The organism is Pseudomonas sp. v388, from assembly GCF_003935425.1.
Classification (GTDB): Bacteria; Pseudomonadota; Gammaproteobacteria; order Pseudomonadales; family Pseudomonadaceae; genus Aquipseudomonas.
Genome location: NZ_RHQN01000010.1, coordinates 110,567 through 222,231 on the forward strand (window position 1 = coordinate 110,567; position 111,665 = coordinate 222,231).

The following is a 111,665-nucleotide window of genomic DNA, read 5'->3' on the forward strand; positions in this document are numbered from 1 at the left end:
CGGTGTTGCTCGGTGGCCTGATCAAACAGGACAACGCCGAATCGGTGAGTGCCGTGCCGTATCTGGGTCGTATTCCGGGTCTGAAATGGCTGTTCGGTAACACCAGCCGCTCCAAGGACCGCACCGAGCTGATCGTGCTGATCACCCCGCGGGTCATCACCAGCGGCAGCCAGGCCCGGCAAGTGACCGACGACTATCGCCAGCAGATGCAGTTGCTCAGGCCGCAGGTTTCGCAACTCAATCTGCACGATTGATGGGGTATGGTGGGCGCGCGGACCGCTCCCACCAGGCAAGACCGTCGCTACAGGCAGTCCATTTCATTCACGATGGAGACCCTCGACACATGCTCAAGTATCTCGCTGCATTGCTCCTGGCCTGCTCGGGCCTGGTCCACGCACAAGACAGCCTGCACACCGACCTGACGCTCAGCTATCTGGCCGAGGTCAAAGCCGACGCCCCACAGCGGCCGCTGGTGATCTTCATCCACGGTTACGGCAGTAACGAGCAGGACCTGTTCGGCATCAAGGATCGGCTTTCCGGGGATTACAACTTTCTATCGGTGCGTGCGCCGATGGAGCTGCGGCCCGGCAGTTACAAGTGGTTCACCCAGAAAACCGGCGTCGCGGACTACGACGGCGTGACCGAAGACCTCAAGAACAGCGGTGAACGTCTGACCACCTTCATCCGCCAGGTGGCGCAGAAATATCACACGCCTGCGGACAAGGTGTTTCTGGTGGGTTTCAGCCAGGGCGCGATGATGAGTTATGAAGTGGCGCTCCGCGACCCGACGCTGGTGGGCGGTTTTGCGGCATTGAGCGGGCGCTTGTTGCCGGTGCTGGAGTCAAGCCTGCAGCCCGACCCGCGTCTGGCACCGCTCAAGGTGTTCATCGGCCACGGTGAGGAAGACCATCAGGTCGCCTACAGCGGCGGGCCGAATGCCGAGGCCACGCTGAAGAAACTGGGCGTGCAGCCGCAGTTTCATGCCTACGAAGGGTTGGCGCATTCGATCAATGCGGCAGAAGTGGCGGATCTGGCGAGGTGGCTGGAGCATTCGGCAAAGTAATTGGAGAGGGCGTCAGACACTGGCGCCAATCCCACGCAACCCCGCCGAATCCCGCAAGAACGCCACCAGCGCAATCAACGGCAACGCCGTGCCCGCAATCAACACCCACAGCCATCCGCCATGATCGAACAGCGGGCTGGCAATCGATGAGCCTATTGCGCCGCCGATGAAGATGCTGGTCATGTACAGCGCGTTCAGGCGGCTGCGGCTGGCGGCGTCCAGAGCGTAGACGGTCCGTTGCCCCAGCACCATGTTCATCTGCACACAGAAGTCCAGCAGCACGCCGGTCACTGCCAGGCCGATCACCGCGTAGGCCGGGTTAACGAGGCTGGGCAGAAAACTCAAGGCGCCGAACAGCAGGGCGCCGAGGCTGGCGATCCGGGTGTGGCCGGCGTCTGCCAGGCGACCGCTGAGGGGCGCGGCAACTGCGCCGATGGCACCGACCAGGGCGAACAGCGCGATCTGGGTTTGCGACAGGCCATGATTGCGCGACAGCTCCAGCGGTACGGCGGTCCAGAACAGGCTGAACGTGGCGAACATGCAGGCCTGGTAGAACGCCCGCTGGCGCAGCACCGGCTGCTCGCGCAGCAATGTCCACAGCGAGAACAACAGTTGACCGTACGATGCCCGATGGTCAGGCACACGCTTGGGTACGGTGGTCGCCAGCACCACGCTGATACCGAGCATCACCACGGCAGCTGCGCCAAACACGGCGCGCCAGCCGAAATGGTCGGCAATCAGGCTGGAAATCGGCCGAGCCAGCAGGATACCCAGCAACAGGCCGCCCATGATGCTGCCGACCACGCGGCCTCGGGTCTGCTCAGGCGCCAGATGCGCCGCGAGCGGAATCAGCATCTGCACCGACACCGAACTGAAGCCCACCAGCAACGACATCAGCAGAAACAGGTTCGGCTGTTCGGCGAACGCCGCTCCCAACAGACTGAGGAACGCAACGGCGGTGGTTAACAGCATCAGGCGGCGGTTTTCCAGCAGGTCGCCCAACGGCACCAGAAAGAACAAGCCCAGCGCATAACCGATTTGCGTCAGCGACACGATCAGGCTGGCAGCGATGCTGGACAGGCCGATATCCGGTGCGATCAGCTCGATGATCGGCTGGGCGTAATAGATGTTGGCGACGATGGCGCCGCAGCAGAATGCAAACAACATCACCATGGCACGGGTCATGGTGTGAGCGTGTGGCTGCTCGGGAATCGAGGTAGTCATGAAAAGTCTCGCTCGGGCTTTTGGCTTTGGCGGGCTGGGCGCAGGCGCGTCAGCCACCGGATCGGATGGATGGCAAGCAGGCTAAAGGTTTTGCCCGACGCTCAACAGGCCTGTGGAGATGATACAAGATATTTCTCAAATCGATGGCATAGGCCCCGCGACGCGGATGACCGCCTGCCGACCCGCTCTTGACGGGAATTTGTAACGAGACAATACTCCGCTCACATTCATATAGATGACTGGATAACTATAAAAATGAACAAGCTTCCCAGCGACGACAGATTGCCGCTCTACCAGCGCCTGCGCGACCAGCTCGCCGAACAGATTGCCAACAACCGCTGGCGTCCGGGCGAAGCGATCCCTACCGAAGCGGCGTTGTCCGCCGAGTACTGCCTGTCCACCGGTACGGTGCGCAAGGCCATCGACATGCTGGTCAACGACAATATCCTGGAGCGTCAGCAAGGTCGTGGCACCTTCATCCGCCGGCCGCAGTTCCAGTCATCGCTGTTCCGTTTCTTTCGTTTCCAGACCGCGGCCGGCGAACGGCTCATGCCCGAAAGCCGTGTGCTGAGCATCGAGCCTATGGCTGCGCCTTCGGCTGTCAGCCAGGCCTTGGGGCTGGTGCCCGATGCGCCGGTGATCCGCATGGTGCGTTTGCGTCTGCTGGACGGCCAGCCGGTGCTTGCCGAGGAAATCTGGCTGCCGCGCATCCAGTTCCAGGGTTTGCTGGAGATCGACATCAATGCTCGCGGGCCGTTGCTGTACCCCATCTATGAAGAGCTTTGCGGCCAGGTCGTGGCCTACGCCCAGGAAAGCCTGACCGCCGAGGCCGTCAACGACGTTTATGGCCGCCTGCTTCAGGTTCCCACCGGCAGCCCGGTGGTGGTCATCGAGCGACTCGCCCGCAACTACGCCGGCGAGCCACTGGAATGGCGTCGTTCGCGTGGCCATGCCAGCCATTTCCGTTACAGCGTGGAAATCCGCTGATAACGCCCCTCCAAGGTTTTTTTCATAAGGATAAGAACATGTTCAGTTGGTACCGCGACATCACCTCCAGGGAACGCAAGACGTTCTGGGCCTGCTTTGGCGGCTGGTCTCTGGATGCACTGGAAGTCCAGATGTTCGGTCTGGCGATCCCGGCGCTGATCGCCGCCTTCGCCCTGACCAAGGGTGATGCAGGCTTGATCAGCGGCGTGACCCTGGTGACCTCGGCGCTGGGCGGCTGGGTCGGCGGTACGCTGTCGGACCGCTACGGGCGGGTTCGCACCCTGCAACTGATGATTCTCTGGTTCTCGTTCTTCACGTTCCTGTCGGCCTTCGTTACGGGCTTCAACCAGTTGCTGATCGTCAAGGCCCTGCAAGGTTTCGGGATTGGCGGCGAATGGGCGGCCGGTGCGGTGCTGATGGCCGAGACCATCCAGTCAAAATACCGCGGCAAGGTCATGGGCACGGTGCAAAGCGCCTGGGCCGTGGGCTGGGGCCTGGCGGTGGTGCTGTTTACCCTGATCTATTCGTTCGTGCCGCAGGACTACGCCTGGCGGGTGATGTTTTTCGTCGGCCTGCTGCCTGCACTGATGATCATCTGGGTGCGCCGCAACGTCGAAGAGCCGGAAAGCTTCCAGCGCATGCAGAAGGACAAGGGGCCGGATACCAGCTTCTTCAACTCCATGGCCGGTATTTTTCGCCCTGAACTGCTGCGCGTGACTTTGTTGGGCGGCCTGCTGGGCCTGGGCGCCCACGGCGGCTACCACGCGGTGATGACCTGGTTGCCGACCTTTCTCAAGACCGAGCGCAACCTGTCGGTGCTCAGCTCCGGCGGCTATCTGGCGGTGATCATCGTTGCGTTCTGGGCCGGTTGCGTGACCAGCGGCATGCTCATCGACCGCATCGGGCGTCGCAAGAACATCATGCTGTTCGCGCTGTGCTGTGTGATCACCGTGCAGTGCTACCTGATGCTGCCGCTGACCAACACGCAGATGCTGTTCCTCGGCTTCCCGTTGGGCTTCTTCGCTGCGGGCATCCCGGCCAGCCTCGGCTCGTTTTTCAATGAGTTGTATCCGGCCGATGTGCGCGGCGCCGGGGTGGGCTTCTGCTACAACTTCGGCCGCGTGCTGTCGGCAGTCTTCCCGTTTCTGGTCGGCCACATGAGCGAATCGATGTCGCTGGGCGCGGCCATCGGCATCGACGCCGGTATCGCTTACGGCGTGGCCATGATCGCCGCGTTCTGCCTGCCGGAAACCCGTGGTCGCAACCTTCAGGCCGCGGTTTCCCCGGATTCGCCCACCAAGGCAGCCCCGCAACAAGCCTGACGGTTTTCCCCCGCGCGGTGCCCTTGCACCGCGCTCACTTCAAAGATGAGTTTCATGACTGACGCCTGTTCCACGCCCCTGCTGGGCATCGATGCCCATGCCCATGTTTTCACCCGCAGTTTGAGCCTGACGTCAGGACGACGTTACACCCCCGACTACAATGCGACCTTGCAGGATTACCTCGCGCATCTGGATGTCCATGGCCTGAGCCACGGCGTACTGGTGCAGCCCAGTTTTCTGGGCACCGACAATCACTACCTGCTCGATGCCCTGGCCCAGGCGCCGGACCGTCTGCGCGGCGTCGTCGTGGTCGAACCTGGCATCGAGGGCGCGCAGTTGCAGGCCATGGCCGGGCAGGGCGTGGTCGGCATTCGTCTGAACCTGATGGGCAAGCCGCTGCCGGACTTTACCGAGTCGCAGTGGGCGCCGCTGTTCAAGCAAGTGGCAGCGCTGGGCTGGCACGTCGAGCTGCATCGTCACGTCGAAGACTTGCCGTGCCTGATCCGCGGCCTGCTGCCGTTCGGATGCAAGATCGTGATCGACCATTTCGGCCGCCCCGACGCACGCCAGGGTGTCGATGATCCGGCGTTTCGCGCTCTGCTGGAATTGGGGCTGACCGGCCAGGTGTGGGTCAAGGTATCGGCGATCTACCGCCTGGGCGGCGACGCCGAGCAGAACACCGCATTCGCCAACGCGGCGCTGCCTTTACTGGTCCAGACCTTCGGCGCGCAACGCCTGGTGTGGGGCAGCGACTGGCCGCACACCCAGCACGAACAGCAGGTCAGCTACGCCTCGGTGGTCGAGCAGTTGCGCGAACTGGACTGCCCGGACAGCGTCAAGCGTTCCTTGCTGGTGGAGGCACCCGGGGCGCTGTTCGACTTTGCGCAAGCCTGACTTTCAGGCCCTCAGGTCAACACCCCGACCGGCCGGCATTCGAGCCTCAGGCTCGCACCGCCATAGCGGCTGGTCCCGATGTGCAGGGTGAAGCCGTGCAGATTGACGATCGCCGCCACCACCGACAGTCCCAGGCCGAAGCCGCTCTGCGGGTCGCCGTTCTCGCTGCGGTAGAAGCGCTGGAACACCGCGTTGCGTTCGGCCGGCGCAATGCCCGGTCCTGAATCCTGTACGTTGACACACGGATAGCCGCCATCGGCCGCGGCATAGGCACTGACTTCGACGGTGCCGCCGGATGGCGTGAACTTGATCGCGTTGCCCAGCAGGTTGGTCAGGGCCTCGAACAACAGCGCGCGGTCGCCCACCAGGGTCGGCAGCGGCTGCTCCAGTTTCAGCAGCAGGGTGATCTGGGCTTCTTCGGCCAGCGGCAGGTAGAAATCGTGCAGTTCCTGCAGCAGCGGGTGCAGGTCCAGTTCAACGAAAGCCGAGCGCCGCTGGCGGTCTTCCAGTTCGGAAATCCGCAGCAGGCCGCGAAAACGCGCCATCAGAGTGTCGGCTTCGGCGATCACCTGAGCCATCTGCGCCGCCTGGCTGGAGTCGGACGGCGCCTGCTGCTGGATGCGATACAGCTGCGCCCGCAGTCGGGTCAGCGGGGTGCGCAGGTCGTGGGCAATGTTGTCGCACACGCCCTTGACCTCGTTCATGAGCTTTTCGATCCGGTCGAGCATCGCGTTGACGATCACCGCCAGCATGTCCAGTTCGTCGCGTCGGTTGGACACCGGCAGGCGCGCGGCCATGTCTCCGGCGACAATGGATTCGGCGCTGGCCTGGATGGCGCGGATGCGCCGCAACGGGCGCCGTCGCAGCAGGTGCCAGCCGGCAATGCCGGGAATGATGGTCAGCGAGATTCCCCATAACAAGGCGCGCAGAATCAGCTTGCTGACCGCAAACAGCGAGCCGTTCTCTCGCACCAGCACCAGCCAGTGGCCGTCGGCGGTGCGCGTCGCCACCGCGTCGCAACTGTTCTGCGGCAAGTCCGGGCTGTCCGATTCGATGCAGTCGCGCAACTCATGGATCTGGCCGTCGAGGGGCAGCTTGTCCGGTATGTGAGTGATCGGGCCGGTCAGTGGCTGGAGGTTGGCGTCGAACAGGCCGTAGGCATCTACGGCGTACATGTCGAAGGTCATGCTGGTGGTGAGCGCATCCACCAGCGCCGGGCCTTCGAAGCGGGAAAACAGCTGCTGGCGCTGGGTCAGGGAATGGCGCGCCAGGTCGTCCAGGTAGGAGGTGACTTCCCAATACAGCACGCCGAGCAGAATGGCGCTCCAGGCTACGAACAACGAACTGTAGAGCGCCAGCAGCCGGCTGGTGGAAGATCGCCAGCCTTCAGACGGGATCGGCAATGACATAGCCCGAGCCTCGCACGGTCTGAATCAGCGGTGCGAGGCCGGGCTGGTCGATCTTCTTGCGCAGGCGGCCGATGTGTACGTCGATCAGGTTGGTACCGGGGTCGAAGTGGTAACCCCAGACTTCCTGGAAAATCATCATGCGGGTGATCACCTGGCCGCTGTTGCGCATCAAAAATTCCAGCAGCTTGTACTCGGTGGGCAGCAGGGTCAGCGGCTGGTCACCACGGCGGGCTTCACGACTGATCAGATTCAGGGTCAGGTCCGCCACTTGCAGCATGGTGGTCGACGCAACGGCCGGGTTGCTGCGCCGCAACAGGACTTCGACCCGCGCCGCCATTTCATCGGAGGCGAACGGCTTGGGCAGGTAGTCATCGCCGCCGGCCCGCAGCCCGCGCACCCGCTCGTCCACATCGGACAACGCGCTGATCATCAGGATCGGCGTCGAGATGCCTTGGGCGCGCAAACGGGTAACGATGGTCAGGCCATCCATCTCCGGCAGCATGCGATCCAGGGTGATGAGGTCGTAATCGCCGCTGACCGCCCGCGCCAGCCCGTCGCGGCCATTGTCCACCCAGTCCACGTCCAGGCCGTGGCTGCTGAGCTCTGCGACGATTTCCTTGGCGGTAACGGCATCGTCTTCGATGGCCAGGATTCGAGTCATGGTCTGCGCCTGAGGGAGTCGGTCAAGCTGGCATTCTGCCAAGAAACACCTGTGGATTCCCTGAAAGAAAATTTAATCGACGTGCGTGCGCTCACCCGCGACGCCATCGGCATCCTTCACCGCTTTCTCGACGTCGGCGCGGCGTTGGGTCTGGGCGTCCTGTTTACGCTTTCGTTCAAGCTGCGCGCTGGTGTCGTTCTCGCTGCGAATCTGCGCGTGGCTGATCAGGGCGAAGATGAAACTGCCGCCGATGATATTACCCGCCAGGGTCGGGCCTGCGAACACCAGCCAGAAATCCGACCAGCCCAGCTCGCCGGCGAATACCAGATAGGACACTTCGGCCGAACCCACCACGATGTGGGTGAAATCGCCCAGGGCCATCAGGTAGGTGATCAGGACGATGATGGCGACTTTGGCGCTTTCCATGGAGGCGATCATCCATACCATGGTGGCAATCATCCAGCCGGACACGATGCCTTTGGAGAACATCTGGCCGACGTCGTTTTCCATCACCTTGTGGCCGATTTCCAGAAACGCCTTGTCGGTGTTGGCGTCGAAGATCGGCAGATTGAGCATTACGTAGGCGACCAGCAGCGTGCCGCACAGGTTGCCGAACAGCACGATGGTCCATAGGCGCAGCAGGCGATAAATGTTGGCAGTGGTGAATTTGGTCATCACCGGCAGCACGGCGGTGATGGTGTTTTCGGTGAACAATTGCTGGCGTGCCAGGATCACCGCGAGAAAACCCGCCGAGTAGCCCAGGCTGGTGATGACATGCGCGCCGTCGATTCCGGCCAGCCGCGACTTGAACAGCCCCATCGCCATCAGCGACAGGCCCATGGTCAGGCCGGCGGCCAGGGCCGACCACCACAAGGCGGCAGCGCTGCGCTCCAATTCATGGTCGCCTTGAATGCGGATGGTTTCGTGCAACACCGCCGCGCGGGGTGGTTGCTTCTCGTCGATCTCGCGTTCTTCCTCGGCGGACAGGCCGGGGGTCTTGCCATCTGATTCCTGGGCCATGCCAGTTCCTTCATGCTGCCGGTGGGTGGGATTCAGACCTGCGCCGTGCGAGGACGTTCGGCGGCGCAGAAACGATGATTCAACACACAGCGATGTGGGAGCGGACAAGTCCGCCTCTACAGATCAGAACTCTGTATCCGCTCAACCCCCGCCGCCAGCATTGCTTCCCACGCCGCATCCAGCGAGCCATTCATATCGATAGCCCGGCAGGCATCTTCGATCACATAAGTGGTGAAGCCTGCGCGTCGGGCATCTTGCGCCGACCACGCCACACAAAAATCCAGCGCCAGACCGACCACAAATACCGTATCGATCCCGCGTTCCTGCAGATAGCCGGCAAGGCCGGTGGTCGTGGTGCGGTCGGCTTCCAGAAAAGCCGAATAGCTGTCGATCTGCGAATTGCAGCCCTTGCGCAGGATCAGCTGCGCGTGGGGCAAGGCCAGGTCCGCATGCAGCTGTGCGCCGTGACTGCCTTGAACGCAGTGGTCCGGCCACAAGGTCTGCGGGCCGTAGGGCAGGGTGATGCTGTCGAACGGCGCGCGGCCTGCGTGGCTGGAGGCAAACGAAATGTGCCCGGCCGGATGCCAGTCCTGAGTGACGATCACTCTGGCAAAACCGGCACCCAGGCGATTGATCAGCGGCAGCACGGCGTCGCCATCGGCAACGGCCAGCTGCCCGCCGGGCATGAAGTCGTACTGCATGTCGATGACCAGCAGGGCACAGCGCGGGTCGTCGGGATGGTGGGCGAGCGTCATTTTCAGGTCCTTGGACGATGGCCGAAACAGGCTGCCAGTGTGCCGCGTCGCTCGCGTTTTGGCGATCAACAGAAAGGTGCTGCGAGCGTTTGAGAATTTGTATCAAAGCCAAATACGAATCTGTAACATTCGCAAAAAATCCAGCTGGCTCAGGTAAGCCGGTCTTTCCTTCAAGGGCATGCACGTCGATGCGTCGTACTTTTATTTCTCTGTGCGTTATCCAGGCCATTTCCCAGACGGCCTGGGCGGCCTCAACCTCTGCCGATTCACTCTCAGTCGAGCTGCAAAGCATCGACATTCAAGGCAGCGCCGACACCGAGCAGGCCCTCGGGCCGGTGCAGGGCTATCGCGCCACCCGGTCTGCCAGCGCAACGCGCACCGATACGTCGATTCATGAAACCCCGCAGTCGATCAGCGTCATGACCCGCGAGGCGGTCGAAGACCTAGGCGCGACGCGCTTGCAGGATGCGCTGGATTACGCAGGCGGCGTCGGTCGGGCCAACAACTTCGGCGGTCAGGGCCTGACCACCTTCACCGTGCGCGGATTCACCACCGGCGAGTTCTACCGCAACGGGTTTCCGATCAACCGCGGCTATCCCAACATGCCCGACGCCAACACCATTGAGCGTCTCGAAGTGTTGCGCGGCCCGGCCACGACCTTGTACGGCCGCGGCGATCCCGGCGGCACCTTCAACGTGGTCACCAAGCAACCGCTGGCCGAACGTCGCGTGACCCTGGGCAGCCAGATCAACGATCAGGGCATGAAGCGCGGCGCCCTGGATGCGTCCGGTCCGCTGGACGACGATGGCCGCCTGGCCTATCGCCTGAACCTGATCGGCGAGGGCGGCGACACCTTTCGCGACCATGTCGAAACCGAACGCTACGGCGTCACGCCGGTGCTCAGCTGGCAGGTGGACGATGCAACGCGCATCACCTTCGAAGGCGATTTCATGCGCAACAACCATCCGCTGGATCGCGGCGTGACGCGCTATCCGGCGCAGACCCGTACTGCTTCCCGTGACACCTTTTTCGGCGAGAAGGACATCGGCAAGCTGCACAACGACAACGATATGGCACAGTTGCGTTTCACCCATGACCTGAACGCCGACTGGACCCTGGGCGGCGGTGTGCAGTGGCTCGACGGGTCCCTGGCCGGCAACGCCATCGAAGCCAATGGCCTGGCCGCGGACGGGCGCACCCTGGGGCGCAACTTCAATTACCGCAAGCTGGAGTGGACCGATCGTGACGTGCAGCTGAACATTACCGGGCACTTCTCGACCGGCGAGTTCGATCACACGCTGCTGGCCGGTGTCGAGTACGAGGACTACGACTACAAGTCGATCATCCGACGCTCCGATGGCGCGGTTTCGGCGTACGCGATCGACATCTTCGATCCGGTGTACGGTCAGCCACGTCCGGTGTTGAACCGAACCACCACCCATGACAAGGAAAACCTCAAGACCTACGCCGCGTTCGTGCAGGATCAGGTGGCGCTCACCGAACGACTCAAGCTGCTGGCCGGTGTCCGTTTCGAGCGCTTCGAACACGACTACCAGAACTACCCGCCCGGCATTCGCGGCTGGAACAGCAGCGACAACGCCGTGACCCCGCGCCTGGGCCTGACGTTTGACCTGACCGACGACATCGCGCTGTACGCCAACACCGCTCGCTCGTTCAAGCCCAACACGGGCGCGAGCCGGCAGGGCGACGGGTTCAAACCGGAGGAGGGCAAGTCTTTCGAGCTGGGCGCCAAGTGGCAGGCGCTGGATCGTCAGCTGAGCGTCGAGGCGGCGGTATATCAGATCGAAAAGAAGAACGTGCTGACCGCCGACCCGGTGATCTCGACCTTCAGCGTCGCAGCCGGTGAGGTGCGCAGTCGCGGTTTCGACCTGAACCTGGTTGGCAACCTCACACCCGAGTGGCGGATGATGGGCAGCTACGCCTATGTCGATGCCCAGGTAACCAAGGACAACACGCTGCGCTCCGGCACCCGGCTGCTGAACATTCCCGAGCAGACCTTCAGCCTGCTCAACGTCTATGAGTTCCAGGAAGGCGCGCTGCGCGGGCTGGGACTGGGCGCGGGCGGGCGCTACGTGGACCAACGCGCCGGGCAAACCGCCAACAGCGCGTTCTCCATGGACAGCTACACCGTGTTCGACCTGCTGGCCTATTACAAAGTCAACGAGCAGGTGAAGCTCAATCTGGACGTGAAGAACCTGTTCGATTCGGACTACGAAGAAGGCGCCTTCGGCAATGTATATGCCTACCCTGGCGCCCCTCGTACCGTGCAGATGGGGATTTCCTACACGCTATAAGCGGTCAGCTGAACACCCGGATCGGCGCGCCTGCATGCCAGGCCTGGATGTCTTCAATCATCTGGCTGAAAAACATCTGGTAGTTGTTGCGGGTGACATAGCCGATATGCGGCGTTGCCAGCACGTTGTCCAGGGTGCGGAACGGGTGGTCGGTCGGCAGCGGTTCGCGGTCGAATACATCCAGCGCCGCGCCGGCGATGCGGCGTTGTTGCAGGGTGTCGATCAGGGCGGCTTCATCAATGATCGGCCCGCGTGAGGTGTTGACCAGCCAGGCGTCGGGCTTCATCCAGCCCAGCGCCTCGGCATCCACCAGGCCGCGACTGCGGTCGCTGAGCACCAGATGCACCGACAGCACGTCGGCCTGCTCGAACAGTTCGCGCTTGCTGACCCGCGTCACGCCCGACTCGGCTGCGGCTTCGGCCGTCAGGTTCTGGCTCCAGGCAATGACCTTCATGCCGAACGCCTGCCCGTATCGGGCGATCCATTTGCCGATACTGCCCAGCCCGAGAATGCCCAGGGTCTTGCCGTGCAGATCGCCGCCCAGGCCGATCTGCCAATTGCCTGCGCGCAGCGAGTCGGCCTCGGCAACCAGATTGCGCGTGGCCCCCATGATCAGCGCCCAGGTCAATTCCGGCGCGGCGTGTTTGTAGCTTTGCGTGCCGCATACCACGATGCCCTGTTTGTTTGCTGCCTGCAGATCGATAGCGGCGTTGCGCATGCCGCCGGTCACCAGCAGTTTCAGGTTGGGCAGTCGGCTGAGCAGTGCGGCATCGAACAGGGTGCGTTCGCGCATCACGCAGATCACTTCAAAGTCCTTCAGGCGTTCGGCCAAGGTAGCGGTATCGGCCGGGTAATCATGCAGAAAGCTGACCTGGCCCAGCGGGTCGAGCACCGACCAGTCCACCACGCCGCTGGCCACGTCTTGCCAGTCATCGAGCACCGCAATTGTCGTTTTTGTCATGGATAAACGCCTTTGGTGAGTCCGGCCCGTCAGTTGAACAGCCCGGCAGCCAGGTTGATGGAAAAACCCAGAATCGCCGTGTTGAACACAAAGCAGATCAGGCATTGGGCAAGCACGGTCTTGCGCAGCTCGCGGGTGCCTACGCCGACGTCGGAGGTCTGCACGGCAACGCTCAGGGTGTAGGAGAAGTACAGAAAATCCCAGTAATCGGGGTTTTTTTCGCCACCGGTGAATGCCAGCGCAGGTTCCGGGCCTTTGCCGGTGTAGAACAGCCGCGCGTAGTGCAGGCTGAACACTACGCCGATCAGCATCCACGAGCCGACGATAGTGAGGCCGGTGAAGGCGTGATGCAGCCACAGGGCGTGCCGGGGCAGCTCGGCACCGCCCGCCAGCTCGACGATGATCGCCGCCAGGCTGGCCAGGGCCGCGACGCATACGGTGGTCAGCACCAGGCCGGCGTTCTCGTCTTCTTTCATGGCAATGTGGCGCACGTCTTGGGCATCGCTGCGCAGCGTATGGATGAAGATCAGGACCAGATAGAGCCACACGCCCAGGTTCCAGCCGATCAGGCAGTGCTGGATAGCGGAAGCGTGGGGCAGCAGCGGGAGAGAGGCGACGCCGCCGACCAGGCCAAGCAAGGCCGCCAGTGTCAGGCGCGGATGGGTGTGACCGAGATGGCGCATGCAGGCATTCGCTACAAAATGTTGCGCGAACCTTAGCATGCACCGCGAATAAAAAAACGGCGCACAAGGGGGTTGTGCGCCGATTGCCAGTCCTGTGGCCAGTTCAGTTATCCAGGGTCAAGCGTTCAACGCACCAGGCAAGGCTGCTTGTTGTTGAACTTCCAGTCGTTGATCAGGAACTGCATGGCCGCCGCGTCGTCCCGTGCGCCCAGGCCCATGCCTTTGTACAGTTCATGGGCCTTGTGCACCTGGTCCATGTCCAGCTCGACGCCCAGGCCGGGTGTTTTCGGCACCTCCACATGGCCGCCCACGATCTGCAGCGGTTGCCTGGTCAGGCGCTGGCCGTCCTGCCAGATCCAGTGGGTGTCGATGGCGGTGATATCGCCCGGCGCGGCGGCGGCCACGTGGGTGAACATCGCCAGGGAAATGTCGAAGTGATTGTTGGAATGCGAACCCCAGGTCAGGCCCCATTCGTTGCACATTTGCGCGACCCGCACCGAGCCTTGCATGGTCCAGAAGTGCGGGTCTGCCAGCGGGATGTCCACCGATTGCAGCTGGATGGCGTGACCCATTTCGCGCCAGTCGGTGGCGATCATGTTGGTGGCGGTGCGCAGGCCGGTGGCGCGACGGAATTCAGCCATGACTTCCCGCCCGGAGAAACCGTTTTCCGCACCGCAAGGGTCTTCGGCATAAGCCAGCACGTGATGCTGATCGCGGCACAGGCGGATGGCTTCTTTCAGCGACCAGGCGCCGTTGGGGTCCAGGGTGATGCGCGCTTGCGGGAAACGCTCGGCCAGGGCAGTGACCGCTTCGATTTCTTCGTCGCCGCGCAGCACGCCGCCCTTGAGTTTGAAGTCCTGGAAACCATAACGCTGCTGCGCCGCTTCGGCCAGGCGCACCACCGCTTCGGGGGTCAGCGCTTCTTCGTGGCGAACCCGGAACCAGTCATTGTCGGCGTCCGCTTCACTGCGATAAGCCAGGTTGGTCTTGCCCTGGTCGCCGACGTAGAACAGGTAGCCGAGCATTTCTACGCTGTCGCGCTGCTGGCCTTCGCCGAGCAGGGCGGCGACCGGCACTTGCAGGTGCTGGCCCAGCAGGTCGAGCAGGGAGGCTTCCAGCGCGGTGACCGCGTGGATGGTGATACGCAAGTCGAACGTTTGCAGGCCGCGCCCGCCGGAATCGCGCTCGGCGAAGGCCTTGCGCACGTCGTTGAGAATTTTCTGATAGTTGCCGATGCTGCTGCCGACCACCAGCGAACGGGCATCTTCCAGGGTCTGGCGAATCCGGTCGCCGCCCGGTACTTCGCCCACGCCGGTGTTGCCGGCGTTGTCCTTGAGAATCACGATATTGCGCGTGAAATACGGGCCGTGCGCGCCGCTGAGGTTGAGCAGCATGTCGTCATGGCCGGCCACCGGAATAACCTGCATCTGGGTGATGACCGGGGTCTGACTGGCGATCTGCGGATTCTGAGCGTTCATGGGCGAGTCCTTTAGCTGTTTTTGTAGGGTTCGACGGTCGATGACGTCATCAGTGGGAAGTCGAGGTCTGCACGGCGGCCACCGGTGTCGCGCCGGGCTTGGGCCGGTTGCGGGCGGCGAACACGATGACGGCGGCCAGGATCGAGGTCGCTGTCAGGCCATACAGCCCGCCCTGGATGGAACCGGTGTGTTCTTCCAGCAGGCCGAAGGTGGTCGGGGCGACGAAACCGCCCAGGTTGCCCACCGAGTTGATCAGGGCGATGACCGCGGCGGCGATGCGTGCGTCCAGATAGGCCTGGGGAATCGGCCAGAACAGTGACGAGGCCGACTTGAAGCCCAGTGCCGCGAAGCAAATGGCGATGAAGGCGAAGATCGGGCCGCCGGTGGTGGACATGAACATCCCGGCTGCGGCAATCAGCAGTGCAGCCGCCACCCATGCCTGCTGGCGCTTCCATTTGGCCGACAGCGAAGCGAAGGCGTACATGCCGATGATCGACAGCAACCAGGGAATGGAGTTGAACATTCCCACTTCGAAGTCACTCAGGCTGCCCATTTTCTTGATGATGCTCGGCAGCCAGAAAGTGGCGGCGTAGATGGTCAGCTGGATCAGGAAGTAGATCAGGCAGAACAGCAGGATCTGACCGTCCTTGAGCAATTTACCGATGGAGGCCTTGACCGGTGTGGCGGCTTCGCGAGCGGCCTGTTCGGCGTCGATGGCATTGACCAGCGCGTCCTGTTCCTCGCGGGTCAGCCACTTGGCGTCGTGGGGCTTGGAATCGAGCCAGAACCAGACGAAGAAGCACAGCCCGACCGAGAACATGCCTTCGATGAAGTACATCCACTGCCAGCCTTTCATGCCGAACCCGGTGATCTGCAACAGCAGGCCGGACAGCGGACCGGAGATCAGCGACGCAATGGCCGAGCCACTGAGGAAAATCGCAATCGCCTTGCCGCGCTCGACACCCGGCAACCAGCGGGTGAAGTAGTAGATCACCCCAGGGAAAAACCCGGCTTCGGCCACACCCAGCAGAAAACGCAGGATATAGAAGTGGGTTTCGTTCTGGATGAACGCCATGCAGGACGCCACCAGACCCCAGGTCAGCATGATGCGGGTCAGCCAGATACGCGCACCGACCTTTTGCAGCAGGATGTTGGAAGGGACTTCGAACAGGGCATACCCGATGAAGAACAGCCCGGCGCCGAAACCATAGGCGGCCGCACCGATGCCCAGATCGGTTTCCATGTGCGAGCGCACAAAACCGATATTGACCCGATCGATGTAGTTCACGATGAACATGATGACGAAAAGCGGCAGGACGTGACGTTTGACTTTGGAGACGGCCGATGCCAATACCGTATCCGCGCCGCCAGCCATCCCGGAGGTGGATGTGCTCACTGTTGTATCTCCCACTCGTTGTTTTTATGCGGGTTGTGCAAGACGGCCGATGACGATCATGGCGTTTGCTTGTTGGTCATCATACAAGTTGATGCGTCCCACGCAACCCCTGAAATCGGGTTTTATGCGCAAATATGGGCTTTATGGCGATCAGTGGCGTGGATGACATCGCGGAGTTATGCACGGTTGTCTGACAAGCTAGACAAGTTACAACGGCGCTGCTTCACGCTCCGGTGCTATGATTCCGGCATTCCGGCCTGCTGCGGGCGGGAACAACAGACAACTCAGCGTTGCGGATTTCCTTCATGCAAGAACCCGAAAATGGCGCCCCCAAGCGACGTCAGCACAGCCTGGCCACCGATCTGGTCACTGAGCTGAGCCGGCGCATTCTGCTGGGCAAGATCGCGCCGGGACAAAAACTGCCTTCGGAAAACGAGATCGTTCGCGAGCACGGGGTCAGTCGCACCGTGGTGCGTGAAGCGATTTCCAAGTTGCAAGCCTCGGGGCTTGTGGTCACCCATCACGGCATCGGGACCTTTGTGCTGGAGCGCAGTGACCAGACCGGATTGCACCTGAAGGTGGAAACCGTTTCCAGGGTGCGCGACATCCTGGAATTGCGCCTGGGCCTGGAAACCCAGGCCGTGGCGCTGGCGGCGGTGCGGCGCACCGATGAACAACTGGCGGCCATGCGCCAGGCGCTGGACGACTACCAGAACCTGCTGGCCAGTGAAGACAGCTGCGTCGAAGCCGACAAGCGCTTCCACATGCTGATCGCCGAGGCCACCGGCAACCCGTATTTCATCGAAATCATGCAGCACCTGGGCAGCGCGATCATTCCCCGCACCCGCATTGCGTCCAGCGAGCGGGCCGGTAGCAATCTGGCTCACCAGGGCTATCTGGCCAACCTCGAACATGAAGCGCTGCTGGCCGCGATCCGCCGCAAGGACCCCGACGCCGCGCGGGCCGCCATGTGGACCCACCTGAGCAACAGCCGCGAGCGTCTGGTGCCGTTGGAGTGAACCTGGCGCTTAACGTTGCTCCTCTTGCGCGGCTTTCAGCACCTGCAACATCACCTGCGCTTGCCATTCGAAATACGGGTTGAAGGTCAGCCGCGCGTGGACCTTGCCCGGCTCGCGGTAACCCCAATCGGAAAACCACACCGGTGCGCCGGCCATGCATTGCTGCATATCCGGCGCGGTCTGACCGTTCCAGCAGATCCGCTGCGTGCCGTTGACGCCATACAGCGGGTTGTCCGGCGAGAACATCAAGCCCATGTGCGAGAACTGGCTGATGCGGTACTCGGGCAGATAATCCTTGCGCACTTCGACGCGCGGTGTCTGCGCGGCCGCAGCCGGGCTGTCGCCGTACCAGATCAGGCGGCTGGCGGGGTGGCCGAAACGCTGGTTGAAATTGTCCAGCACATAAGCAGTGTCTAGCACCGAATCATGCTGGGTGATGGCGATGAAAACCGGTCGGTCGAAACTGCACTGGTGCAGCCGCTTCTGAGCCAGGGCGCTGCTGCGGTAGAACTGGGCGAAACCGTTGGTCGGCACGTTCAGGTAGCGCACCGGTGTCTGCATGGGCCGGATGCCGTCATCGGGCGCTGCCAGCCAAGGCCGCGCCCAGCCGATCCACGGGGTCAGCCAGGCATAGGCGCTGTCGGAGCGGAACGCCGGAGAGAACAGAATCAGCCCGGCTATTTCGTCATGCTCGTAGGCGTAGTCGAGCACCAGGTTCGCGCCGGTCGAGAAGCCGCCGAGCAACACCCTGGGCACTTCGCTGCTCAAAAGGCTCGCCTGTTCGCGCACCACTTGCTGCCATTGGCCGAGGGTGACATCGAGCATGTCCCGGGGTTGGGTGCCGTGGCCGGGCAGCAGCACGGTGCGCACCAGGTAGCCTTGGGCCGCGAGCATCCGGCCGATGTCATGGAATGACCAGGGCGAATCACCCAGGCCGTGGACCAGCAGAATCCCGGCCTTGGGCGTGCCGACAGGGCGCCATTGCTGCGGCGCGTTCCATTGCAGTTCGGCATCCCGGTCGTCGGTCTGGAAATTGCGCTGGGCACTGATCAGCGCCAGGGTCTGGCGGCGGTAATCATCGAAGCGTTCCTGCGGCGACTTGACGTCGGCCAGCGATGTGCAGGCTTGCAGGGCGAGTAGCGGCAGCAGGCATGAAAGTCGATATCGGGTCACGGGCACCTGAGGGGCTAGGGTGGTTTCACTGCGGGTGGTGAACAGCCTACAAAACCGGCACTGTGCCACGCGCATCGCGCTCCCCGCTAGTTTCAGGCACACTTCGGGGCCTGAAAATTCAACAAAAAAAGACGGCTCCCATGACTGTCCATTCCACGTTTTCCTGTTCAGCGGAAACTGCCCATGTTCGCTCTTGATCGCGCCCTGGCGCAGGACATCGTCGACCGGGCGATGGCGATCCTGCCTTATAACGTCAATGTCATGGATTACCTGGGCATCATCATCGGCAGCGGCGATGCCCAGCGGCTGTGCACCCGGCACGAAGGCGCGCAACTGGTGCTGGCCGACGGTGGCGTGGTGGAAATCGATTCCGAAGCGGCAGGCCGCCTGGGCGGCGTCAAGCCGGGCGTGAACCTGCCGCTGATGCTCGACCACAAGCTGGTGGGCGTGCTGGGCATTACCGGCGAGCCTGAGGAAGTGAGGGTCTACGGCGAGCTGGTGAAAATGACCGCCGAAATGCTCATGGAGCACCGCCGTCAGCAGGCCGACCGGCAGTGGCGCCAGCAACGCAGTGAAGACCTGCTGGCGCGGCTGTTGTGGCAGGACTGCCCCGACAGCCTGCTCGACGAAGCCCGGCAGTTGGGCCTGCAGCCGCATTTGCCGCGTCAGGCGGTGTTGATCCAGTTGGCCGACCAGAGCACATCTGCCGTTCAGCTCAGCGGCTGGCTGAGTGCCCGGTACCCCGACAGCTGGTGCGTGTTGCGCGAACCGGCGATGCTTTACTGGTGCAGAACGGCAGGCAAGGATCGAGACGACGAGCACCTGCTCAAGCAATTCGACGACCACGGCTGGCCGGTGCTGCGCGTGGCGACGGTGGAGCCGTCCGCCGATCTGGCCGGCTTGCGCGCCGCCTGTGTCGCCGCCCGCGACCTTCTTGAGTATGCCGGTCACGCCCGGCCGGAACGCCGCCTGCTGCGCCTGGCCGAGCACCGCCTGGCATTGCTGTTCTGGCGCCATCGGGACGACTGGCTGGCGACCGAGGTGGCCGAACCGGTTGGCCGTTTGCACAAGCACCCGCAACTGCGCGAAACCCTGGCCAGCTGGCTGGAGCACAACGGCGAAAGCCAGGCCTGTGCCGAAGCGCTGGGTATTCACCGCAACAGCCTGCGCTATCGTTTGGACAAGATCGGCGAAATCACCGGCTGCAGTCCCTATCGCACCGCTGACGTGCTGCGTTTGTACCTGGGCGTGCAGCTGGCGGTCGGGGCGGGCTGAGCGCGGTTTTGTTCAAATGACCGATAAGTACGCGGCTGCATTGTGCGAAGGTCAGGCGGAAAATCGGCGCCGGGGTGAGACCATCCCCTGACATCGGAAATGGAGAACAACAATGAAAGTGGTCATCGCCCCCGATTCCTTCAAGGACAGCCTCAGCGCCCAGGCGGTTGCCGACGCCATCGCCGCAGGCCTGCTCACCGTCTGGCCCGACGCCCAACTGATCAAATGCCCCATGGCCGATGGCGGCGAAGGCACCATCGAAGCCGTGCTGGACGCCTGCGACGGCCAGTGGAAGAGCGCCAGGGTCCGCGGCCCGCGGGGTCTTGAGATCGACGCCCAGTGGGGCTGGCTCGAACATACCCGCACCGCCCTCATCGAAATGGCCACCGCCAGCGGGTTGCAACTATTGCCGTTCGACCAGCGTGACGCCTGCGTGACCAGCACTTACGGCACCGGTCAGTTGATCGGCGCGGCGCTGGATGCCGGCGCCCGGCGCATCATCCTCGCCATCGGCGGCAGCGCCACCAACGACGGCGGCAGCGGCATGCTGGCAGCGTTGGGTGTGCGCTTTCTGGGCGCCGATGAGCAACCCTTGCCTGCCGGCGGTCTGGCCCTGGCGCAACTGGCGCGTATCGATATGTCCGGGCTCGACCCGCGGCTGGCGGACGTGCGCGTGGAAATCGCCGCCGATGTCGACAATCCGCTGTGCGGGGTCAACGGCGCGTCACATATTTTCGGCCCGCAGAAAGGCGCATCCCCCGAACAGGTGCTGGCGCTGGACGCGGCGTTGGGCCATTTCGCCGACCACTCGGCTCAGGTGCTGGGCCAAGACCTGCGTGACCATCCCGGCAGCGGCGCGGCCGGCGGCATGGGCTTTGCGGCCAAGGCCTATCTGCACGCCTCGTTCCGCGCCGGGGTTGAAGTGGTCGCTGAACTCACCGGCCTGGAGCAGGCGCTGGACGGCGCCGATCTGGTGATCACCGGGGAAGGGCGCTTCGACGCCCAGACCTTGCGCGGCAAGACGCCGTTTGGAGTGGCGCGTTTCGCCCAGCGCCAGTCGGTGCCGGTCATCGTCCTGGCCGGCACACTCGGCCAGGGGTACGAGCGTCTTTACGAACACGGCATCAGCGCTGCATTTTCGATCGTCAGCGGCCCGACCACGCTGGAGCAGGCCTGCAACAACGCCGCCGAGCTGCTGCACGACCGAGCGCGGGATCTGGCGCGCGTCTGGCAGCACGTTAGCCGACTCCATTCCAGATAGGAGCGAGCTTGCTCGCAAAGCTGTCTTTACTCAGCGCACCAGCCCTAAACGTTCATGCCAGTGGGCAATCGATTCTTCGGGGTAACCTTCGAACTGCAAGTCGTTGTCGCCGACCTGCAATTGGACCCAGGACGCCTTGGAGTCCAGCAACATGTGGGTCACTTCCGGCGGCGTCGGCAACGGCGTATCGATGGCCGACGCGAAGGGATGGACCAGCTCCGGCCATTGCGGACTGAACAGCCACAGCCCACTGCCGCAGGCCTTGCAGAAATGCCGCTCGGCGCTGCTGATTTCTACGTGATGGTCCTGGCGTATTTTGGCGTGGTAGATGGTGACGTTTTCCCGCCCCTTGATCTTGAGGGTGGCGGCATCGCCGGCCAGGTTGATCGCATAACCGCCGCCGCCCTGGGTCTTGCGGCAGATCGAGCAGTAGCAGCGTTGATAAGGGTAGGGGTGGGCGCTGGTGACACTGAACTCCACCGCGCCGCAATGGCAGGACCCTTCCAGGTGCATGGCACATTCTCCTCGAAACTGAAGTCGGTAAGAGTCTAGACAGGCCGGCGCGTGAATCGACCGCGTCGTTCGTCGGACAATAATTGTTACATCCCCCCTCAAGATGCCTTGTGGCCCGTCGATACGCTTTGAAGTTGTCTGACAAGTTTCTTGTCGGCGCTGCCTTCCAAATAATAAAGAGCCACGGCCATGAATCTACGCAACCTCACCATCGCTCGCCGCGCGGGCCTGGGCTTCACCCTGATCTCCTTGCTGGTCGCCGTGCTCGGTTGGTTCGCGCTGGCGCAGATGTCCACGATCCGTCAGAGCGAGGTGGAGGTCGAGACCAACTGGCTGCCGAGCATGCGCGCGGTCAACGACATCCGCGAAATCATGCTGCGCATTCGCACCATTTCCCTGCGCATGGCGCTTGATCCCGACCCCAAGAATATTCCTACCTATCGCGGCCAACTGGACGTGCGGAATCAGGACCTGGCCAAGAAACTGCAGATTCTGAGCAAGTTCGTCGACACCCCCGAAGAAAAACTGCTGGATGACCAGTTCCGCGTGACCCTGACGCAGTATCAGAAGGCGCTCGAACAGTCCTTCGTGCTGGCCGGGCAAAACGACAGCGCGGGCCTGAACAAACTGTTGCTGGTGGACATGAAGCAGATCGTCGATGGCTCGGGCAAGCAGCTCAACGACCTGGCCGATTTCTACGCCGCGCGGGTCGATGACGAAGGCAAGGCCGCCGAGGCCCAGTACGAAAAATCCCGGCAGATCGTGCTGGCCTTCGTGGTGCTGGCGGCCTTGGCGACTATCGGCCTGGCGCTGTGGCTGACCCGCAGCATCGTGCGGCCGCTGGAGCGTGCCGTGGCTGCCGCCGAGCATGTGGCCGACGGCGACCTGACCCACGACATCGCCGCCGACGGTAATGACGAAGTGACCCGTCTGCTGCGCGCATTGAGCACCATGCAGGACAACCTGCGCGCCGCCATGCGTCACATCGGCAGTTCGGCGAGCCAGCTGGCGTCGGCAGCGACCGAACTGAATTCGGTGACCGAAGACAGCTACCGCGGCCTGCACCAGCAGAACGCGGAAATCGATCAGGCGGCCACCGCCATCAACGAGATGACCTCGGCCGTGGAAGAAGTGGCGCGTAACGCCGTGTCCACCTCCGATGCCTCCAATCATTCCAGTGCCTCGGCCAAGGCCGGACAAGCGCGGGTGATCGAGACCGTCCAGTCGATCCAGACGCTCACCGAAAACGTCCACGCCACGTCCACGCTGGTGCAGAACCTGGCCGACCAGTCCCAGGACATCGGCAAGGTGCTGGATGTGATCCGCTCCATCGCCGAACAGACCAACCTGCTGGCGCTCAACGCGGCCATCGAAGCGGCCCGTGCCGGTGAGTCGGGGCGTGGTTTCGCGGTAGTGGCCGATGAAGTGCGGGCGCTGGCTCATCGCACCCAGCAATCGACCCTGGAGATCGACTCCATGGTCAACGCCATGCGCAGCGGTTCGGCCCAGGCACTGGACTCCATGAACACCAGCCGCGACCGCGCCGGTGCCACACTGGAACTGGCCCAGGGCGCGGGCGAGTCGCTGACCGAGATCACGTCCTCGATCAACCAGATTTCCGAACGCAACCTGGTGATCGCCAGCGCCGCCGAGGAACAGGCGCAAGTGGCGCGGGAAGTGGACCGCAACATCGTCAACATTCGCGACCTGTCCACCCAGTCCACCGATGGGGCCAACCAGATCAGCGCCTCGAGCAACGAGCTGTCGCGCCTGGCGGCCGATCTCAACCAGGTGGTGGCGCGCTTCAAGGTCTGACCAACGACACAGGTCCGCTTGCCGCTGACCGACCGGGACGCGCATTATTGCTCCCGGTCAGTCGGACCACATCCTTATCGAGGGAGGCGGCATTGCGTCATGGACAATAACAATTACAGCTTCAGCAGCTGGCTGCGCGCGCCGGGACATCAGCAATGGCTGGCGCAGGAAGGTCGGCGCCTGCTGGCGTTCGCCAAGGCTTCGAAGCTGGAACACGGTTTCGGCAGCCTCGATCATTACGGCCGGTTGATGGTCGGGGCCTCGGCCCAGACCATGAACACCGCGCGCATGACCCACTGTTTCGCCATGGCCCACGTCCAGGGCATTCCCGGCTGCGCAGCGCTGGTCGACCACGGCATTGCCTCGCTCAACGGTGCGCTGCGCGATGCCGAGCACGACGGCTGGTTCGATGCGCCGCTGCAAGAAGGCGGCCAGACCGGCAAGCAGGCGTACCTGCATGCCTTCGTTGCGCTGGCTGCCAGTTCCGCCGTGGTGGCCGGACGGCCCGCAGCGCAGGCGTTAATGTCGGCGGTGATTCAGGTGATCGAGCGCCATTTCTGGAGTGACGAAGAGGGCGCCATGCGCGAGTCGTTCGCCCGTGACTGGCAGGGTGAAGAAGCGTATCGCGGTGCCAACAGCAACATGCACAGTACCGAAGCCTTCCTGGCCCTGGCCGATGTGACCGGCGATGCGCAGTGGCTCGACCGGGCGTTGCGCATCGTCGAACGCGTCATTCATCAGCAGGCCGCCGCCAACGCCTTTCAGGTCATCGAGCATTTCAGCCAAACGTGGCAGCCGCTGCGCGACTACAACCGCAGCAACCCGGCCGATGGATTCCGTCCGTTCGGCACTACGCCGGGCCATTCCTTCGAGTGGGCGCGGCTGATGTTGCATCTGGAGGCGGCGTTGCGTCGTGTCGGTCGCCAGGCGCCGGACTGGTTGCTGCACGACGCCAGGCAGCTGTTCGCCCAGGCTTGTGAGCACAGCTGGAACGTGGATGGCGCGCCGGGCATCGTCTACACCCTGGACTGGGACAATCTGCCGGTGGTGCGCCATCGTCTGCACTGGACCCACTGCGAGGCCGCCGCCGCGGCCGCGGCGTTCCTGCAACGCACTGGCGAGCAGGCATACGAAGACTGGTATCGCCGTTTCTGGGAATTCAACGAAACGCTGTTCATCGACCTGGAACACGGCAGCTGGCGCCATGAGCTCAACGAGCGAAATATTCCCAGCGAAGACATCTGGCCCGGCAAGCCCGACCTGTACCACGCTTATCAGGCGACGCTGTTGCCGGTGCTGCCTTTGGCGCCCAGCCTGGCCAGCGCGCTGGCCAGGCTGGACTGAGCCGTCAGCGCAGCGACAGGCGCCGGTCGCTCAGGCGAATGATCTGCTTGGCCAGAAAGCTGCCGGTTAGGATGACGCCGAACAGACGCAAGGTCTGCATCGCCAGCACGAAGCCGACGTCGGCATGGGTATCGATGGCGATGATTGCCATGGTATCCAGGCCGCCGGGGCTGGTCGCCAGGTACACCGACAGGTAATCCTTGTCGAGCAGCGCCGAGATCAGCCAGGCGGACAGGGCGCACAGCACGATCAGCAGCATCGAGGCCAGCATCATCACCGGCAGACGGCGCCAGACATACAGCACGGTCGGCCGGTCGAAGCGCAGGCCGACGTAACAGCCGATCGCGCCGTAGCCCAGTGGCGGCAACCAGTCCGGGATGCTGATCTGCAAGAGGCCGGTCAATTGCAGGGCACCACCCAGGATCAACGGGACCAGCAGCGCGCCCGCCGGAATCCGCGAGCCCAGCCATACGCCGATCACGATCACCGCCAGGCTCAGGCCGAAGTCGATCAGGTCCAGGCTCTGCAGCACCACTTCACTGCTGTGCAGCTGCGCGCCGCCGCTGGGTGCGCCAATGAAACGGCTGACCAGCGCACCCACCAGCACCACGCACACCACCCGCACATATTGCATGGTCGCCACGACCCTGGAGTCCGCGCCGTAGTCTTCCGACATCGCCACCATGGCCGATGCCGCGCCGGGCGAGGTGCCCCAGGCCGCGGTGTTGCTGGGGATGCCGGCATAGCGGACCAGCAACAGGCCAACGGCCGCGCTGAGCAGCACCGTCAATGCCGTCGCGAACAGCATGATGTGCCACGACGCCAGCGCGGTGAGCAGCACGCTGATTGACATCGCGTGAGCGATCAGCACACCGACCGCGCCCTGGCCCAACTGGAACAAAGGCTTGGGCATGCGAATCGTCGCCCCCGACACGCCAAAGCCGATGGCGACCAGCATCGGACCGAGGAACATGGCAGCCGGCACGGCCAGCCATTTCAGAAGATGGCCGGCGGCACCGGCCAGTAGGATCAGCGCCAGCCATTGGACCAGCGGGGGAAGGGTGGGCAGTGACAGACGTGACACGCGCGACAAGGAGGTTCTCCGCAGGTTGACGAACGCTGGAAGGGGAAGACAGCGTGAAGTATCGACAGTTGAACCGATCAAGTCTATTTTCTAATAGTCATGAATTGATAACTTTGGTTGATGGATATGGACCTGCGAGACCTGACCTATTTCGAGACCATCGCCGAGCTGGGCCATCTGGGCCGCGCGGCAGAGAAGCTCAATCGCAGCCAGCCGGCCCTGACCAAGAGCATCCAGCGTCTTGAAGCGGCGTTCGGCACCCGGCTGTTCCAGCGCGACGGACGGCGCATCAAGCTGACACCGGTCGGCGAGCTGTTGCAGGCGCGGGGCAAGGCGCTGCAGCAAAGCATCGCCCAGACCCAGCGCGAGGTACGGGATTTCGCCAGCGGGCTGGTCGGCAAGGTGCGGGTGGGCTGCGCGGCGAGCATGGCCGAATACCTGATGCCCAAACTGACCTCGGCCCTGCTGCAACGTGCGCCGGACCTGACCTTCAAGCTGGTGATCGGCCAGGACGACCTGCTGCGCGAGTCGCTGGACTCCGGGCAGCTGGACCTGATCATTTGCGGGCTGATCCCCGACGACGAGCACGTCACCAGTTTTCCCATCTTCCAGGACGAGGCTGTGGTGATCGCCAGCCAGCGCCACCCGATCTTCGACGCGCCGATCCAGATGAGCGACCTGTGCAATTATCGCTGGGTGCTGCCGCCGGTCAGCGTCTCCTCGCGCAAGTGGCTGGACTCCACGTTCGCCGCCAACGGCCTGCCGGCGCCGACCGTGCAGATCGAAGCCAACTCCATCTCCCTGCTGCCGGGGCTGATCGTCCAGGGCAACCTGCTCAGCTTCCTGGCCCGGGAAACCCTGGAATTCGGCACGACCATGAAGCTGCTGCGCGAGGTGCCGCTGGAGCAGACCACCATGAAGCGCACCATCGGCGTCACCATCCGCAGCGGCAGCTACCTGTCGCCTGCGGCCCACGGCATGTTGCAGATGCTGCGTGACAACGGCGGAGATTTTCTCGGCGCAAGCTGAGAGGCGCTCGGCAAAAACCTGAAAGCTGCGGTAGCCTTGGGGCATGCGGACCCGCGGAACGGGTCCGATTCCATTTCCACAGGAGCACAGGTCACATGCAGGCGTCGTTTATCGCAACCCATCGCGCAGATCCCTCGATCATTTTCGGCCATCAATACCAGTTGGGCGGCGACCAGTCTCCGTTGAACGATGCGGATGCCGACGAGGATCGCGATCCCGAAGCCTACCTGGATCTGGAGATCCTGGGCCTGGACGAATTCGTCGACGCCGACAAGCTCGACCCGTTGATTACCGGTGACATCGGTTCGTCGAACCTGAGCTGAGTCCGGTTCGCCCGGATTCAGGGGTTGCGCCGGGTCCTGGCGTTGCTCAAGTGCAGCGCCAGGGCTTCGGCGCCCAGTTCCACCGTTGAGCTGCAACCGGCCCAGCTGCACGCCAGCATGAGGTTGCGTGGCAGGCCGAAGTCTTCGACCAGGTGGCCCTGTTCGTCCAGGCCTTGTGCGTCGTGGGGAACCAGCTCGCGCAGTGAAGCGATGGGTTCGAAGTACGCCCAGACCGGCTTGCCCAGCGCCACGGCCATGCCGACTTCGAACGCGGTGCCCGAGTCCGGCTCCAGGCCGCGGAACAGATTGAGATTGGCCAGCACCGCCGTGCAACGCTGGATCATGGCGATGTTCATCGAGCAGATCAGCTGCGCGCTTTCCTTTTTGGAAAGCTCCGGCGGGATCTGGTTATCGAATGGATACAGGCCATCCATGCCATGGGCTGTACACAGGGCCTTGAGGTAGTGCCCGTGTTCGATGGCGTCGGGGCGAAACACGTCGAATCCTGCGAGATAGATCAGCGGTGTCTGCATTGCAATGTCCCTCCGGTGCGTGCGGTCAGGTGCCATTGATCGGCGCGCGGCTCTGGTTCACGTTTGTGACTGGAATCTGTACGGATAAACAGTATGCTTGGCCGATGTGATTTACGCTGTGTGATGGTCGGCCTTGAATACGTCTGCGCTCGATAACCCTTTCTACTACCTTGAGAACTTCCGCCAGGTCCTTGCCTGGATATCCCGGCGTTACGACGATCTGCTGGACGACGGCGAGCGGGCATTCATCCGCGATTTTGCCGGGTTGCCGCAGCCGGCCCAAGGGTTGCTGGTGCGTATGGTGATGCGTAAGGGCACCTTGTTCCGCGCCAGTAAACTCAGTTACCAGGAAATCGGTGATACCCGCCAGGCCGTCCTGCCGCTGCTGGACCGAGGCTGGGTCGATGCCGAGCCGTCGCTGGAGCTGCGCGAGATCTTCCAGCTGCTGCGCAAGGACGAACTGCGTGTCTGCTTCAAGAGCCAGGCCTGCAAAGGCCTCGAACGCAAGGAGCAATGGTTCGAGCGGCTGTTGCCGATGCATGATACGCCCAGAACCCTGGCCCAGTGGCATCCACAACTGGATGAACAGGTGTTCAGCCTGCAGGTCATGGCGCTGTGCGACCGATTGCGCCTGCTGTATTTCGGCAATTTGTATCAGGAGTGGTCGGAGTTCGTACTGGCCGATCTTGGCATCTATCGCTACGAAAAGGTCGAGTTTTCACTGGACTCCCGCGCCATTGTGGCGCGGGTGGATATCGACGTGTGCCTGCAACTGCATGCCTGTCGCGAGGCGCTGGAAGGGAGCCTTGAGCTGGCGGAGCTGGCCCGGCAGGCGCTGGCGATCCAGACCGCCAACCCGTGGTTGCGCATGCGCCGCGCCAAGCTGCTGTTTCGTATCGGTCAGCAGGCCGAACGGGTCCAGGACTGGCCGCTGGCGCTGGAAGTCTATCGCCAGAGCGATTACCCCGGTTCGCGCTCAAGGCAGATACGCGTGCTGGAACGTGGCGCCGAATACGCCGCCGCCTTGGCGCTGGTTGAAGAAGTGCGCCGTGCGCCGCGCAGCGATGCCGAGGTCCAGCATCTGCAGCGCGTGCTGCCGCGCCTGCAGCGCAAGCTGGGCCTGGCTGTGGAGCGACGTCCTGCCGCGCGCAGCGTGTCGCGGCTGGATGTGGTCATCGAGCCGATCCCTGGCGTGAATGTGGAACAAATGATTTGCCATCATTTGGCAGAAGAGGGCGCGCAGGTTCATTACGTGGAAAACGCGCTGATCAACTCGCTGTTCGGCCTGCTGTGCTGGCCGGTGATCTTCGCACCCTTGCCCGGCGCGTTCTTCCATCCGTTTCACCATGCGCCGGCCGATCTTTACAGCCCGGACTTTTACGAGCGCCGGGCAGCCCTGTTCGACGCCTGCCTTGCCCAACTGGACAGCGGCGTCTATCAGGCGACGATCCGCGCGCATTTCCTCAGCAAGGCCGGTCTGCAGTCGCCGTTCGTGTTCTGGGGCAGCCTGACCCCGGAGCTGCTGGAGCAAGCCTTGCATTGCCTGCCCGCCGAGCACCTGCGTCACTGGTTCAAGCGGCTGTTGCAGGACATCAAGGCCAACCGCACCGGCATGCCGGACCTGATCAAGTTTTTCCCCGCGCAGCGCCGCTACCTGATGATTGAGGTCAAGGGGCCGGGGGATCGTCTGCAAGATAATCAGCTGCGCTGGCTGGACTTTTGCGCCGAACACGCCATGCCCGTGCAGGTCTGTTACGTGCAATGGGCGCAGGCGCAGGATCAGTCGATGAGTGCGTGACAGGTAGGGTGACGGTCATGGAAGCCGCAAGGCTCAACCGCCACCCATCCGAGTTGGCAGGTGGCGGCGGTCAAGGGGCGTTGCCGTCGTCCTCGTCATCGTCGTCCATGTCGTGATCGTCCATGGGGTCATGGGGATGGTCACGGCCGTCGATGCCTTTGTCGGGTTGCGGGTCCATGCCCTTGGTCCCAGGGCTGGTGCCCTTGGCGCCGGGGGAGGTGCCGTCAGTATTTTTTTCCATACCGGTGCCGGGCACTTTCGGGCCGTCGGCTTCGGGATTGGTGGGGCCGGTTGACCCGGCGAACGCGCTGCCGGTACACAGCAGCAGTGCGGCCAGGCTCAGAGCGCCCAAGCGGTTGCGGATCATGATGCAAACCTCCAGTGAATGTTTGATCGATACCACAATGTGCTGACACCTGATGGCGATTGGCAACGCGCGGGTGCAGCGGCTCCTCAAGCGGGCAGGACGGACGCCGTACCCGCCTGAGGAAGGTGATCAGTTGCTGGTTTTGCCCGTGCCGGTGTCGGTGCTGGTCTTGTCATGAGTGTCGCCATGGGTGGTGCTGCCGTGAGTCGTGTCGGTTTGCGGCGTGACTCCGGATTCCTTGGTACCGGTCTGCGCACCTGGGGTGCTGGACGAGTTGCGGTCCGCCGGTGCGGTGTTGTTACCCGGTAACTTGGTGGCGTTCTTGTTGATCGGCTCGGCTGGCGCGGTGGTGTCGGCAAAGGCCAGACCGGTAGAGGCGGCCATCAGACCTGCGAGTGTCATTGCTGCCAGTTTGGTCTTGATCATGTTTCTACTCCATATCCATAAGGGTTGTAGTACTGCATTGGTCCTGAGAACCCACCGATTCGTGCCCGCCAACCCGACGAACGGTATTGTTTTGATATCACCGCAAAACGCGAATGTCGCAGGAACAGGCAGGCTGGCGAACCGCTCCACTGCAGATTGCAGTTGCCGTGCAGGTAGTGGCCCATTCGCCGGCAAGCTGGCTCTACGGGGCGTGAAAGTGGCCTGGTTGATATCGAATTGATATCTCTGATCAGAAATAACCTAAATTATTGATTTATAAGTAAATAGATCATTTTCAATCCTTCGCCGGTGTAGGAAAACAGCTATAAAAACCTGTGTTTCCAGACCCAACTCGATCAACTGTCATTAAACAGCAACATTTCAGGGTTTAAATCCGCCTCGGGCCTCCTTAAGTGGACCACCAAACACTCTCCTGGACTGAGGTATTACCGTGATACTGCTGACTAAAAAACGCTTGTCGCTTCTGATCGCTTCGCTGTGCCTGAGCGGTGTGGCCCACGCGACTGACGTAACGGGCGCTGGTTCGAGTTTCGTCTTCCCGGTTATTTCAAAGTGGTCCCAGGACTACAGCAAGAATTCTCCAAACCGCGTCAACTATCAGTCCATCGGTTCGGGCGGCGGTATCGCGCAGATCAAGGCCGCTACCGTTGATTTCGGCGCTTCCGACGCCCCGATGTCCGCTGCCGACCTCAAGGCCGCGGGCCTGGGTCAGTTCCCAAGCGTCATCGGCGGCATCGTGCCGATCATCAACGTGGAAGGCGTAGCCAGCGGCGCACTGAAGCTGGACGGCGACCTGCTGGCCAAGATCTTCATGGGCACCGTGAAGAAGTGGAACGACCCTGCAATCGTGGCCCTGAACCCGGGCGTCACGCTGCCGGACCAGGCCATTACCGTTGTGCACCGCTCCGACGGCTCGGGCACCACCTACAACTTCACCAACTACCTGAGCAAAGTCAGCCCGGAGTGGGCCGAGAAGCTGAAGTTCGGTTCGACCGTGCAATGGCCGGCCGGTGTAGGTGGCAAGGGTAACGAAGGTGTTTCTGCCTACGTGAAGCAGATCAAGGGTTCGATCGGCTACGTAGAACACTCCTATGCTGTCACCAACAAGCTGTCCTACACCCAGCTGAAAAACGCCGCCGGCAAGTTCATCGAGCCTAACGCCAAGGCCTTTGCTGCCGCTGCCGATACCGCTGACTGGGCAAGCGCTGAAGACTTCGGCCTGATCATGACCAACGCTCCGGGCGAAGGCGCATGGCCGATCACCGCGACCACCTGGATCATCATGTACAAGCAGGCCAAGAACGAAGAGAAGAGCAAGGCTGCCTTCGACTTCTTCAAATGGTCGCTGGAAAACGGCCAGAAACAAGCCGAGTCCATGGATTATGTGGCTCTGCCCAAGTCGCTGGTTGACCGTGTAGAAAGCTACTGGGCTACCGAATTCACCAAATAAGTGATTCATAGCCTGTAGCTCAACCCCTGTCATCGACCGTGGTATCGGTCTGGTGACAGGGGCTTTTCCTTGCGAGTGGACTTAACATGACTGAAAACACCCAATACCTGTCCGCTAATGTCACCGATGTCGATTCCGATGGTGAAAAGCGCGCCAAGCGCGATCATCGCCACGACCTGTGGTTCAAGCGTTCGTTGCAAAGCGCCGCCATGCTGGTGCTTGCATTGCTGGGTTGTATTGCCTTGTCGACCCTGTGGGGCGGCAGTCTGGCGTTTCAAACCTTTGGCCTGGAGTTTCTGACCAGCTCCGAGTGGGACGTGAACGCTGGAAAATTCGGTGCACTGGTGCCCATCTACGGCACGCTGGTGACCTCTTTCCTGGCACTGCTGATCGCCGTTCCGGTGAGTTTCGGCATTGCCATCTTCCTGACCGAAGTCGCGCCGCCCTGGTTGCGGATGCCCATTGCCTCGGCCATCGAATTGTTGGCGGGGATTCCTTCGATCATCTACGGCATGTGGGGGCTGTTCGTGTTCGGCCCGTTCATGGCCGAGAACCTGTCGCCGTGGATCACGGAAAACCTGGGCAGCCTGCCGTTCGTCGGTGTGCTTTTCCAGGGCCCGCCATTGGGGATCGGCATGCTGACCGCCGGTATCGTGCTGGCGATCATGATCACCCCGTTCATCACTTCGGTGATGCAGGAAGTCTTCCGCACCGTACCGACGACCCTGAAAGAGTCGGCCTACGCGCTGGGCGGTACTACCTGGGAAGTGGTCTGGGACATCGTGCTGCCGTACACCCGTTCGGCGGTAGTGGGCGGTATCTTCCTGGGCCTGGGCCGCGCACTGGGTGAAACCATGGCGGTGACCTTCGTGCTGGGTAACGCGCACCAGTTCTCTGCGTCGCTGATGATGCCGAGCAGTTCCATCGCTTCGGTGATCGCCAACGAGTTCAACGAGGCCTACACCGACCTGCACCGTTCCGCGCTCATCGCGCTGGGCTTCCTGCTGTTCGTGGTGACCTTCATCGTGCTGGCTCTCGCACGTCTGATGCTCTCGCGCCTGTCGCGCAAGGAGGGGTTATGAGTAAGGACATGGCAGCCGGCGAGCGCCTGTACCGGGTTCGCAATTTCAAGAACAGGATCGCGATGGTGCTCAGTTGCGGCGCCACCGCGTTCGGCCTTTTGTGGCTGACCTGGATTCTGCTGACCACCATCGTCAAGGGCATCGATGCCCTGAACCTGCAACTGTTCACCGGCATGACACCTCCACCGGGAACCGAAGGCGGCCTGGCGAACGCGTTCTACGGCAGCGTGCTGATGTCCGGCATCGGCCTGTTGATCGGCACGCCCATCGGTCTGATGGCCGGCATCTGGCTGGCCGAATTCGCCCGCTATACCAAGCTGGGCAACGCGGTGCGTTTCATCAACGACATTCTGTTGTCGGCGCCGTCCATCGTGCTGGGCCTGTTCGTCTACACCGTCGTGGTGTTGCCGCTCAACGCGGTCACCGGCCACCAGGTGGGCTTCTCGGCCATCGCCGGTGCCCTGGCCCTGGCGTTGCTGGTGATTCCGGTGGTAGTGCGAACCACCGATGAAATGATGCAACTGCAACCCTCGACCATGCGCGAAGCCGCACTGGCCTTGGGTGTACCTCAATGGAAACTGACCCTGCAGATCGTCCTGCGTGCCGCCAAGGCGGGCGTGGTGACCGGGGTGCTGCTGGCGCTGGCGCGCATCACCGGCGAAACCGCGCCGCTGCTGTTCACCGCGTTCGGCAACCAGTTCTGGAGCAGTGACTTGCTCCGCCCGATCGCCAGTGTTCCGGTGGTCGTGTTCCAGTACGCCATGAGCCCGTTCGACGACTGGCATTCTCTGGCATGGGCCGGTGCCCTGGTCATGACGCTGTTCGTACTGATCCTGAGTCTGCTTTCTCGCTTAATTCTTCTGCGCAATAGGGCGTCCTGATGAACAACCTTTCCCTTGCCAACGAAAAAACCAAGATCCAAGTGCGCGGTCTGGAGTTTTTCTACAACCAGCAACAGTCGCTCAAGTCCATCGACATGGTCATCCCCGAGAAGCGCATCACCGCGATCATCGGGCCATCGGGTTGCGGCAAGTCGACCCTGTTGCGCGTGTTCAACCGTATCTACGCGATGTACCCCAAGCAGGAAGCCCGTGGTGAAGTGCTGCTCAACGGCGAGAACATCCTGGCCCCCGGCTATTCGATGAACCGCCTGCGCAGCCACGTCGGCATGGTGTTCCAGAAGCCGGTGCCGTTCCCGATGTCGATCTACGACAACATCGCTTACGCCATCAAGCACCACGAGAAGCTGTCGCGTCGTGAAATGGAAGACCGCGTCGAACAGGCCCTGCGCGGCGCGGCGTTGTGGGATGAAGTGAAAGACAAGCTCAAGCAGAGCGCCACCGGCCTGTCCGGCGGCCAGCAGCAGCGTCTGTGCATCGCACGCACCATCGCCCTGCGCCCTCAGGTGTTGCTGCTCGACGAACCGACCTCGGCATTGGACCCGATCTCCACCGGCCGTATCGAACAGCTGATCACCGAGCTCAAGGAACAGTTCACCGTGATCATCGTGACCCACAACATGCAGCAGGCCGCGCGTTGCTCGGACTACACCGCGTTCATGTTCATGGGGGAACTGATCGAGCACGGCGACACCGACACCATCTTCACCAAGCCCACCAAGACTCAGACCGAGGACTACATCACCGGTCGCTTCGGCTGATTCTCAGCCCGCCACGGTCAGGGCGGCCACGGCTTGTGGTTCGCCCATGAACGCCTCGATCCTGCCGCGCAGCCAGCGCTCGGCAGGGTCATTGTCCATCACGCTCAGCCAGGTCATCGACAGGTCCAGCCCCGGCGTTTCGAAGGGCAGCGGCTCGTCGTGCAGCAGCCCCAGCGCGCTCATGGCCCCGGCGGCAAAGTCGGATAACCCGGCAATCAGATCGGTTCCTGCCATCAACGCCGGCAAGGTGGTGAACTGCGGTACCGACAACACCACCCGACGTTTGCGGCCCAGCGCCGTGAGCCACTCATCCGCAAAACTGCTGACACTGGCCACGTGGGACACCACGACATGCGGCCGCGCGCAGTATTCGTCCATGCTCATCGGCTTGTCTGACTTGTCTGCGCGCACCAGGCGCGGCTTGACGTTGCGCAGCAGCTTGCGCTTGGCGTTGGCCGGCAAATCGCGGGTCAGGCACACGCCGACGCTGATGTCGCCGGACATCAGCACCTCGGAGATATTCAGGTAGTCCACGTGCTTGACCACGATCACCACCCCCGGCGCTTCTTCGCGAATGGCGTGGAGCATGGCCGGCAGCAGGCCGAATTCTACGTCGTCCGACAGGCCGATGCGAAAGGTCATCTTGCTTACCGACGGATCGAAATCGGTGCTCAGGCTCAGGGCGGTGGACATGGCGTCCAATGCCGGGGTCAGGTGCTTGAGGATTTCGTGGGCGCGGGCGGTGGGTTCCATGCGGTGGCCGACCCGGATGAACAGCGGGTCATTGAGCAGGTTGCGCAGCCGGTTGAGTGCGGCGCTTATCGTCGGCTGGCCGAGAAACAATTTTTCGGCGGCGCGTGTCACGTTGCGTTCCTGCATCAAGGTCTCGAACACCACCATCAGGTTGATGTCGGCCTTGCGCAATTCGTTTCGATTCATCGTTATTTCCCTGGCACCGGATACATCACCTGTCCGCGTCGGGACGGCTCAGTCTAGGGAAACGCGGGAGCGGGCGTCCAGCCTTTTGCCGGACGTACAGAGTATGGGCAGGGGCTGGGGCGTAATGTCTTCTTACGTTTATCTGCTCTGAGATATGAAGGAAACAGGCGAATCGAGCGTAGGAAATAAGGTCTACTTGCAGCGCTTCGTATTCGATTCACACCCACCACGTTACCCACAGGAGGTGCCCGCATGCGGGTTGCAAAGATTGCCGGTATGTTGATGTCGCTGACCCTGCCCGGCGTGGCGCTGGCGCAAGCCCCGGCGGCCGGATACGGCCAGCAGCTGGAAGGTTTCGCCTACCCCCACGCGCTGCACACATTCGCGTTCCAGTCCCAGGGCCAGGCTCTGGAGATGGGTTACATGGATGTCGCGCCCAGCGGCAAGGCCAACGGCCGCACGGCGGTGCTGCTGCACGGCAAGAACTTCTGCGCGGCCACCTGGGAAGACACCATCAAGGGCCTGGCTGCAGCCGGTTATCGCGTGGTGGCGCCTGACCAGGTCGGCTTTTGCACGTCCACCAAGCCTGAGCACTATCAGTACAGCTTCCAGCAACTGGCCAGCAACACCCACGCCTTGCTGCAAAAGCTGGGCGTCGACAAGGTCTCGGTGGTCGGCCACTCCACCGGCGGCATGCTTGCCACTCGCTTTGCCCTGATGTACCCGGCGCAGACCGAAAAGCTGGTGATGGTCAACCCCATCGGCCTGGAAGACTGGAAAGCGCTGGGCGTGCCGTACCGCACGGTGGATCAGTGGTACGAGCGCGAGTTGAAGGTGACTGCCGAAGGGATTCGCGCCTACGAGCAGAAGACCTATTACGACGGCCGTTGGAAGCCGGAGTACGACAAATGGGTCGATATGCTTGCCGGGCTGAGCAATGGACCGGGCAAGAAAGTGGTCGCATGGAACTCGGCCTTGATCTACGACATGATCTTCACCCAGCCGGTGTTCTACGAATTCCCGAAACTGCAGGTGCCGACCGTGCTGATGATCGGCGACGCCGACACCACGGCCATCGGCAGCGACATCGCGCCGCCCGAGGTCAAGGCGCGCATCGGCAAATACCCGGTGCTGGGCAAACAGGCGGCGCAGATGATTCCCGGCGCGCAGTTGGTGGAATTCAAAGGCCTGGGCCACGCGCCGCAGATGGAAGACCCGGTCGGGTTCAACAAGGCGCTGGTCAAGGGGTTGGTGTTGTAACTCCATACCCCGGGAAATCTGTGCACATTCTCTTCAAATGAGACACAAGTCTCAGCCTGGCCTGCCGATATAAGGCAGGCCAGGACCCTGCATTGTCATGACAAATACCGAACTGAGCGGTCCGCTCGGCCGGCGTTGCGTATCGACGGCACACCCTGAAGTTTGTAGTGATCAACTCCTGATCGCCGTTATTAGTTCTCGCCGTGGACGTGCTCGATATGATGAAAAATTTGGGTTTCAGTAAAAAGATTCTGCTGGCTGCCGCATTGATCGTGGTGGTCGCGTTCAGCGGCTTCATTGTCGTCAACGATTACCGACAACGTCAGTCGTTGAAAGCCAATGTGATGTCCGAGCTGCAACAACTGGGCAGCCTGACCACGCAAAACATCCAGACCTGGCTGGAAAGCCGCATCCAGCTGCTGCAATCGATGTCGCAGCAGATCGCGGTGGACGGCTTCGAACTGCCGCAGTTGCAGCGGGCGATCGGTCTGTCGGCCTACACCGACAACTTCCAGCTGAGCTATTTCGGCAGCACCGGCGGTGTCATGTTCTCGATCCCGGCCGGCAACCGTGCCGCCGACTACGACCCTCGGGCGCGCGGCTGGTACAAGGCGGCGCAGAACGCACCGGGCACCATCGTCACCGAACCCTACATCGCCGCTTCGTCGGGCAAGCTGGTGGTGACCCTTGCCACACCGGTGAAAATCCAGAGCCAACTGGTCGGCGTCGCCGGTGCCGACATTTCCCTGGACAGCATCAGCAAGACCATCAACTCGCTGAATTTCGGCGGGCACGGCTACGCGTTCATCGTCAGTGCCGAAGGCAAGATCCTGGTTCACCCGGACAGCAAGCTGGTACTCAAGAGCATCAATGAAGCCTATCCGACCGACACCCCGCGCATCACCGCCGGTGTGACCGAGATCGGGACGGGCGATAAGGCCGAGATCATTTCCTTCACCCCGGTGCAGGGCGTTTCATCCGCCAACTGGTACGTGGGCCTGGTGCTGGAGCAGGACGCTGCCTACGCCATGCTCAGTGAATTCCGTAGCTCGGCCATCACCGCCATGGTCGTGGTGGTGCTGGGCATCATTCTGCTGCTGGGCCTGTTGATCCGCGTGCTGATGCAGCCGTTGCACCAGATGGGCCGTGCGATGCGGGACATCGCGGACGGCGAGGGTGACCTGACCAAGCGTCTGGCGATCACTTCCCAGGACGAATTCGGCGCGCTGGCGCAGTCGTTCAACCACTTCGTGGAGCGCATTCATACCTCGATTCGTGAGGTGGCCAGCACGGCCGGGCAACTGGGCGAAGTGGCAACCCGCGTGGTGCGGGTGTCCAACTCGTCGATGAGCGATTCCGATCAGCAGGCCAACCGTACCGAAAGCGTGGCAGCCGCCATCAATCAGCTGGGCGCCGCTGCGCAGGAAATCGCCCAGAACGCGGCGCGCACCTCGCAGCAGTCCAGCGACGCCAGCCAGTTGGCCGGTGAAGGGCAGAGTGTGGTGCAGCAAACCATCGTGGCCATGAACGAACTGTCGGGCAAGATCAGCGACTCGTGCGCCAATATCGAAACCCTCAACGAGAAGACCGCCAACATCGGGCAGATTCTTGAAGTGATCACCAGTATTTCCCAGCAGACCAACCTGCTGGCGCTCAACGCTGCCATCGAAGCGGCGCGCGCCGGCGAGGCAGGCCGAGGCTTTGCGGTGGTGGCCGACGAAGTGCGCAACCTGGCGCATCGCACCCAGGATTCCGCGCAACAGGTCAAGACCATGATCGAGGAACTGCAGGTCGGCGCACGGGAAGCGGTGATCAACATGACCGAAAGCCAGCGCCAGAGCGAGGAGAGCGTGACCATCGCCAACCGTGCCGGCGAGCGCCTGGGCAGCGTCACGCGACGCATCGACGAGATCAACGGCATGAACCAGTCGGTTGCCGCGGCCACCGAAGAGCAGACCTCGGTGGTCGAGTCCATCAACGTCGACATCACCCAGATCAACACCTTGAACCAGCAGGGCGTGGACAACCTGCGCCTGACGCTGACCGCCTGCAACTCCCTTGAAGAGCAGGCTGCACGCCTGCAGCAACTGGTCGGCAGCTTCCGCATCTGAGCCTGACCCGATACCGCCGGCCGCAACGGCCGGCGGACATCCGCGCTCCGGCTTCCCTGGTGTGCTGCAACACGATCCGCGCAAAACTGTTATCGCCCCGTCATACAGGATTCATGACCCTGCAATAACGCCCGTTCAGTCTGGCTGACAACCGAACACGACCCCGCAGTCGTGCCACCAGACTGAGAAGCTTTCCATGAACGCTGCGATCCATGTCGATGGTCTGAACAAGACCTTTTCACGCAAGAGCGCGTTGGTTGACCTCATGTTGTCTATACAACAGGGCGAGATGGTGGCATTGATCGGGGCTTCCGGCTCCGGCAAATCCACGCTGTTGCGGCACATGGCCGGGCTGGTTTGCTGCGACCGGGCCAATGGCGGTCAGGTTCGGGTGCTGGGCCGTGAAGTGCAGGCCGCCGGGCGGCTCAATGGCCAGGTGCGTCGCCTGCGCGCCGACATCGGCTACATCTTCCAGCAGTTCAATCTGGTCAACCGCCTCAGCGTACTGGACAACGTACTGCTTGGCTGCCTGGGTCGCATGCCACGCTGGCGCGGCAACCTGGCGCTGTTCAATGCCGAGGAAAAGCAGCGCGCCATGGCGTCGCTGGAGCGGGTCGGCCTCGCCGACCTTGCCGGCCAGCGCGCCTCGACGCTGTCCGGCGGCCAGCAGCAGCGGGTCGCGATTGCCCGGGCGCTGACCCAGCAGGCCGAGGTGATCCTGGCCGACGAACCCATCGCTTCGCTGGACCCCGAATCGGCGCGCAAGGTCATGGAAATCCTGGCCGACATCAACCGTCGCGACGGCAAGACCGTGGTGGTGACCCTGCATCAGGTCGATTACGCCACCCGTTATTGCCCGCGCGCCGTCGCCCTCAAGGGCGGGCGGATTCACTTCGACGGCCAGGCTTCGGGTCTGACCGGCCAGTTCCTCAACGACCTCTACGGCGCCGACGTGGACACCAGCCTGATGATCACTCCCGCCCATCCACGCATCGACAGCGCGCCGCCACTGGCGCTGGCCAAGATTTGAACCCGCACCCGCAGCACGCAAGCCCACCCAGGAATCCACTCAGGAGCGCATACATGTTCAATCGCATCGGTCGCGTCCTCGCGTCTGCCGCCTTGCTGACCAGCTGCATGCTGGGCACTGCACAGGCCGACGACCAGGTCATCAATTTCGGCATCATGTCCACCGAGTCCTCGCAGAATCTCAAGGCCATCTGGCAGCCGTTTCTCGATGACATGGGCAAGCAGACGGGGCTCAAGATCAACGCCACCTTTGCTTCGGACTACGCCGGGCTGATCCAGGGCATGCGTTTCAACAAGGTCGACGTCGCGTGGCTGGGCAACAAGGCGGCCATCGAGGCGGTGGATCGCTCCAACGGCGAGATCTTCGCCCAGACCACCGCTCCCAACGGCACCTCGGGCTATTACAGCCTGTTGATCGCGCGCAAGGACAGCCCGATCAATTCGGTCCAGGACATGCTCAAGAGCGCCAAGACCCTGACCTTCGGCAACGGGGACCCGAACTCTACCTCCGGCTACCTGGTGCCCGGTTATTACGTGTTCGCCCAGAACCACATCGATGCCGCCACCGCCTTCAAGCGCACCCTCAACTCCAGCCACGAAGTGAACGCCCTCAGCGTCGCCAAAGGCCAGCTGGACGTGGCGACGTTCAACAGCGAAGGCTGGGATCGCCTGGCGGTGACCCAGCCTGAAAGCCTGAAGCAGCTCAAGGTGATCTGGAAATCCCCGATGATCCCGTCCGACCCGATGGTCTGGAGCAAGCGCCTGACGGACCAGAATAAAACGTTGATTCGCGATTTCTTTGCCGGCTACGGCGACAGTGCGGCCGAGAAAGCCGTGCTGGACAAGATGCAGCAGGGCCGTTTCATCGCTTCGAGCGACGATCAGCTGTTGCCGATCCGTCAGCTGGAGCTGTTCAAGCAGCGCACCGAAATCGGTAACAGCACCACCTTGAGCGCCGACGAGAAAACCGCGCGCCTCAAGGAGATCGACGCCAGCCTGGGCAAATTGCAGGAGCGTATCAGCGAGCTGAACAAGAAGGCCGGCGCCAGCACCGCTGGCTGATCCATCGGGCGCGGCATCGCGTGTCGCGCCCGTTCAGTCGATTTCAGGACACTGCATATGACCACTCACGTTGCATACGCCCAGGTCGCCGGCAAGCGCGGCTGGCCGGTCTATCTGGGCTGGGGGCTGTTTCTGGCGGCGCTCGCCTGGGCCTGGAAGGGCGCCGAAATGAACCCGCTGGCGCTGGTGCGCGATTCGGCCAACATGGCGACCTTCGCCAGCGATTTCTTCCCGCCGGACTTTCGCGAATGGCGCAGCTACCTCAAGGAAATGCTGGTCACGATTCAGATCGCGCTGTGGGGCACGGTGCTGGCGATTGTCTGTTCGATACCGCTGGGCATTCTCTGCGCCGAGAACATCACGCCGTGGTGGGTACACCTGCCGCTGCGCCGCTGCATGGACGCGTTTCGTTCGATCAATGAAATGGTGTTCGCCATGCTGTTCGTGGTCGCCGTGGGGCTGGGCCCGTTCGCCGGGGTGCTGGCGTTGTGGATCAGCACCACCGGCGTGCTGGCCAAGCTGTTCGCCGAGGCGGTGGAGGCCATCGATCCGGGCCCCGTGGAAGGCGTGCGGGCCACCGGCGCCAGTGCCTTGCAAGAGGTGATCTACGGCGTCATCCCGCAGGTCATGCCGTTGTGGATCTCCTATGCTCTCTATCGCTTCGAGTCCAACGTGCGCTCCGCCACGGTGGTGGGCATGGTCGGTGCCGGCGGTATCGGGGTGATCCTCTGGGAAAACATCCGGGCGTTCGAGTTCATGCAGACCAGCGCGGTGCTGCTGGTGATCATTATCGTGGTGAGCCTGATCGACATCGTGTCGCAGCGCTTGCGCAAGCAATTCATTTGACGAGGGGTGCCGGAAAAGGCGCTTTTTTTAACCATGCAGTTGTCTAGACAATCCGAACCGCTGTACCGGGAACTGGCTGACACCCTGCGTCAGGAGTTGCACGGCTACAGTGCCGGCGACTACCTGCCCGCCGAGTTTCAACTGGCCGAACGCTTCAGTGTCAATCGCCACACGGTGCGCCGCGCCATCGATGAACTGGTGCGTGAAGGCAGTGTGCTGCGCCGCCAAGGGAAGGGCACTCAGGTGCTGGACCGGCCGCTGATCTATCCGGTCCAGGCCGACAGCGCCTACAGCCAGTCGCTGTCGGCCCAGGGCCTGGGCGTCGAAGCCGTTCTGCTGCTGCGCCGCGCCTGCACTGCCAGTCGCGACGACGCCGAGCATCTGGGGCTTGCCGAGCACGCGCCGATGATCGAGTTGCAGACCTTGCGCAAGGTCGACGGCCAGCCGGTCAGCCTGATTCGCCACCGGTATTGCGCCAGCCTTGGCGACATGCTCGCCGATTACCAGGGCGGTTCGGTTCGCCACCACCTGGCCCAGCGCGACCTGCCGCTGAGCCGCACGCTGAGCCTGATCGGCGCGCGCCTGCCGGGGCGGGAAGAGGCGGGGCTGTTGATGATGCCTCGTCACCTGCCGGTGCTCACCGTTCTGACCGTTTCCCGTGACCGCTCGGGGCGGCCGGTGGAGCTTGCCCGGTCCACCAGCCGCTCCGACCGCTTCCAGTACCAGGTGACCTTATGACTCAGGAATCCACCCGACAAGAGTCCTCGCAGATCGCGCTTCGCCAGCGCTGGATCGGCATTCTGGCCCGCGCTCGCTTCGACGAGTTGAACCGGCATCAGGCTGCGTTGTGCGACACCGACGTGCAGATGATCCGCGCCCCGGAAATCGGCATGACCCTGGTGCGTGGCCGCATGGGCGGCACCGGCGCGGCGTTCAATCTGGGCGAAATGACCGTGACCCGTTGTGTGGTGCGCCTGGCGGACGGGCGTACCGGTTACAGCTACCTGGCCGGACGCGACAAACGTCATGCCGAACTGGCCGCCCTGGCCGACGCCCATCTGCAAGGCCCGCGCCAGAGCTGGTGGCTGGACGAACTGATCGAACCCCTGGCCCAGGCGCAAGCCATGCGCAGGGCGCAACAGGACGCTGAAACCGCAGCGACCAAAGTCGAATTCTTTACCCTGGTCCGAGGAGAAGACTGATGAACCCGATCCTCCTGCAACCGGCGTTCGCCGACCCGGTGCTCGATGCCCAGCGCAGCTTCCGCGCGGCCCTCGACGCATTGGCCGGCCCCGGGGTCGTTCAGACACTGGCGGCGGCGCAACGGCCGCCCGCACTGCAAGGCCTGGACAGCGCCACTCACGCGCTGTGCCTGGCGTTGCTGGACCTGGACACCCCGCTGTGGCTGGCGCCGGCGTTCGACACGCCGGCCATTCGGGCCAACCTGGCGTTCCACTGCGGCTGCCCGCTGGTCAGCGAGCGCCGTGATGCCCGTTTCGCCTTGCTCGACGTGAGCGACACCGAGGATCTGAGCGGCTTCGACACCGGCAATGACCGCTACCCGGACCAATCCTGCACCTTGCTGGTCCAGCTGCCTGAGTTGAGCGGCGGCGCGCAGCTGAGCTGGAGCGGGCCGGGCATCGAACGGCACAACGCTGTCGATCTGCCGTTGTCCGCCGGCTTCTGGGACCAGCGAACCGGGCGCAACGAATTTCCCCGTGGCCTGGATATGTTCTTTCTGGCCGGCAGCCGGCTCATCGGCCTGCCGCGCAGCACTCGTGTGCAGGAGCGTGCCTGATGTATGTCGCCGTCAAAGGTGGTGAAAAAGCCATCGATAATGCCCACCGCCTGCTGGCCAGCCGCCGCCGTGGTGATACCGCGATTGCCGAACTGGCGGTCGAGCAGATCCGCCAGCAACTGCCGCTGGCCGTCGCGCGGGTCATGACCGAAGGTTCGCTCTACGACGAGCAACTGGCGGCGCTGGCGATCAAGCAGGCCGCCGGCGATCTGGTGGAAGCGATCTTCCTGTTGCGCGCCTATCGCACGACGCTGCCGCGCTTCTGCGCCAGCCTGCCCACCGACACGTCCGACATGCAGCTGAGTCGGCGTCTGTCGGCCACCTTCAAGGACGTGCCCGGCGGCCAGCTGTTGGGCCCGACCTTCGATTACACCCACCGCCTGCTGGATTTCACGCTGCTGGCCGAAGGCGAACATCCAGGCCCGGAGGTGGCGCCGGATGCCGCGCTGCAACCCTGTCCGCGGGTGCTGGACGTGCTGGCCAGGGAAGGGCTGATCAAGAGCGAAGCCGACAGCGGCGAGCCAGTGGCGGACATCACCCGCGAGCCGCTGGAATACCCCGCCAGCCGCGCCGAACGCTTGCAGGCGCTGGCCCGTGGCGACGAAGGCTTCCTGCTGGCGCTGGGCTATTCGACCCAGCGCGGCTACGGCCGCAACCACCCGTTCGCCGGGGAGATCCGCATCGGCGAGGTCGAGGTGTGGATCGAACCGGAGGAGCTGGGCTTTCCCATCGCCATCGGCGCCATCGAAATCACCGAGTGCGAGATGGTCAACCAGTTCGTCGGTTCGGCCAGCGAGCCTGCGCAGTTCACCCGCGGCTACGGCCTGGCGTTCGGTCAGGCCGAGCGCAAGGCCATGGGCATGGCGCTGGTGGATCGCTCGCTGCGCGCCGAGGAATACAACGAGGAAATCCAGTCGCCGGCGCAGCGGGAAGAATTCGTGCTGTCGCACTGCGACAACGTCGAGGCCGCCGGTTTCGTTTCGCACTTGAAGCTGCCGCACTACGTGGACTTCCAGTCCGAACTGGAGCTGATCCGCAAGCTGCGCAAACCGGCCAGCGCTGCGACCCAACCTGGGGAGAATGACCAATGAACGCCGCGCAATCCCGGGACACCGAATACAACTTCGCCTACCTCGACGAACAGACCAAACGCATGATTCGCCGCGCACTGCTCAAGGCGGTGGCGATTCCGGGTTACCAGGTGCCGTTCGGCGGCCGGGAAATGCCGCTGCCTTATGGCTGGGGCACCGGCGGCATGCAGTTGACCGCCGCGATTCTGGGGGCTGAAGACGTGCTCAAGGTCATCGATCAGGGCGCGGACGACACCACCAACGCCGTGTCGATCCGCCGCTTCTTCTCGCGCACCGCCGGCATTGCCACCACCGAGCGTACCCCCGAGGCGACGGTGATCCAGACCCGCCACCGGATTCCGGAAACGCCGCTGCGCGCCGGGCAGATTCTGGTCTATCAAGTGCCGATCCCCGAGCCGCTGCGGTTCATCGAACCATCGGAGACCGAAACCCGAACCATGCACGCGCTGGACGACTACGGGGTGATGCACGTCAAACTCTACGAAGACATCGCCACCTACGGCCATATCGCCACCAGCTACGCGTACCCGGTGATGGTCGATGAACGCTATGTGATGGACCCGTCGCCGATTCCCAAATTCGACAACCCCAAGCTGGACATGAGCCCGGCGCTGATGCTGTTCGGCGCCGGTCGCGAAAAGCGCTTGTACGCCGTGCCGCCGTTCACGCGCGTGCAAAGCCTGGACTTCGAGGATCACCCCTTCGAGGTGCAGCGTTGGGAACAATGCTGCGCCATCTGCGGCAGTCGCGATTCGTATCTGGACGAACTGATTCTGGACGACGCCGGCACCCAGAGCTTCGTCTGTTCCGACACCGACTACTGCGCCCAGCGCACCAGCCACCAGGAGGGCGGGCAATGATCAGCGCGCACGTTATCGATGAACGGCAGACCGAGCGCCAGGCCGAGCGCGATCAGCCGCTGTTGCAGGTGCGCGGCCTGACCCGCTTGTACGGTCCGGAGAAGGGCTGCCAGGACGTCAGTTTCGATCTGTATCCGGGGGAAGTGCTGGGCATCGTCGGCGAGTCCGGCTCCGGCAAGTCCACCTTGCTGTCGCTGCTCAGCGGCCGTTGCCCACCGGATCGCGGCAGCATCGGGTATCGCGACAGCGACGGCCAATGGCTCGACCTGTACAGCGCCAGTGAAGCCGAGCGCCGCACCTTGCTGCGCACCGAGTGGGGGTTTGTCGAGCAGAACCCCCGTGACGGCCTGCGCATGGGCGTGTCTGCCGGCGCCAATATCGGCGAGCGGCTGATGGCCCAGGGCCTGCGCAATTACGGGCAGCTGCGCGCAGCCGGGCTGGACTGGCTGACGCAGGTGGAAATCGACCCTGCGCGGATCGACGATCTGCCGCGCACGTTTTCCGGGGGCATGCAGCAGCGTTTGCAGATAGCCCGCAATCTGGTGTCCAGCCCGCGCCTGGTGTTTATGGATGAACCTACCGGCGGGCTGGATGTTTCAGTGCAGGCGCGCTTGCTCGACTTGCTGCGCGGGCTGGTCCGGGAGCTGGACCTGGCGGTGGTGATCGTCACCCACGACCTGGCCGTGGCGCGGCTGCTGGCCGACCGGCTGATGGTCATGCGCCGCTCCAGCGTGGTGGAAACCGGGTTGACCGACCAGATTCTCGACGATCCGCAGCATCCGTACTCGCAACTGCTGGTGTCTTCGGTACTGCAACCATGAGCCGGTTTGAGGAACGCAACTGATGAATACCGTGATCGAGGTCCGTGACCTCTCCAAGACTTTTACCCTGCATCAACAGAACGGCGTGGTGCTCAAGGTCCTGCGTGGCCTGAACTTCTCGGTGCGCAGCGGCGAATGCCTGGTGCTGCACGGGCAATCCGGCGCCGGCAAGAGCACCTTGTTGCGCACCCTGTACGGCAATTACCTGCCTGCCGGCGGCAGCATTGGCCTGCAACATGACGGCGGGTGGGTCGAACTGGTCGGCGCCGAACCGCGCGCGGTGCTGGAAGTGCGGCGGCGCACGCTGGGTTACGTCAGCCAGTTCCTGCGCGTGATTCCCAGGGTCAGCAGTCTGGAGGTGGTAATGGAGCCGGCGCTGGCCCGAGGCTGGTCGCGGCCACAGGCCCGGCAACGGGCCGAAGCGCTGCTGACCCGGCTGAACATCCCCGCACGTCTGTGGCAGTTGGCGCCCGGCACCTTTTCCGGCGGTGAGCAGCAACGCATCAACATCGCTCGCGGCTTTATGGTGGCGTGGCCGATCCTGTTGCTCGACGAACCCACCGCATCGCTGGACGAGACCAATCGGCAAGTGGTGCTGGAACTGATCGAAGAAGCCAAGGCCGCCGACAGCGCCGTGATCGGCATCTTCCACGACCGCACCGCCCGCGAGGCGGTTGCCGATCGCCATCTGGACATGACTCCCCTCGACCTGACCGCCAAGGAGCTGCTGCAATGCTGAGCGAACGGATTTTCACCAATGCCCGAGTCGTCACCGGCGAGCAGGTGTTCGACGGCACAGTTGTGTGCCGCGACGGCGTGATCATCGACCTGGATGAGTCGCGCAGCCGGTCGAGCCAGGCGCTGGATCTGGACGGCGACTTTCTGTTGCCGGGTCTGGTGGAGTTGCACACCGACAACCTGGAAAAGCACTTGTCGCCGCGCCCCGGCGTGGACTGGCCGTCGACGCCGGCCGTCATCAGCCACGACGCGCAGATCGTCGCCGCCGGGATCACGACCGTGTTCGATGCGCTGTCCATCGGCGACGTCAATCCCAAGGGCAAGCGCATGCAGCAGCTACCGGCGATGCTCGACGCCATCGCTGCCGCCAACGCTGCCGGCCTGACCCGAGCCGAGCACCTGCTGCATCTGCGCTGCGAGGTCAGCCATCCGGATACGCTCAGCGTGTTTCGCGACCTGATCCAACAGCCGCTGGTGCAACTGGTGTCGGTCATGGATCACGCACCCGGCCAGCGCCAGTTCGCCCTCGAATCCAAGTACCGCGAGTACTACATGGGCAAGTACCACCTGAACGCGGCGCAGATGGATCAGTTCATTGTCGAGCAGGTGGCCAACTCCGAGCGGTACGCCGACAGCTACCGGCGCGCGATTGTCGAGCTGTGCCACGCCCGTGGCCTGTCCATTGCCAGCCACGACGATGCCACCATCGCTCATGTCGAGGAGTCGGCAGGCTACGGCATGAACATCGCCGAATTTCCCACGACCGTTGAGGCGGCCCGGCGTTGTCGGCAGTTGGGCATGAGTGTTCTGATGGGCGCGCCCAATGTGGTGCGCGGCGGTTCGCACTCGGGCAACGTGGCTGCCACGGCGTTGGCCAAAGAAGGGCTACTGGATATCCTCTCCAGCGACTATTATCCGGCCAGCCTTTTACAGGCAGCGTTCATGCTCGCGGACCCGGATGACGAGCGCACACTCGCCGCGGCGCTCAGTACAGTGTCCGGCGCACCGGCGAAGGCCGCGGGCCTGCATGATCGCGGAGAGATCCGGGTCGGGCTGCGCGCCGACCTGGTCCAGGCGCGGACACACGGCAGCCTGCCGGTGATCCAGAGCGTCTGGCGACAAGGCAAGAGGGTGTTCTGATGGTTGGCAGGTTGATCTATCTCATCGGGCCGTCGGGCTCAGGCAAGGACAGCCTGCTGGATGCCGCCCGGGAAACCCTGGGCCGGCGCGGCTGCCGCATCGTGCGCCGGGTGATCACCCGTTCCGCTGAAGCGGTGGGCGAGGCGGCCCAGGCGGTCAGCGTCGAGCAGTTCGAGGCGATGCGCGAGCGTGGCGCCTTCGCGCTGTGCTGGCAGGCCAACGGTCTGCACTACGGCATTCCCATCGAGATCGATCAGTGGCTGCTGGAGGGCCACGACGTGCTGATCAACGGCTCGCGTGCCCACCTGGCCCAGGCGCAGTCGCGCTATCCGAAGTTGCTTGCCGTGTTGCTGACCGTGAATCAGGACGTATTGCGTCAACGCCTGCTGGCCCGCAGCCGTGAGTCGGTGGCGGAGATCGAGGCGCGTCTGGAGCGCAATGCGCGCTTTGCCGGCGACCTGTTGTCGAGCAATCCGTCGGTGTTTTCGCTGGATAACTCAGGCGACCTGCAGCAGACCGTTGCCGCGCTGATCAGCCATCTGGACCGCCAGCCGGCATGCGCCTGACCCTGCTGGGAACCGGCGACGCGCGGCAGGTTCCCGTCTACGGCTGTTCCTGTCCGGCCTGTGACGCGGCGCGCAGCGACAGCCGTTTGCGGCGTTTGCCGTGCAGCGCGCTGATCGAATGCGAAGGTCAGCGCTGGCTGATCGACAGCGGCTTGCCGGACCTTGCCGAACGTTTCCCGCCTCACAGCCTCAACGGCATCCTGCAGACCCATTACCATGCCGATCACGCTCAGGGTTTGCTGCACTTGCGCTGGGGGCAGGGCCTGGTCATTCCGGTCTTCGGCCCGGCAGACTGCGAGGGCCTGGCGGATCTGTACAAGCACCCGGGGATCCTGGATTTCAGCCGGCCGTTCGCCGCTTTCGAAACGCGGACACTGGGCGCCCTGCAGGTGACCGCGCTGCCGCTGGTGCATTCCAGGCCTACGTTCGGTTACCTGTTCGAGGGCGGCGGCCGCAGGCTGGCCTATCTGACCGATACCGTCGGTCTGCCGCGGGACACCGCTGACTACCTGCAGCGTCAGCCGCTCGATGCGCTGATTCTGGACTGCTCCATGCCGCCCCAACCGCAGGCCCCACGCAACCACAACGATTTGAACCTGGCGCTGCAGACCGTCGATCAACTGCAGCCGCGCCAGACCGTGCTGACCCACATCGGCCATACCCTCGACGCCTGGCTGCTGGCCGAGCCCCGGCGGTTGCCGGCCAATGTCCGGATCGGGCGGGAAGGGCTGGTGGTCTGATTTCGCCAGCCGGTTGCCGGCGAAGCTCCATTCAGCGCGCGGTATCTGCCCATCAGGCCCAACGGCACGCTGCATGTTCTGCATTCCTGTCTAGGCTCAACCCCGCACCTTCGACGCGCCGGGTTCGGTGTACGTCGCTCGAACGTCGCTCATCTCCGATAACGCTGCACAATCCGAGGATCGATAGTCATGAGCTTGTTGAAAGTCAAAGACGGCACCGAAATCTATTACAAGGACTGGGGCACCGGGCAGCCGGTGGTGTTTTCCCATGGCTGGCCGCTGGACGCCGATGCATGGGACAGCCAGATGAACTTCCTGGGTCGCCAGGGCCTGCGGGTGATCGCCCACGACCGGCGTGGTCATGGTCGCTCTGGCCAGAGCTGGGAAGGCAACGAGATGGACACCTATGCCGACGACCTGGCCGAGTTGTTCGAAGCGCTGGACCTCAGGGACGCCATTATGGTCGGTCATTCCACCGGCGGCGGCGAGGTGGCGCGGTACATCGGCCGCCACGGTACTTCGCGGGTGGCCAAGGCGGTACTGATCGGCGCGGTCCCGCCCATCATGCTCAAGACCGACGCCAACCCCGATGGCTTGCCCATCGAGGTCTTCGACCAGATCCGCGAAGGGGTTACGACTAACCGTTCGCAATTCTTCAAAGACCTGGCGGTGCCGTTCTATGGCTACAACCGCGATAACGCCGCCGTGTCCCAAGGCATGATCGACTCGTTCTGGGCCATCGGCATGCTGGGCTCGATCAAGGGCGAACTGGACTGCATCAAAGCGTTTTCCGAAACCGATTTCACCGCCGATCTGCAGCGCTTCGACGTGCCAACCCTGATCCTGCACGGCGACGACGACCAGATCGTGCCCATCGGCGCCTCGGCGCTCAAGACCGTGGAGCAGGTGCCGGGCGCGGTGCTCAAGATCATTCCCGGTGCGCCGCATGGCATGTGCACGACCCTGGCCGATGAAATCAATCGGTATCTGCTGGACTTCATCAGGCAGTAACCCTTGCCTGTCGACGCTCTGAACGCGCACGCCCGTGGGATTTCCGCACCGCCTGACGGGCACGGGCCTGCCGCGCAAAAACGGTTCGATAATCGCCCCCATTCTGCAAGCCCCGTGTGCCGGGGCCTGCAGAACCCATGCTGCCGCTCGTTTATCCAACCGGGGTCTATTCTTGGAACAGTGACGGGGTGCGGCAGTTTGTCATTGGGAAAGGGCTAGTACATTCTGCGCGGCTGTTTTGACTGGACGAGCTGAAAACATCATGAGTACGCAAGGCACAGGGGTAGGCGGCAGGTTGTTGCTGCTGGGATTGGGTGTGCTGATCGCACTGATCGGGCTGGGCCTGGCAGGCGGTGGCGGGTATCTGGCAAGCCTGGGCGGAAGCTGGTACTTCCTGCTCATGGGCCTGGGCATGATCGTCAGCGGTGCGCTGATTGCCATGCGCAGACCCAAAGGCGCGGTCATCTATGGCGTCGCGCTGATTCTGACGGCCATCTGGGCCGTGTGGGACGCCGGGCTGCATTACTGGCCGCTGGTGTCGCGGGTGCTCACCTTCGCGGTGATCGGTCTGGTGGTGGCGCTGGTTTATCCGCTTCTGGTCCGCGCCTCGGGCGCACGTTCGGGTAAAGGCGCTTATGGCGTGGCTGGCGTGCTGGCGATCGGGATCGTCGCGACCATGGCCTACATGTTCGTACCCACCCATGTGATCTCGGCGGACAGTGTGCCGAAGATCCTACCGGTGGCGCCGGGTGCCGAGCAGAAAGACTGGGCTCACTGGGGTAACACCACCGCCGGCAATCGCTTTGCCGCGCTGGACCAGATCACCCAGGACAACGTCGATCAGTTGCAGGTGGCCTGGACCTTCCGCACCGGTGATCTGCCGCAAAGCACCGGCGCCGGTGCCGAAGACCAGAACACGCCGTTGCAGATCGGCGACACCGTATTCACCTGCACCGCCTACGGAAAGGTCTTCGCCCTGGATGCCGACACCGGCACCCAGCGCTGGAAGTTCGATCCCAAAGGCAGTGCGCCCAACTGGCAGCGTTGCCGGGGGCTGGGTTACTTCGCCGATCCCGTCGCCACGGCACAAGCCACCGCGCCGGCTCTGCCTGCGGCCTGCAGCCGCCGACTGTTCCTGCCAACCGGCGATGCGCGCCTGATCGCCCTGGACGCCGTTACCGGGCTGGCCTGTCCGGGCTTCGGCAACCAGGGTGTGGTGGATCTGAAAACCGACATGGGCGAGGTCAAGGAAGGCTACTACCAGCAGACCTCGACGCCGCTGGTGGCGGGCAATCTGGTGGTGATCGGCGGGCGTATCGCCGACAACTTCTCCACCGGCGAGCCGCCGGGCGTGGTGCGGGCGTTCGACGTGCACAGCGGCGAACTGGTCTGGGCCTGGGACCCAGGCAACCCGGCCACCACCAAGCGGCCGCCCGAAGGCCAGACCTACACCCGCGGCACGCCGAATGTCTGGTCGGCCATGGCCTACGATGAACGACTCGGGCTGATCTACCTGCCGACCGGCAATGCGACGCCGGATTTCTTCGGCGGTACTCGTACCGAGCTGGATGACAAGTGGGCGTCGTCCATTGTGGCGGTCGACGCAAAAACCGGTCAGGTGCGCTGGCACTTCCAGGCCACCCACCATGACCTCTGGGATTTCGACATCCCGGCGCAACCGCTGCTCTACGACCTGCCGGACGGCAAGGGCGGCAGCCAGCCGGCGCTGGCTCAGGTGACCAAGCAGGGCGAGATCTTCCTGCTCAATCGCGAAACCGGCGTGCCGATTTCCCGTGTCGAAGAACGTCCGGTGCCGCAGGGCAACGTGCCTGGCGAGCGCTATTCGCCGACCCAGCCGTTCTCGGTGGACATGCCCTCGATTGGCAACCAGACGCTCAAAGAGTCCGATATGTGGGGCGCCACGGCTTTTGACCAACTGATGTGCCGCATCGCCTTCAAAGGCATGCGCCATGAGGGCGTCTATACGCCGCCGGGCATGGATCATGCGTTGCAGTTTCCAGGCTCCTTGGGCGGCATGAACTGGGGCAGCGTGGCGGTAGACCCGACCAACAGCTACATGTTCGTCAATGATATGCGCCTGGGCCTGGCTAACTACATGATCCCCCGCGATCAGATCGCCGCCGGCGCCAGCGGTATCGAAATGGGTGTCGTACCGCAGATCGGCACGCCTTACGGCGCCATGCGCCAGCGCTTCCTGTCGCCGGCGGGGATTCCCTGTCAGGCGCCGCCGTTCGGCACCCTGTCGGCCATCGATCTCAAGACCAGGAAAGTGGTGTGGCAGGTTCCGGTCGGCACCGTGAAGGACACCGGCCCCATGGGCATTCGCATGGGCCTGCCGATTCCGATCGGCATGCCGACGCTCGGTGCTTCACTGGCCACCCAATCGGGGCTGCTGTTCTTCGCCGGCACTCAGGATTTCTACCTGCGTGCGTTCGACAGCGGCACCGGCAACGAAGTGTGGAAAGCCCGTCTGCCGGTGGGCAGCCAGTCCGGGCCGATGACTTACGTCTCGCCCAAAACCGGACGCCAGTACATCGTGCTGACGGCCGGTGGCGCTCGCCAGTCGCCGGATCGCGGCGACTACGTGATCGCTTACGCCTTGCCGCGTTAAGCCAACCCTTCTCGAGAGGTCGCCCGGCCTCTCGAACCTTTTCACACCAGCGTCGCAATCCACATCCAGACCGGCAGCGTCACGGCGGACAACGCCGTGCTCAGGCAGATCGCCGAGCTGGCTTTCTGGCTGTCCTCCAGCAGTCGGGCAAACCCCAGCACGTTGACCCCGCACGGACAGGCGCTCATCAGCATCAATACCGCGCGGGCCATGCCGTCGATGCCCAGCACGACGCACGCCAGCAATACCAGCAACGGCATCAAGGCCAGTTTGGCGAATGTGATGCCCAAGGCTTCGGCGCTGGGCGTAAGGCGGTAGCCGGCCAGGTTGGCGCCCAGCACGATCAGCGCGCAGGGCAGGGCGGCATGGGCCAGCCAGCCGCTCAACTGGTCGGCCCAGGTCGGCAAGGGAAAACCGGAAAGGTTGACCGCCATGCCCAACAGCAGGCCGATGATGATCGGGTTCGCCAGGCTGGAAATCAGGGAGCGGACGTTGAACGGCGCGTCGCCGGTCAGGCTGTCGTAGAAACTCTGGAAACTGAACAGCAGCAGGCTGTGGACGGCGATGACCGTGAACAACAGCACCAGCCCCGGATTGCCGAACAGGTCGGCCACCAGCGGCAGACCGATCAGCATATTGTTGGAAAAACTGGCGGTCAGGCCGAACGGCGTCGGTCGTTTGAGGAGGCGGTGCACCACCAGGTTGACCACCGCGAAGACCAGCAGTGCCGGCACGAAGTACGCGGCGAGAATGCTCACGTCCAGGCCATCCTGCAAATGGGCATGCACCATGCCGGTAAACAGCACCATCGGCAGAAACAGTTTGAAGGCCAGATTGCTCAGCGCCTTGTTGCCTTCGGCGGACAGCGCACCGCGTCGGGCGAGCACGTAACCCAGGACGATCAGCAGGAATATCGGCAGGATGGCTTGGGTGACGGCCACTGGGGATCTCGCTCCATGAGGGAAAGGCTGGGCAGTATGAACGAGCCCAGCCGTTTTTTCCTACCACGCAGGGCGACAGCGCAGAACTGCCGCGCGAGTCAGTAGCCGGCAGCGGCGCCGTTGCTGCGCGGATCGAACGCGCCTTCGAACAGGCCGTTGGGCGTGCGCACTGCCGCAGCCGCGTGGCCCATGGTTTCGGTGAATGCGCCGAGCACTTCCACTTCGTGGCCCAGCGCCTTGAGTTGCTCGATCACCTCGGGAGCGAAGCGCGATTCCAGTTTCAGCGAGTCGCTGCTGTCACCCCAGGTACGACCCAACAGCCAGCGTGGCGCGGTTACGGCCTGCTGCAACGGTTGGCCGAACACGGCGTAGCGACTGAAGACAGCCGCCTGGGTCTGAGGCTGGCCGTCGCCGCCCATGGTGCCGTAGACCAGCGTGCGGCCATCGACCAGTCGCGCAGCGGCCGGATTCAGGGTGTGGAACGGCTTCTTGCCGGGGCGCAGGGCCAGAACGTGGCCCGGATCAAGGCTGAACGAGGCGCCGCGGTTCTGCCAGTTCAAACCACTGCCGGGCAGCACCACGCCGCTGCCGAACTCGTGGTAGATGCTCTGGATGAACGACACGGCCAGACCGTCGTTGTCGATCACGCCCATCCAGATGGTATCGCCCGGACCCTTGCCCTGACCCCAGGCGGCGGCGCGTTGCGGGTCGATCTGCTGCGCCATGGCTTGCAACGCCTCGACGGTGAGACAGGCCTGCGGGTTGATGGTCATGTCGTCCGGATCGGTGATGTGCTCGTCCCGCACGCCGAAGGCCAGCTTGGTGGCTTCCACCAGCGTGTGGATGTGCGCGGCGCTCTCAGCCTGGCAACCGCTCAGTCCGGCGTGATCGGCGATGCCCAGAATCAGTTGCGACACCAGGCCCTGACTCGGCGGCGGCAGGTTATAGACGGTGCCGGTGCTGTGGGCCAGTTCCAGTGCTCGAACACGTTTTGCGCGATAGTTTGCCAGGTCGGCGCGGCTGACCGGACAGCCCAGCGCCTGCAGATCCTGGGCGATGCTGTCGGCCAGGGCGCCGCGATAGAAGCTGTCCAGCCCTTGTTCGGCCAGGGTGCGCAGGGTCTGCGCCAGGCGTGGCTGCTGGAACAGCGCGCCGGCCGCAGGCACATCGCCGTTTTGCAAAAAGGTCTCGGCGAAGCCCGGAATGTCCGCCAACTCCGCCAGTTTGCTGCGGGTGGCCGAGTGCTGGGATTCGGTGACCGGAATCCCGGCGCCGGCGTAGTGGATGGCATCGGCCAGCAGGCGCGCAACCGACAGCTTGCCGCCCAGTTCTGCGGATACGTTCAACGCTTCCTGCCAGCCGCCGACGGTACCGGCGACGGTGAGCGCCGCCGTCGGGCCACGGGGCGGGATGCGCAGTTGGCCGGCGTAGCGTTCCAGGGTCGCCAGGCTGCCCGCCGGGCCGCTGGCGTCGATGGCAATGGGTTCGCCCGCAGGCGGCACGATCAGCCAGAAGCCGTCGCCGCCCAGGCTGTTCATGTGCGGGTAGACCACGGCGATGGATGCAGCGGCCGCCACCATCGCCTCGATGGCATTGCCGCCTTCGCGCAGAACCGCCAGTGCCGATTGCGCAGCCAGGCTATGGGGTGCGACGGCGATGCCGCGAGCCGCCAGGGTGGTGTTGAGCATTACGTGATTCCTTGTTCACTCAGGCGTGATTTGGGTAGGAACGATGATTCAGGCCGCGACGGCGTTTTTCGCCACCCAGTTGCTGCGCATGCGCTTGAGAACGAAAAAGGCCAGGAACGCGGTGATGATGTCGAAACTGATGGCAACCGCGAAAACCGGTGTCCAGCTGTCGGTGTACTGGTGCAGCAATGCCGCGACCGGGCCGCCGAAGATCGAGCCGATGCCTTGGGCCATGTACAGGAAACCGTAGTTGGTGGTGGCGTTCCTGGTGCCGAAGGTGTCGGTCAGGGTCGAAGGAAACAGCGAGAAGATTTCGCCCCAGCCCAGGAACACCACGCCCGACAGCAACACGAACAGCACCGGGTTATCGCTGGTGGTCAGCCAAAGTGTCATGGCCACGCCTTCGAAAAAGAACGCGAACGCCATGGTGTTTTCGCGGCCCCAGCGATCCGAGATCCAGCCGAACAACGGGCGGGTCAGGCCGTTGCAGATGCGGTCGATGGTCAGTGCCAGCGGCAGGGCGGCCATGCCGAACACCATCACGTTGGTCATGCCGAAGTCCTTGGCAAAGCTGGCCATCTGCGAGGTCACCATCAGGCCCGAAGTGGACATCATGGTAAACATTGCGAACATCAGCCAGAACACTTTGGTCTTGAGCATCTGTTTAGGGGTGAAGTCGACCACCGTCGACACCACCTTGGGCTCGGCGATTTCCTGTGCCGCAGGCGGCTGGCGCAGAAACTGCGAAGCGACCAGGCCCACCACGCCCAGGATGATGCCAAAGGTGGTCATGGTGCTTTCCATCCCGGCATCACGCAGGCTGTTGCTGATCGGGAAGGTGGTGATCATCGCGCCCATGCCGTAGCCGGCTGCCACTGCACCAGCCGCCAGGCCGCGGCGATCCGGGAACCAGCGGACCATCAGGCCGATGATGCCGACATACACGATGCCGGTACCCAGCCCGCCCAGCAGGCCGTAAGTGAGGTACAGCGAGGTAAGGGAATTGGCGTGGGCAGCCAGTACCCAACTAAGGCCGGACACTGCGCAACCGACGGCAATCAATTTCTTGATGCCGAAACGGTCGACCAGAAACCCTTGAACAGGCGAGAAGAAAGTTTGCAGGACAATCAATAAAGAGAAGGTGATTTGCACTTGTGCCAATGACGCGCCCAACTTGACCGTCAAGGGGCCGGTAAACAGTGTCCATACATATTGCGGGCTGGAAATAGCCATCATGCACACCATGGCGGCGACCAGCTGATACCAGCGGGAGTGAGCGCTGGCGGTGCTGTCGGCCTGCAGATCGAGCGTTTTGCTGATCATGGAAAAGTCCTCGCTTGATTAAACAGGTTGGCCGTTTATGAAACAGGCCGGTTAGCCAATAGTTAGCAAGGGGTGTGCCATAGGGTTCAGGGAGGATGAGAAGAAGTTTTGTTGGTGCGCATAATTAACAAGTTAATTAAATAACAGGTACGATTAAACTCTGTGACCTGCACAGTGCAGTTTGAAATTTAACGGGGCCATTAATACATCAGAAGAACGTCGCTGACTTTACGCTTTCCGAAAAAGGACATCTAGCGCTAATGAGCCAAGCGATATCGCGTAAAGGACAGTCTGGAAATATTTTGCATTGTTGGCCGCACTGTCCTGCGCAATGACGGTGCAGCCGCACCATTGTCGGGCCTTGCAGCTTACCTGTGGGAATTCCGGTGCAGCTGCCGCTGCGCCCAGGCTCGCTCTTACAAGAGTCACGGTGTAGCTCAATGGCAGGAGACACAGGGCAGCGATCCGCCTGGCTGGCGAAGAGGTCGCCGCTTCGGTTTGCATGATGTTATAGTGTAACTGTTTTAGAGGTTATGCCTTGCCCTGAACCGTTCACATCATGCTTCGCCTCGCTGGCGAGGTTTGCGAAAGAGACAACCGATCGCCTATGAACAGCCCGCTTCCCGACGTCGCCCTGAGCGAAGTTTCCATGGCCTTGATGCCGCTCGACTGGGTCGGCATGCAAGGTGTTGACGTGCCTGTGCGGCTGGATGAGCCGGGTATCAACGGCGCGCTGCATGCGCGAGCCGATGTGCAGGTCGATCTGCCCGATCCAGGCATCAAGGGCATTCATATGTCGCGGCTCTATCGGCTGCTCGACGGTGTGGCCGCGCCGCGTGTGTTGAGTGTCGCCGCCGTGGCGCAATTGCTCGACGCAATGGTCGCCAGCCACGCCGACTGCCGCTCCACCCGCGCCCGGCTCAAGCTCGGGTTCAACGTGTTGCAACGCCGGCCTGCGCTAGTGACCGAAGGCCTGAACGGCTGGAAATCCTATCCGGTGACCCTCAGCGCGCTGTGGGACGCGGGCAGGTTGCGGCTCGATGTTTCGGTGGACGTCACCTATTCCTCGACCTGCCCGTGTTCGGCGGCGCTGTCGCGGCAATTGCTGGAAGGCGCGTTCCTCACGCGCTTTGCCGGGCAGGCGTCGGTAGATCCGGCGCACGTCGCGGTGTGGCTGCGCGAGAACGGCTCGTTCGCCACGCCGCACAGCCAACGCAGCATCGCCACGGTCAGTGTGCGCATCCCCGAACAGGCGAGCGACCTGGGCCTGCTGGCGCTGATCGATACCGTGGAACGAGCACTGGGCACGCCGGTACAGACCGCCGTCAAGCGTGCCGACGAACAGGCCTTCGCCCGGCTCAACGGCCGGAACCTCATGTACGTCGAGGATGCTGCGCGCAAGATCCAGCAGGCGCTGGAAGGGCGCTACGCCGCCTCCAGCGTCAGCGTTCGTCATCTGGAAAGCCTGCATCCCCACGATGCGGCCGCCCAGACGTCCAACTACCTCACCTGAACCCACTCCTGACTGCCCAACATTCATCACGGATTTTTCCCTGCAATGACCACTGCCTTTCACACCCTTTCAGCGCCGGCCTCACGGCTGCGCTCCATCGACGCCCTGCGCGGGCTGATCATTCTGTTCATGCTGCTGGACCATGTGCGGGAAACGTTTTTCCTGCATCGCCAGGTCAGCGACCCGATGGATGTCGCGACCACCGCGCCGGAGCTGTTCTTTAGTCGCATGCTCGCGCATCTGTGTGCGCCGTTGTTCGTGCTGTTGACCGGGCTTTCCGCGTATTTGTATGGCGAGAAACACAGCGGCCGGGCCGACGTCTCGGCGTTTCTGCTCAAACGCGGCCTGTTCCTGATCGCTTTGGAATTTACCCTGGTGAGCTTCGCGTGGACCTTTGCGTTCCCGCCGACGGTGATCTACCTGCAAGTGATCTGGGCCATCGGCCTGAGCATGGTGGCGTTGTCGGCTCTGGTGTTCCTGCCCCGCTGGGTGCTGGCGGTGCTCGGCGCGGTGATCGTTGCCGGACACAACCTGCTTGATGGCCTTCATTTCGGCGTCGAGTCGGCGATGCATATCCCTTGGGCAATTCTGCATGACCGTGGCTGGATCGAAGTGTCCGAAACGTTGCGCCTGCGCACCTCGTACCCGCTCTTGCCCTGGATCGGCATCATCGCGCTGGGTTATGCCGCAGGTCCGTGGTTCGCTGCCGGCGCCAATGCCGCCGCGCGTCGAGCCAGGCTGTGGATCTGGGGTGTCGGCGCGCTGGCGGGCTTCATGGTGCTGCGTCTGCTCAACGGCTACGGTGAAAAGCCCTGGAGCGTGGGCGAGACGGGCCTGCAAACGGTGATGAGCTTCTTCAACATCACCAAGTATCCGCCGTCGTTGCTGTTCATCAGCCTGACGCTGGGCATCGGCCTGCTGCTGTTGGTTGCCTTCGAGCGCTTCCAGGAAAAAAGCGGGTTGCGGCCGTTGGTGACATTGGGTGCGGCGCCGATGTTCTTCTATCTGTTGCACCTGTATGTGCTGAAGGTCCTGTACCTGATCGCCGTGGCGATCTGGGGTCTGAATCAGGGCAGCTATTTCGGTTTCGACGCGATGTGGAGCGTGTGGCTGTGTTCGGTGCTGCTGGCGGTGGTGCTGTTCCCGGCCGTTCGCTGGTTTGCCGGGCTCAAGGCGCGGCGTCGGGATATCACCTGGTTGAAATATCTGTAATCCCTGTAACAGCCCCTTTGCCAGCCAACTGGCCCCCACGAACTAGTGGGAGCCAGCTCGCTGGCGAAAACAGCCTCGTTGTTGCCAACGCAAATCAAGGCATCACTCGCGATGCGGCTCGCCGACAAAGCTCAATGAGGTGAACAACCCGCGGGCCTCGATATCGGCATCGTTCTTGACCGCTACCTTGGTCTGCGCGGCGATGATGTTCAGGCCCTCGTTGCGTACCACGACACTGGCGCGCCCATCGGCGTCGGTTTCGGCGCTCACTTGATGGGGCGCTGCGCGGTAATCCCCGATCAGCTTGATACCCGCCACCGGCTTGCCATCCACCAGAACGCGCACCGGCAACGGCTTGCCGACGCCCACGGTCAGCGGGTCGACCTGCGGCACGATGACGAAGTCGAGTTTGTCGAGGGCCGGAAGATCGGCGCCTTGCTGATAGATCGCCAGGCTGTATTTGAATGAGTGGCTCGACTCGCTGCCGCCGGCCACTTTGCTGCGGCCTTCGTTGATCCACTTTCGCTCGGGATTGCGAGTCCACATGCCGTTATCCAGCGCCACCGCGACGATGGCCGGCGGTTTGATGGGCTGCAGGCGGGCGTGGTCATCCAGACGCTGTACGGTGACCGGAATCATTTTGCCGTGCACATCGTAGGCCCAGGCCCCGCTGATTTTCTGCGCCTTGAAGGCACTGTCTTCGGCACCGTGGCCGTAGACCGTTTCGATGTTGCCGCGACGCTGCTCGATCCACAGACCGTGGGCGCTGGCCTGGCCGATGAGCAGTGCGCCGAGCAGGCTCAGGGCCAGGACGGATTTGGTTGAATGCATGATGCTTCCTTGATTGTTGTTGAGGGTCGATTCGAAGGTGCCGATCAGAGACTCAAGGTCAGGCTGACGGTGAAGTTGCGCGGCTCGCCGGGGTTGACCCAGTAGTTGCTGTACGAGCGCTCGTAGTATTTTTCGTCGAACAGGTTGTTCAGGTTCAGGCCCAGGGTGAGGTTGTCGCTGGCTTTGTAATGGGCCAGCAGGTCGACGGTCTGGTAAGCGGGCAGCTCAAACTCCTTGCCGGACTCGCCGGAGCGGTCGCCGACGTAAGTCCAGGCCATGCCGACATCCGATCCACGCAGGCGGCCTTCCTGAAATTCATAAACGCCCAGCAGGCTGCCGCTGTGTTTGGCAACGCCGAGAATCCGGCTGCCGGTGGGAATGGTGGTATCGCCTTTGGTGACTTCAGCGTCGATCCAGGCATAGGCACCGATTACCCGGACCGCGTCGGTGAGTTGCCCGGTGACTTGCATATCGATGCCCTGGCTTCGCGCCTTGCCCATGGCGCGATTGCTATCGGTCGCAGGGTCCAGCGCCAGCACGTTTTCCTTGTCGATGTGAAAAGCGGCGAGGGTGGTGCTCAGTCGGTCATCGAACAGCTCGGCCTTGAGCCCGGCTTCGTAACCCACGCCTTCTTCAGGGTCGAAAGAGCCGCCGTTTGCATCCAGGCCGTTGTTGGGCTTGAACGAGGTCGAGGCGTTGGCAAACACACCAACCTGTGGCGTCAGCTGGTACAGCAAGCCAGCACGTTGAGTGAACGCGTCATGCCGCTGGCCCGACGTGGCATTGCGGGCATAGTCGTCAGTCTGTTGGTCGAAGTGTTCGTAACGAACGCCGATCATGCCGCGCAGCTTGTCGGTGAAGACAATCTGGTCCTGCAGGTTCAGCGCCCGGCTTTCGGTGTGTTCCTGGAAATCGGTGCCGGAACGCAGGCCGTTGGGTTTGGCCTGGCCGTAGACCGGGTTGTAGATATCGATGCCGTACGGATTGCCCGCGATGGTGGTGACTCGTTCCTGCTTGCGGTAATTCTCGTACTCGGTGCCGATCAGCACTTCATGTTCCAGGCTGGCCGCATCGAAACGGCCGCGCAGTTCGAGCTGGGTAATGCTGTCGTGCCAGGCGTTGTCCCGTTCCCGATAACGACGGTTGACAGTGTGGCCGTCGACATTCAACGGCCGCGCTTCGCTGGCGAAACCCTGCATCTCGCCTTGTTTGTAATGGCTGGCCAGGCGCAGCGACCAGAAGTCGTTCAACTGATGATCCAGCGCCACCTGAATCATGTTGTTGTCGTTATCGATATCGTCGTCCGGCTCGCCCAGAAACGTCGACCGGGAAACGCCGCTCCACTTGTTGTTCGGCGCGACCACGCCCCGGTCGAAGGTCGAGGTGTGGCGAACGAACTCGGTTTCCAGCAGAAGGTGGGTGTCGGGGTTCAATTGCCAACTGAACGACGGCGCGACGAAGACCCGCCTGGCTTCGACGTGATCGCGGAAACTGTTGTTGTTTTCCACCGCCAGATTGACCCGCGACAGCACGTCGCCTTGCTCATCCAGGGGCGTGTTGACGTCCAGCGCGGTTCGGTAACGGTCCCAACTGCCCGCGCTGGTCTGCAAGGTGGTGAACGCATCGCGCTGCGGTTTCTTGGTGACGATATTCACCGTGCCGCCCGGATCGCCACGGCCATAAAGGCTGGCGGCCGGGCCTTTGAGCACTTCGATGCGTTCGATATTGGCGGCGTCGGGCGTAGCGGGGTAGCCACGGTTGGCGCTGAAGCCGTCCTTGTAGAACTCGGACGTCGTGAAGCCACGGATGCTGTACTCGTAAAGCGTCAGACCGCCGAAGTTGTTCTGCTTCGACACGCCACCGGCGAAGTCCAGTGCGCGCTCGACGTTATGGCTGCCGAGGTCTTGAAGCACTTTGGCGGGCACCACGCTGATTGATTGCGGCACATCGCGGATCGCGGCGTCGGTCTTAGTCGCGGTCGCCGAGCGGGTGGCGCGGTAACCGTCTACGGGGCCGGTGGCCGTCTCGTAGTGAGAGTCGGACGTGATAGTCACGCTTTCCAGTTCCAGGGTATGCGGCGCTTGCTCCGCGAAACCGGCATTGCCCAGCACGCCGAAGGCCAGACCAGTCAGCGATGCAATTCTACGAGACGACATGTACGACTCTTCCTGATAATTAAGTTGTTATAACGTAACAATTATGGCGGGATTATTTCCGATAACGCGGACGGCGCATAGGAAAATTTTCAGGAGAGGCAAGCAGGGAGATGGAAAAGGAGCGGGCGAATCGGGCGGTTGTAACTGGGAGGGTAAATCACGCGGCGCCGGGCGGCGCCGCGTGGTGCAAGCCGGGTATCAGGCCAGCAGTTCGGTTCCGAGCTGGAACGCGACCCACAGGGCCAGGCCGGTGGCGAAGGTCAGAGCGATGTTCTCGAACCAGTTGTTGCGGTATTCCTTGCTCAGCAGCGACTTCTGGTTGGACATGATCAGCAGGCCGAGGGAAATGATCGGCAAACCGACGATGTTCAGCGCATTCACGCCCAGGGTCAGGGTCACGAAGTCCGGCATGCCCGGCAGCGACCACACCAGCGGCGTGACGAGGATGAACAGCATGAACCAGCGGTGCATCGGGTCGCGATGGTATTCCTTGCCATAACGCGCGCGACGTTCCGGACGGATGTGCTGGAAGGCATCGGTGATCAGCATCGGGAACGCGGTAGTCTTGCCCGAAACACTGGCGAACAATGTGGCGAACACGCCGATGAAGAACACGTACCAGCCGATCGAACCGAAGTATATTTCAAGCGCTTTACCCAGGTCAGCCAGGGTATTCACTTGCAGACCGTTAGGGCGCAGGATTTCAACACCGACCACCCAGATGGCCAGGTTGATGATGATCCCGACGATCACAGCGAACAGCAGGTCATTGCGCTGGATGCGCTTGTGCTCGGGGCCGACCCAGCCTTTCTGGCGCATGACGTAAGGGTGAACGAAGTTGGCGATGGAACCGGCAACCGCACCGATCACCGAGACCGCCACCAGCAACGCGCCGTGGACGCCTTCATCCGGCGGGATGCTGAAGCCGATGGTGCCTTTCAGAATCCCGGTGACATCCGGTCCGGACATGATGGCCAGCGCCAGGAAGGCCAGGGTCATGATCGCCAGCAGGGCTTTCATCACGCCTTCGATCAGCGAGTAGACGTTGCGCCCCACCAGCAGCCAGACCGCGATGACCACTGCCACCGAGCACAGCAACGGCTGATTGATGTTCAACAGCATCGCCAGTGCTTCACCGGCACCCTTGAGCATGTAGGCGTTGATCAGATGCCCCATGAGCAGGGCGTAGGCAAGCATGAACCAGGCGAAGAACGGGTGGAGTTGCGCGTAGCCCTCCAGGATCGACATGCCTTTGTTATTGCACAGCTGGAAGCGGGCAATGATGTTGACGATCAGGAACCTGAGCAGCAGAGAGACGGCCAGCACCCACATCATCGCGTAGCCGTAGTTGGCACCCGCAACCGAAGAAGTGATCAGATCGCCGGCACCAAGCCAGGACAGTACCGCGATGATGCCGGGTCCGAGAAGCTTGGCGAGTTTCTTCATGCGAGGTTCGGCGACCGCGCCTAATTTTTCGTCCAGCGGGGGGCTGCTAGCCATGAGGGGGTATCTCCGTTGTTATTGTAATAAGACGTTACGCAGTTAAGCGCAAAGTCAGACGTCGTACAACAGCGGCTTTTGGGGAAATGTAAGTTTGTTTTTCATTGATTCGGTTGCGCAGGTACCCAGTACTTGCCCAGCCGCGCCGAGCGGAGTGGCGCTGGAAACCCTGATCCGCAGCAAGCCGGACGTCTACCTGATGACCGGCACCCAGCGGGTACGCAACGGCATCAGCGCGATTCCGTTCGGCTACGACATTGACCACGCTTTGGTGAAACAGCAGATGCGCGGGCTGATGCAACGCACCGGATTCGCCTCGGTGGCCCGTGATCCGCAGAGCTGCGTGGCGGGAATTCATCATCAGTTCTACAACAGCGTGTTCAACCTTATCGGTCTGGAATATCTCGCCAAAGCCATCTGGCCCGAAACGTTTAACGACTTGAATCCCGACGCCAGCTACCGCGAGCTGATAGCCCGATTCACCACGTTGCCCACTGATGTGCCGTTCGTGTTTTCCGGGCGGGAGTGTTTCCCAGAGCATGGATGAGCGCAACTGCGGACTTCGCTGAACCTGTAGGCGCGACCGGGGCGGCGTTCCGCCTTGCCCGTGGCAGCGGTGTTCCTGGCCATGGATCTGCTGTGGATGTAGCGATTTTGCTGCCGCTGCGCGCCAGATCGCCAGCAAGCTGCCTCCGACAGGAGTTATGCATCTTGTACGATGACTTACCACGCGGTAAAACTGCGCTCCGTCCAATAATAAAATCACGGAGACGCCCATGGATCGTTCGCAACCCGTCGTACAACCGGACCACAGCCGCAGAAAATTTCTCAAGACCTCATTGGCGGTGTCCGCCGGCGTCGCGGCACTCGGCAACCTGGCATTGCCGCGTCTGGCCAAGGCCGAGCCGCTTAGCCAGCGTTATCCAGACCCGCTGGTCAAGATCCTCGACGACAGCTTCATGGAACTGCGGGTGTTCAACGCCAGCGTCGAAAAGCTCGCCACCGGCCTGCGTTGGGCCGAAGGCCCGGTGTGGATCGGCGACGGCCGCTATCTGCTGATCAGCGACATCCCCAATAACCGCATCATGCGCTGGGACGAAGTTACCGAAAGCCTCTCGGTGTATCGCGAACACTCCAATTTTTCCAACGGCCTGTGCCGCGACCGGCAGGGCCGTTTGCTGGCCTGTGAAGGTTCGACCACCACCAGTGAAGGCCGGCGCGTCACCCGCACCGAGCACAACGGCAGCATCACCGTGCTTGCCGACAGCTTTGAGGGCAAGCCGCTCAATTCGCCCAACGACATCGTCTGCAAACGCGACGGTTCAGTGTGGTTCACCGACCCGCCATTCCAGACCGGCAATAACTACGAGGGTCACAAGGTCACGCCGGTGCAGCCCCACGGCGTGTACCGCATCGACGGCGAGAAGGGCGCCTTGACCCGAGTGATCGATGACCTCAACGGCCCTAACGGCCTGTGCTTCTCGCCGGATGAAAAAACCCTGTACGTGGTGGAAGGGCGCGCCAGGCCCAATCGGATCATCTGGGCGATCACCGTCAACGACGACGGCACGCTGGGCGCGCGGCGCAAGCACATCGAAGGGTTGGAATACGCCGCCATCGACGGCATCAAGTGCGACGAAAGCGGCAATCTGTGGTGTGGCTGGGGCGGCAACGGCGACCCCAAGGCGGACCTGGAAAAGCTCGATGGCGTGCGGGTCTTCAACCCGGAAGGCAAGGCTATCGGCCATATTTCATTGCCCGAGCGTTGCCCGAACCTGTGCTTCGGCGGGCGCGAGGGCAACCGGATCTTCATGGCCGGCAGCCACTCGATCTACTCGCTGTTCGTCAACACTCGGGGCGCCACCTTCGCGTGAAGGCCGCGCGCGTGCTCACTCGGCGACCGGCTGAGCGCGCGCAGTTTTCTCGAAACCTTCGCCGCGCACCGCCTGATACAGCGCGGCGATCAGGTCCGACTGGGTAATGATGCCCACCAGCCGCTGACGCTCGTCGATGATCGGAATGTGTCGATGACCGTTCTCGGAAAACACCGGCACCAGATCGATCAACAGCCGGTCGCTGCTCGATACTCGCACCGTGCGGGTCATGATGTGCCCGACCTGACGCAGTTCTTCACTGCGTTTAGGACGCACCAGCGAGCGCAGGCGCCAGGCCAGGCCGTCGTGTACATCCAGATCGATCTGCTTCATGAAATCGGCCACGGTCAGAATCCCGAGCAGATGCTGCTGGCGGTCGATGATCGGCAGCGCCTTGATCCGGTGCTGGCGCATCAGCGCCCAGGCGTCACGCAGCGGCGTTTCCGGGCGTGCGGTGACCGGTTCGCGGGTCATCACCTCGCTGCAGCGCAGGTGCCCGACGTTACGCTCGAAACTCAATGCGGCAGTCTGTTCCAGCAAGGACTCAAGATCCTCGCGATTGACGTCCAGAACTTCGTTATAGCGTGCCAGCACGGCGTCCAGATCGCTGCGATGCAGCCGGGTCGCGGCGGGTTCGGTGCTGGCCGGTCGGTTCAGATGCGGCCAGCGGCGCCCGGTCAGGTTGTTGTAGACCAGCCCGGCACCTACCAGCAGCAGGGAATCGATCAGCACCGGGCTGAGCGCGTATTCGAAACGGTCGCAGCCCATCAGCACCATCAACAATGCCGACGCGCCGCCGGGCGGATGCAGACAACGCAAGGCCAGCATCACGGCAATCGCCACGCCCACCGCCAGACCCGCCGCCAGGGTGGCGTCCGGCACCCAGCGATAGCAGGCGATGCCAACCAGCGCCGACAGGGTATTGCCACCCACCACCGACCAAGGTTGGGCGAGCGGGCTGGATGGCAGGGCGAATACCAGTACCGCGCTGGCGCCCAGCGGTGCGACCAGGGCCAGGCCCAACACGCCATGATCATGGGCCACCAGGCCGTTGAGCCAGAACGCCGCGCACAGCGCCACCAGCAGAATACCCAGCGCCGCGCCGCTGCTGGCGCGCAGTTTTTCCAGCGCATCGATATTCAGCGGCGCAGGCCAGAAGGAGCGCGCAGTCGTTATCAGGCGGGTGCGCAGGGAAGGGCGGGAAGTTGGAGCATCGTGATTGGACGGCATTGAAACAGTCTTCAAAGGCAGAGGGCGCAGCCGAACAAGCCGGCGCAAAAAAAGTACAGCGGGGCGCGATGGTAGCGCGGATGAACCGCAAGGGCTAATCAGCGACGGGTTGGCCGTCGGCGTTCACGGCGGCGCGGATCGCTTCGAGCAGCATCATGCACGCCGGATTGTCATTGTCGGTGCGCCAGATCAGATGCAGTTCGCTCTGCACGCCTGGGTCCAGTTCGACGGCGCGGAACGTCACGTCCTTGAACACCACGTTGGTAGCGCAGCGCGGGACCAGCGCCAAGCCCATGCCGGCGTTGACCAGCGCCAGGATGGTCAGCGACGAACCCAGCCACTGCACGTATTCGGGCGCCACTCGGGCCGAGCGGAACATGCCGGTCAGCAGCTCGTTGAACGGCGGATAAGCCGAGTGGGAATACATCAGGAACGGCACGCCGTCCAGGTCACGCACCGCCACCGATTCGGCGCGAGCCAGCGGATGCGCGCTGGGTATCGCCAGCACGAAGGGTTCACGCACCAGGCACTCGGTTTCATAACCGGGCTGGAACAGCGGCGCGCGGACGATGCCCAGGTCGATGCGCCGGGCGCGCAGCGCTTCGTGCTGCTGGTAGGTGTTCATCTCGGTGAGGGAAATCTTTACGTGGGGCTGGTTCAAGCGCGCCTCGGCGATCACCTTGGGCAGGAATTCATAGACTGCACTGCCGACGAAACTGATGGTCACCGAGCCGATATCGCCTTCGGCGATGCGGCGGGCAGCGATGGCGGCCTGTTGCGCACGCTCCAGCAGGGTTTGCGCCTCGATGAAAAATGCGCGTCCGGCGGCGGTCAGCGCCACGCTGCGGGTGCTGCGGGTGAACAACTCGACTCCCAGGTTGTGCTCCAGCAATTGAATCTGCCGGCTCAAGGGCGGTTGAGTCATGTTCAGCCGCTCGGCGGCACGGCGGAAATTCAGTTCCGTGGCCACGGTGGTGAAACAGCGCAGTTGAGCCAGTTCGAACATTGATCTATTCCAGGTATCAATCAAATCGCAATCTAGATTAGACGGGAATAATCTGCGCGTCCATGATCGGCACATCCCCAAAAAAACAATGAACGGGAATCGCCATATGAATCAGCTCCCCGGATCCGTCGATCCCGCTGTGCTTGCCCGTGCGGCGAGCAAAGTCAAACGCCACATCCTGCCGCTGTTCGTGGTGATGTTCATCGTCAATTACATTGACCGGGTGAACATTGGTTTCGTGCGCAGCCATCTGGAAACCGACCTGGGCATCGGCGCTGCCGCCTACGGCCTGGGCGCCGGGCTGTTCTTCGTCGGCTACGCGCTGTTCGAAGTGCCGTCCAACCTGCTGTTGCAACGCTACGGCGCCCGCGCCTGGCTGACCCGCATCATGTTCACCTGGGGCGCGGCCGCCATGGCCATGGCCTTCGTGCGCGGCGAAACCAGTTTCTACGTGCTGCGCTTCATTCTCGGTGCGGCGGAGGCGGGGTTCTTTCCCGGCATCATCTATTACTTCACCCAATGGCTGCCTGCCACCGAGCGCGGCAAGGCCATGGCGATCTTCCTCAGTGGTTCGGCCATCGCCTCGGTAATCTCGGGTCCGCTGTCCGGTGCGCTGCTGGGCATTACCGGCCTGAACCTGCACGGCTGGCAGTGGATGTTCCTGATTGAAGGTTTCGCCTCCATCGCCTTGTGCGGCTTCGTCTGGTTCTGGTTGCAATCGCACATTCATGAAGCGAAATGGCTGAGCGAAGAAGAGAAAGTCGCCCTGAGCACGACCATCGCGGATGAGCAACGGGCCAGGGAAGCGGCGCAGACGGTGAAGCCTTCGATCTTTCGGCTGCTGGCCGACCGGCAGATCGTGCTGTTCTGCTTTATCTACTTTTCCATCGCGTTGACCATCTACGGCGCGACCTTTTGGCTGCCGAGCATGATCCGCAAGATGGGCAGCCTCAGCGACTTCGAAGTCGGCCTGTTCAACTCGGTGCCGTGGATCATTTCCATTGTTGCCATGTACGGCTTCGCGGCACTGGCCGCACGCTTCAAGCATCAGCAGGCGTGGGTCGCCACCACCTTGGTGATTGCCGCTGCCGGCATGTTCATGTCCACCACCGGCGGACCGATCTTCGCCTTCGTCGCCATCTGTTTCGCAGCCATCGGTTTCAAGGCGGCTTCCGCACTGTTCTGGCCGATTCCCCAAGGCTATCTGGATGCACGCATCGCAGCGGCGGTCATCGCGCTGATCAACTCGGTGGGCAATCTCGGCGGCTTCGTCGCCCCCACCGCGTTCGGCTTCCTGGAACAGACCACCGGCTCCATTCAGGGCGGGTTGTACGGCCTGGCGCTGACCTCGCTGTTGGCGGCCGTGGTGATCTTCTTCGCCCGCACCGCGCCTGGGCCTCAGTCGCCGCCGCTGCACGCTGCTCCTTTGCACACGCCTTCACGCCTCAAGCCCTGATCTACCGGGAGAACCGCTTTGAAAATCACACGAGTGACCGTCACCCCCATCGCCTTCCGTGATCCGCCGTTGCTCAATGCCAGCGGCATCCACGAGCCCTTCGCGCTGCGTTCGATCATCGAAGTGGAAAGCGACAACGGCTACATCGGCCTGGGCGAAAGCTACGGTGACGCCCCGGCACTGGCGATCCAGCAACAACTGCAAAGCCAGTTGATCGGCCTGGACCCGTTCAACCTCAACCAGTTGCGGCGCATCGTCCAGGCCACGGTGGCAGCCAATAAACCGGCCAGCGTCGCGGGTGCCGAACTGGCGCCCGGTTCCCACGCCAGCAAGGCGGTGAGCAACGCGTACTCGGCTTTCGAAGTGGCGTTCCTCGATCTGCAGGCCCGCTCCATGAACCTGCCGCTGGTGGATTTGCTCGGCGGCGCGGTGCGCGATGAGGTGCCGTTCAGCGCTTATCTGTTCTTCAAGTACGCGCAGCACGTGGATTCGCCTTACCCGCCGGACAGCTGGGGTGAGGCGTTGAGCGAAGAGCAGATCGTCGCCCAGGCGCGGCGCATGATCGACGACTACGGCTTCAAGAGCATCAAGCTCAAGGCCGGGGCACTGGACCCGGAACATGAAGTGGCCTGCATCAAAGCGTTGAAAAAGGCTTTTCCCGGCCTGCCGCTGCGCATCGACCCCAACGGCAACTGGTCGCTGGAAACCGCGATTCGCATGGCCGAACTGCTGGGCGACGACCTGCAATATTACGAAGACCCGACGCCGGGGCTGGACGGCATGTCCGAACTGCACAAGCGTACCGGCCTGCCGCTGGCGACCAACATGGTGGTCACCGATTTCGACGAGTTCCGCCGCAGCGTGGCGCTGGACAGCGTGCAGATCGTGCTGGCGGACCACCATTACTGGGGCGGACTGCGCGACACCCAGGTGTTGGCGAAGATGTGCGACACCTTCGGCCTTGGGGTTTCGATGCATTCCAATTCACACCTGGGCATCAGCCTGATGGCCATGGCCCACGTTGCGGCTTCGGTGCCCAACCTGGATTACGCCTGCGACACCCACTACCCGTGGCAGGAACCGGACGAGGAAGTCATCAAGGGCGGCAAGCTGCCTATCGTCGATGGCTGCGTGAAAATCACCCGTGAGCCGGGCCTTGGCCTGGAGCTGGACTACGACCAGCTGGGCAAGCTCAACGACCAGTTCCTGACCTGCGGCATCCGCCAGCGCGACGATGTGCGGCAGATGCAGAAGTACAAGCCGGACTGGAAAGCGGTCAAGCCGCGTTACTGAGCCGCCCGGTTGCCGAGCCGACCCGCAGGTTACAGGCGGATGTCCTGCGGGCCGCGAATCTGCGCTTCGATGCGGGTGCCGGTCAGGCGCTCCTCGTTGGAGAAACCGTCGAACCGGGCAAGCTCGCCGAAGCGGATACCGGTGAGCTGTTCGATCTGCGTCACGCTGCACTGGTAGGTCTTCAAACGGCCGAAGGTGAAATCCAGTTGCCCCAGTTCACGGCTCTGGGTGATCAGATAGGCGCTGGCCGACGGCTTGCCGTCATCACCCAGGAATGCCACCACTTTCCAGAATGCCGAGGGTATCAGCACGCCACGGTAACGCCGGTCCTCGTCGTGCAGCACCGGGCCGCTGAACACCGTGCTGCGCTGCTTCCAGCGCCGGGTGTTGTCCAGAATGTAGTCTTCCAGTTCCAGCCAGGTCTTCTGGTTGAACGCGCCCATCTGCGGCGCGCAATTGGTGAAGTGAAAGGTGTCGCCATTGGCGACTTCGGCCTGCGGCCCCCAGTTGGGGTCCTGACGGCGCACCAGATGGCCGCGATCCAGCAGATTATCGGCATACAGGCTTTCACCGATCTGCGCTTCGGTCGGCAGCCTGCCGTCGAAAGCCCAGGCATCGCGGCCGCGTTTGACCTCCACGCTGCGCTCCCCGTCGATATTCACGCCCACATACAGGGCCAGCCGCCGACTGCGGGACATGGTGATGGAAAAATGCTGGTAATCCAGACGCTCGCCGGGTGTGCCCACAGGGTAGACATCGGTCGCCAGCTGCTCATTCGGGGTTGGCCACGGCACGTTGAAATCGCCGAGGAAATCCTCGGCATAACCCTCGCGCTCCTGCAGGTCGGCCGCCGGCGTGATGCGCGGCTGAACCAGAGTCTGCGTCGGCGCGAGCAAAGCGGCGTCGCTATGCAAAGGCTTGAGATCGGCAAGGCGAGGGCGGTAGGCAAGGTCTACGGTCAGGGTATCGGCAGCCATGGTGGTTCTCCGGCAACTGAGGAAGGTTCCTTGCAGTCCAGCACATCTGCATGACAACCCTGCGCACGCTTTCCTCTTTGCCCCACTGTCGCTACAGTTCCGGGTATCCCATCCGTCTACGCGCCATTACGGTCAAGGTCGCAAAAGGAAGCCTTTATTTATGCCTGGAGCGGCCGCTCATTCCGACGGTATCTCGCATTCGTTCATTCAGCGCCTGGCTTTGGCGTTCGTGGTGCTGGTGGTGGTGCTGATCCTGGCGCTGGGCGTCTGGCAAGCCTGGGCCAGCTATGACCGGCACTTGCAGGAAGGCGAGGTCAATACCGCCAACCTGACCCGCTCCGCCGCCCAGCATGCCGAAGACGTGATCAAGGAGCTGGACGCCTTCTCAGCCGGCATGGTCGAGCGTCTGCAATGGTACGCCCTGACGGACCTGGACAAAGCGCGCCTGCACCGGCTGTTCAAGATCCAGGGCGGCATCATGCAGCAGATCCACGGGGTGTTCGTCTACGACCGTGACGGCAACTGGCTGGTGACCGACAAGGACAACCTGCCGGCCAATGCCAACAACTCGGACCGCGAGTATTTCCGTTATCACCGTGAGCATCCCGAGGACAGCCAGACCCACATCGGCCCGGTAATCCGCAGCCGCTCCACCGGCGACATGGTCATTCCGTTGTCGCGGCGTATCAACAACCCGGACGGCAGCTTTGCCGGGATCTTTCTGGTGACCTTGTACCTGGATTACTTCAACCGCTTCTATGCCGGTTTCCGGCTGGACGAGCAGGGTGTCTTCGTCATTTCGCTCAGTGACGGCACGATCCTGACGCGGCGGCCGTTCGACGCAGCCGTGGTGGGCACCAGCCTGGCCGGCGGCACGATTTTCACCCAGTACCTGCCCAAATCCCCGTCGGGGACTGCGCACATCACGTCCATCGTCGACAAGGTGGAGCGCATCAACAGCTACCAGCAACTGGAGCGTTACCCGCTGGTGGTCCAGACCGGCTTTGCCCGAAGCGACATCCTGCGCCCGTGGCGACAGGAGCTGTATCGCTCGGCCGTGCTGTTCGGCGTGCTGATCCTGGCGGTTGCCGGTTTCGGCGTGGCGTTGCTGCGCCAGATCAGGTTTGGCGTCGCCATCGAAAAAGAGCTGCGGGAAACCCATGTGGCCCTGGAAAAGCTGGTCATGGAAGACGGCCTTACCGGGCTGGCCAACCGGCGCCATCTGGATGTGGTGCTGCCGCTGGAAATCAGCCGGGCGCGGCGCCTCAATGCACCGCTGGGCGTGTTGATGATCGATATCGACCACTTCAAGCGCTACAACGATTTTTATGGTCACCAGGAAGGCGATGGCTGTATCCGCGCCGTGGCCCGGGCGGTCAAGCAGGCCATCGGCCGCACCGGCGACATTGCTGCCCGTTATGGCGGCGAGGAGTTCACGGTCATTCTGCCGGGGGCTGACGAACTGGGGACCTATCAGGTGGCGCTCGCCATTGCCGACGGCGTTCGCGGCCTGGGCATGCGCCATGAAAACAGCGATCTGGGCTTTGTGACGGTCAGCATCGGCGCTCATACCCTGTTGCCCAAGGGCCCGGAGCTTTCGCCCGAGTCGCTGATCAAGGCCGCCGACGAAGCGCTCTATCAGGCCAAGCAGGATGGGCGCAATCGCATCCATCCGGAGCTGTGCATCCTGTAACTCAGCCTTTGGGGGCGGCGCGCTTGGGTTTACGGGCCGACGGCGCGGCACCTGCCGCTGTCTTCGTCGTCTTGCGCTTGGCGGTGGTCTTGCGTTTTTTCTTCCACGGCGCGGCGGCGCCGGCAGGGCTGGCCGGGCCGCTGATGGTCAGCCGCAGGCCGACGCAGCGGCTGACTTGCTTGCTCATCCACGCGGCCTGCTTGGCGACAAATTCTTCCAGGCTCATTTCCCCGCTCTGCACCATGTCCAGCGCCTGTTCCCAGATGGCCGTGGTACCCGGATCGGCGATGGCGCGGGGCACGGCGTCGATCAGGCTGAATGCAGCCGGCGTGGCGGCCAGCGCCTTGCCTTGTTTGACGATGTAGCCGCGGTCGATCAGACCCTGAATGATGCCGGCGCGGGTGGCCTCGGTGCCGATCCCGGTGGTGTTCTTGAGCTTCTGTTTGAGCAGCGGGTCTTGCACCAGTCTGGCGACGTTCTTCATGGCCTTGATCAGGTCGCCTTCGGTGAACGGCTTGGGCGGCTGGGTCCAGAGGTCCTTGAGCTTGACGTCGTTCACGGCGCAATCGCAGCCCTGATGCAATGCGGGCAGGGGCTGCGGGGCGGGCGCTTCTCGACCTTTTGCCGGGGCGAGTGCCTCGGGCATGGCGCGCTTCCAGCCTGGCTCGACGATTTGTTTACCCACGGCACGAAGGGCCTGGCCTGCACAGTCGAAATCGGCCTGGGTGCGGTCGTATTCGTGGTTGGGCAGGAACTGCGCCAGATAGCGGGCGCGGATCAGGGTATAGACGGCGCGCTGCTTACCGGCCAGACGCTCCAGTCCGCGAGCCGCAGCGGTGGGAATGATGCCGTGGTGAGCGCTGACTTTGGCATCGTTCCAGGCCCGGGAACGGCGCTGTGCATCCAGATGCGGCAGCAGCTCGCCCAGCGCGGCATCAGCCTTGCTCAGCGCAGCGATGATGCCTGCCGCTTCACCGTGCTGACTGACCGGCAGGTAGCCGCAATCACTGCGCGGGTAGGTGATGACCTTGTGGGTTTCGTACAGCGCCTGGGCAATGTCGAGGGTTTCCTGGGCGCCGAGGCCGAGCTTCTTCGAGCAGATTTCCTGCAGCGTGCCCAGATCGAAGGGCAGCGGCGCGACTTCGCGAATCCGTTCTGTACGCAGCTTGACCACCCGGGCGCCGGCGGCGTTGCCGATGGCCGCTGCGGCCTGCTGCGCCAGCGCCTGATTGAGGCAGCGGTCCTGGTCGTCGCAGGCATCCGCTGGCGCGCGCCACTGGGCAATGAACGGTTGCCGGTCGTGGACCAGCGTCACGTCGATGGCCCAGAACGGCACGGGCACAAAGTCGGCGATGCTGCGGTCGCGATCCACGACAAGGCGCAAGGTCGGTGTCTGCACCCGGCCCACCGGCAGTACGCCCTGATAACCGGACTGGCGCCCCAGCAAGGTGAACAGCCGGCTCATGTTCATGCCGATCAGCCAGTCGGCGCGGGAACGACCGAGGGCTGAGTGGTAGAGACTGAAGGTGTCGGCGCCCGGCTTGAGCGCGGCCAGCGCCTTGCGAATCGAGGCGTCGTCCAGCGCCGACAGCCACAGGCGCTGGATCGGCCCGCGATAACGGCAGTGTTCCACCAGCTCCCTGGCGATCATCTCGCCTTCGCGGTCAGCGTCGGTGGCGATGACCAGTTCGCTGGCTTCGCCCAGCAGACGTTTGACGGCCTTGAACTGGCTGGCGGTTCTGGGCTTGACCAGCATCTTCCACTTTTCCGGAACGATGGGCAGGTCTTCCAGCACCCAGCGCTTGTAGCGGGCGTCGTAGGCATCCGGCGGCGCGGTTTCCAGCAGGTGGCCGATGCACCAGGTCACCGTGGCGTTGGCCCCGATCCAGCAGCCATCGCCACGCCGGCTCGCGCCGAGCGCTGCCGCAATGTCTTTGGCCTGGGAGGGTTTTTCGCAGAGGAACAGCCGCATGACCACCGTCTTTAATTACCGGTTATGAAGGCTGTAAGGATGAACACAGAAGGTGAGTTGAGCAAGGTTTATCTGTATGGATATACAGATAAACCTTGTGGGATCGATCCGCGCAAGTGAGGCGCCCCGCTGAGAGGACGCCTCGAAGGCTTACAGGAAGCTGATCGGATAATCGACGATCAGGCGGAATTCGCTCAGGTCGCCTTCGCCTTGATCGGCGTTGGCGGTGTGGAAGGCCTGACGCACGCGGAACGACAGATCCTTGGCCGGACCGCCCTGGACCACGTACTTGGCTTCCAGGTCGGTTTCGTGGTGCTTGCCGTCTTCGCCGTAGCCGCCATAGCGGGTGTTGGCCGGCATGTTGGTGCCGTCAATATTCGAACCATTGAGGTAGCGAGCCATGAAGCTCAGGCCCGGCACGCCGTAGGTGGCCATGTTCAGGTCGTAGCGGATGCCCCAGGACTCTTCGCCCGGACCGTTGAAGTCCGACCACTGCACTGAGTTGTTGAGGAAGATCGAGTCGCCACCTTCGCCGCCGCCGTTATCGCCCACGCCGATATAATCGAACGGCGTGTCGCCATCGACTTTCTGGAACGACAGGGTCAGGGAGTGCGCGGCCAGGAAGCTGTAGGTGACAGCGGTCGACCAAGTGGTGTTGTTGATGGTGCCGGCCTTGGCCTGGCCTTCATCCAGCGTGCGGTACAGGTTGAAGTCGAAGTTCAGGGCCTGATCGTCACTCAACGTCAACACGTAGTTGGTGTTGACGTAGTACTGGTTCCAGATGTCTTCGAGCTTGGCGCCGTAGACGGTTGCGGTCCAGTTCGGGGTGATCTCGTACTTGCCGCCGGCGAAGGTTGCGCTCTTGGCCGACTGGTTGGCGTACACCGCCCAGATCTCGTGATCACCGTTGCTGGTGATGCCGCTGTTGGTGCTGGTATAGCGACCGGCTTCCAGCTCCAGACCGTCGAACTCGCTGCTGTCGAGGTTGAACCCGGTAGCGGTCTGAGGCAACAGGCGGCTGCCGCCAACGCCGAACACCGGTGCGGTAGGCTGCAGGTTGCCGTAGCGCAGCTGGGTCTTGGAAATGCGCAGCTTGACGCTGGCGCCTGCCGAACCGTAGTTGTCTTCCGGCTGGCCGTTGCGCCCGACCGGCAGGTTGCCGGTGCCCGAATACTGTTCCTGCGCATCGAGTTTCAGGCCGAACTGGCCGTAGGCATCAACCCCGACACCGACGGTGCCCTGAGTGAAACCCGAGCTGAAGTTGCCCATGAAACCCTGGGTCCAGTCGCGGTTGTCGCCACGTCCGCTTTTGCCGTCGCGGTTGAAATACTGGTTACGCAGCAGGCCGGTCAGGCTGCTGCCTTCGACAAAACCTTTGGCCTCGGCCTGATCTTCCACTGGTGCAGCCATGGCCATCTGACTCAATCCGGCCGATACCGCCAACGCGACGGCGCTCCATTGTCTTGCATTCATCTGGTTGATTCCCCTGGTTTGATGCGCCCGAACCGTGGAGGCCGACACTTAGGATGTGAAGTCTCTCCACGGACAGGCGGGTACGGCAGGCTGGCAAGAGCCCATCTAATAATTATTAAGGTCACGATTGAGATAGTTATGAACGACGCTGTCCAGGACAGGTCGTTATTCGCGCCGGGATTACTTATAACATATCTGTTTGCGCTGGCAGACCCGCGTCCTAGAGCCCTTGGTTACATTTATTTAACTTTCTTCGCACCGGCGCAGATTGCTAGCCTTCTGGTCAATTGAAGCTCTCATCGTTTCAATTGCTCTTTTTAGGCCGCCACCTTTTTGTGGCGGTTTTTTTTGCCCCGGATTTGAAAGATGCGCTCGCCGGCTTGTTACCATGGCGCGGTTGTTCAATAAGGGGAACCCGATGCGAAAGGTCTTGTGCATCGAAGATGACTACGACACATCGCAGGAAATCGCTTCGGAACTGACCCGCGTCGGTTTCAGTGTCGAGTGCGTCAGCGACGGCACACTGGGCCTGCAACGGGCCCTGAATGATGAATTCGCCGCCATCACCCTGGACCGCATGCTGCCCGGGCTCGATGGTCTGCAGGTGATCACCACGCTACGTGCCAGAGGGGTGCGCACGCCGGTACTGATGATCAGCGCGCTGACGGATGTCGATGACCGGATTCGCGGCCTGCGCGCCGGTGGTGACGACTATCTGGTCAAGCCGTTCGTGTCCGAAGAGATGGCGACCCGCATCGAAGTGTTGCTGCGCCGCCATGCGGAGGTGCCCGAACGGGAAACCTTTCTGCGCGTCGCCGACCTGACCCTGGATCTGCTCAGCCGGGAAATGCACAGCGGGGGCGAGCCGGTCGGGCTGTCGCCCACCGAGTTCCGCCTGCTGGAGTTTCTGATGCGCAACGCCAACGCAGTGGTGACCCGGGCGCTGATTTTCGAGTCGGTGTGGGGTTATCACTTCGATCCCGGCACCAAGTTGATCGACGTGCACCTGACGCGCCTGCGCCGCAAGCTGGACCGGGTGGGCGGCCGCTGCACCATCGACGCCTTGCGCGGTTCGGGCTTTGTGCTCGTGGCTGCCGATCCGGATCATTGAATGCGCGCTCGACTCTCGCGCACCACCGCATTCCGCCTGACCCTCAGTTACGCCGCAGCGCTGCTGTTGGGAGCCATGGCCCTGGTCGGGCTGATCTACTGGCAGGCCGCCGATTACATGGCGCGGCAGGGCGAGGCGATGGTGCAGGGCGAGATGCGCCAGTTGCTGTATCTGGAAGCCGAGCAACTGCCTGAGGAAATCGATCGTCTGCAACAGGGCGATCTGCGCCGGGTCATCAGCTACGGTCTGTTCGATGCCAAGGGTCGGCACCTGCATGGTCGCCTGGGGCAATGGCCCGCAGGTCTGCCGGTGGACGGTAAACCCCACGACTGGCTGACCGCCGACCATCGCCATGGCGACAAGGTGCTGGCCCAGCGGCTGGCCAACGGCGAGGTGATGGTGGTCGGTTACGATGCCAGGACCCTGGCGCATCTTCGGGAAATTCTGATCCAGTCCCTGGCCTGGGGCGCGGGGGTGATTCTGGCCGGTGGGCTGCTGGTCGGCGTGCTGCTCGGCATCCGCCCGTTGCGGCGGGTGCGCAAGGTGCAGGAGATCAGCCAGCGTATCGCCGAGGGCGACTTTTCCCAGCGCCTGCCGGTGGTGGAGCGGGGCGACGAGCTGGATGTGCTGTCCTCACTGGTCAACCGGATGGTCGAGCAGGTGGGGCAGTTGCTCGACGAGGTCAAAAGCGTCGAAGACAACGTGGCCCATGATCTGCGCACGCCGCTGAACAAGCTGCGCGCCCAGCTGCATCGAACCCTCATCGACTGGGACAGCGCGCCGGACGAGCAGCTCAAGGCGCGGCTGGAGAAGTCGCTCGACTCCACGGACGTGCTGTTGGGACGCTTCAGGGCGCTGCAGCGCATCGCGCAGATCCGCAGCACGGCGCGGCGCGCGGGCATGGCCGTGTGTGCGCCGCATCTGTTGCTTGAGCAGTTGTTCGAAGACTACGAAGCGGTGGCCGAAGAAGCCGGCATCCGCTTGCAGCTGGAAATCAAAGACACGGCACCGTTGATGGCCGACCGCGAACTGCTGGCCGAAGCCCTGATGAACCTGCTGGACAACGCCCTGAAATTCACCCCCGCCGGCGGCCGCATCCTGATGCGCCTGGCCCGCACCGCTCAAGGCACGCGCATCGAGGTTCAGGACACCGGGCCGGGCATTCCCTACAGTCAGCGCGAAGCGGTGCAGGTCCGCTTCGCCCGTGGCCAGCACCGCACCGGCGCCCCTGGCGCGGGCCTGGGCCTGGCGATCGTCGCGGCGGTGGCCAAGACCCACGGTTATCAGTTGTTGCTGGAAGACGCACAGCCTGGGTTGCGCGCTGCATTGCTGGCGCCTGCCGGCTAGACCGCTACCGCTACGCTGTCACCCTCCAAGCGCACCTGCCAGGTATCCAGGCGCTGATCGGGGTATTCGATGCAGCTGCCGTCCTGCAGGCGAAAGTGCTGTTTGTACAGCGGCGAGGCAATGACCAGCTCACCGCCAACCTGACCGATCAACCCGCGTCCGATCACGTTCACGCCCGACTTGGGGTCGCGATTGTCCACCGCGAACAGCTGCTGGCCTTCAGGGTTTTCCGGCAGCCAGAACAGCGCAATCTGACGCCCGTCGAGCCAGGCGACCACGCCGGAGTTGGCGACCAGATCACCGCGACTGCACAGCTCAAGCCATCGGACCGGTGCGTGTGCCTGCGGCAATGTTTCGGCGAATGCAGTATTGGACGAGCTCATCACACCACCTCCTGGTACAGCGGGATCAGGGATACTTCTTCAGCGCGGGCCGGGCGCCGCTGGGCGCGCTCCTTGACGAAATGCACGTCCGGGTCAGCGCGCTTGTCGTTGACGAAGGTGCGAAAGCGCTTGAGCTTTTCCGGATCTTTCAGCGCATTGGCCCATTCACATTCGTAGCGATCCACCACCAGCTGCATCTGCGCTTCCAGCTCGGCGGCCAGGCCCAGGCTGTCGTCGATGATGACCGCCTTGAGGTAATCCAGGCCGCCTTCCAGGGATTCGCGCCACACCGAGGTGCGCTGCAATTTGTCGGCGGTGCGGATGTACAGCATCAGGAAGCGGTCGATGTAGCGGATCAGGGTTTCGTCGTCCAGGTCGGTGGCGAACAGTTCGGCGTGACGCGGGCGCATGCCGCCGTTACCGGAGACATACATGTTCCAGCCGTTCTCGGTGGCGATCACGCCCACGTCCTTGCTCTGCGCCTCGGCGCATTCGCGGGTGCAGCCGGATACGGCGAACTTGAGCTTGTGCGGCGAGCGCAGGCCCTTGTACCGGTCTTCGATGCGCAAGGCCATGGCGACGCTGTCCTGCACCCCGTAACGGCACCAGGTGCTGCCGACACAGGATTTCACGGTGCGGGTCGATTTGCCGTAGGCGTGGCCGGTCTCGAAACCGGCCTCGATCAGCTCGCTCCAGATATCCGGCAGTTCGTGCAGCTGGGCACCGAACAGGTCGATACGCTGGCCGCCGGTGATCTTGGTGTACAGGTCGTACTTCTTGGCGACCGCGCCGATGGCGATCAAGCCATCGGGCGTGATCTCGCCACCCGGAATACGCGGCACCACCGAGTAGGTGCCGTTCTTCTGCATGTTGGCCATGAAGGTGTCATTGGTGTCCTGCAACGGCACCAGCGACGGCTCGGTGATCGGCCGGTTCCAGCAGGAAGCGAGGATCGAACCGACCGCAGGCTTGCAGATCACGCAGCCATGGGCCCCTCTGCCGTGGCGGGTCAGCAGTTCTTCGAAGGTCTCGATGCCCTCGACCCGTACCAGCGAATACAGCTCTTGACGGGTAAAGGGAAAGTGTTCGCACAGGCTCTTGTCGACACTGACGCCACGGGCGATCAGTTCATGCTCGAACACTTGCTTGAGCAATGCCGAACAACCGCCGCAGCCGGTAGCCGCCTTGGTGCAGGCCTTGATGCCGGCCAGATCCGTGCAACCGTCGTCGATGGCCGCGCAGATCGAACCCTTGCTGACGTTATGGCAGGAGCAGATGGTCGCAGTGGCAGGCAGAGCGTCAGTGCCTAAGGTCGGCGCGCCTTCGCTGTGGGGCAGGATCAGACTCGACGGGTCAGCGGGCAGGGCGATGCCGTTCTGCGCGTATTGCAGCAGCGTGTCGTAGTAGCTGTTGTCACCAACAAGCACCGCGCCCAGCACCTGCTTGCCGTCGGCCGATACCACCAGGCGGCGATAGCTGGATGTGGCCTCGTCGATGTAGCGATAGCTGACCGCACCGGCCAGGGCGCCGTGGGCATCGCCGATGGAGCCGACGTCGACACCCAGCAGCTTGAGTTTGGTGGACATGTCGGCGCCGAAGAATGGCTGGGCGTCTTGCCCGCACAATTGCGCCGCAACGCCGCGGGCCATCTGGTAGCCCGGCGCCACCAGGCCGAAGACACTGCCGTTCCAGGCCGCGCACTCGCCGATGGCATAGATGTCCGCGTCGCTGGTCAGGCAGTGCTCATCGATGGCAATGCCGCCACGCGGGCCGAGTTCCAGCGCACATTGGCGGGCCAAAGCATCCTGCGGGCGGATACCGGCCGAAAACACGATCAGGTCGGTTTCCAGGAATTCGTCATTGGCGAAATTCATGCGGTAGCGATACTGCTTGCCGTCGCTGATCGACTGGGTGGCGCGGGACAGATGCACGCCCACGCCCAGCGCTTCGATCCGCGCCTTGAGCGCCGCGCCGCCCAGGTCATCCAGCTGGACCGGCATCAGGCGTGGGGCGAATTCCACGACGTGGGCTTCAAGGCCCAGGGATTTGAGGGCGTTGGCCGCTTCCAGCCCCAGCAGACCGCCGCCGACCACCACGCCGCGCCTGGCATTGCCGGCTGCGTAGCGGATATTGTCCAGGTCTTGGAGCGTGCGATACACCAGCCGCGAATTGCCCTGGGCGCCTTCAATCGGCGGCACGAACGGGTAGGAACCGGTGGCCAGCACCAGCTTGTCGTAACCGAAGCAGCCTTGGGCGGTGATGATCTCGCGGCGCTCGCGGTCGATTTCCAGCACCGGCACGCCCAGGTGCAAGGTCAATCCGGCCTGCTCGTACAGCGCCATGTCGCTCATGGCCAGGGACTCGGCATCGCGGCCGGTGAAGTACTCGGACAGGTGCACGCGGTCGTAGGCACGTTGGGCTTCCTCACCGAACACATGGATGCGGTAGTGCGCAAGCGCGCCGCCTGCGATCAGTTGCTCGACGCAATGATGACCGACCATGCCGTTGCCGACGACGATCAGTGTTTTTACATCACTCTGGGGGAAGACTGTGGTGTTCATAGCAAGTCCCGGCCGAGGCCAATCAGGTTTTTTGTGAAGCAAAAAAAAGGCGCCCGGAACCTTTCGGTTCCAGGCGCCTTTGCCTGTTCTCTTTATGCAATGGTGTGGATGCGCAGTGAGCGACGTTGCCCGGTGCATCCTTTGTCTTGAGTTATGCAGAGGGTGTGCCAGATTGCTGAAGTAGCTGTTTTAGCAGGCTTTTCGCAGATCAGGGCGGCCAGTCTACAGAGCGGGTCTTGCCTTGAATTGGTGCGTGCCGTCGCTGAGCGCTGTAAATATGTGCGTTTGACTTGTAGGAGTCGGCGTGCTGACGAAGGGGCCGACGGGCTCATGGTGGCTCAATGTCTGGACCGACGTTTTCGCCCGTGAGCTGGCCTCTACACGAATCTTGCGCACTTCACCGGCCTGTGGAAGGGAGCGGGCGGCGATCCGTATTGCTCGCGACTACGGTTGGCGGACTGATGCTGTTTCCGTAACAGCGGACCCTGTGTGGGAGTCGACCGCGAAGGGCTGGGCGATGATGTGGCGGCCTGATCCAGCGTGCACTGAGGTTTTGCTGCCGCTGCGCGCCAGATCGCGAGCAAGCTCGCTCCGGGGTGCGACGCTTATCCCGTGGGAGCGGACCGGGCGGCGCTCCGCTTGTCCGCGATGGGGCCCGTACATCCGCGGCTGATGCATCGTCTGAAATCAAGTCTTTGCGGACAAGCCTCCCCAAAAGCACCACCGCAGCGGCACCTCAAGACAGTTGCTGGCTACAGATGTAACGCGAGCCTGAAGCCCCTTTCAGCGGGTACCGTCCTGCGCTCTCCTGTATTACCCTGCCATGCCGTAATCTGGCCCATTCCCATGATCGCCATCACCGAAGCCACTGCCGCCGACATCCCTGAAACCCTGGATTTCGTCATGCGCGCCCGCGCCGAGATCTTTCCCATGCTCGACCCGCTCAAGCTGCCGGACGATCTGGCGCGCTTCGAGGCGGTTTATCTTTCGGGCGAAGGTGGCAGGTTTCTGATTGCGCGGCATGAAGCTCAGATCGTGGCCGCCATCGGCTATCTGCCTTACGACCACCGCTTCGCGCAGCTCGATTACGCCGGCCGGCGCACGGTGGAAATCGTGCGGCTGTTCGTGGCTCATGGGTTCAGGGGCGAAGGACTGGCGGGGAAAATTTACCAGGCCTTAAAGCAGTGCGCCGAAGAAGACGCAATAGAAATGCTGTATCTGCACACCCATCCGTTTCTGCCGGGCGCCATCGGCTTCTGGCAGAAACAGGGGTTCGAGATCGTCGACGTGGAAGCCGATCCGGTATGGCAGACCACGCACATGCAGCGCGTGATCCGGCCATCCGTTTGATCAGCGCGGGGCTTTCTGCCGCGCGGTCTTGAGCAGGTCAGCCGGGGTGATGTGGCCGACCACCTGCGCCGCCGCGCTGCCCGGCAACGGCAGGTCGAGGATGTGGCCCTTCATCTTGCCCACCACATGCATCTCGCACGGCTTGCAGTCGAATTTCAGGGTCAGCACTTCGTCGCCCTGAATCAACTGCATCGGCGCAACCTTGGTACGCACGCCAGTCACGCCCTTGGCCTGTTTCGGGCACAGGTTGAACGAGAAGCGCAGGCAGTGCTTGGTGATCATCACCGGCACTTCGCCCAGTTCCTCGTGGGCCTCGTAGGCCGCGTCGATCAACTGCACGCCGTGGCGATGGTAGAAATCCCGTGCCTTCTGGTTGTAGACGTTGGCCAGGAACGACAAGTGCGAGTCGGGGTACACCGGCGGCGGACTGGTCTCGGCCTTGCGCCCACCGCGTGGATGCGCCTTGACCCGCGCTTCGGTCAGCGCCTCGATGGCATCACGGCGCAGCGCCTTGAGCTGGGAGTTGGGCACAAAGAACGCCTGCGGGGCATCCAGCTTCACGCCTTGGGCGTGATAGATGGTGGTGCCCAGCTGGGTGAGCAGGTCGCGCAGCTGATCCAGCGCCTGCGCCGGCTTGTTGGCCGCGCCGAACGGACCGTCCAGTTGCACCGTGACACACACGCCTTCTTCGCTGGTGGCGTTCAGGGTCAGGCGATCTTCACGCAGCTCGGCCTGCCACTGAATGCCGATCCGGCGTTCGGCGGAGGTGCGCAGCAAGGCCTGCTGCCAGTTGTGATCCAGGTTGCGGTTCAGCGGGTGGTTGGGCCGCAGGCGCGACAGGTCGGCCGGCATTTCGTTGGGCTCGACGCGATAGCGCCAGCGTTTCTCGCCGTCTTCCTCGAACTCGCCCTTGAGTTCGGCGATGTTGGCGCGGAAACCCACCACTTCACGTTTGATCAATACATTCAGGCCGTCGCCATTGGACAGCGGCTCATGGGTCACGGCGATGAAATCGCGCTTGCCCAGTTTTTCCACCGAACCCACCGGCAGGCCGGTAAAGGTCGGGGTGTCGAACGCGCCGATATCGACCTTGCGGTCGGTGACGAAGTAATCGGTGCTGCCACGGTGGAAAGTCTTTTCCGGGTCTGGCACGAAGAAGTGCGCCGTACGGCCGCTGGAAGCGCGGGCCAGGTCCGGGCGGTCTTCAAGGATTTCGTCCAGGCGCTGGCGGTAGTAAGCGGTGATGTTCTTCACATAGCTGACATCCTTGTAGCGGCCTTCGATCTTGAACGAACGCACGCCGGCTTCGACCAGCGCACGCAGGTTGGCGCTCTGGTTGTTGTCCTTCATCGACAGCAGGTGCTTTTCGAACGCCACCACCCGACCCTGATCATCTTTCAGCGTGTACGGCAGGCGGCAGGCCTGGGAGCAGTCACCACGGTTGGCGCTGCGGCCGTTCTGCGCGTGGGAGATGTTGCACTGGCCGGAGAACGCCACGCACAACGCGCCATGGATGAAGAACTCGATGGCGGCGTCGGTGGCGTCGGAAATTTCGCGGATTTCCTGCAGGTTCAGCTCGCGGGCCAAGACCAGTTGCGAAAAACCGGCCTGATCGAGAAATCTGGCCCGGCCCAGGGTGCGGATGTCGGTCTGGGTGCTGGCGTGCAGCTCGATGGGCGGAATGTCCAGGTCCATGACGCCCAGATCCTGCACGATCAATGCATCCACGCCTGCGTCGTAGAGCTGGTGGATCAGTTTGCGTGCCGGTTCCAGTTCGTCGTCGTGCAGGATGGTGTTGAGGGTGGTGAACACCCGCGCGTGGTAGCGACGAGCGAAGGTCACCAGCTCGGCGATATCGCTCACCTCGTTGCAGGCGTTGTGCCGCGCGCCGAAGCTCGGCCCGCCGATATAGATGGCATCGGCGCCATGCAGGATGGCCTCGCGAGCAATGCTCACATCACGGGCGGGGCTGAGCAATTCCAGGTGGTGCTTGGGTAACGACATGGCAAACGGAATCCGACGGCGGGCAAAGCGCGCATTGTAGTGTCAGCCGGCGAGGGACGCACGCCTGTTGATGTGCCATTCGGCTCGACGGGCCGTGCAATCGTGCGATAGATGGCGGCCGGTCGTCGCTTTGGAGGATAATCGGCGGCCTTATCTCCCGCTGATCGACGATTGACGGGGCAATTCGAACAAAAGGTGAGTCCGATGGTAAAAGCACGACCGCGCCCGGCGGTGAATGGTGTCGCCTCCGCTGATCGAGTCCTGACGGTGCTGACCGCATTCAGGATCGGTGACACCTCACTGAGCCTGGTTGAGCTGGCCGAGCGTACCGGGTTGAACAAGAGCACCATCATGCGTCTGATGGTGTCACTGGAAAACCACGGGATGATCAACCGCATGGCGGATGGTCGCTATCAGTTGGCCAGTGAAGTCATGCGCCTCAATGCGGTCTATCAGGATGCGCTGGATCTGGAGCGCCATGTCATGCCGCTGCTGCATTACCTGACCGAGGAAACCGGCGAGACCGCTTCTTTTTATGTACGCCACGGTGCCTATCGCCTGTGCCAGTATCGGGTGAACTCGCCGCACCGGCTGCGCCTGCACCTGCAACCCGGGGACATGCGCCCGATGGACGACGCCGCCGGCGCCCAGGCGCTGCGCACGCCGTTCGACAAGGGTTTCGAGCTCGCCACGCCGTTCTATTCCTGCGGGGCGACCGACCCGCATGCCGCCTCGATGGCGTTGCCGGTCTACGGTGCGCAGCAGGAACTGGTCGGTGCGCTGGTGGTGTCGGGTCCGGCAAGCCGCCTGAGTGAGCAGCGAGCCCAGTCGTTGCAGCGGGTACTCTACGATTCGGCGCAGAACCTGATGCGCAGCCTGGGTTACAAACCGCAACCCAAGGCCTGAAAACGCGCTTGCCCGCGAGGTCGACGATCACGACCTCGCGGGCAAGCGCTGTTGCGGTGCTGTAGCGTCAACTGGCGTTCAGCGGTTTGGCCTGCGGGCTTTCCTCCGGCTGACGCTTGCGGCCCATGATCACCACCATCACCCCACCCAGCGCGCACAGCGCAGCCAGCGGCATCAGGGCCAGGGAATGACTTCCCGAGGCGTCATGAATCGCGCCGTACACGTTGACCATCAAGCCGCCGCCGATCAGGTTGGCCATCGCGCCGATGGCCGCCAGTCCCGCCGCGGCGGTGGAAGGCGACAGCCAGCCGGACGCCAGCGCCCAGAACGGACCTTTCATGGAGTAAGCGCCGACCAGCACGAGGCTGAGCATGATCACGGTGAGTGCAAGGCTGGTGGTGAACAAAGTCATCAGCAAGCCGGCGGCGATCAACAGCAGGGTACATGCCGTGTGCCAGCGGCGTTCGCCGCTGCGGTCCGAGCTTCTGCCCCAGAGGATCATCATCACCGACGCCAGGCCATAGGGAATCGCGTTCACCAGGCCGATTTCCATGGAACTGAGCCCGAACGACCTGAGCAGTTGCGGACCCCAGACGCTCAAGGTACTGCCGGCCGCCGACGCGCCGGAGTAGATCAGCGCCATGATCCAGATGTCCTTGTGCCGCAACAGCTTCCACAGCGACATGTGGCCGATGGCCGTCTTGCGGCCGCGTTCTTGCGCCAGACGCTGGACCAGCCAATTACGTTGCTCGTCGCTCAGCCACTTGGCCTGCTCCGGCTTGTCGGTCAGCACGAACAGGCACGCGATGCCCAGCAGCACCGCGGGAATGCCTTCCAGAATGAACAACCAGTGCCAGCCGCGCATCCCGTACCAGCCGTCCAGGCTCAGCAGCAGGCCGGATAGCGGCGAACCAATGAAGTTGGCGGCGGGGATCGCGACCATGAAGATCGCCACCATGCGCCCTCTATACGCCGACGGCAGCCAATAGGTGAGGTACAGCAGCACGCCGGGGAAAAAGCCTGCCTCGGCCGCGCCCAGCAGAAAGCGCATCACGTACAGCGAATTGGCGCCCTGAACGAACGCGGTGCCCGCGGAAATCAGGCCCCAGGTGATCATGATCCGGGCGATCCAAATCCTCGCGCCGAATTTCTGCATGGCCAGGTTGCTGGGGACTTCGACCAGGAAGTAGGCAAAGAAGAACAGGCTGCTGGCGAAGCCGAACACCTTGGCCGACAGGGCCAGGTCTTCGTTCATTTGCAGTGAGGCCATGCCGATGTTGCCACGGTCAATGATCGCAATCAGGTAGCAGACGATCAGGAAGGGCAGCAGGCGCCAGGCCACCCGGTGCATGGTCTTGCGTTCGAGCTCGCTGATCTGCTCAGTGGCTGATGTCATGGGACTCTCCGTTGTTTTTCTTGTGGAGTGGTTTTTTTATGGCGTGACAGCGCTTGACCGTGGCCCCGTCAGGCGGGAACGCCCTGTTGGGCAGCGTCCTTGAACGTGTCCAGCAGGTGCCGGTTGACCACGCTGCGCGCATCCGGCGCGTTGCCGTCCCACAGGCCGATGATCTGTTGCAAGGCGAGCAACGCTACGCGATTGCGTGCTTCTGTCGTATTGGCGCCTACATGCGGCGTCGCCACCAGCGTCGGCAAGCCGAACAGCGGGCTGTCGGCGGGCAGCGGCTCGGGGTTGAACGTATCCAGGCCCACACCACCGATCTGCTGCTCGCCAAGGGCCTTGATCAGCGCGTCGGTGTCGATCAGTTCACCGCGCGCGGTGTTGATCAGAATGCTGCCGGGGCGCATGCGCTCGAACTGGGCCGCGCCGAACAGGTTGCGGTTGGTGTCGGTCAACGGGCAATGCAGGCTGATGATGTCGCAGTCGGCGAGCAAACGCTCGAATTCCTCTTCGCGCTCGACGTAATCCCGCTCCGGCAACTGCTTGAGGTAAGGGTCGTAGACCTTGACCTTCATCCGCAGCGGCGCCACCAGATCCATGAGGATGCCACCGATCGAGCCGAGGCCGACCAGACCCAGGGTCTTGCCGAACAATTCGATACCGTTGGCGGTGGCCTTGTCCCAGTGGCCATCGCGCATGCGCGCATCGAGCAGGGCGGTCTGGCGCGCCACGCTGAACATCAGGGCAAAGGCATGTTCGGCCACCGACTGGGCGTTGGCACCCACCGCGATGGTGACCGGCACCCCACAAGCGGCTGCGGCCTGGATATCGATGGTGTCGTAGCCGACGCCGTGCTTGGCAATGATCGACAGCTTCGCTGAAGCCTGGATCATCTCGGCGGTCAGTTTCCCCTGGCGCACGATGATGGCGTCGGGCTGCTCGCGGCGAATGTTCGCCAGCAGTTCATCGGCCGGTGCATAGGGGGCGGTGGGGATCACCCTGATACCCCGGGCTTGAGCGAGGTTCATGGCTTCGGAGGCCAGCGCGGGGCCGGTCACCAGAATGGTACGAGTCATGGGCACACCTTGTTTTTGTTGAGAGCTCATTGGCTTCGCATTCTTCGTTGCGAGTGCTTTACCCTAGCATAATGAAACGGCATTTCAATAGTGCATTTTTTCGTACGTTTTATTCCTGTAAATTGGGGTTGAAAGGCTGTTGATTGTTTCAAAATGAAATGCCATTCTGAAAAAAACTCGCTCATTACGCGAGACGTTCCCCAACAAGACCAAAAGAGGAAGGGCAGATGAGCATTGGATTTCGAGTGCAGAAAGCCGCGCGTAAAGTCAGCGCGCAATGGGTCGCCCGCTACCGTGAAGTACCGGTGGCGAACGTCAGCGATTCGATGAACCGCATGACCGCAGGCGGCGCCCGGTTGCGACCGATGCACAAGCACGGCGTGCTGGCCGGCCCGGCGCTGACCGTCAAGGCTCGCCCAGGGGACAACCTGATGCTGCATTACGCACTGGATATCGCCGAGCCGGGCGACGTGATCGTGGTGGATGCAGGCGGGGACCTGACCAACGCGCTGATCGGCGAAATGATGGTGGCCTATGCCCTCAAGCGTGGGGTCGCCGGTATCGTCATCAATGGCGCGATCCGTGACGCCGGCAGCATCGGCGCCGGCGAGTTTCCGCTGTTCGCCGCCGGTATTTCCCATCGCGGCCCCTACAAGGATGGGCCGGGTGAAATCAACGTAGCCATCGCCATCGACGGCATGGTGATCGAACCGGGCGATCTGGTGATCGGCGATGAGGACGGGTTGCTTTGCGTGCCGTTCGATCAGGTCGCCGAGGTCTTCGACCGCGCCCAGGCCAAACACGCGGCGGAACAGAAACAGCTGGAGCAGATCGCTCAAGGCGAGAACGACCGTTCGTGGGTACTTGAAAGCCTGAAGAAAAAGGGCTGTTCACTGGCGTAGAGCCACCGAACCTTTGTCTGGGAGCGGACCTGTCCGCGCTGGGGCCATTACCTCCACAACGCCGATGGCGCCTGAAGCGAAGGCTTCGCGTCGAGCAGGGTTCTACAGTGGGCGCAAACGCAGTAGGCGAGCACCGTCATGAGGGTCGGTCAGCCAGCGCCCTTCAACACCGAAAGTGGTGCGCAGGCGGTCTGGAGTCAGTACCTCGAAAGGTGCTCCCAGAGCCACCAGCCGGCCTTTTTCCATCACCCCGACCCGGTCGCATTCCAGCGCCTGGTTGAGGTCGTGCAGGGCAATCACCGTGGTGATCGGCAAGGCCCTGATCAGGCCCAGGATGGTCAGCTGATGATGGATGTCCAGATGGTTGGTGGGTTCGTCCAGCAGCAGGATCTGCGGCCTTTGCGCCAGGGCGCGGGCAATGTGGGCGCGTTGGCGTTCACCACCGGAAAGGGTCTGCCAGAACCGGTCGCGCAGATGCAGCAGGCCGACATCTTCCAGCGCCTGATGGACGATGGCGTCGTCGGTTGCGCTCCATGGCGTCAGGGCTGACAGCCACGGCGTACGGCCCAGCTCCACGGCATCCAGCACCCGGATGCTGTCGCTGGTCTCGGCCTGTTGTTCGACCACCGCCAGCAGGCGGGCGATATCACGCCGCTTCAGGCTTGCCAAGGCGTGGCCGTCGAGGTGGACGTCGCCGTGGGTCGGCGTCTGGATGCCGGACAGCAGTTTGAGCAGGGTCGACTTGCCCGAACCATTGGGGCCGACGATGCCCAGGGTTTCCCCGGGCGTGATGCTCAGGCTGACGTCCTGCAACAGCGGCTGGCCCTTGACGCTGTAGGCCAGGCCCGAGCCGCTCAGCGCCGAGCAGGCGACGACTGGACTGCCGGCCTCGATGTCTTGCGGTGTGTAGGCATTCATCGCATGGACTTCCCGCGTACCAGAATCAGGGCGAATACCGGCGCGCCCACCAGGGCGGTGATCACGCCGATGGGCAAGGTCTGGCCCTTGATCAGCGTGCGCGATATCACATCCGCCGCAATCAGGAACAGCGCGCCGCACAGGGCGCTGATCGGCACCAGTCGGGTATGGCGCACGCCCACCAGCATGCGCACGGCGTGCGGGATCACCAGCCCGACGAAACCGATGGAGCCGACGATCGAGACCATCACTGCGGTGACCAGCGCGGCGCAGGCGATCAACACAATCTGCACCCGGCGCACCGGAATACCGAGCGACGCCGCCGAATCACTGCCGAAAATGAACGCGTCCAGCGCGCGGCGATACCACATGCACACGACCAGCCCCAACAGCACCACCGGCACCGCCAGCCACACCGAATGCCAGCGCACGCCGCTGAGGTTGCCCAGCAGCCAGAACATGATCCCGCGGGCCTGCTCGGAGCTGGCGGACTTGGTGATCAGAAACGAGGTCAGGGCATTGAACAGCTGGGAACCGGCGATGCCGGCCAGAATGATGTGTCCGGCCGCCGTCGAACCCTGGGACGAACGGGCGAGCAGGGCGACCAGGCTGAACGCCGCCACCGCGCCGACGAAGGCACCTGCCGACAGGGAAATCGCACCTGCGCCGAAGCCGACCACCGCCACCAGCACCGCGCCGGTCGAGGCGCCGGCGGAGATCCCCAGCAGATAAGGGTCGGCCAGCGGGTTGCGCAGCAACGACTGCAACACCACCCCGGAAATCGCCAGCCCCGCACCGCAGGCGGCGGCGACGATGGCGCGGGTCAGCCGATAATTCCAGATGATGCCTTCATCGATGGGGTCGAGTAGGTAGCCCGCGCCCCACAGTTTGTTGGCCAGGGTCTGGAGAATCACCTGCATGCTGATGTTGGTCTCACCAATGGCGGTGCCTGCCAGCACGGCCATCAGCAGCAATGCCGCGACCCAGAGTGAGTGTGCCAATGTCACCGATGACTTCATGGGGCTTTACTGAACCGGTCGGCCGCGGCGGCGAGTTCTTCGATGCCGGTGAACAGCCGCAGGCTGGCCTGCATGCCGTCGGCGTCGATGATCACGATGCGGTCATGCTTCACCGCATCCATGTTGCGAGTCACCGGGTCCGACTTGAGGAATTCGAGTTTCTTGCGGTAGTCGTCGGCCGGGAAGCGGCGGCGGTCCATGCGTGCGATCACCAGGATGTTGGGGTTGGCCTTGGCGATGGTTTCCCAGCCGACGGTCGGCCATTCCTCATCGGATTCGACGATGTTGCGCATGCCCAGGCTCTTGAGCATGAAGTCCGGAATTCCCTTGCGGCCGGCGACGTAGGGGTCGATGTCCAGATCGGCGCTGGAGAACCAGAACACCGCCGACACGTCCTTGTCATGGTTGCGCTTGACGTTGGCCAAGGCGGTTTTCAGACGTTCCTGAAGCTGGCCGATCAGTTGCCGGCCACGGTCCTGCACGTCGAAAATCTGTGCCAGCTGCTCGATGCTCTTGTAGATGGACTCGATGCGGAACGGCTCCAGGCGCGTGCCGTCGGCGCCCACCAGATTGTCCTTGCCTTCACAGTCCGACGGCATGATGTAGGTCGGGATCTTGAGGTCATGAAATTGCTGGCGGGTGCCGACCACGCCCTGCGCGCCGACCATCCATTCCAGCTGCACGGCCACCAGCCCCGGACGCTTGCCGATCACCGATTCGAAGCTGGGGTCGTTATCGGCCAGACGCTCTACCTTGTCGTTCTGCGCCTTGAATTGCGGCAGCACGTCGTTGAACCACAGCGAGGTTCCGCCCAGGCGGTCGCCCAGCCCCAGTTCGTAGAGCATTTCAGTGCCGGCTTGACCGATGGTCACTGCCTTGACGGGTGCCTGCGTAAAGGTCAGGGGCAGGCCGCAGTTTTCCAGCGTCAGCGGATACCGGGTCGGTTCGGCGGCGCAGAGCGTGGAAAGGCCAAGGGCGGTGATCAGTGTGGCTAGACGCGGCAACGACATGAAATGCGATCTCCTTTCGTACGTGTGCAAGGCGCAAGGTACTTGCAGGAAACACACCCCGGCTCGCCGCTGACGCCACCGGAACGGAGCAGGGCAATGCAAGGCACGCAGAGAAGGCGTGCGCGGATGTCCTTCCCGGACACCCCGCCGGTTAGTGTTGTGCAGCAGGTCGGCAGGTCTCCTGACTGGCACGTCATGGTCATGTTCCGGCCTTCCCGGGAAACCCAGTGGCCAAGCAGATGCTTCGGAACAGACTCGATGCCTACAGTTGCGGGGGCAGTTTCGGTGACGACCCGATTGAATGGGGCGCGCGAATTCCCTGTTAGTTCCTCTCGGAAACCGACGGGGCGGCATGTTATAGAATAACGAAACCAGATGCTACGGGTTTGCGCGAATCCGCTGCAAAGCGTTGATCAGATGCAGGCGCATGGCGGCCCGCGCGCTGTCGCGGTCCTGCTGGACGATGGCTTCGTAGATCAGCTCCTGTTCACGCTGCTGCACGGCCGGATCGTCTTCATGGACAACCGACGCCACATTGCCGAAACCGCTGCCGACCCGCGGCACAATGCCTTCGCCCAGTTGTGTCATGGCGTCGGTGAAAAAGCTATTGGCGGTGCACAGTACAATCTGCCGGTGGAACTCGAAATCAGCCTGCAAGGTCGGCGCGCCGGCCACCGTGCAAAGGTGCAGTGCGTCCAGCGCCGCGCGGATGGCAACCAGTTGTTCCGGCGTGCGGCGCTGGGCGGCGAGGGCGGCGGCTTCCGGCTCCAGACTCAGGCGCAACTCGATGATCGCGATGCCTGCGTTGCCGGTTGCCAGCGGCAGCGCTTCTGCATGCAGCGGGCGGGGCATCGCGGCGTCGACCACGAAGGTGCCGATCCCATGCCGGGTTTCGACCAGACCTTCGGCCTGCAGCCGCGACATGGCCTCGCGCACCACGGTACGGCTGACGCCGGTCTCGCGAATGATGACTTGCTCGGTGGGCAGTTTCTCGCCGCTGCCGATTTCGCCGTCGCGAATCCTGCGGGTGAATTCCGCGACCAGTTGCTGGGTCAGGCTGGAGCGGCGGCCGGTGGGCGAGGAAGGTTGGTCCATGGTCAGTGGGATCGTTCCGGATCGGGCTGTCGGTGGCGAACCTGGCGCACAGGGCGTCGGCTCGGGCGCGTTGAGTATAACCACACCTCGGCTGGGTTTTGTGTGGTATCGCGGCCTATACTCGCGCATTCCCCCCGAACCGAGGCTGCAATGGCGGACAACCTCCCTTCCGCGCAAAAGAACCACAGACGCCTGGCCGAAACCCTGGTCGACCGCTTTGCCCAACGCATGCGCGACGGGGTACTCAAGCGTGGCGAACGTCTGCCTTCGGAGCTGCACATCATGGAAGCCGAAGGCGTCAGCCGCACGGTGGTTCGTGATGCGCTGTCGCGCCTGCAGGCGGCGGGGCTGGTGGAGACCCGTCATGGTGTCGGGACGTTCGTGCTGGACATGCCGCCGCCGGAGGGGTTTTCGGTAGGGCCGTCGACCATTGCGACGCTGTCGGACGTACTCAATCTGCTGGAATTTCGCCTGAGCGTGGAAGTCGAGGCGGCCGGTCTTGCCGCACAGCGGCGGTCGCCTGAAGCGCTGCTGGAACTGCGCCGGGCGTTCGATGCGCTGCTGGAAGGCCCGGAAAAATCCGGCACCACCATCAATGCCGATTTTCAGTTTCACCTCAAGATCGCCAAGGCTTCGGGCAATGCTTACCTGATCGACATCATGAAGCATCTGGGCACCAAGCTGATTCCGCGTACCCGGATGAATTCGGCCTACACCGGCCAGAGCGACCGCAGCGCCTACCTGGCCGGCATCAACGCCGAACACCGGCAGATCTACAACGCCATCGCCCAGGGCGACGCCGACGCCGCCCGCGCCGCGATGTACCTGCACCTGAGCGGCAGCCGGACGCGCCTGCGCAGGACGCAGGCGTTGTACAGCGATTGACCGCCCAACCGCAGTCGCCGGCAAGCGGCCTCCACCAGAACCGGCGACAAAGCGCCCTTAGGGCTCAGCCTGCCGGCGAAGGGGCCCTCATTGGCTGCCGCGGATCTCAGAGAAAGTTGTACTGCACCCCCACCCGCAATCTCAGCTGGCGTTTGTCGTCCTCGGAATCGACCTTGATGTCGCCGACTTCGAAGAACGGCACCCAGTGCTTGTCCCACTTGTATTTGAACGCCGCGTTCTGTTCGTAATCGGTCTTGCCGTTGTCGAAGCGGATGTAGTCTGCGTCGAAATAGGTGAACTGGTATTCATAGGCCCACGGCCCTTGGGTTGCATAGTTGAGCCACACGTCGAAGCGATTGATCGACTGGTCGTTCATCTGGTTGTCGGGCATGTCCCGGTTGACCTTGTCGCGGTCCAGCTTGATCGAGTCGTAGCGATAACGGCCCGACACCGTCAACTGATCGGTGACCTTGTAGCCCACCTTGAGCCCCATCTTGTAGGCGGTGGATTTCTCGATGCTTTCCAGGGCCAGCGAAGGGGTTAGCAGCCACTTGTCGTTGAGCCGGTGTTGATAGCTCACGGTCAGCTCGTGGCCGTTGCCCACCGTGTTGTCGAACGCCACGTCCTGCCGGTCGCCGGCAGTCTTGTATTTCAGCTCGCCTTCGAACCCCCAGCCGCTGTCCAGGCGCGTGCCGAATTTGACCCGGTCGGCGTGCATGCGGGTGCTCTCGGCATACTGATGCCGGTAGTTGATGTAGGCGCTGTCGGCATAGGCCCAGGCGCTGCAGAACAGGGTGGTGAAAGCGATCAATGCAGTGGTTTTTGTCATGGTTTTTATTCTTGTTTGATTTGGTTTTCGGTAGGTGTGAGCAAATCGCGGGCAGCCGAACCCCTTGCCGGTCAGGCCGGGGATAGTTGTCAGCGGGATAAAGCGAATGGCTGCCGAAAGGGCAGCGGGTCGTCAGCCAGTCAGGCGCACGTCCATGTCTCGACTGGCCTGAATCAGCAGTCGGGAGTACTCATGCTGCGCCTGGTTATCGACCAGCCGCCGGGTGTCGAGGGTTTCCACCACCTGGCCCTGTTGCATTACCGCCACGCGGTCGCACAGGTGTGCGACGACGCCCAGATCATGGGTGACCATCAGGTACGTCAGCCCTTGCTGCCGATGCAGATCGGCCAGCAGATTGAGAATCTCCGCCTGCACCGACACGTCCAGCGCCGAGGTGGGTTCGTCCAGCAGCAACACTCGCGGTTGCAGAATCAGCGCCCGGGCAATGGCCACGCGCTGGCGTTGCCCGCCGGATAACTGATGTGGATACCGAAAGCGAAAGCTCTCGTTGAGCCCTACCTGATTCAGCACCTCGCAGACCCGCCGGTCGCGCTCGCCGATACGGTGGATGCTGAGCGGCTCTTTCAGCGCCGTATCGATGGTGTGGCGCGGATGCAGCGACGCGTAGGGGTCCTGAAACACCATCTGCACCTTGCGACAGTGGTCGGCGTCGAGACTGCGCTGGATCGCCTGACCCGCCAGGCGCAGCGTCCCGGTCCAGTGCTGATATTGCCCGGCCAGGCAACGCAGCACGGTGGTCTTGCCCGACCCGGACTCGCCGACCAGCCCGAACGACTGGCCTTCCTCGACCCGCAGGTCGACATTGCGTAATACCTGATTCAGCGCAGCACCGGTGCCAAAGCTCAGGTTGAGTGAATCGACTTCGATCATGGCCATGGGAGCAGTCTCAGTGAATGAGCCAAAGGGGATCGCGTTGCAACACCGGCAGGGTGGCACGCGGCCGGTCGAGGCTGGGCAGGGCGGCGAGCAGGCCCTGGGTGTACGGATGACGCGCCTGATCCAGTTCGTCGGCGGCCAGGGATTCCACGACACGCCCGGCATACATGACCAGCACCCGGTCGCAGAAGTGGCGGACCATGTTCAGGTCGTGACTGATGAAAATCAGCCCCAGGTCCCGCTCGCTGACCAGTTCCTCCAGTACATTGAGCACCTGGCGGCGCACCGACACGTCCAGTGCTGAAGTGGGCTCGTCGGCAATGATCACCTGGGGATCGGTGATGACCATCATCGCGATCATGATCCGCTGGCCCATGCCGCCGGAAACCTCATGGGGATACAGCTCGTAGACCCGTGCCGGTTCGCGGATATGCACCTCGGCCAGCATTGCCAGAGTGCGTTCCCGTGCCTCGCGCCGGGACACCTTGTGGTGGGCCAGGTACGCCTCGGCAATCTGCTCGCCGACCTTGATCACCGGATTAAGCGAGTATTTGGGGTCTTGCATGATCATCGACATGCGTCGCCCGCGAATGCCCTGGATCTGCTTTTCGCTGCAAGCCAGCAGGTCGACGTCGCCAAAGCGCATCGTCCTGGCGGAGACCCGCGCCGAAGTCGGATGCAGGCGCAACAGGCTGCGCCCCACCGTGGATTTCCCTGAGCCGGATTCGCCGACAATCGCCAGCTTCTCACGGCCCAGAGTGAACGACACGTCGCGCACCGCCGGGCTGGCCACGCCACCACTGATGAACTCGACCCGCAAATCCTCTACCGCAAGCTTGATCTCTGACATGGCGCTCTTCCTTGTTGTGATGGCTGTCATTACTTGGCGTTACGTGGGTCGAGCACATCCCGCAGGCCGTCGCCGAGCAGGTTGAAGGCCAGGCTGACCAGCATGATGGTGGCGCCGGGTGCTGCCACCAGCCACCAGCTTTCGAGCATGTAGCGCCGGCCGCTGGAAATCATCGCGCCCCATTCCGGCAACGGTGCCTGCGCGCCCAGGCCGAGGAAGCCCAAGGCGGCGGCCGTCAGGATGATGCTCGCCATGTTCATGGTCAGGCGGATGATCACCGACGACAGGCACATGGGAATGATGTGCCTGGCGATGATGCGCAGTGTCGAAGCGCCCTGCAGTTTCACAGCCACCACGAAGTCGGCGTAGCGCAGCGACAGGGTTTCTGCACGCGCCAGACGGGCTATCGGCGGCCAGGCTGTAAGGGCAATGGCGATGACTGCATGCTCCAGTCCCGGACCCAATGCGGCGATGAACGCCAGGGCTAGCACCAGGCTGGGGAACGAGATGAAGATGTCGGTGACGCGCATGAACAGACCGTCCACCCAGCCGCCGTAATAGCCGGACACGGTGCCGATCAACAGGCCGATGGGGCCGACGATCACCGTGACCAGCATCACGATGTACAACGTGACCCTCGAGCCATAGACCAGGCGGCTGAACACATCCCGGCCGTACTCGTCGGTGCCGAACCAGTTTTGCGCGCCGGGCATGCGCAAGGCGGCGGACAGGTCCTGGGCCAGCGGATCGTGAGTGGCGATCAGCGGCGCGAACAGGGCAACCACCATCAAGGTTCCGATCACCACCAGCCCGGCCAGGGTCATCGGGTTGCGCAGCAGAAAGTGCATCAGGCGCGAACTGCTGGCGCAGAACGCCGCCAGGCTGGATTGCGGAGCGCTGATCATGGGGTTGGCGCTGCTTGCGATTGAGGTATTCATCAGCGTGTTCTCGGGTCGAAGACTTTGTAGAGGGCATCACTGATCTGGTTCAGCGCGACGAAGATCAGGCCGATCAGCAGCACGCAGGCCATCACTGCATTCATATCCCCCAGTAGCAGGCTGCTGGTCAGGTACTGGCCGAAGCCGGGCCAGGCGAATACGGTTTCGATCAGTACCGCACCTTCTAGAAGCCCGCCATAAGCCAGTGCCACAATGGTCAGCAGTTGCACTCGGATGTTGCGAAACGCATGGCCCCAGATGATCCGTCGCTGGGACAAGCCCTTGACCCGCGCGGTGATGATGTACTCCTGGGAAAGCTGTTCGAGCATGAAGCTGCGGGTCATGCGGCTGATGTAGGCCACCGAGTTGAAACTCAGGATCACTGCCGGCAGCAGGATGTGCCGCACTGCGCTGCGAAACGCCTCCCAGTCGCCGGCCAAGGCGGTGTCCACCAACAGCAGCCCGGTGCGGGTTTCGATCAGGCCGTCGTAGGCCAGGCCGATGCGCCCGACACCGCCGGCCCAGCCCAGCCAGGCGTAGAACACCAGGAAAGCCATCATGCCCAGCCAGAAGATCGGCGTTGAATAACCGAACAGGGTAATGAGCCGGGCGAAATGGTCGCCGGCCCGGCCTTGGTGCGTGGCGGCGTAGACGCCCAGCGGCAGCCCGACCAATACGCCGAACAGGATCGCCAGGGTCGCCAGCTCTAGCGTGGCGGGAAATACCCGGACGATGTCGTCGATCACCGGATGGCCGGTGAGCAAGGCCATGCCCAGGTCGCCATGCAGCAGGTCGGTGAGGTACAGGCCGAACTGGGTCCAGAGTGGCTTGTCCAGGCCCAGTTCCTGATAGGCCTGGGCGTAGGCGGCGGCGTCGGCGTCGGGGCCGACGATGGCCAATACCGGGTCGAGCGGCATGACCCGGCCAATGAAGAAAGTGAGCAACAGCAAGCCGAACAGGGTCGCCGCCACTGAACCGCTGCGACGGGTGCCATGGGCGACCCGACTGCTCCAAAAAGAAATCGATGCACTCGACATGAGTTGTCCTGCCTTGGATTGAGCGAGGGAAGGCTTGGGTCAGCGTTGCTTGTAGACGTCGCGCAGGCGGGTTGTGGCCGCGCTGTGTCCCTGGTACTGGCGCACATCGCTGTGCAGGACCACTTCATCGGTCATCTGCGACACCGGCATGATCGGCCCGGCGGCCTGGTCGTACAGCATCTGGATGCGCTGGTACAGCGCCAGTTGGCGATTTGCGTCCCGTTCCTGTTCGGCCTGCTCGATCAACTGATTGATCTCGGCGTTGTAGTACGAAGTGCGCCAGCCCTGGAAATTGCTCAGCTTGGCCTGTTCGCGATTGTCCGGGTTGTAGATCAGTGCGCGCAGGCTGGAATGCGGGTGGCGCTCGGCACCGCCGCCGCCGCGACCGACCAGGATGTCGAAGCGCCGTTCGCGCATCGCGCCATAAATCTGGTTGCCGGTGCCGGTGATGATGTTGGCGCGGATCCCGGCCTGCGCCAGGGTCGATTGCAGGCTGGTGGCGATATTGATGAAGGGCGAATCAGTGAGAGAACGGATGCTGATGTCGAAACCGTTCGGATACCCGGCCTCGGCGAGCAGGCGCTTGGCCTGGGCGACATTGAGCGCGTAACCCGGATCGTCCAGGCGAGCCGCCAGGCCCAGTTGCAGCGGGCGCTGGTTGATCAGGCCGTAATGCGGCATGACGACCTGGTTGATGCCTTGGTAATCGATCAGCGAGCGGACCGCCTGGCGCACCCGCACATCCTGAAACAGCGGCTGCTCCATGCTCAGTGCGACGTAGTAGATGGTGCCGCGCGCAATGGTCTGCACCGCGACGTCCTCGGAGCGGGTCAGCGCCTTGATGTCCGAAGCGGCCATGCCCCGAGCGACGTCCAGATCACCGCGTTCCACCATCAGGCGCAAGGCCTGGGATTCGGTCATGTTGCGCATTATCACCCGGCGCATCTTGGCCGGCCCGCGCCAGTACTGATCGAAGCGGGTCATGAGGATGACGTCGTTGGCGCGCCAGATGTCCAGCTTGAAGGCGCCGGAGCCTGCGGTATGAGTGGTCAGCCACGCTGCTCCCAGGTCGTCGCCCTTGGCATGTTCAAGAGCGGTCAGCCGATCGACGACAAATGCACTGGGCGAGGTCGCCAGGGTATTGAGCACCAGCAGCGGGTCGGTCGGCTTGGGCAGATCCATCACGAAGGTGGTCGGCCCTTCGGCACGCATCAATTGCGCCACGTTCGCGGCGGTGTAGCCGTAGGCTTTCCAGGTCGAGGCCAGGGCTCTGTTCAGGGTGATCACCCGCTGCAATGACCAGGCAACATCTTGGGCGCTCAGCGGGTTGCCGGAATGAAAGTTCACTCCGGAGCGCAGATGAAACGTCAGGCGCATGCGGTCGGGGCTGATTTCCCAACGTTCGGCCAGGGCCGGCACCAGGCGATCCGGCTGCGCGGCGTCCTGCTCCAGCAGCATGTCGTAGACGTTGGCATTGACCTCCGACACTTCCAGTCCGGTGGCGCCGGCAGGGTCCAGAGACAGCAGATTGATCATGCTCATGCCGACCACCAGTTGGTCGACCGGGGTTTCGCCGCGCGCCAGGGCGGGCGGTGGTTGCAACGCTGTCGCCATGACGGCGAGGCAAAGCAGCCAGGGCAGGCGCTTGGGCCAGAGTTTCATGGGGCGGTCCTTTCTTATATTTATTAAGACGCTTACTTGTCGAAACACGTGTGCGAAGGGCGCTGCGCTCGCCCTCGCGGTACAGCGGGTCAGTACCGTTGCAGGGTGTGGGTCTCGATATAGCTGAAGTTGATGTCTTCGCCCAGCCCGGGTCCGTCGGACAGGTGAACGTAGCCGTCCTTGTCCATCGGGTCTACCAGCCTGTTGAGGTAGGCGGGCACGTCATCGTATTCCAGGAAAGGGTGCAGCAGACCGCGTTCGTACCAGCGACAGTTGCTGATCGCACCGACCACGCTGAGGTTGGCGGCGCCGTTGCCGTGTACTTCGCAGTCCATGCCGAACGACTCGGCCAGGTGCGCCACTTTCATGCAGGGGCCGATGCCGCCAACGCCGGCCACCCCTGCGCGCAGGATGTCGCAGGATTTTTGGGTCACCCAGCCGGCACGGCTGTGGTATTTGCCGGCGATGCTTTCCGGGCCGAGCACCGGAATGTCCAGGTTGGCGGCCAGCCACGCGTAGGAGTCTGCGGAGTCTTCCATCATCGGTTCTTCGAACCAGGCGAAGTCGAGTTTCTGTAATTGGCGACCGATGTACAGCGCGTCAGTGCGGCTATACCAATGATAACCGTCGAGCATCAGCGCGATATCCGGCCCGACCGCTTCCCGGACGGCGGCGCAGGCCTGCACGTCCATGCGCGGGTCCGGCGCAAAGGAGATCGGCGGCATCCAAGTGTGCAGCTTGATGCCCTTGTAGCCACGCTGCACCAGCTTCTCGGCGAACCGGCCGTATTCATCCGGAGTGGACAGGCCGCCGGGCAGGTCATCCCCGCACATGGTCGAGCCGTAGGCCAGCACCTTGTCGCGGTAGCCGCCAAGCAATTGGTAGACCGGCAGCTTCAAAGCGCGACCGGCCAGATCCCACAAGGCTTGCTCCACCAGAGCCAGCGCGCGGTCGGTGAACTGGCTGGCACTGCCACGCTGCCAGTGGGCGAGCTCCTGCCAGATTTTTTCGCGATTCATCGGGTTCTGGCCGATCAGGACTTTCTTGACGAACGATTCCAGCACGTGGGGGCGAATGAGTTCAGGCGTTCCGAAGGCAAAGCCCTCCGAGCCGTCGTCGCAAGCGATCCGCAGCATGGCGTTCTTGACCGGGGTTTCTTCACCTGGATGGGCATGGCCGGCGCTGTCCACGGCGCGGCGAGAGGGGAACGTAAAGACATCGACATTGACGGAGGTGATCTGCATGGGGGCCTTCGTGATTTTTGTGATTATTAGTATGTCGTCATACAACTATGGCTGGATTATTGAGGAGGTTGTCGGTCAATGTCAAGCGAGTCAGTAGCGCGAATATCGCTGGATACCGCCATATACCGGGGCTTTGAGGTCTATTTTTAATCTTGTGCAGACGAACGGTAGATATTGTGATGTGCGAAGAGGTTATACCTCGTGACCCTGATTGAAACCCAAATACGTTTTCGCCAGCAAGCTGCTACTTCCAACACGCTCACCCGCGCTGACCGCACTCCGCTTCAGTTCCACCATTCGCCCCAAGCCGCCAGTCGCGGGTATACATTTCGATGAACCAGCTCAATGAATCTTAAACGGCCGTGAAGGGCTGCGGAGCTGGGTCAAACCGCCCAGGTGATGGTTTGCCGAGGAAGGCGGGCATGGCGACAAACACCCGGAGAGGCTTCGGCCTGAAGCGCGTATCGCTCCGCACACTTCAGGCCGGCGCTTCAGAATATGTAATCGGTGGTCAGGAAACTCGATTCACGGTTGCGAATGATGTCGCTGACCAGCGCCTTGTTGTTGTCCTGAAACTTGGTCGCGACCAGCGTGCGGATCGAGAACACCCGCAACGCATCGTGAACCGACAGCGTGCCTTCAGCCGAATTCTTGCGCCCGTTGAACGGATACTGGTCCGGCCCGCGCTGGCATTGGGCATTGATGTTGATGCGCCCGACCTGATTGGCGAAAGCATCCACCAGACGCCCGACCTGGGCCGAATCCTTGCCGAAGATGCTCAGTTGCTGGCCGAAATCGGAGTTGAGCACATAGTCGACCACCGTTTCTATATCGCGATAAGGCACCACCGGCACGACCGGACCGAACTGCTCTTCGTGGTACACGCGCATCTGCTCGTTCACCGGGTAGAGCAGGGCGGGGTAGAAGAAACTTTCACAGACCTGCGCGCCGCCGCTATTCACAACCCTGGCGCCTTTGCCCAGCGCATCGGCCACCAGACCCTGCAGATAATCAGTCTTGCCCGGTTCCGGCAGTGGCGTCAGCGACACCCCCGCTTCCCACGGCATGCCCGGATTGAGCTGCGCCAGTTTCTGCTGGAATTTTTCCAGAAAGCTGTCGACCACATCTTCATGCACAAACAGGATTTTCAGGGCGGTGCAGCGCTGGCCGTTGAACGACAGCGAGCCGGTCACCGCTTCGCTGACCGCGTTGTCCAGATCCACATCCGGCAGCACGATGCCCGGGTTCTTGGCGTCCAGCCCCAGCGCGGCGCGCAGCCGATGCGGGCGCGGGTGGAGCTTTTTCAGGGCGCTGGCCGCTTTGTTGGTGCCGATGAAAGCGAAGATGTCGATCATGCCGCTGGCCATCAAGGCGCTGACGGTATCGCGGCCGCTGCCGTAGATCACATTTATGACGCCCGCCGGGAAGCTGTCGCGAAACGCTTCCAGCAATGGCCGGATCAACAGCACGCCGAACTTGGCCGGCTTGAACACCACGGTGTTGCCCATGATCAGCGCCGGGATCAGCGTGGTGAAGGTCTCGTTCAACGGGTAGTTGTACGGACCCATGCACAGCGTTACGCCCAGCGGCACGCGCCGTATCTGGCCGAGAGTGTCCTGTTCCAGCTCGAAGCGGCTGGAGCGCCGGTCCAGCTCCTTGAGGGCAGCGATGGTATCGACGATGTAGTCGCAGGTACGGTCGAATTCCTTTTCCGAGTCCTTCAGGTTTTTGCCGATTTCCCACATCAGCAGATGGACCACCGCCGTACGCTGTTCACGCATGCGCTTGAGGAAACTCTCCACATGCTGGATTCGCTCGGCCACCCGCATCGTCGGCCAGCGACCCTGGCCGCGGTCATAGGCGTGCACCGCCGCGTCCAGTGCGGTCATTGCGGTGGGAGCGTCCATCAAGGGCGTGCTGCCCAGAATGACCGGCTCCAGCGCCTCGCCATCGCGTACGGACACCGGGCTGCGCACCGGCGCAAGTGCTCCGGCCCATACGCGCAGTTCGCCGTTGACCAGATATTCGCGCTGCTCGATGGGCGCGCCGGGGCGAAACTGCTCGGGGATCGCTTCGGCAGTGGGGAAGAGCGTTGCAAGAGGGTTTTCCAGGGGCATTGCGGTCACCTCGTCGGGAAGGGTTGTTTCAAAGCATGTGCAAATACACTACGCCACACCCCGCCGGCCATGAACCCCGTCGTGGGCAAGCACCGGATATTTATGGAAAATTTTTTGAGGGACTCGCTTGACTTCCTTTTTCCAATCAGTAACATAGCGCTCATTCCGCGATAGCTCAGTTGGTAGAGCAAGTGACTGTTAATCACTGGGTCCCTGGTTCGAGTCCAGGTCGTGGAGCCAGATTTTTCAGATGTAAATCAACAGGTTAGGCGCGCTTCGCGAAACCGTGTCAGTGATCGCAAAAAAACGATCATTGGTAGTCAGCTTGCGAAGCAGCTCGAAATCGTGGTTTTTACATCTCGAAACACATTATAGATGAAGGTTGAACGGCCGAACGCTGCCTCTAATCACTTGATTTAGAGGCGTTCAGCATGAAAATCGCAACCATCGTTTCGACCAAGGGCGGGCCGGGCAAAACCACGGTCACAGCCAATCTAGGCGCGTTCTGCGCCGACGCTAATCTCAAAACCCTGCTTGTAGACCTTGATACCCAGCCTTCGCTGTCCTCGTTCTATCGTCTGGACCATGAAGCACCAGGTGGCACCTATCAACTGATCGCACAGAACGAGACCCGCTCCGCGCAGGTGATCAGCCGCACGTGCATCCCCAATCTTTCCCTGATCGTCTCCAACGACCCGTTCAGCCAGCTCAGCAACCTGTTGCTGCATGCGGCGGATGGACGACTGCGTCTGAAAAATCTGGTCTCGGCCTTCGCTGATGACTTCGATCTGCTGCTGATCGACACCCAAGGCGCACGGTCGGTGATGCTTGAAATGGCGCTGCTAGCCTCGGATCTGGCGATATCACCGATCACGCCGGACATGCTGGCGGCTCGCGAGTTTTATCGCGGGACCCAGCAACTGTTGAAGGATCTGGAGCCGTTGTCGGCTCTGGGCGTGCATACGCCGCCGCTGAACATCGTGGTCAACAAGCTCGACGCAACGAACGATGCGCATCTGATTTACCAGTCGCTGAGCGAAACGCTGACCGAGCATCCACAGATCAAACTGCTGGATACCACCATCCCCGCTGCGGTGGCGTTCCGCCGCGCTGCGACCCAAGGCCTGCCCGCTCACCGGCTTGAACAGCGACAGCCCCATAATCGAAAGGCGCCATCGGCGTTCTCCGTCATCCACTCACTGGCACGCGAAGTCTTTCCCGAATGGCAGGCGCAGTTTGACCGCTACGCGTTCGACACTGTGGGCGAACCCGTCGATCAACGCGTGGAGGTGGCTTCATGAACCTTGCCGACTTGATGCCGCCACATTCGATCGAAGCAGAGCAGGGCGTGCTGGGCGGGCTGATGCTCGACAACCAGGCGTGGGAACTGATCGCAGACGGGCTGTCGCCAGGCGATTTCTTCAAGCGCGAGCACCGTTTGATTTATCAGGCGATCGAATCGCTGGCCGTCACCAACCTGCCATTCGATGTGGTGACGGTTGCCGAAGCACTCCAGGATGCCCAGGAGGCTGGCGGACTCGCATACCTTGGAGAACTGGCGAAGAACACGCCTTCCGTAGCGAACATTGCCGCTTATGCCGGGATCGTTCGCGAGCGTGCGCACCTGCGAGAGCTGATTCGTCTGGGTTACGAATGCAGCCGAAGCGCATCAGAACCCAAGGCCTGCAGTCAGGAGGTGCAGGAGCGTTTCGAGCAACGATTGTTCGCACTGGGCGAAGGGCAGTCGCCTGACTCTTTCGTCGATATAAACGAGGCGCTGATGAAGGTGGTCGAGCAGGTCGACTTTCACTTCAACCATGGGACTGGCGTGACCGGTGTCCCGAGCGGCTTGAAAGATCTGGACGAAAAGACCGGCGGTTTTCAGGACGCTGATCTGATCATCGTTGCGGCACGGCCGTCCATGGGCAAGACCAGTCTGGCGCTGAACATCGTCGACGCGGTACTGCAGCAGGATCCGGCCAACACCGTGCAGATCTACTCGCTTGAAATGCCAGCGCAGGCGCTGATGTACCGCATGCTCGCCATACTTGGGCAGCTCGACGTTGCGCAACTTATGCGCGGCCAGCTGGAGGACGAAGACTGGGTCAGGCTGACGGCCGCGACCGCCCGCATCAACGGCTATGGCCAGCGATTGGTCATCGACGACAGCGCCGGCCTCACGCCCACCGCGTTGCGCGCACGCGCTCGTCGAGCCGCTCGCCGATTCGGCAAGCCGCGGTTGATCATGGTTGACTACTTGCAACTGATGCAGTGCCCGGGTCACGAAAATCGCAACCTTGAGGTCGCGGCCATTTCCGCGAGCCTCAAGGCGCTGGCCAAGGAATTCAGCTGCCCGGTCATCGCCTTGTCCCAGCTTAATCGGGCTCTGGAAAACCGGGCCAACAAGCGACCTCACAACGGTGACCTGCGCGAATCAGGCGCGCTGGAACAGGACGCCGACCTGACACTGTTCATCTATCGGGAAGAGGTCTACCACCCCGACACAATGGATCAAGGCGTTGCCGAGCTCATCATCGGCAAACACCGCAACGGACCCACGGGTGTCGTGCGCACCGGTTTCATCCCCGCACACACGCGTTTCGTCAACCTCGACGCCACGGATCGGCAAGGAGCCTATGCATGACCCCCCAAGCGACTACCTTGGTTAAACACCCCATAGCGCGGAGCCAATGTCTGGACTGCCGCGCGCAGTTTGCTCGCCACCGTGCGCTGCAGCGTCTGGTCGACACCATCCTGCGGGATGGCGAACTGGAGATTCTGGTCTGCCCGGAATGTGGCAGCTACGCCGTCCAGGAGGACAGCCATGAAAACCGTTGAGTCAGATGAGGTGCTCTGCACCGTCGTGTTTCGATTGAAGGATGGCCAGAGCGGTGCTGGCCGTTTCATATACGGACTGGCCTGCCAAGTGGAGCGGTGGCAGGCAGTGGAGGTCCTGTCGCTCTCCGTTGGTGACCTGCATTACGAAAAAGATGATCTGCCGACGCACGGAGGCGAAGATGACTCGAAGTAAGAAACCGTGCGAGAAATTCATCGTACGCTTCGCGCAGGTGGGGCTGCGGCATCAGATAGCGGAGCTGGCAAAAGCGTCCAATCGGTCGATGAACGCGGAAATTCTCCATCGTCTGTTTCGAAGTCTGGAGCTTGAAGAGGAACTCCGGCGGGCCAACGCAGTGATAGATCGCCTGACCGCATCCGCTCCTGATAACAAGGAGCGGCCGTCATGAGTATCAAATCGCCGAACGTCGAGAGCATCAAAGGCAAGCTGCTGCAGGGCGCATTCATGAACAACGGCCCGACTCTGGCGCAGCTGTCAGATCCGATCGCCGACACGCCAATGGTCATCACGCTGGATCAGTTACGTCCCTATGAACACAACCCGCGGCTTAACCGCAATCCACTGTACGACCAGCTCAAGGAGTCCATTCGCAAGCGCGGTCTGGACGCGCCGCCGCCGATTACGCGGCGTCCCGGCGAGCCGCACTTCATCATCCGTAACGGCGGTAATACGCGTCTCGCCATTCTCAAGGAGCTCTGGACAGAGACTCGCGACGAGCGCTTTCTGAAAATCAGCTGTCTGTTCAGGCCATGGCCGTCGCGGCGTGACATCGTTGCCCTGACCGGCCACTTGGCTGAAAACGACATGCACGGCGAGCTGACCTTTATCGAGCGTGCCCTGGGTGTCGAGCGCGCCCGGGAGCTTTACGAAGTTGAGGCAGGCGGCCAGCTTACCCAGCGTGAGCTGGCGCAGCGTTTGGCTGATGACGGCTATCCCGTTTCCCAGCCGCATATCAGCAAGATGCAGGACGCCGTGACTTTCCTGCTTCCGGCGATCCCCAAGCTGTTGTATGCGGGATTAGGAAAACCTCAGATCGAGCGGCTGACTGCGCTGCGACGCAGCGGTGAGAAAGTCTGGCAGCAATACGCTGAGGCAGATGAGCGTATCGATTTTGCCTCTCTGTTTCAGGACGTGCTCGCTACCTTCGATGAGACAGCGGACTTCAAGGTCGATCGATTTCAAGACGAGCTGATTCACCAGATGCAGCAACCGCTGGGCAAGGATTACAACTGGTTGAAAATGGACCTGCTGGAGAGCCGGAGCAGCACGCCGGAGCCGCCGAACAGGCGGCCAGAGTCAGGGGCTCCGTCAGCATTGCCAGAATCCACGGGGGCTCCGCCGACAGTAACGGCGCCGGCGGAGCGCTCGCAGCGCAAGCTAGAACCAACGTCGGGTCTTGCGGAGCACCTTCCGCCGGCGTCGCACCCCGACTCTCCAGATCCAGAGGCTGTGGAGCAGGAGGAATCACAGGCACTGGTCGACGCCCATGTGATCTCTCCGATAGCCGGTTTAACAGAGCGCACTCAGGCCATGAAGCGGCAACTGGCTCAGGCCACTGGCGAGCCGATCCCGGATTTTGCGCAGGCGTGTCTGCACGCTATTCCGGTTCAGGTCGGCGGCCTCCACCCCATTACCGACCTCTGGTACATCGAACGCAAGCTCGACGAGCCCGACACTCTGCGTCAGCAGATAGCCGGGCTGGTCAGCGATATCGTCGAGGGAGAGGATCTGCATTGCAGAGTGGAGCCAAGCGATAGCGGCATCGGTTTTCTGCTGGATCGACCAGTAGACGCGCTGTCTCCGACCAGCAGGGAAACGCTGGTCAACCTGCTGGACGCGCTGAGTGGCCGCTTCGCGCTCGTGCGGGACATGCCCGAAGCCGCAGAGGCTGACTTCAGCGAGTTTCAGTTCGCAGCAGAACTGGGCCAGTTATTGCTCGGCCGCGCCGGAATCGGTGATCCCGATCCCGGCAGCGAGCCGCGCATAGGTGATGAAGCACTGGTCAAACTGTTCCGGGTGATTCGCCTGGCCCGTCGATTGATCGACCTGGAGATGCAGTCATGACTCATCCTCTCAATCTCGCCGTCGCCTATCAGGTCCTTGAGGACATTCGGCGCGGCGAGCTTCGCAGCTGCCTGGCGATGGGGTTTGCTGAGCACCACCTCAAGGACCTGATTGAGCCGCACTGCATGAGCCTGTTGGTTAACGCCAATGTGCCTTGGGTCAAGGTGGTGGTGGATAGCCCGGTGGTGCAACGGCTGCTGGCTCAGGCCAGAAAAAACGAGGAAGACTTGCTGGTCATGCAGGCGGTGCGTCTGGGTGCCAGCTCGCTGCTGATCCACGAGCTTTTCGGGCTCACGGCCAAGGAAGTGGCGTTGCGTCGATCGATCCTGGGGATTCCCAATCGCAAGGGGCGCTGGCCGTCCCTGACCCAGGAGCAGGAACAGGCGCTGTGGCAACACTGGCTCACCTTCGGTAAAGGCACCTCGGCAGACCCGCGCGACGCGCGGGCACTGCTGCGGGTAGCGATGCAGATCGTGGAGCAGATGCCGCAGGTCAACCTGATGATGGTCTGGAACACCCTGAAAAGCTGGATAGATCAGGAGCTGCTGTGATCGCCGCCACCGCTCATCGTTATTCGCCGGGGGCGCTCCCGGCACTGAACGCCTTGCTGGATCGCGCAACTCTAGCGCTAAGTCAGCAGCGACCGAGGCCTGTGAGGTCGACGCGGCCAGCAAGCCTGTCCGAGCAACCTGCGGCGCTTGGAGCGGAGACGGAAAGGGCGGGCCTTCTGTTTACCGGGAATCCGCATGAGAGCGTACCCCGACGTCTGCTGCTGGATGAGCGTCTGACCCCGCTGGAGCGCAATGCCTGGCAGGTATTCAGGTTGCTGCTCAACGATGATGGGCTGACCTCGTTCCCCACCTATGAACAACTGCGTCCATTTCTGGCATCGTCGCCGTTTCGGCTGGCATCGCGCGAAACGGTGGCAAAAGCGCTGACGACGCTTCGACTGACGCGCTGGATCAGTCTCGCGGGCAGAGTGCGAGACGAAGCGACCGGGCGTATGAAAGGCAACATCTACTTGCTGCACGATGAACCGGTGAGTATCAGTGAAGCCATGTTGCTGGACACCAACTATCTGGATTTGCTCGGCAGCGCGCAAACCCACGCGAACAAGGCGGTACGTGAAGTGGCGGCGTTCACTCTGGACGAGTTTCAGCATGACCCTCACGTGCGCAACCATACCGTGCCGACCAGAGTGGAAATCCTGGAGCAGCGAGTGGGTCGGCAGAGCTGGGCGACCAGAACCGACCTGGCTGAACGCCCAAGTGAATCCGAACTCGGTGCGCACGATTCCGAACCCGGTAAAAACGAATCCGAACTCAGTGAAAAACACGCAGTTCGGAATCCTGCGGACCCGAGTTCGGAATCCGAACCCAGTAGAAAACCGGGGCTTTGCGACCCGGTTCGGAATCCGAACTCATATTGTACAAGTACATATACAGATGTATTTAAAAGCTCTGTACCGCGCACGCGAGCCGAACCGGATCCGGGCTGGCCAGCGGTTTTTCATGAGCTGCCATTCGACGAGCGCCAGAAGATCACGATCGCCATGGGATTCATGCCGCCCCAGCTGCAGGCCGACGTACTTGCCCAATGGGCTGCGCGCTGCGGACAGAACGCACTGCGCAACCCGGTCGGTTATCTGCTGCGCATGATCGACAAGGCGCGCGACGGTCGCTTCAACGACCTGGCGCAATCGCCTCCCGTCGCCCGGCAGGCGGTACCGCCGCCGCAGACCACACGGCAGCCTGCTCCGAGGCCACCTGCCCCGCGTGCAAGCAAGCAGCCGCCAACCCCCGAACAGCGTGAGGTTGCACGCAAGGCCATGGCGGAGATCATGAGGAACATGACGAGCCAGTCGCCAGGCAACCGCCAAAAGCCGGGAGATAGTCCAGGGCGAAAGTGAAGTCAGGAGGCTTGATTCCACTGGAATCAAGATTTGAGGTCTGCTCTGATTCCAGTGGAATCAGGAGTCGTGGTTCGGTCTGATTCCAATGGAATCAAGACTGCCGGACGAGCAGGCGACCGGACCTGGATTCCGATTCGGCGCTGCGCAGAGTTTGATTCCAGTGGAATCA

Annotated in this window: 100 protein-coding genes, 1 tRNA gene, 1 pseudogene and 1 riboswitch (1 of these 103 cut by a window edge); of the genes and pseudogenes, 58 read left to right on the top strand and 44 right to left on the bottom strand. The window is 62.6% G+C overall.

Going from position 1 to position 111,665, the window contains the following annotated elements:
- On the top strand, positions 1-254 hold the 3' portion of the coding sequence (gspD, locus tag EGJ27_RS21795) for a type II secretion system secretin GspD (RefSeq protein WP_125832825.1). Its footprint begins 2,044 nt before the window's first position; only the last 254 of its 2,298 coding nucleotides appear in the window; the start codon falls outside the window, past its left edge; its stop codon occupies positions 252-254.
- Positions 255-343: 89 nt separating this feature from the next.
- Positions 344-1,063, top strand: a complete 720-nt coding sequence (locus EGJ27_RS21800; RefSeq protein ID WP_125832826.1) for an alpha/beta hydrolase — start codon at positions 344-346, stop codon at positions 1,061-1,063.
- A 12-nt stretch (positions 1,064-1,075) separates the two neighbouring features.
- Here the strand turns inward: EGJ27_RS21800 and EGJ27_RS21805 are convergent, their stop codons facing one another.
- Positions 1,076-2,236 (bottom strand): MFS transporter, encoded by a 1,161-nt coding sequence (locus EGJ27_RS21805; protein WP_177523086.1) that lies wholly within the window; start codon positions 2,234-2,236, stop codon positions 1,076-1,078.
- Positions 2,237-2,542: 306 nt separating this feature from the next.
- Between EGJ27_RS21805 and EGJ27_RS21810 the strand changes: the two genes are divergently transcribed.
- From EGJ27_RS21810 to EGJ27_RS21820, 3 genes are read left to right on the top strand one after another with little or no spacing between them, the layout of a single operon-like run.
- Positions 2,543-3,274, top strand: a complete 732-nt coding sequence (locus tag EGJ27_RS21810) for a GntR family transcriptional regulator (protein WP_177523079.1) — start codon at positions 2,543-2,545, stop codon at positions 3,272-3,274.
- 38 nt (positions 3,275-3,312) lie between these two features.
- Entirely contained in the window at positions 3,313-4,596 is a 1,284-nt protein-coding gene (locus EGJ27_RS21815; protein WP_125832829.1) for an MFS transporter, read from the top strand.
- 54 nt (positions 4,597-4,650) lie between these two features.
- Complete coding sequence (locus EGJ27_RS21820) at positions 4,651-5,490, top strand: amidohydrolase (RefSeq protein WP_125832830.1); 840 nt, start codon at positions 4,651-4,653, stop codon at positions 5,488-5,490.
- A gap of 11 nt (positions 5,491-5,501) precedes the next feature.
- Here EGJ27_RS21820 and EGJ27_RS21825 read toward each other — a convergent pair whose 3' ends face one another.
- From EGJ27_RS21825 to pncA, 4 genes are all read right to left on the bottom strand, one after another.
- A complete protein-coding gene (locus EGJ27_RS21825) occupies positions 5,502-6,899 on the bottom strand; it encodes a HAMP domain-containing sensor histidine kinase (RefSeq protein ID WP_125832831.1) in 1,398 nt (465 codons plus the stop codon).
- Positions 6,877-7,560: a response regulator transcription factor gene (locus EGJ27_RS21830; protein WP_125832832.1), complete on the bottom strand. Its 684-nt coding sequence runs from the start codon at positions 7,558-7,560 to the stop codon at positions 6,877-6,879. The genes EGJ27_RS21825 and EGJ27_RS21830 overlap by 23 nt, the downstream gene beginning before the upstream one ends.
- Positions 7,561-7,632: 72 nt before the next feature.
- Positions 7,633-8,580 carry a formate/nitrite transporter family protein gene (locus EGJ27_RS21835; protein ID WP_125832833.1) on the bottom strand — a complete coding sequence of 316 codons (948 nt, stop codon included), beginning with the start codon at positions 8,578-8,580 and terminating at the stop codon, positions 7,633-7,635.
- Between the two features lie 116 nt (positions 8,581-8,696).
- Entirely contained in the window at positions 8,697-9,335 is a 639-nt protein-coding gene (pncA, locus tag EGJ27_RS21840) for a bifunctional nicotinamidase/pyrazinamidase (protein WP_125832834.1), read from the bottom strand.
- 188 nt (positions 9,336-9,523) lie between these two features.
- Between pncA and EGJ27_RS21845 the strand changes: the two genes are divergently transcribed.
- Positions 9,524-11,650, top strand: a complete 2,127-nt coding sequence (locus EGJ27_RS21845) for a TonB-dependent siderophore receptor (protein ID WP_125832835.1) — start codon at positions 9,524-9,526, stop codon at positions 11,648-11,650.
- Between the two features lie 4 nt (positions 11,651-11,654).
- On the opposite strand, the gene EGJ27_RS21850 is transcribed toward EGJ27_RS21845, so the two are convergent.
- The 4 genes from EGJ27_RS21850 to EGJ27_RS21865 all read right to left on the bottom strand — a co-directional run bounded on the left by EGJ27_RS21850 (position 11,655) and on the right by EGJ27_RS21865 (position 16,147).
- Positions 11,655-12,611, bottom strand: coding sequence for a D-2-hydroxyacid dehydrogenase family protein (locus tag EGJ27_RS21850; protein WP_125832836.1), 957 nt, complete (start codon positions 12,609-12,611; stop codon positions 11,655-11,657).
- Between the two features lie 29 nt (positions 12,612-12,640).
- Positions 12,641-13,294: a DUF1345 domain-containing protein gene (locus EGJ27_RS21855; RefSeq protein ID WP_125832837.1), complete on the bottom strand. Its 654-nt coding sequence runs from the start codon at positions 13,292-13,294 to the stop codon at positions 12,641-12,643.
- A 125-nt stretch (positions 13,295-13,419) separates the two neighbouring features.
- Entirely contained in the window at positions 13,420-14,772 is a 1,353-nt protein-coding gene (gene gudD, locus EGJ27_RS21860) for a glucarate dehydratase (protein WP_125832838.1), read from the bottom strand.
- Between the two features lie 49 nt (positions 14,773-14,821).
- Positions 14,822-16,147, bottom strand: coding sequence for an MFS transporter (locus tag EGJ27_RS21865; protein WP_125832960.1), 1,326 nt, complete (start codon positions 16,145-16,147; stop codon positions 14,822-14,824).
- 326 nt (positions 16,148-16,473) lie between these two features.
- Between EGJ27_RS21865 and EGJ27_RS21870 the strand changes: the two genes are divergently transcribed.
- Positions 16,474-17,187 carry a FadR/GntR family transcriptional regulator gene (locus EGJ27_RS21870; RefSeq protein ID WP_125832839.1) on the top strand — a complete coding sequence of 238 codons (714 nt, stop codon included), beginning with the start codon at positions 16,474-16,476 and terminating at the stop codon, positions 17,185-17,187.
- Between the two features lie 9 nt (positions 17,188-17,196).
- On the opposite strand, the gene EGJ27_RS21875 is transcribed toward EGJ27_RS21870, so the two are convergent.
- Positions 17,197-18,360: an alpha/beta fold hydrolase gene (locus EGJ27_RS21875; RefSeq protein ID WP_177523080.1), complete on the bottom strand. Its 1,164-nt coding sequence runs from the start codon at positions 18,358-18,360 to the stop codon at positions 17,197-17,199.
- A 183-nt stretch (positions 18,361-18,543) separates the two neighbouring features.
- Here EGJ27_RS21875 and EGJ27_RS21880 point away from each other — a divergent pair, with 183 nt between their 5' ends.
- Both EGJ27_RS21880 and EGJ27_RS21885 read left to right on the top strand, forming a co-directional pair.
- On the top strand, positions 18,544-19,635 hold the full coding sequence (locus tag EGJ27_RS21880) for a sugar diacid recognition domain-containing protein (RefSeq protein ID WP_125832841.1): 1,092 nt from the start codon (positions 18,544-18,546) through the stop codon (positions 19,633-19,635).
- Positions 19,636-19,747: 112 nt separating this feature from the next.
- Complete coding sequence (locus EGJ27_RS21885; RefSeq protein WP_125832842.1) at positions 19,748-20,896, top strand: glycerate kinase; 1,149 nt, start codon at positions 19,748-19,750, stop codon at positions 20,894-20,896.
- A 30-nt stretch (positions 20,897-20,926) separates the two neighbouring features.
- On the opposite strand, the gene EGJ27_RS21890 is transcribed toward EGJ27_RS21885, so the two are convergent.
- Positions 20,927-21,409, bottom strand: a complete 483-nt coding sequence (locus EGJ27_RS21890; protein WP_125832843.1) for a GFA family protein — start codon at positions 21,407-21,409, stop codon at positions 20,927-20,929.
- A gap of 189 nt (positions 21,410-21,598) precedes the next feature.
- On the opposite strand from EGJ27_RS21890, the pseudogene EGJ27_RS25370 reads away from it, so the two are divergent.
- From EGJ27_RS25370 to EGJ27_RS21900, 3 genes and pseudogenes are all read left to right on the top strand, one after another.
- Positions 21,599-22,369, top strand: a pseudogene (locus EGJ27_RS25370) (MCP four helix bundle domain-containing protein); the annotation flags it as partial.
- Between the two features lie 15 nt (positions 22,370-22,384).
- Positions 22,385-23,224 carry a methyl-accepting chemotaxis protein gene (locus EGJ27_RS25375; RefSeq protein WP_371920879.1) on the top strand — a complete coding sequence of 280 codons (840 nt, stop codon included), beginning with the start codon at positions 22,385-22,387 and terminating at the stop codon, positions 23,222-23,224.
- 99 nt (positions 23,225-23,323) lie between these two features.
- A complete protein-coding gene (locus tag EGJ27_RS21900) occupies positions 23,324-24,568 on the top strand; it encodes an AGE family epimerase/isomerase (protein WP_125832845.1) in 1,245 nt (414 codons plus the stop codon).
- Between the two features lie 4 nt (positions 24,569-24,572).
- Here EGJ27_RS21900 and EGJ27_RS21905 read toward each other — a convergent pair whose 3' ends face one another.
- Positions 24,573-25,661: an AbrB family transcriptional regulator gene (locus EGJ27_RS21905; RefSeq protein ID WP_125832846.1), complete on the bottom strand. Its 1,089-nt coding sequence runs from the start codon at positions 25,659-25,661 to the stop codon at positions 24,573-24,575.
- A gap of 117 nt (positions 25,662-25,778) precedes the next feature.
- Between EGJ27_RS21905 and EGJ27_RS21910 the strand changes: the two genes are divergently transcribed.
- Together EGJ27_RS21910 and EGJ27_RS21915 are read left to right on the top strand one after the other, a co-directional pair.
- A complete protein-coding gene (locus EGJ27_RS21910) occupies positions 25,779-26,681 on the top strand; it encodes a LysR family transcriptional regulator (RefSeq protein WP_125832847.1) in 903 nt (300 codons plus the stop codon).
- A gap of 95 nt (positions 26,682-26,776) precedes the next feature.
- Positions 26,777-27,004, top strand: a complete 228-nt coding sequence (locus EGJ27_RS21915; RefSeq protein WP_125832848.1) for a hypothetical protein — start codon at positions 26,777-26,779, stop codon at positions 27,002-27,004.
- Between the two features lie 17 nt (positions 27,005-27,021).
- On the opposite strand, the gene EGJ27_RS21920 is transcribed toward EGJ27_RS21915, so the two are convergent.
- The gene (locus EGJ27_RS21920) at positions 27,022-27,537 is read right to left on the bottom strand and encodes a nucleoside 2-deoxyribosyltransferase (protein ID WP_125832849.1); all 516 of its coding nucleotides are present in this window, start codon (positions 27,535-27,537) and stop codon (positions 27,022-27,024) included.
- A 133-nt stretch (positions 27,538-27,670) separates the two neighbouring features.
- On the opposite strand from EGJ27_RS21920, the gene EGJ27_RS21925 reads away from it, so the two are divergent.
- Positions 27,671-29,335 carry a VRR-NUC domain-containing protein gene (locus tag EGJ27_RS21925; protein WP_125832850.1) on the top strand — a complete coding sequence of 555 codons (1,665 nt, stop codon included), beginning with the start codon at positions 27,671-27,673 and terminating at the stop codon, positions 29,333-29,335.
- A gap of 70 nt (positions 29,336-29,405) precedes the next feature.
- Here the strand turns inward: EGJ27_RS21925 and EGJ27_RS21930 are convergent, their stop codons facing one another.
- Together EGJ27_RS21930 and EGJ27_RS21935 are read right to left on the bottom strand one after the other, a co-directional pair.
- Positions 29,406-29,702, bottom strand: a complete 297-nt coding sequence (locus EGJ27_RS21930; RefSeq protein WP_125832851.1) for a hypothetical protein — start codon at positions 29,700-29,702, stop codon at positions 29,406-29,408.
- Between the two features lie 129 nt (positions 29,703-29,831).
- The gene (locus EGJ27_RS21935) at positions 29,832-30,128 is read right to left on the bottom strand and encodes a hypothetical protein (protein ID WP_125832852.1); all 297 of its coding nucleotides are present in this window, start codon (positions 30,126-30,128) and stop codon (positions 29,832-29,834) included.
- 451 nt (positions 30,129-30,579) lie between these two features.
- Between EGJ27_RS21935 and pstS the strand changes: the two genes are divergently transcribed.
- The 4 genes from pstS to pstB all read left to right on the top strand — a co-directional run bounded on the left by pstS (position 30,580) and on the right by pstB (position 34,341).
- Entirely contained in the window at positions 30,580-31,599 is a 1,020-nt protein-coding gene (pstS, locus tag EGJ27_RS21940; protein WP_125832853.1) for a phosphate ABC transporter substrate-binding protein PstS, read from the top strand.
- 86 nt (positions 31,600-31,685) lie between these two features.
- Positions 31,686-32,681 (top strand): phosphate ABC transporter permease subunit PstC, encoded by a 996-nt coding sequence (gene pstC / locus EGJ27_RS21945; RefSeq protein WP_125832854.1) that lies wholly within the window; start codon positions 31,686-31,688, stop codon positions 32,679-32,681.
- Positions 32,678-33,562 carry a phosphate ABC transporter permease PstA gene (pstA, locus tag EGJ27_RS21950; RefSeq protein WP_125832855.1) on the top strand — a complete coding sequence of 295 codons (885 nt, stop codon included), beginning with the start codon at positions 32,678-32,680 and terminating at the stop codon, positions 33,560-33,562. Before pstC ends, pstA begins: the two co-directional genes overlap by 4 nt.
- The gene (gene pstB, locus EGJ27_RS21955) at positions 33,562-34,341 is read left to right on the top strand and encodes a phosphate ABC transporter ATP-binding protein PstB (RefSeq protein ID WP_125832856.1); all 780 of its coding nucleotides are present in this window, start codon (positions 33,562-33,564) and stop codon (positions 34,339-34,341) included. The genes pstA and pstB overlap by 1 nt, the downstream gene beginning before the upstream one ends.
- A 3-nt stretch (positions 34,342-34,344) precedes the next feature.
- On the opposite strand, the gene EGJ27_RS21960 is transcribed toward pstB, so the two are convergent.
- Positions 34,345-35,280 (bottom strand): LysR substrate-binding domain-containing protein, encoded by a 936-nt coding sequence (locus EGJ27_RS21960; RefSeq protein ID WP_125832857.1) that lies wholly within the window; start codon positions 35,278-35,280, stop codon positions 34,345-34,347.
- Positions 35,281-35,532: 252 nt separating this feature from the next.
- Here EGJ27_RS21960 and EGJ27_RS21965 point away from each other — a divergent pair, with 252 nt between their 5' ends.
- The 17 genes from EGJ27_RS21965 (at position 35,533) to EGJ27_RS22045 (ending at position 52,985) form a co-directional block, all read left to right on the top strand.
- The gene (locus EGJ27_RS21965) at positions 35,533-36,540 is read left to right on the top strand and encodes an alpha/beta fold hydrolase (protein ID WP_125832858.1); all 1,008 of its coding nucleotides are present in this window, start codon (positions 35,533-35,535) and stop codon (positions 36,538-36,540) included.
- A 221-nt stretch (positions 36,541-36,761) separates the two neighbouring features.
- Positions 36,762-38,651, top strand: coding sequence for a methyl-accepting chemotaxis protein (locus EGJ27_RS21970; protein WP_125832961.1), 1,890 nt, complete (start codon positions 36,762-36,764; stop codon positions 38,649-38,651).
- A gap of 196 nt (positions 38,652-38,847) precedes the next feature.
- On the top strand, positions 38,848-39,681 hold the full coding sequence (gene phnC, locus EGJ27_RS21975) for a phosphonate ABC transporter ATP-binding protein (RefSeq protein WP_125832859.1): 834 nt from the start codon (positions 38,848-38,850) through the stop codon (positions 39,679-39,681).
- Between the two features lie 53 nt (positions 39,682-39,734).
- Positions 39,735-40,742 carry a phosphonate ABC transporter substrate-binding protein gene (gene phnD / locus EGJ27_RS21980; RefSeq protein ID WP_125832860.1) on the top strand — a complete coding sequence of 336 codons (1,008 nt, stop codon included), beginning with the start codon at positions 39,735-39,737 and terminating at the stop codon, positions 40,740-40,742.
- Between the two features lie 57 nt (positions 40,743-40,799).
- Complete coding sequence (phnE, locus tag EGJ27_RS21985) at positions 40,800-41,588, top strand: phosphonate ABC transporter, permease protein PhnE (RefSeq protein WP_125832861.1); 789 nt, start codon at positions 40,800-40,802, stop codon at positions 41,586-41,588.
- Positions 41,589-41,621: 33 nt separating this feature from the next.
- Complete coding sequence (gene phnF, locus EGJ27_RS21990) at positions 41,622-42,326, top strand: phosphonate metabolism transcriptional regulator PhnF (RefSeq protein ID WP_125832862.1); 705 nt, start codon at positions 41,622-41,624, stop codon at positions 42,324-42,326.
- A complete protein-coding gene (phnG, locus tag EGJ27_RS21995) occupies positions 42,323-42,790 on the top strand; it encodes a phosphonate C-P lyase system protein PhnG (protein WP_125832863.1) in 468 nt (155 codons plus the stop codon). Before phnF ends, phnG begins: the two co-directional genes overlap by 4 nt.
- Positions 42,790-43,386 carry a phosphonate C-P lyase system protein PhnH gene (gene phnH, locus EGJ27_RS22000; RefSeq protein ID WP_125832864.1) on the top strand — a complete coding sequence of 199 codons (597 nt, stop codon included), beginning with the start codon at positions 42,790-42,792 and terminating at the stop codon, positions 43,384-43,386. Before phnG ends, phnH begins: the two co-directional genes overlap by 1 nt.
- Positions 43,386-44,477 (top strand): carbon-phosphorus lyase complex subunit PhnI, encoded by a 1,092-nt coding sequence (locus EGJ27_RS22005; protein ID WP_125832865.1) that lies wholly within the window; start codon positions 43,386-43,388, stop codon positions 44,475-44,477. The genes phnH and EGJ27_RS22005 overlap by 1 nt, the downstream gene beginning before the upstream one ends.
- Entirely contained in the window at positions 44,474-45,337 is an 864-nt protein-coding gene (locus EGJ27_RS22010; RefSeq protein WP_125832866.1) for an alpha-D-ribose 1-methylphosphonate 5-phosphate C-P-lyase PhnJ, read from the top strand. Before EGJ27_RS22005 ends, EGJ27_RS22010 begins: the two co-directional genes overlap by 4 nt.
- Positions 45,334-46,158 carry a phosphonate C-P lyase system protein PhnK gene (gene phnK / locus EGJ27_RS22015; RefSeq protein WP_125832867.1) on the top strand — a complete coding sequence of 275 codons (825 nt, stop codon included), beginning with the start codon at positions 45,334-45,336 and terminating at the stop codon, positions 46,156-46,158. The genes EGJ27_RS22010 and phnK overlap by 4 nt, the downstream gene beginning before the upstream one ends.
- A gap of 22 nt (positions 46,159-46,180) precedes the next feature.
- The gene (gene phnL, locus EGJ27_RS22020) at positions 46,181-46,897 is read left to right on the top strand and encodes a phosphonate C-P lyase system protein PhnL (RefSeq protein WP_125832868.1); all 717 of its coding nucleotides are present in this window, start codon (positions 46,181-46,183) and stop codon (positions 46,895-46,897) included.
- Entirely contained in the window at positions 46,891-48,036 is a 1,146-nt protein-coding gene (locus EGJ27_RS22025) for an alpha-D-ribose 1-methylphosphonate 5-triphosphate diphosphatase (protein ID WP_125832869.1), read from the top strand. Before phnL ends, EGJ27_RS22025 begins: the two co-directional genes overlap by 7 nt.
- Entirely contained in the window at positions 48,036-48,602 is a 567-nt protein-coding gene (phnN, locus tag EGJ27_RS22030) for a phosphonate metabolism protein/1,5-bisphosphokinase (PRPP-forming) PhnN (protein WP_125832870.1), read from the top strand. Before EGJ27_RS22025 ends, phnN begins: the two co-directional genes overlap by 1 nt.
- Positions 48,593-49,342, top strand: a complete 750-nt coding sequence (phnP, locus tag EGJ27_RS22035) for a phosphonate metabolism protein PhnP (protein WP_125832871.1) — start codon at positions 48,593-48,595, stop codon at positions 49,340-49,342. The genes phnN and phnP overlap by 10 nt, the downstream gene beginning before the upstream one ends.
- A gap of 189 nt (positions 49,343-49,531) precedes the next feature.
- Entirely contained in the window at positions 49,532-50,353 is an 822-nt protein-coding gene (locus EGJ27_RS22040) for an alpha/beta fold hydrolase (RefSeq protein ID WP_125832872.1), read from the top strand.
- Between the two features lie 262 nt (positions 50,354-50,615).
- A complete protein-coding gene (locus EGJ27_RS22045; protein ID WP_371920877.1) occupies positions 50,616-52,985 on the top strand; it encodes a glucose/quinate/shikimate family membrane-bound PQQ-dependent dehydrogenase in 2,370 nt (789 codons plus the stop codon).
- 41 nt (positions 52,986-53,026) lie between these two features.
- On the opposite strand, the gene EGJ27_RS22050 is transcribed toward EGJ27_RS22045, so the two are convergent.
- The 3 genes from EGJ27_RS22050 to oxlT form a co-directional block, all read right to left on the bottom strand.
- Entirely contained in the window at positions 53,027-53,926 is a 900-nt protein-coding gene (locus EGJ27_RS22050; RefSeq protein WP_125832873.1) for an AEC family transporter, read from the bottom strand.
- Positions 53,927-54,024: 98 nt separating this feature from the next.
- A complete protein-coding gene (locus tag EGJ27_RS22055; protein ID WP_125832874.1) occupies positions 54,025-55,614 on the bottom strand; it encodes a gamma-glutamyltransferase family protein in 1,590 nt (529 codons plus the stop codon).
- A gap of 48 nt (positions 55,615-55,662) precedes the next feature.
- The gene (oxlT, locus tag EGJ27_RS22060) at positions 55,663-56,937 is read right to left on the bottom strand and encodes an oxalate/formate MFS antiporter (RefSeq protein ID WP_125832875.1); all 1,275 of its coding nucleotides are present in this window, start codon (positions 56,935-56,937) and stop codon (positions 55,663-55,665) included.
- Positions 56,938-57,544: 607 nt separating this feature from the next.
- Between oxlT and folE2 the strand changes: the two genes are divergently transcribed.
- Positions 57,545-58,450 carry a GTP cyclohydrolase FolE2 gene (gene folE2 / locus EGJ27_RS22065; protein ID WP_125832876.1) on the top strand — a complete coding sequence of 302 codons (906 nt, stop codon included), beginning with the start codon at positions 57,545-57,547 and terminating at the stop codon, positions 58,448-58,450.
- Positions 58,451-58,495: 45 nt separating this feature from the next.
- Positions 58,496-59,662: a DUF1624 domain-containing protein gene (locus EGJ27_RS22070; protein WP_125832877.1), complete on the top strand. Its 1,167-nt coding sequence runs from the start codon at positions 58,496-58,498 to the stop codon at positions 59,660-59,662.
- 102 nt (positions 59,663-59,764) lie between these two features.
- On the opposite strand, the gene EGJ27_RS22075 is transcribed toward EGJ27_RS22070, so the two are convergent.
- The 3 genes from EGJ27_RS22075 to EGJ27_RS22085 all read right to left on the bottom strand — a co-directional run bounded on the left by EGJ27_RS22075 (position 59,765) and on the right by EGJ27_RS22085 (position 64,149).
- On the bottom strand, positions 59,765-60,493 hold the full coding sequence (locus EGJ27_RS22075; RefSeq protein WP_125832878.1) for a DUF4198 domain-containing protein: 729 nt from the start codon (positions 60,491-60,493) through the stop codon (positions 59,765-59,767).
- A 44-nt stretch (positions 60,494-60,537) separates the two neighbouring features.
- Positions 60,538-62,649 carry a TonB-dependent siderophore receptor gene (locus tag EGJ27_RS22080; protein ID WP_125832879.1) on the bottom strand — a complete coding sequence of 704 codons (2,112 nt, stop codon included), beginning with the start codon at positions 62,647-62,649 and terminating at the stop codon, positions 60,538-60,540.
- Positions 62,650-62,847: 198 nt separating this feature from the next.
- Complete coding sequence (locus EGJ27_RS22085; protein WP_125832880.1) at positions 62,848-64,149, bottom strand: Nramp family divalent metal transporter; 1,302 nt, start codon at positions 64,147-64,149, stop codon at positions 62,848-62,850.
- A gap of 94 nt (positions 64,150-64,243) precedes the next feature.
- Here EGJ27_RS22085 and EGJ27_RS22090 point away from each other — a divergent pair, with 94 nt between their 5' ends.
- Positions 64,244-64,696 carry a hypothetical protein gene (locus EGJ27_RS22090; RefSeq protein WP_125832881.1) on the top strand — a complete coding sequence of 151 codons (453 nt, stop codon included), beginning with the start codon at positions 64,244-64,246 and terminating at the stop codon, positions 64,694-64,696.
- Between the two features lie 229 nt (positions 64,697-64,925).
- Positions 64,926-66,023 (top strand): SMP-30/gluconolactonase/LRE family protein, encoded by a 1,098-nt coding sequence (locus tag EGJ27_RS22095; protein WP_125832882.1) that lies wholly within the window; start codon positions 64,926-64,928, stop codon positions 66,021-66,023.
- A 15-nt stretch (positions 66,024-66,038) separates the two neighbouring features.
- On the opposite strand, the gene EGJ27_RS22100 is transcribed toward EGJ27_RS22095, so the two are convergent.
- Both EGJ27_RS22100 and EGJ27_RS22105 read right to left on the bottom strand, forming a co-directional pair.
- The gene (locus EGJ27_RS22100; RefSeq protein WP_125832883.1) at positions 66,039-67,253 is read right to left on the bottom strand and encodes an HPP family protein; all 1,215 of its coding nucleotides are present in this window, start codon (positions 67,251-67,253) and stop codon (positions 66,039-66,041) included.
- A gap of 94 nt (positions 67,254-67,347) precedes the next feature.
- The gene (locus EGJ27_RS22105) at positions 67,348-68,259 is read right to left on the bottom strand and encodes a LysR substrate-binding domain-containing protein (protein ID WP_125832884.1); all 912 of its coding nucleotides are present in this window, start codon (positions 68,257-68,259) and stop codon (positions 67,348-67,350) included.
- A 139-nt stretch (positions 68,260-68,398) separates the two neighbouring features.
- Here EGJ27_RS22105 and EGJ27_RS22110 point away from each other — a divergent pair, with 139 nt between their 5' ends.
- A complete protein-coding gene (locus EGJ27_RS22110) occupies positions 68,399-69,715 on the top strand; it encodes an MFS transporter (protein ID WP_256672899.1) in 1,317 nt (438 codons plus the stop codon).
- A gap of 18 nt (positions 69,716-69,733) precedes the next feature.
- The gene (locus EGJ27_RS22115) at positions 69,734-71,008 is read left to right on the top strand and encodes a glucarate dehydratase family protein (RefSeq protein WP_125832886.1); all 1,275 of its coding nucleotides are present in this window, start codon (positions 69,734-69,736) and stop codon (positions 71,006-71,008) included.
- A 29-nt stretch (positions 71,009-71,037) separates the two neighbouring features.
- Here the strand turns inward: EGJ27_RS22115 and EGJ27_RS22120 are convergent, their stop codons facing one another.
- Entirely contained in the window at positions 71,038-71,985 is a 948-nt protein-coding gene (locus EGJ27_RS22120) for a DNA/RNA non-specific endonuclease (RefSeq protein ID WP_125832887.1), read from the bottom strand.
- A 160-nt stretch (positions 71,986-72,145) separates the two neighbouring features.
- On the opposite strand from EGJ27_RS22120, the gene EGJ27_RS22125 reads away from it, so the two are divergent.
- Complete coding sequence (locus EGJ27_RS22125; RefSeq protein WP_125832888.1) at positions 72,146-73,678, top strand: sensor domain-containing diguanylate cyclase; 1,533 nt, start codon at positions 72,146-72,148, stop codon at positions 73,676-73,678.
- Between the two features lies 1 nt (position 73,679).
- Here EGJ27_RS22125 and EGJ27_RS22130 read toward each other — a convergent pair whose 3' ends face one another.
- Positions 73,680-75,650 carry a DNA topoisomerase III gene (locus EGJ27_RS22130; RefSeq protein ID WP_125832889.1) on the bottom strand — a complete coding sequence of 657 codons (1,971 nt, stop codon included), beginning with the start codon at positions 75,648-75,650 and terminating at the stop codon, positions 73,680-73,682.
- A gap of 150 nt (positions 75,651-75,800) precedes the next feature.
- Positions 75,801-77,123, bottom strand: coding sequence for an OprD family porin (locus EGJ27_RS22135; RefSeq protein ID WP_125832890.1), 1,323 nt, complete (start codon positions 77,121-77,123; stop codon positions 75,801-75,803).
- Between the two features lie 418 nt (positions 77,124-77,541).
- Here EGJ27_RS22135 and EGJ27_RS22140 point away from each other — a divergent pair, with 418 nt between their 5' ends.
- Positions 77,542-78,234 (top strand): response regulator transcription factor, encoded by a 693-nt coding sequence (locus tag EGJ27_RS22140; protein ID WP_125832891.1) that lies wholly within the window; start codon positions 77,542-77,544, stop codon positions 78,232-78,234.
- The gene (locus EGJ27_RS22145) at positions 78,235-79,581 is read left to right on the top strand and encodes a HAMP domain-containing sensor histidine kinase (protein ID WP_125832892.1); all 1,347 of its coding nucleotides are present in this window, start codon (positions 78,235-78,237) and stop codon (positions 79,579-79,581) included. It abuts the gene before it with no gap.
- Here EGJ27_RS22145 and nirD read toward each other — a convergent pair.
- Together nirD and nirB are read right to left on the bottom strand one after the other, a co-directional pair.
- Positions 79,578-79,964, bottom strand: coding sequence for a nitrite reductase small subunit NirD (nirD, locus tag EGJ27_RS22150; protein ID WP_125832893.1), 387 nt, complete (start codon positions 79,962-79,964; stop codon positions 79,578-79,580). The two genes, EGJ27_RS22145 and nirD, sit on opposite strands and share 4 nt — an antisense overlap.
- Positions 79,964-82,525 (bottom strand): nitrite reductase large subunit NirB, encoded by a 2,562-nt coding sequence (gene nirB / locus EGJ27_RS22155; RefSeq protein ID WP_125832894.1) that lies wholly within the window; start codon positions 82,523-82,525, stop codon positions 79,964-79,966. Before nirB ends, nirD begins: the two co-directional genes overlap by 1 nt.
- A gap of 846 nt (positions 82,526-83,371) precedes the next feature.
- Between nirB and EGJ27_RS22160 the strand changes: the two genes are divergently transcribed.
- Entirely contained in the window at positions 83,372-83,875 is a 504-nt protein-coding gene (locus tag EGJ27_RS22160) for a GNAT family N-acetyltransferase (RefSeq protein ID WP_125832895.1), read from the top strand.
- Here EGJ27_RS22160 and EGJ27_RS22165 read toward each other — a convergent pair whose 3' ends face one another.
- Positions 83,876-85,879: a U32 family peptidase gene (locus EGJ27_RS22165; protein ID WP_125832896.1), complete on the bottom strand. Its 2,004-nt coding sequence runs from the start codon at positions 85,877-85,879 to the stop codon at positions 83,876-83,878.
- 204 nt (positions 85,880-86,083) lie between these two features.
- On the opposite strand from EGJ27_RS22165, the gene EGJ27_RS22170 reads away from it, so the two are divergent.
- Positions 86,084-86,785, top strand: coding sequence for an IclR family transcriptional regulator (locus tag EGJ27_RS22170; protein ID WP_125832897.1), 702 nt, complete (start codon positions 86,084-86,086; stop codon positions 86,783-86,785).
- Positions 86,786-86,852: 67 nt separating this feature from the next.
- Here EGJ27_RS22170 and EGJ27_RS22175 read toward each other — a convergent pair whose 3' ends face one another.
- Positions 86,853-88,181, bottom strand: coding sequence for an MFS transporter (locus tag EGJ27_RS22175; RefSeq protein WP_125832898.1), 1,329 nt, complete (start codon positions 88,179-88,181; stop codon positions 86,853-86,855).
- A 68-nt stretch (positions 88,182-88,249) separates the two neighbouring features.
- Positions 88,250-89,260, bottom strand: coding sequence for a hydroxyacid dehydrogenase (locus EGJ27_RS22180; RefSeq protein ID WP_125832899.1), 1,011 nt, complete (start codon positions 89,258-89,260; stop codon positions 88,250-88,252).
- A 227-nt stretch (positions 89,261-89,487) separates the two neighbouring features.
- On the opposite strand from EGJ27_RS22180, the gene EGJ27_RS22185 reads away from it, so the two are divergent.
- Complete coding sequence (locus EGJ27_RS22185) at positions 89,488-90,162, top strand: RraA family protein (RefSeq protein WP_125832900.1); 675 nt, start codon at positions 89,488-89,490, stop codon at positions 90,160-90,162.
- A gap of 102 nt (positions 90,163-90,264) precedes the next feature.
- On the opposite strand, the gene EGJ27_RS22190 is transcribed toward EGJ27_RS22185, so the two are convergent.
- From EGJ27_RS22190 to EGJ27_RS22205, 4 genes are all read right to left on the bottom strand, one after another.
- Positions 90,265-91,080: an ABC transporter ATP-binding protein gene (locus EGJ27_RS22190; RefSeq protein WP_125832901.1), complete on the bottom strand. Its 816-nt coding sequence runs from the start codon at positions 91,078-91,080 to the stop codon at positions 90,265-90,267.
- Positions 91,077-92,045, bottom strand: a complete 969-nt coding sequence (locus EGJ27_RS22195) for a FecCD family ABC transporter permease (protein ID WP_371920880.1) — start codon at positions 92,043-92,045, stop codon at positions 91,077-91,079. The genes EGJ27_RS22190 and EGJ27_RS22195 overlap by 4 nt, the downstream gene beginning before the upstream one ends.
- Before the next feature lie 50 nt (positions 92,046-92,095).
- The gene (locus EGJ27_RS22200) at positions 92,096-93,301 is read right to left on the bottom strand and encodes an ABC transporter substrate-binding protein (RefSeq protein ID WP_371920878.1); all 1,206 of its coding nucleotides are present in this window, start codon (positions 93,299-93,301) and stop codon (positions 92,096-92,098) included.
- A riboswitch (cobalamin riboswitch) is annotated at positions 93,263-93,468 on the bottom strand. Its footprint overlaps the gene before it by 39 nt.
- A gap of 19 nt (positions 93,469-93,487) precedes the next feature.
- Entirely contained in the window at positions 93,488-94,204 is a 717-nt protein-coding gene (locus tag EGJ27_RS22205) for a FadR/GntR family transcriptional regulator (RefSeq protein WP_125832904.1), read from the bottom strand.
- 150 nt (positions 94,205-94,354) lie between these two features.
- On the opposite strand from EGJ27_RS22205, the gene EGJ27_RS22210 reads away from it, so the two are divergent.
- Positions 94,355-95,089 (top strand): FadR/GntR family transcriptional regulator, encoded by a 735-nt coding sequence (locus tag EGJ27_RS22210; protein WP_125832905.1) that lies wholly within the window; start codon positions 94,355-94,357, stop codon positions 95,087-95,089.
- A 106-nt stretch (positions 95,090-95,195) separates the two neighbouring features.
- Here the strand turns inward: EGJ27_RS22210 and EGJ27_RS22215 are convergent, their stop codons facing one another.
- The 8 genes from EGJ27_RS22215 to EGJ27_RS22250 form a co-directional block, all read right to left on the bottom strand.
- On the bottom strand, positions 95,196-95,918 hold the full coding sequence (locus tag EGJ27_RS22215; protein WP_125832906.1) for an oligogalacturonate-specific porin KdgM family protein: 723 nt from the start codon (positions 95,916-95,918) through the stop codon (positions 95,196-95,198).
- 132 nt (positions 95,919-96,050) lie between these two features.
- A complete protein-coding gene (locus tag EGJ27_RS22220) occupies positions 96,051-96,815 on the bottom strand; it encodes an ABC transporter ATP-binding protein (protein ID WP_125832907.1) in 765 nt (254 codons plus the stop codon).
- A gap of 10 nt (positions 96,816-96,825) precedes the next feature.
- Positions 96,826-97,665, bottom strand: coding sequence for an ABC transporter ATP-binding protein (locus tag EGJ27_RS22225; RefSeq protein WP_125832908.1), 840 nt, complete (start codon positions 97,663-97,665; stop codon positions 96,826-96,828).
- Between the two features lie 29 nt (positions 97,666-97,694).
- A complete protein-coding gene (locus tag EGJ27_RS22230) occupies positions 97,695-98,603 on the bottom strand; it encodes an ABC transporter permease (RefSeq protein WP_125832909.1) in 909 nt (302 codons plus the stop codon).
- Positions 98,603-99,640: an ABC transporter permease gene (locus EGJ27_RS22235; RefSeq protein WP_125832910.1), complete on the bottom strand. Its 1,038-nt coding sequence runs from the start codon at positions 99,638-99,640 to the stop codon at positions 98,603-98,605. The genes EGJ27_RS22230 and EGJ27_RS22235 overlap by 1 nt, the downstream gene beginning before the upstream one ends.
- Positions 99,641-99,679: 39 nt before the next feature.
- Entirely contained in the window at positions 99,680-101,302 is a 1,623-nt protein-coding gene (locus EGJ27_RS22240; protein WP_125832911.1) for an ABC transporter substrate-binding protein, read from the bottom strand.
- 89 nt (positions 101,303-101,391) lie between these two features.
- On the bottom strand, positions 101,392-102,546 hold the full coding sequence (locus EGJ27_RS22245) for a mandelate racemase family protein (protein ID WP_125832912.1): 1,155 nt from the start codon (positions 102,544-102,546) through the stop codon (positions 101,392-101,394).
- A gap of 491 nt (positions 102,547-103,037) precedes the next feature.
- Complete coding sequence (locus EGJ27_RS22250; RefSeq protein WP_125832913.1) at positions 103,038-104,663, bottom strand: NADP-dependent glyceraldehyde-3-phosphate dehydrogenase; 1,626 nt, start codon at positions 104,661-104,663, stop codon at positions 103,038-103,040.
- Positions 104,664-104,827: 164 nt separating this feature from the next.
- Here EGJ27_RS22250 and EGJ27_RS22255 point away from each other — a divergent pair.
- From EGJ27_RS22255 to EGJ27_RS22295, 9 genes are all read left to right on the top strand, one after another.
- Positions 104,828-104,903: transfer RNA gene (locus EGJ27_RS22255), tRNA-Asn, on the top strand.
- 191 nt (positions 104,904-105,094) lie between these two features.
- Positions 105,095-105,964, top strand: a complete 870-nt coding sequence (locus tag EGJ27_RS22260; RefSeq protein WP_125832914.1) for a ParA family protein — start codon at positions 105,095-105,097, stop codon at positions 105,962-105,964.
- Complete coding sequence (dnaB, locus tag EGJ27_RS22265; protein WP_125832915.1) at positions 105,961-107,307, top strand: replicative DNA helicase; 1,347 nt, start codon at positions 105,961-105,963, stop codon at positions 107,305-107,307. Before EGJ27_RS22260 ends, dnaB begins: the two co-directional genes overlap by 4 nt.
- On the top strand, positions 107,304-107,501 hold the full coding sequence (locus EGJ27_RS22270) for a hypothetical protein (RefSeq protein ID WP_125832916.1): 198 nt from the start codon (positions 107,304-107,306) through the stop codon (positions 107,499-107,501). The genes dnaB and EGJ27_RS22270 overlap by 4 nt, the downstream gene beginning before the upstream one ends.
- Entirely contained in the window at positions 107,488-107,694 is a 207-nt protein-coding gene (locus EGJ27_RS22275; RefSeq protein ID WP_125832917.1) for a hypothetical protein, read from the top strand. Before EGJ27_RS22270 ends, EGJ27_RS22275 begins: the two co-directional genes overlap by 14 nt.
- Positions 107,681-107,908 carry an Arc family DNA-binding protein gene (locus EGJ27_RS22280; protein ID WP_125832918.1) on the top strand — a complete coding sequence of 76 codons (228 nt, stop codon included), beginning with the start codon at positions 107,681-107,683 and terminating at the stop codon, positions 107,906-107,908. Before EGJ27_RS22275 ends, EGJ27_RS22280 begins: the two co-directional genes overlap by 14 nt.
- Positions 107,909-107,964: 56 nt before the next feature.
- Entirely contained in the window at positions 107,965-109,584 is a 1,620-nt protein-coding gene (locus EGJ27_RS22285; RefSeq protein WP_256672897.1) for a ParB family protein, read from the top strand.
- Positions 109,581-110,135 carry an STY4526/YPO1902 family pathogenicity island replication protein gene (locus EGJ27_RS22290; RefSeq protein WP_125832920.1) on the top strand — a complete coding sequence of 185 codons (555 nt, stop codon included), beginning with the start codon at positions 109,581-109,583 and terminating at the stop codon, positions 110,133-110,135. Before EGJ27_RS22285 ends, EGJ27_RS22290 begins: the two co-directional genes overlap by 4 nt.
- Positions 110,132-111,493, top strand: a complete 1,362-nt coding sequence (locus EGJ27_RS22295) for an STY4528 family pathogenicity island replication protein (RefSeq protein ID WP_125832921.1) — start codon at positions 110,132-110,134, stop codon at positions 111,491-111,493. The genes EGJ27_RS22290 and EGJ27_RS22295 overlap by 4 nt, the downstream gene beginning before the upstream one ends.
- Positions 111,494-111,665 lie beyond the last annotated feature (172 nt).

Coding starts and splice junctions, on each gene's coding strand:
- EGJ27_RS22270 (WP_125832916.1), top strand. CDS start 107,304: ATGACCCCCCAAGCGACTACCTTGGTTAAACACCCCATAGCGCGGAGC.
- phnP (WP_125832871.1), top strand. CDS start 48,593: ATGCGCCTGACCCTGCTGGGAACCGGCGACGCGCGGCAGGTTCCCGTC.
- EGJ27_RS22120 (WP_125832887.1), bottom strand. CDS start 71,985: ATGGCTGCCGATACCCTGACCGTAGACCTTGCCTACCGCCCTCGCCTT.
- oxlT (WP_125832875.1), bottom strand. CDS start 56,937: ATGATCAGCAAAACGCTCGATCTGCAGGCCGACAGCACCGCCAGCGCT.
- EGJ27_RS21830 (WP_125832832.1), bottom strand. CDS start 7,560: ATGACTCGAATCCTGGCCATCGAAGACGATGCCGTTACCGCCAAGGAA.
- EGJ27_RS22215 (WP_125832906.1), bottom strand. CDS start 95,918: ATGACAAAAACCACTGCATTGATCGCTTTCACCACCCTGTTCTGCAGC.
- EGJ27_RS21880 (WP_125832841.1), top strand. CDS start 18,544: ATGTTCGCTCTTGATCGCGCCCTGGCGCAGGACATCGTCGACCGGGCG.
- EGJ27_RS21935 (WP_125832852.1), bottom strand. CDS start 30,128: ATGATCAAGACCAAACTGGCAGCAATGACACTCGCAGGTCTGATGGCC.
- EGJ27_RS21805 (WP_177523086.1), bottom strand. CDS start 2,236: ATGGTGATGTTGTTTGCATTCTGCTGCGGCGCCATCGTCGCCAACATC.
- EGJ27_RS22170 (WP_125832897.1), top strand. CDS start 86,084: ATGGTAAAAGCACGACCGCGCCCGGCGGTGAATGGTGTCGCCTCCGCT.
- EGJ27_RS22045 (WP_371920877.1), top strand. CDS start 50,616: ATGAGTACGCAAGGCACAGGGGTAGGCGGCAGGTTGTTGCTGCTGGGA.
- EGJ27_RS22085 (WP_125832880.1), bottom strand. CDS start 64,149: ATGGCTAGCAGCCCCCCGCTGGACGAAAAATTAGGCGCGGTCGCCGAA.
- EGJ27_RS22290 (WP_125832920.1), top strand. CDS start 109,581: ATGACTCATCCTCTCAATCTCGCCGTCGCCTATCAGGTCCTTGAGGAC.
- pstA (WP_125832855.1), top strand. CDS start 32,678: ATGAGTAAGGACATGGCAGCCGGCGAGCGCCTGTACCGGGTTCGCAAT.
- EGJ27_RS22260 (WP_125832914.1), top strand. CDS start 105,095: ATGAAAATCGCAACCATCGTTTCGACCAAGGGCGGGCCGGGCAAAACC.
- phnH (WP_125832864.1), top strand. CDS start 42,790: ATGAACCCGATCCTCCTGCAACCGGCGTTCGCCGACCCGGTGCTCGAT.
- EGJ27_RS21920 (WP_125832849.1), bottom strand. CDS start 27,537: ATGCAGACACCGCTGATCTATCTCGCAGGATTCGACGTGTTTCGCCCC.
- EGJ27_RS21870 (WP_125832839.1), top strand. CDS start 16,474: ATGCAAGAACCCGAAAATGGCGCCCCCAAGCGACGTCAGCACAGCCTG.
- EGJ27_RS22100 (WP_125832883.1), bottom strand. CDS start 67,253: ATGCCGTCCAATCACGATGCTCCAACTTCCCGCCCTTCCCTGCGCACC.
- EGJ27_RS21930 (WP_125832851.1), bottom strand. CDS start 29,702: ATGATCCGCAACCGCTTGGGCGCTCTGAGCCTGGCCGCACTGCTGCTG.
- EGJ27_RS22145 (WP_125832892.1), top strand. CDS start 78,235: ATGCGCGCTCGACTCTCGCGCACCACCGCATTCCGCCTGACCCTCAGT.
- pstB (WP_125832856.1), top strand. CDS start 33,562: ATGAACAACCTTTCCCTTGCCAACGAAAAAACCAAGATCCAAGTGCGC.
- phnL (WP_125832868.1), top strand. CDS start 46,181: ATGAATACCGTGATCGAGGTCCGTGACCTCTCCAAGACTTTTACCCTG.
- phnD (WP_125832860.1), top strand. CDS start 39,735: ATGTTCAATCGCATCGGTCGCGTCCTCGCGTCTGCCGCCTTGCTGACC.
- EGJ27_RS21810 (WP_177523079.1), top strand. CDS start 2,543: ATGAACAAGCTTCCCAGCGACGACAGATTGCCGCTCTACCAGCGCCTG.
- EGJ27_RS22095 (WP_125832882.1), top strand. CDS start 64,926: ATGGATCGTTCGCAACCCGTCGTACAACCGGACCACAGCCGCAGAAAA.
- nirD (WP_125832893.1), bottom strand. CDS start 79,964: ATGAGCTCGTCCAATACTGCATTCGCCGAAACATTGCCGCAGGCACAC.
- EGJ27_RS22220 (WP_125832907.1), bottom strand. CDS start 96,815: ATGGCCATGATCGAAGTCGATTCACTCAACCTGAGCTTTGGCACCGGT.
- EGJ27_RS21865 (WP_125832960.1), bottom strand. CDS start 16,147: ATGGCTGGCGGCGCGGATACGGTATTGGCATCGGCCGTCTCCAAAGTC.
- EGJ27_RS22175 (WP_125832898.1), bottom strand. CDS start 88,181: ATGACATCAGCCACTGAGCAGATCAGCGAGCTCGAACGCAAGACCATG.
- EGJ27_RS21890 (WP_125832843.1), bottom strand. CDS start 21,409: ATGCACCTGGAAGGGTCCTGCCATTGCGGCGCGGTGGAGTTCAGTGTC.
- EGJ27_RS21885 (WP_125832842.1), top strand. CDS start 19,748: ATGAAAGTGGTCATCGCCCCCGATTCCTTCAAGGACAGCCTCAGCGCC.
- EGJ27_RS22230 (WP_125832909.1), bottom strand. CDS start 98,603: ATGAATACCTCAATCGCAAGCAGCGCCAACCCCATGATCAGCGCTCCG.
- phnK (WP_125832867.1), top strand. CDS start 45,334: ATGATCAGCGCGCACGTTATCGATGAACGGCAGACCGAGCGCCAGGCC.
- EGJ27_RS22070 (WP_125832877.1), top strand. CDS start 58,496: ATGACCACTGCCTTTCACACCCTTTCAGCGCCGGCCTCACGGCTGCGC.
- EGJ27_RS22055 (WP_125832874.1), bottom strand. CDS start 55,614: ATGCTCAACACCACCCTGGCGGCTCGCGGCATCGCCGTCGCACCCCAT.
- EGJ27_RS21910 (WP_125832847.1), top strand. CDS start 25,779: ATGGACCTGCGAGACCTGACCTATTTCGAGACCATCGCCGAGCTGGGC.
- EGJ27_RS22125 (WP_125832888.1), top strand. CDS start 72,146: ATGCCTGGAGCGGCCGCTCATTCCGACGGTATCTCGCATTCGTTCATT.
- EGJ27_RS22210 (WP_125832905.1), top strand. CDS start 94,355: ATGGCGGACAACCTCCCTTCCGCGCAAAAGAACCACAGACGCCTGGCC.
- EGJ27_RS21845 (WP_125832835.1), top strand. CDS start 9,524: ATGCGTCGTACTTTTATTTCTCTGTGCGTTATCCAGGCCATTTCCCAG.
- phnE (WP_125832861.1), top strand. CDS start 40,800: ATGACCACTCACGTTGCATACGCCCAGGTCGCCGGCAAGCGCGGCTGG.
- EGJ27_RS22195 (WP_371920880.1), bottom strand. CDS start 92,045: ATGGCCGTGCTGGCAGGCACCGCCATTGGTGAGACCAACATCAGCATG.
- gudD (WP_125832838.1), bottom strand. CDS start 14,772: ATGAACGCTCAGAATCCGCAGATCGCCAGTCAGACCCCGGTCATCACC.
- EGJ27_RS22225 (WP_125832908.1), bottom strand. CDS start 97,665: ATGTCAGAGATCAAGCTTGCGGTAGAGGATTTGCGGGTCGAGTTCATC.
- EGJ27_RS21820 (WP_125832830.1), top strand. CDS start 4,651: ATGACTGACGCCTGTTCCACGCCCCTGCTGGGCATCGATGCCCATGCC.
- EGJ27_RS21900 (WP_125832845.1), top strand. CDS start 23,324: ATGGACAATAACAATTACAGCTTCAGCAGCTGGCTGCGCGCGCCGGGA.
- dnaB (WP_125832915.1), top strand. CDS start 105,961: ATGAACCTTGCCGACTTGATGCCGCCACATTCGATCGAAGCAGAGCAG.
- EGJ27_RS22190 (WP_125832901.1), bottom strand. CDS start 91,080: ATGAATGCCTACACACCGCAAGACATCGAGGCCGGCAGTCCAGTCGTC.
- EGJ27_RS22080 (WP_125832879.1), bottom strand. CDS start 62,649: ATGTCGTCTCGTAGAATTGCATCGCTGACTGGTCTGGCCTTCGGCGTG.
- EGJ27_RS22130 (WP_125832889.1), bottom strand. CDS start 75,650: ATGCGGCTGTTCCTCTGCGAAAAACCCTCCCAGGCCAAAGACATTGCG.
- EGJ27_RS22160 (WP_125832895.1), top strand. CDS start 83,372: ATGATCGCCATCACCGAAGCCACTGCCGCCGACATCCCTGAAACCCTG.
- EGJ27_RS22140 (WP_125832891.1), top strand. CDS start 77,542: ATGCGAAAGGTCTTGTGCATCGAAGATGACTACGACACATCGCAGGAA.
- EGJ27_RS22180 (WP_125832899.1), bottom strand. CDS start 89,260: ATGACTCGTACCATTCTGGTGACCGGCCCCGCGCTGGCCTCCGAAGCC.
- EGJ27_RS21835 (WP_125832833.1), bottom strand. CDS start 8,580: ATGGCCCAGGAATCAGATGGCAAGACCCCCGGCCTGTCCGCCGAGGAA.
- EGJ27_RS22275 (WP_125832917.1), top strand. CDS start 107,488: ATGAAAACCGTTGAGTCAGATGAGGTGCTCTGCACCGTCGTGTTTCGA.
- EGJ27_RS22205 (WP_125832904.1), bottom strand. CDS start 94,204: ATGGACCAACCTTCCTCGCCCACCGGCCGCCGCTCCAGCCTGACCCAG.
- EGJ27_RS21960 (WP_125832857.1), bottom strand. CDS start 35,280: ATGAATCGAAACGAATTGCGCAAGGCCGACATCAACCTGATGGTGGTG.
- EGJ27_RS21800 (WP_125832826.1), top strand. CDS start 344: ATGCTCAAGTATCTCGCTGCATTGCTCCTGGCCTGCTCGGGCCTGGTC.
- phnN (WP_125832870.1), top strand. CDS start 48,036: ATGGTTGGCAGGTTGATCTATCTCATCGGGCCGTCGGGCTCAGGCAAG.
- phnC (WP_125832859.1), top strand. CDS start 38,848: ATGAACGCTGCGATCCATGTCGATGGTCTGAACAAGACCTTTTCACGC.
- folE2 (WP_125832876.1), top strand. CDS start 57,545: ATGAACAGCCCGCTTCCCGACGTCGCCCTGAGCGAAGTTTCCATGGCC.
- EGJ27_RS22040 (WP_125832872.1), top strand. CDS start 49,532: ATGAGCTTGTTGAAAGTCAAAGACGGCACCGAAATCTATTACAAGGAC.
- EGJ27_RS22235 (WP_125832910.1), bottom strand. CDS start 99,640: ATGTCGAGTGCATCGATTTCTTTTTGGAGCAGTCGGGTCGCCCATGGC.
- pstC (WP_125832854.1), top strand. CDS start 31,686: ATGACTGAAAACACCCAATACCTGTCCGCTAATGTCACCGATGTCGAT.
- EGJ27_RS22105 (WP_125832884.1), bottom strand. CDS start 68,259: ATGTTCGAACTGGCTCAACTGCGCTGTTTCACCACCGTGGCCACGGAA.
- EGJ27_RS22280 (WP_125832918.1), top strand. CDS start 107,681: ATGACTCGAAGTAAGAAACCGTGCGAGAAATTCATCGTACGCTTCGCG.
- EGJ27_RS22250 (WP_125832913.1), bottom strand. CDS start 104,663: ATGCCCCTGGAAAACCCTCTTGCAACGCTCTTCCCCACTGCCGAAGCG.
- EGJ27_RS22285 (WP_256672897.1), top strand. CDS start 107,965: ATGAACAACGGCCCGACTCTGGCGCAGCTGTCAGATCCGATCGCCGAC.
- pncA (WP_125832834.1), bottom strand. CDS start 9,335: ATGACGCTCGCCCACCATCCCGACGACCCGCGCTGTGCCCTGCTGGTC.
- EGJ27_RS22185 (WP_125832900.1), top strand. CDS start 89,488: ATGAGCATTGGATTTCGAGTGCAGAAAGCCGCGCGTAAAGTCAGCGCG.
- EGJ27_RS21825 (WP_125832831.1), bottom strand. CDS start 6,899: ATGTCATTGCCGATCCCGTCTGAAGGCTGGCGATCTTCCACCAGCCGG.
- EGJ27_RS22135 (WP_125832890.1), bottom strand. CDS start 77,123: ATGAATGCAAGACAATGGAGCGCCGTCGCGTTGGCGGTATCGGCCGGA.
- EGJ27_RS22240 (WP_125832911.1), bottom strand. CDS start 101,302: ATGAAACTCTGGCCCAAGCGCCTGCCCTGGCTGCTTTGCCTCGCCGTC.
- phnG (WP_125832863.1), top strand. CDS start 42,323: ATGACTCAGGAATCCACCCGACAAGAGTCCTCGCAGATCGCGCTTCGC.
- EGJ27_RS21855 (WP_125832837.1), bottom strand. CDS start 13,294: ATGCGCCATCTCGGTCACACCCATCCGCGCCTGACACTGGCGGCCTTG.
- EGJ27_RS21965 (WP_125832858.1), top strand. CDS start 35,533: ATGCGGGTTGCAAAGATTGCCGGTATGTTGATGTCGCTGACCCTGCCC.
- EGJ27_RS21970 (WP_125832961.1), top strand. CDS start 36,762: ATGAAAAATTTGGGTTTCAGTAAAAAGATTCTGCTGGCTGCCGCATTG.
- nirB (WP_125832894.1), bottom strand. CDS start 82,525: ATGAACACCACAGTCTTCCCCCAGAGTGATGTAAAAACACTGATCGTC.
- EGJ27_RS22075 (WP_125832878.1), bottom strand. CDS start 60,493: ATGCATTCAACCAAATCCGTCCTGGCCCTGAGCCTGCTCGGCGCACTG.
- EGJ27_RS21815 (WP_125832829.1), top strand. CDS start 3,313: ATGTTCAGTTGGTACCGCGACATCACCTCCAGGGAACGCAAGACGTTC.
- EGJ27_RS22165 (WP_125832896.1), bottom strand. CDS start 85,879: ATGTCGTTACCCAAGCACCACCTGGAATTGCTCAGCCCCGCCCGTGAT.
- EGJ27_RS22005 (WP_125832865.1), top strand. CDS start 43,386: ATGTATGTCGCCGTCAAAGGTGGTGAAAAAGCCATCGATAATGCCCAC.
- EGJ27_RS25375 (WP_371920879.1), top strand. CDS start 22,385: ATGCGTCACATCGGCAGTTCGGCGAGCCAGCTGGCGTCGGCAGCGACC.
- EGJ27_RS22245 (WP_125832912.1), bottom strand. CDS start 102,546: ATGCAGATCACCTCCGTCAATGTCGATGTCTTTACGTTCCCCTCTCGC.
- EGJ27_RS21915 (WP_125832848.1), top strand. CDS start 26,777: ATGCAGGCGTCGTTTATCGCAACCCATCGCGCAGATCCCTCGATCATT.
- EGJ27_RS22025 (WP_125832869.1), top strand. CDS start 46,891: ATGCTGAGCGAACGGATTTTCACCAATGCCCGAGTCGTCACCGGCGAG.
- EGJ27_RS22010 (WP_125832866.1), top strand. CDS start 44,474: ATGAACGCCGCGCAATCCCGGGACACCGAATACAACTTCGCCTACCTC.
- EGJ27_RS21850 (WP_125832836.1), bottom strand. CDS start 12,611: ATGACAAAAACGACAATTGCGGTGCTCGATGACTGGCAAGACGTGGCC.
- phnF (WP_125832862.1), top strand. CDS start 41,622: ATGCAGTTGTCTAGACAATCCGAACCGCTGTACCGGGAACTGGCTGAC.